75 protein-coding genes, 2 tRNA genes and 3 pseudogenes (1 of these 80 only partly in view) are annotated in these 87,595 nt (G+C 72.1%); 30 read left to right on the top strand and 50 right to left on the bottom strand.

Features of this window, described 5'->3' with window-relative positions; translation table 11 throughout:
* The 4 genes and pseudogenes from IE294_RS13660 to IE294_RS13645 form a co-directional block, all read right to left on the bottom strand.
* A pseudogene (locus tag IE294_RS13660) lies at nt 1-78 on the bottom strand (phosphocholine cytidylyltransferase family protein); the annotation flags it as partial.
* 146 nt (nt 79-224) lie between these two features.
* Nucleotides 225-4,769, bottom strand: a complete 4,545-nt coding sequence (locus IE294_RS13655; RefSeq protein ID WP_189885688.1) for an Rne/Rng family ribonuclease — start codon at nt 4,767-4,769, stop codon at nt 225-227.
* 262 nt (nt 4,770-5,031) lie between these two features.
* A complete protein-coding gene (locus IE294_RS13650; protein ID WP_189885686.1) occupies nt 5,032-5,802 on the bottom strand; it encodes a TIGR03936 family radical SAM-associated protein in 771 nt (256 codons plus the stop codon).
* Nucleotides 5,803-5,848: 46 nt separating this feature from the next.
* A complete protein-coding gene (locus IE294_RS13645; RefSeq protein WP_189885684.1) occupies nt 5,849-6,961 on the bottom strand; it encodes a hypothetical protein in 1,113 nt (370 codons plus the stop codon).
* Between the two features lie 282 nt (nt 6,962-7,243).
* On the opposite strand from IE294_RS13645, the gene IE294_RS13640 reads away from it, so the two are divergent.
* The gene (locus IE294_RS13640; RefSeq protein ID WP_229917154.1) at nt 7,244-7,402 is read left to right on the top strand and encodes a hypothetical protein; all 159 of its coding nucleotides are present in this window, start codon (nt 7,244-7,246) and stop codon (nt 7,400-7,402) included.
* Nucleotides 7,403-7,463: 61 nt separating this feature from the next.
* On the opposite strand, the gene IE294_RS13635 is transcribed toward IE294_RS13640, so the two are convergent.
* On the bottom strand, nt 7,464-7,694 hold the full coding sequence (locus tag IE294_RS13635) for a hypothetical protein (protein ID WP_189885729.1): 231 nt from the start codon (nt 7,692-7,694) through the stop codon (nt 7,464-7,466).
* Nucleotides 7,695-7,709: 15 nt separating this feature from the next.
* Here IE294_RS13635 and IE294_RS13630 point away from each other — a divergent pair.
* Nucleotides 7,710-8,158 (top strand): annotated as a pseudogene (locus tag IE294_RS13630) (MFS transporter); the annotation flags it as partial.
* A 98-nt stretch (nt 8,159-8,256) separates the two neighbouring features.
* Here IE294_RS13630 and IE294_RS13625 read toward each other — a convergent pair.
* The 6 genes from IE294_RS13625 to IE294_RS13600 form a co-directional block, all read right to left on the bottom strand.
* Complete coding sequence (locus tag IE294_RS13625) at nt 8,257-9,036, bottom strand: polysaccharide deacetylase family protein (RefSeq protein ID WP_189885681.1); 780 nt, start codon at nt 9,034-9,036, stop codon at nt 8,257-8,259.
* 43 nt (nt 9,037-9,079) lie between these two features.
* Nucleotides 9,080-10,264, bottom strand: a complete 1,185-nt coding sequence (locus IE294_RS13620) for an acyltransferase family protein (protein WP_189885679.1) — start codon at nt 10,262-10,264, stop codon at nt 9,080-9,082.
* 21 nt (nt 10,265-10,285) lie between these two features.
* A complete protein-coding gene (locus IE294_RS13615) occupies nt 10,286-11,089 on the bottom strand; it encodes a class I SAM-dependent methyltransferase (protein ID WP_189885677.1) in 804 nt (267 codons plus the stop codon).
* 96 nt (nt 11,090-11,185) lie between these two features.
* Nucleotides 11,186-12,142: an ABC-2 membrane transporter-related protein gene (locus tag IE294_RS13610; protein WP_189885675.1), complete on the bottom strand. Its 957-nt coding sequence runs from the start codon at nt 12,140-12,142 to the stop codon at nt 11,186-11,188.
* Nucleotides 12,139-13,050, bottom strand: coding sequence for an ABC transporter ATP-binding protein (locus IE294_RS13605; RefSeq protein ID WP_189885672.1), 912 nt, complete (start codon nt 13,048-13,050; stop codon nt 12,139-12,141). Before IE294_RS13605 ends, IE294_RS13610 begins: the two co-directional genes overlap by 4 nt.
* Entirely contained in the window at nt 13,047-13,490 is a 444-nt protein-coding gene (locus IE294_RS13600; protein ID WP_189885670.1) for a GntR family transcriptional regulator, read from the bottom strand. The genes IE294_RS13605 and IE294_RS13600 overlap by 4 nt, the downstream gene beginning before the upstream one ends.
* 655 nt (nt 13,491-14,145) lie before the next feature.
* Here IE294_RS13600 and IE294_RS50115 point away from each other — a divergent pair.
* The gene (locus IE294_RS50115; protein ID WP_189885668.1) at nt 14,146-15,048 is read left to right on the top strand and encodes a hypothetical protein; all 903 of its coding nucleotides are present in this window, start codon (nt 14,146-14,148) and stop codon (nt 15,046-15,048) included.
* Between the two features lie 348 nt (nt 15,049-15,396).
* On the opposite strand, the gene IE294_RS13590 is transcribed toward IE294_RS50115, so the two are convergent.
* The 11 genes from IE294_RS13590 to IE294_RS13540 all read right to left on the bottom strand — a co-directional run bounded on the left by IE294_RS13590 (nt 15,397) and on the right by IE294_RS13540 (nt 31,022).
* Entirely contained in the window at nt 15,397-17,358 is a 1,962-nt protein-coding gene (locus IE294_RS13590; protein ID WP_189885667.1) for a TIGR03960 family B12-binding radical SAM protein, read from the bottom strand.
* Between the two features lie 69 nt (nt 17,359-17,427).
* Nucleotides 17,428-18,930: a CYTH and CHAD domain-containing protein gene (locus IE294_RS13585; protein WP_189885665.1), complete on the bottom strand. Its 1,503-nt coding sequence runs from the start codon at nt 18,928-18,930 to the stop codon at nt 17,428-17,430.
* A 48-nt stretch (nt 18,931-18,978) separates the two neighbouring features.
* Nucleotides 18,979-20,175: a rod shape-determining protein RodA gene (gene rodA, locus IE294_RS13580; protein ID WP_189885662.1), complete on the bottom strand. Its 1,197-nt coding sequence runs from the start codon at nt 20,173-20,175 to the stop codon at nt 18,979-18,981.
* Nucleotides 20,172-22,424 (bottom strand): penicillin-binding protein 2, encoded by a 2,253-nt coding sequence (gene mrdA / locus IE294_RS13575; RefSeq protein WP_189885660.1) that lies wholly within the window; start codon nt 22,422-22,424, stop codon nt 20,172-20,174. The genes rodA and mrdA overlap by 4 nt, the downstream gene beginning before the upstream one ends.
* 146 nt (nt 22,425-22,570) lie before the next feature.
* Nucleotides 22,571-23,248: a rod shape-determining protein MreD gene (gene mreD, locus IE294_RS13570; RefSeq protein ID WP_189885659.1), complete on the bottom strand. Its 678-nt coding sequence runs from the start codon at nt 23,246-23,248 to the stop codon at nt 22,571-22,573.
* Nucleotides 23,249-23,261: 13 nt separating this feature from the next.
* Nucleotides 23,262-24,200 (bottom strand): rod shape-determining protein MreC, encoded by a 939-nt coding sequence (gene mreC, locus IE294_RS13565; protein WP_189885657.1) that lies wholly within the window; start codon nt 24,198-24,200, stop codon nt 23,262-23,264.
* Between the two features lie 165 nt (nt 24,201-24,365).
* On the bottom strand, nt 24,366-25,385 hold the full coding sequence (locus tag IE294_RS13560; protein WP_014672705.1) for a rod shape-determining protein: 1,020 nt from the start codon (nt 25,383-25,385) through the stop codon (nt 24,366-24,368).
* A 261-nt stretch (nt 25,386-25,646) separates the two neighbouring features.
* Nucleotides 25,647-26,060 (bottom strand): nucleoside-diphosphate kinase, encoded by a 414-nt coding sequence (gene ndk / locus IE294_RS13555; RefSeq protein WP_014672706.1) that lies wholly within the window; start codon nt 26,058-26,060, stop codon nt 25,647-25,649.
* 65 nt (nt 26,061-26,125) lie between these two features.
* Nucleotides 26,126-26,488 (bottom strand): DUF4233 domain-containing protein, encoded by a 363-nt coding sequence (locus tag IE294_RS13550; protein ID WP_014672707.1) that lies wholly within the window; start codon nt 26,486-26,488, stop codon nt 26,126-26,128.
* A 9-nt stretch (nt 26,489-26,497) separates the two neighbouring features.
* Nucleotides 26,498-28,012 carry a bifunctional tetrahydrofolate synthase/dihydrofolate synthase gene (folC, locus tag IE294_RS13545; RefSeq protein WP_189885655.1) on the bottom strand — a complete coding sequence of 505 codons (1,515 nt, stop codon included), beginning with the start codon at nt 28,010-28,012 and terminating at the stop codon, nt 26,498-26,500.
* 385 nt (nt 28,013-28,397) lie between these two features.
* Nucleotides 28,398-31,022 (bottom strand): valine--tRNA ligase, encoded by a 2,625-nt coding sequence (locus IE294_RS13540; protein WP_189885653.1) that lies wholly within the window; start codon nt 31,020-31,022, stop codon nt 28,398-28,400.
* Nucleotides 31,023-31,158: 136 nt separating this feature from the next.
* On the opposite strand from IE294_RS13540, the gene IE294_RS13535 reads away from it, so the two are divergent.
* The gene (locus IE294_RS13535) at nt 31,159-32,118 is read left to right on the top strand and encodes a hypothetical protein (protein WP_189885652.1); all 960 of its coding nucleotides are present in this window, start codon (nt 31,159-31,161) and stop codon (nt 32,116-32,118) included.
* 72 nt (nt 32,119-32,190) lie between these two features.
* Here IE294_RS13535 and clpX read toward each other — a convergent pair whose 3' ends face one another.
* From clpX to IE294_RS13510, 5 genes are all read right to left on the bottom strand, one after another.
* Nucleotides 32,191-33,477, bottom strand: a complete 1,287-nt coding sequence (gene clpX, locus IE294_RS13530; protein WP_014672712.1) for an ATP-dependent Clp protease ATP-binding subunit ClpX — start codon at nt 33,475-33,477, stop codon at nt 32,191-32,193.
* A gap of 171 nt (nt 33,478-33,648) precedes the next feature.
* On the bottom strand, nt 33,649-34,314 hold the full coding sequence (locus tag IE294_RS13525) for an ATP-dependent Clp protease proteolytic subunit (RefSeq protein ID WP_189885651.1): 666 nt from the start codon (nt 34,312-34,314) through the stop codon (nt 33,649-33,651).
* 67 nt (nt 34,315-34,381) lie between these two features.
* Nucleotides 34,382-34,987: an ATP-dependent Clp protease proteolytic subunit gene (locus IE294_RS13520; protein WP_051009690.1), complete on the bottom strand. Its 606-nt coding sequence runs from the start codon at nt 34,985-34,987 to the stop codon at nt 34,382-34,384.
* A gap of 283 nt (nt 34,988-35,270) precedes the next feature.
* Entirely contained in the window at nt 35,271-36,659 is a 1,389-nt protein-coding gene (gene tig, locus IE294_RS13515; RefSeq protein WP_189885649.1) for a trigger factor, read from the bottom strand.
* 195 nt (nt 36,660-36,854) lie between these two features.
* Nucleotides 36,855-36,931, bottom strand: a tRNA-Pro gene (locus tag IE294_RS13510).
* Between the two features lie 160 nt (nt 36,932-37,091).
* Here IE294_RS13510 and IE294_RS13505 point away from each other — a divergent pair.
* Nucleotides 37,092-37,162, top strand: a tRNA-Gly gene (locus IE294_RS13505).
* A gap of 295 nt (nt 37,163-37,457) precedes the next feature.
* Here the strand turns inward: IE294_RS13505 and IE294_RS13500 are convergent.
* Nucleotides 37,458-37,652 (bottom strand): hypothetical protein, encoded by a 195-nt coding sequence (locus IE294_RS13500; RefSeq protein ID WP_041665168.1) that lies wholly within the window; start codon nt 37,650-37,652, stop codon nt 37,458-37,460.
* A gap of 441 nt (nt 37,653-38,093) precedes the next feature.
* Between IE294_RS13500 and IE294_RS13495 the strand changes: the two genes are divergently transcribed.
* Nucleotides 38,094-39,269 carry an acyltransferase family protein gene (locus tag IE294_RS13495; RefSeq protein ID WP_229917153.1) on the top strand — a complete coding sequence of 392 codons (1,176 nt, stop codon included), beginning with the start codon at nt 38,094-38,096 and terminating at the stop codon, nt 39,267-39,269.
* A 28-nt stretch (nt 39,270-39,297) separates the two neighbouring features.
* Here the strand turns inward: IE294_RS13495 and IE294_RS13490 are convergent, their stop codons facing one another.
* Both IE294_RS13490 and IE294_RS13485 read right to left on the bottom strand, forming a co-directional pair.
* Nucleotides 39,298-39,744 (bottom strand): HD domain-containing protein, encoded by a 447-nt coding sequence (locus IE294_RS13490; RefSeq protein WP_189885647.1) that lies wholly within the window; start codon nt 39,742-39,744, stop codon nt 39,298-39,300.
* A gap of 68 nt (nt 39,745-39,812) precedes the next feature.
* Nucleotides 39,813-40,985, bottom strand: coding sequence for a PP2C family protein-serine/threonine phosphatase (locus tag IE294_RS13485; RefSeq protein WP_189813341.1), 1,173 nt, complete (start codon nt 40,983-40,985; stop codon nt 39,813-39,815).
* A gap of 160 nt (nt 40,986-41,145) precedes the next feature.
* Between IE294_RS13485 and IE294_RS13480 the strand changes: the two genes are divergently transcribed.
* On the top strand, nt 41,146-42,387 hold the full coding sequence (locus IE294_RS13480; protein WP_189885645.1) for a GNAT family N-acetyltransferase: 1,242 nt from the start codon (nt 41,146-41,148) through the stop codon (nt 42,385-42,387).
* Nucleotides 42,388-42,409: 22 nt separating this feature from the next.
* Here the strand turns inward: IE294_RS13480 and IE294_RS13475 are convergent, their stop codons facing one another.
* Together IE294_RS13475 and IE294_RS13470 are read right to left on the bottom strand one after the other, a co-directional pair.
* Nucleotides 42,410-43,219, bottom strand: a complete 810-nt coding sequence (locus IE294_RS13475) for an Fpg/Nei family DNA glycosylase (RefSeq protein ID WP_189885644.1) — start codon at nt 43,217-43,219, stop codon at nt 42,410-42,412.
* Nucleotides 43,220-43,250: 31 nt separating this feature from the next.
* On the bottom strand, nt 43,251-43,739 hold the full coding sequence (locus IE294_RS13470) for a ribose-5-phosphate isomerase (RefSeq protein WP_014672723.1): 489 nt from the start codon (nt 43,737-43,739) through the stop codon (nt 43,251-43,253).
* A 214-nt stretch (nt 43,740-43,953) separates the two neighbouring features.
* Here IE294_RS13470 and IE294_RS13465 point away from each other — a divergent pair, with 214 nt between their 5' ends.
* From IE294_RS13465 to IE294_RS47530, 3 genes are all read left to right on the top strand, one after another.
* Entirely contained in the window at nt 43,954-45,372 is a 1,419-nt protein-coding gene (locus tag IE294_RS13465; protein ID WP_189885642.1) for an amino acid permease, read from the top strand.
* Nucleotides 45,373-45,438: 66 nt separating this feature from the next.
* Nucleotides 45,439-45,609 carry a hypothetical protein gene (locus IE294_RS47535; protein WP_229917152.1) on the top strand — a complete coding sequence of 57 codons (171 nt, stop codon included), beginning with the start codon at nt 45,439-45,441 and terminating at the stop codon, nt 45,607-45,609.
* Between the two features lie 543 nt (nt 45,610-46,152).
* The gene (locus IE294_RS47530) at nt 46,153-46,377 is read left to right on the top strand and encodes a BBE domain-containing protein (RefSeq protein WP_229917151.1); all 225 of its coding nucleotides are present in this window, start codon (nt 46,153-46,155) and stop codon (nt 46,375-46,377) included.
* On the opposite strand, the gene IE294_RS13455 is transcribed toward IE294_RS47530, so the two are convergent.
* Nucleotides 46,316-46,897, bottom strand: a complete 582-nt coding sequence (locus tag IE294_RS13455; protein WP_189885640.1) for a biotin transporter BioY — start codon at nt 46,895-46,897, stop codon at nt 46,316-46,318. The two genes, IE294_RS47530 and IE294_RS13455, sit on opposite strands and share 62 nt — an antisense overlap.
* A 255-nt stretch (nt 46,898-47,152) precedes the next feature.
* Here IE294_RS13455 and IE294_RS13450 point away from each other — a divergent pair.
* The 3 genes and pseudogenes from IE294_RS13450 to IE294_RS13440 form a co-directional block, all read left to right on the top strand.
* Nucleotides 47,153-47,461 (top strand): annotated as a pseudogene (locus tag IE294_RS13450) (sugar kinase); the annotation flags it as partial.
* A 258-nt stretch (nt 47,462-47,719) separates the two neighbouring features.
* Complete coding sequence (locus tag IE294_RS13445) at nt 47,720-49,105, top strand: amino acid permease (protein WP_189885638.1); 1,386 nt, start codon at nt 47,720-47,722, stop codon at nt 49,103-49,105.
* 122 nt (nt 49,106-49,227) lie between these two features.
* Nucleotides 49,228-49,875, top strand: a complete 648-nt coding sequence (locus IE294_RS13440; RefSeq protein WP_189813349.1) for a superoxide dismutase — start codon at nt 49,228-49,230, stop codon at nt 49,873-49,875.
* A 108-nt stretch (nt 49,876-49,983) separates the two neighbouring features.
* Here IE294_RS13440 and IE294_RS13435 read toward each other — a convergent pair whose 3' ends face one another.
* Complete coding sequence (locus IE294_RS13435) at nt 49,984-50,622, bottom strand: mycothiol-dependent nitroreductase Rv2466c family protein (RefSeq protein WP_189885636.1); 639 nt, start codon at nt 50,620-50,622, stop codon at nt 49,984-49,986.
* 137 nt (nt 50,623-50,759) lie between these two features.
* Between IE294_RS13435 and pepN (IE294_RS13430) the strand changes: the two genes are divergently transcribed.
* The 3 genes from pepN (IE294_RS13430) to IE294_RS13420 all read left to right on the top strand — a co-directional run bounded on the left by pepN (IE294_RS13430) (nt 50,760) and on the right by IE294_RS13420 (nt 55,544).
* Nucleotides 50,760-53,339, top strand: a complete 2,580-nt coding sequence (gene pepN, locus IE294_RS13430; RefSeq protein WP_189885634.1) for an aminopeptidase N — start codon at nt 50,760-50,762, stop codon at nt 53,337-53,339.
* Nucleotides 53,340-53,546: 207 nt separating this feature from the next.
* Nucleotides 53,547-54,626, top strand: coding sequence for a hypothetical protein (locus tag IE294_RS13425; protein WP_189885632.1), 1,080 nt, complete (start codon nt 53,547-53,549; stop codon nt 54,624-54,626).
* Nucleotides 54,627-54,734: 108 nt separating this feature from the next.
* Nucleotides 54,735-55,544, top strand: a complete 810-nt coding sequence (locus IE294_RS13420; RefSeq protein WP_189885630.1) for an SGNH/GDSL hydrolase family protein — start codon at nt 54,735-54,737, stop codon at nt 55,542-55,544.
* A 3-nt stretch (nt 55,545-55,547) separates the two neighbouring features.
* Here IE294_RS13420 and IE294_RS13415 read toward each other — a convergent pair whose 3' ends face one another.
* The 4 genes from IE294_RS13415 to IE294_RS13400 all read right to left on the bottom strand — a co-directional run bounded on the left by IE294_RS13415 (nt 55,548) and on the right by IE294_RS13400 (nt 60,530).
* A complete protein-coding gene (locus IE294_RS13415; protein WP_189885723.1) occupies nt 55,548-56,732 on the bottom strand; it encodes a glycosyltransferase in 1,185 nt (394 codons plus the stop codon).
* 141 nt (nt 56,733-56,873) lie between these two features.
* The gene (locus IE294_RS13410) at nt 56,874-58,001 is read right to left on the bottom strand and encodes a serine hydrolase domain-containing protein (protein WP_189885628.1); all 1,128 of its coding nucleotides are present in this window, start codon (nt 57,999-58,001) and stop codon (nt 56,874-56,876) included.
* Between the two features lie 95 nt (nt 58,002-58,096).
* On the bottom strand, nt 58,097-59,848 hold the full coding sequence (locus IE294_RS13405) for a TIGR03767 family metallophosphoesterase (RefSeq protein ID WP_189885626.1): 1,752 nt from the start codon (nt 59,846-59,848) through the stop codon (nt 58,097-58,099).
* Nucleotides 59,849-60,047: 199 nt separating this feature from the next.
* Entirely contained in the window at nt 60,048-60,530 is a 483-nt protein-coding gene (locus IE294_RS13400; protein WP_229917150.1) for an NUDIX hydrolase, read from the bottom strand.
* Between the two features lie 232 nt (nt 60,531-60,762).
* Between IE294_RS13400 and IE294_RS13395 the strand changes: the two genes are divergently transcribed.
* Nucleotides 60,763-64,059 carry a S8 family serine peptidase gene (locus tag IE294_RS13395; protein ID WP_189885623.1) on the top strand — a complete coding sequence of 1,099 codons (3,297 nt, stop codon included), beginning with the start codon at nt 60,763-60,765 and terminating at the stop codon, nt 64,057-64,059.
* A 76-nt stretch (nt 64,060-64,135) separates the two neighbouring features.
* On the opposite strand, the gene IE294_RS13390 is transcribed toward IE294_RS13395, so the two are convergent.
* The 5 genes from IE294_RS13390 to IE294_RS13370 form a co-directional block, all read right to left on the bottom strand.
* Nucleotides 64,136-64,828: a hypothetical protein gene (locus IE294_RS13390; protein WP_189885621.1), complete on the bottom strand. Its 693-nt coding sequence runs from the start codon at nt 64,826-64,828 to the stop codon at nt 64,136-64,138.
* A 5-nt stretch (nt 64,829-64,833) separates the two neighbouring features.
* A complete protein-coding gene (locus IE294_RS13385) occupies nt 64,834-65,307 on the bottom strand; it encodes a matrixin family metalloprotease (protein ID WP_189813357.1) in 474 nt (157 codons plus the stop codon).
* Between the two features lie 184 nt (nt 65,308-65,491).
* Nucleotides 65,492-66,037 carry a flagellar basal body-associated FliL family protein gene (locus tag IE294_RS13380; protein WP_189885619.1) on the bottom strand — a complete coding sequence of 182 codons (546 nt, stop codon included), beginning with the start codon at nt 66,035-66,037 and terminating at the stop codon, nt 65,492-65,494.
* 124 nt (nt 66,038-66,161) lie between these two features.
* A complete protein-coding gene (locus tag IE294_RS13375; protein WP_189885617.1) occupies nt 66,162-67,187 on the bottom strand; it encodes a hypothetical protein in 1,026 nt (341 codons plus the stop codon).
* 1 nt (nt 67,188) lies between these two features.
* Nucleotides 67,189-67,740: an RNA polymerase sigma factor gene (locus IE294_RS13370; protein ID WP_189885719.1), complete on the bottom strand. Its 552-nt coding sequence runs from the start codon at nt 67,738-67,740 to the stop codon at nt 67,189-67,191.
* Nucleotides 67,741-68,069: 329 nt separating this feature from the next.
* Here IE294_RS13370 and IE294_RS13365 point away from each other — a divergent pair, with 329 nt between their 5' ends.
* The gene (locus IE294_RS13365; protein ID WP_189885615.1) at nt 68,070-69,089 is read left to right on the top strand and encodes an aspartate-semialdehyde dehydrogenase; all 1,020 of its coding nucleotides are present in this window, start codon (nt 68,070-68,072) and stop codon (nt 69,087-69,089) included.
* A 102-nt stretch (nt 69,090-69,191) separates the two neighbouring features.
* Here the strand turns inward: IE294_RS13365 and IE294_RS13360 are convergent, their stop codons facing one another.
* The gene (locus IE294_RS13360; protein WP_189885613.1) at nt 69,192-69,668 is read right to left on the bottom strand and encodes a DUF1203 domain-containing protein; all 477 of its coding nucleotides are present in this window, start codon (nt 69,666-69,668) and stop codon (nt 69,192-69,194) included.
* A 112-nt stretch (nt 69,669-69,780) separates the two neighbouring features.
* Between IE294_RS13360 and pepN (IE294_RS13355) the strand changes: the two genes are divergently transcribed.
* Nucleotides 69,781-72,357: an aminopeptidase N gene (gene pepN, locus IE294_RS13355; RefSeq protein ID WP_189885611.1), complete on the top strand. Its 2,577-nt coding sequence runs from the start codon at nt 69,781-69,783 to the stop codon at nt 72,355-72,357.
* A gap of 270 nt (nt 72,358-72,627) precedes the next feature.
* Here the strand turns inward: pepN (IE294_RS13355) and IE294_RS13350 are convergent, their stop codons facing one another.
* Nucleotides 72,628-72,897, bottom strand: coding sequence for a hypothetical protein (locus tag IE294_RS13350; RefSeq protein WP_229917149.1), 270 nt, complete (start codon nt 72,895-72,897; stop codon nt 72,628-72,630).
* A gap of 196 nt (nt 72,898-73,093) precedes the next feature.
* Entirely contained in the window at nt 73,094-74,050 is a 957-nt protein-coding gene (locus tag IE294_RS13345) for an EamA family transporter (protein WP_189885609.1), read from the bottom strand.
* A 123-nt stretch (nt 74,051-74,173) separates the two neighbouring features.
* Between IE294_RS13345 and IE294_RS13340 the strand changes: the two genes are divergently transcribed.
* Complete coding sequence (locus IE294_RS13340) at nt 74,174-74,674, top strand: MarR family winged helix-turn-helix transcriptional regulator (RefSeq protein ID WP_189885607.1); 501 nt, start codon at nt 74,174-74,176, stop codon at nt 74,672-74,674.
* Nucleotides 74,675-74,786: 112 nt separating this feature from the next.
* Here the strand turns inward: IE294_RS13340 and IE294_RS13335 are convergent, their stop codons facing one another.
* From IE294_RS13335 to IE294_RS13325, 3 genes are all read right to left on the bottom strand, one after another.
* A complete protein-coding gene (locus tag IE294_RS13335) occupies nt 74,787-75,056 on the bottom strand; it encodes a hypothetical protein (protein WP_189885605.1) in 270 nt (89 codons plus the stop codon).
* Nucleotides 75,057-75,122: 66 nt separating this feature from the next.
* Nucleotides 75,123-77,195 (bottom strand): 4-alpha-glucanotransferase, encoded by a 2,073-nt coding sequence (gene malQ / locus IE294_RS13330; protein ID WP_189885603.1) that lies wholly within the window; start codon nt 77,193-77,195, stop codon nt 75,123-75,125.
* Nucleotides 77,196-77,441: a hypothetical protein gene (locus tag IE294_RS13325; RefSeq protein ID WP_014672753.1), complete on the bottom strand. Its 246-nt coding sequence runs from the start codon at nt 77,439-77,441 to the stop codon at nt 77,196-77,198.
* 166 nt (nt 77,442-77,607) lie between these two features.
* Between IE294_RS13325 and IE294_RS13320 the strand changes: the two genes are divergently transcribed.
* The 5 genes from IE294_RS13320 to IE294_RS13300 all read left to right on the top strand — a co-directional run bounded on the left by IE294_RS13320 (nt 77,608) and on the right by IE294_RS13300 (nt 82,236).
* Entirely contained in the window at nt 77,608-78,216 is a 609-nt protein-coding gene (locus IE294_RS13320; protein ID WP_189885715.1) for an RNA polymerase sigma factor, read from the top strand.
* Nucleotides 78,213-79,274, top strand: a complete 1,062-nt coding sequence (locus IE294_RS13315; RefSeq protein ID WP_189885601.1) for a zf-HC2 domain-containing protein — start codon at nt 78,213-78,215, stop codon at nt 79,272-79,274. The genes IE294_RS13320 and IE294_RS13315 overlap by 4 nt, the downstream gene beginning before the upstream one ends.
* Nucleotides 79,275-79,485: 211 nt before the next feature.
* Complete coding sequence (locus IE294_RS13310; RefSeq protein ID WP_189885599.1) at nt 79,486-80,259, top strand: ABC transporter ATP-binding protein; 774 nt, start codon at nt 79,486-79,488, stop codon at nt 80,257-80,259.
* Nucleotides 80,256-81,602, top strand: a complete 1,347-nt coding sequence (locus IE294_RS13305; protein WP_189885597.1) for a hypothetical protein — start codon at nt 80,256-80,258, stop codon at nt 81,600-81,602. Before IE294_RS13310 ends, IE294_RS13305 begins: the two co-directional genes overlap by 4 nt.
* Nucleotides 81,603-81,633: 31 nt before the next feature.
* Nucleotides 81,634-82,236 (top strand): hypothetical protein, encoded by a 603-nt coding sequence (locus IE294_RS13300; RefSeq protein WP_189885595.1) that lies wholly within the window; start codon nt 81,634-81,636, stop codon nt 82,234-82,236.
* 126 nt (nt 82,237-82,362) lie between these two features.
* Here IE294_RS13300 and IE294_RS13295 read toward each other — a convergent pair whose 3' ends face one another.
* Nucleotides 82,363-82,899 carry an HNH endonuclease gene (locus IE294_RS13295; RefSeq protein ID WP_014672759.1) on the bottom strand — a complete coding sequence of 179 codons (537 nt, stop codon included), beginning with the start codon at nt 82,897-82,899 and terminating at the stop codon, nt 82,363-82,365.
* A 317-nt stretch (nt 82,900-83,216) separates the two neighbouring features.
* On the opposite strand from IE294_RS13295, the gene IE294_RS13290 reads away from it, so the two are divergent.
* The 5 genes from IE294_RS13290 to IE294_RS13270 all read left to right on the top strand — a co-directional run.
* Nucleotides 83,217-84,329: a mechanosensitive ion channel family protein gene (locus IE294_RS13290; RefSeq protein WP_189885593.1), complete on the top strand. Its 1,113-nt coding sequence runs from the start codon at nt 83,217-83,219 to the stop codon at nt 84,327-84,329.
* 84 nt (nt 84,330-84,413) lie between these two features.
* Nucleotides 84,414-84,845: a hypothetical protein gene (locus IE294_RS13285; protein ID WP_189885591.1), complete on the top strand. Its 432-nt coding sequence runs from the start codon at nt 84,414-84,416 to the stop codon at nt 84,843-84,845.
* A gap of 414 nt (nt 84,846-85,259) precedes the next feature.
* Nucleotides 85,260-85,775: a hypothetical protein gene (locus IE294_RS13280; RefSeq protein ID WP_189885589.1), complete on the top strand. Its 516-nt coding sequence runs from the start codon at nt 85,260-85,262 to the stop codon at nt 85,773-85,775.
* 218 nt (nt 85,776-85,993) lie between these two features.
* Nucleotides 85,994-87,205 (top strand): ROK family transcriptional regulator, encoded by a 1,212-nt coding sequence (locus IE294_RS13275; protein WP_189885587.1) that lies wholly within the window; start codon nt 85,994-85,996, stop codon nt 87,203-87,205.
* 42 nt (nt 87,206-87,247) lie between these two features.
* Nucleotides 87,248-87,595, top strand: the 5' end (the start) of a protein-coding gene (locus tag IE294_RS13270) for an ABC transporter substrate-binding protein (RefSeq protein ID WP_189885586.1). The gene runs 996 nt beyond the window's last position; only the first 348 of its 1,344 coding nucleotides appear in the window; its start codon is at nt 87,248-87,250; the stop codon falls past the right edge of the window.

Below are 87,595 nucleotides of genomic sequence, written 5' to 3'. Positions count from 1 at the left end.
CACCAGGGCCTTGGGCAGGGTGTCGGTGTAGGGGCGCAGACGGCGCCCGGCGCCGGCCGCCAGAACGAGGCCTATCATCGCGGTTTCTCTCCTTTGTTTCAGCTGTGCCGAGGCACTGTACGTCTTGACTCGGCTCCGGCGCCCCGAGGAGAACTCGCTCCAAGGCCCCGACAAGGGGTGTGGTCCTGCCCGAAGGGACAGGACCACACCCGGTGGGACGAGACTCAGTCCTCGTCCGCGGCGGTGGAGACCGTGGTGGTCTTCTTCGCCGTCGACTTCGCGGCGGCCGTCTTGGCGGTCTTCGCCGCCTTCTTGGCCGTCGTCTTCTTCGCGGCCGTCTTCTTGGCCGCGGTCTTCTTGGCGGCCGTCTTCTTCGCCGTGGCCTTCTTGGCCGCCGTCTTACGGGCGGTCTTCTTGGCCGGCGCGGCGGCCGTCTCCTCGGTCACCGGAGCCTCGGCGACCGGGGCTTCCGCCGCCGGGGCCTCCTCCGCCGTGGCCGACGGGACGACCACGACGGCCGCCTCCGCGGGCGCGGTCGGCGCGGTGGCCTTGCGCACCGCACGGCGGCGCGGGCGGGCCGGGGCGGGGGCGCTCACGGCCTCCGCCGCCTCCTCAGCCGGGGCCTCGACCGGGGTCGCGTCGACCGGAGCGGGCCGCTCCACCGGTGCCTCGGCCGCGGGCGCCGTCTCCGGCACCGTCACGACGGCCGCCTCGGCACCCTCGGGCGAGCCGGCCGGGGCCGACACCTTCCGGGTCGCCCGACGGCGCGTACGGCCCTTGGGCGCGGCCTCCTCGGCGGCCGGGGCCTCGGCCCGCGACGCCGGGACCACCTGGTCCTCGACGGCCATCGGCTCGGCCAGCGCCTCGGCGGCCGGCTCCGGCTGCACCGGGCGCGCCGCCGCCTGCTCGGCGGTGACCTCCTGGGCGGTCGGAACCGCGGCCTCGGCAGCCTCCGCGGCGACCTTCCCGGACTTGGACGCCCGCTCGGCCCTCGGCGCCTTCTCCGCCTTCGGCGCACCCGCCGGAGCCGACACCCGGCGGCTCGCCCGGCGCCGCGTACGGCCACGGGTGGCCGCCGCCTCCGCCTCGGCGACGCTGCTGTAGAGCTCCTCGTCCGGCGCGAACTCGGGCGCCGGCAGGGCCACCGGCTCGGCGACCTCGGCGGCCACCTCCACGGCGGTCTCCACCTCGGGCTCGACGGCCTCGCCGGTCTCCACGGCCACGGCGGCGGTCTCGTGCACATGCTCGTGCACGGGCTCCGGCGCCTCGGCGCCCCGGCCGCGCTTCTTGCGCTTGCCGCCGCCACCGTTCGCGGTCGCCTGGTCCAGGTGGACGATGACACCGCGCCCGTTGCAGTGGACACAGGTCTCGGAGAACGACTCCAGCAGGCCCTGGCCCACCCGCTTCCGGGTCATCTGGACGAGGCCCAGCGAGGTCACTTCCGCGACCTGGTGCTTCGTACGGTCGCGGCCCAGGCACTCCAGCAGACGGCGCAGCACCAGGTCCCGGTTGGACTCCAGGACCATGTCGATGAAGTCGATCACGATGATGCCGCCGAGGTCGCGCAGCCGCAGCTGGCGCACGATCTCCTCGGCCGCCTCCAGGTTGTTCCTGGTGACCGTCTCCTCCAGGTTGCCGCCCTGGCCGGTGAACTTGCCGGTGTTGACGTCGATGACGACCATCGCCTCGGTCCGGTCGATCACCAGCGAACCGCCGCTGGGCAGCCAGACCTTGCGGTCCAGCGCCTTGGCGAGCTGCTCGTCGATCCGGTAGGTGGCGAAGACGTCGACCTCGGAGGTCCACTTCGACAGCCGGCCGGCCAGGTCCGGGGCGACGTGCGAGACGTACCCGTGGATCGTCTGCCAGGCCTCGTCACCGCTGACGATGACCTTGGAGAAGTCCTCGTTGAAGATGTCGCGCACGACCCGGACGGTCATGTCCGGCTCGCCGTACAGCAGCGTCGGAGCGTTGCCGCCGTTCTTGGCCTTCTTCTGGATGTCCTCCCACTGCGCCTGGAGCCGCTCGACGTCCCGGCGCAGCTCGTCCTCGCTCGCGCCCTCGGCGGCGGTGCGCACGATGACGCCCGCGTCCTCGGGGACGATCTTCTTGAGGATGGTCTTCAGCCGGGCCCGCTCGGTGTCGGGCAGCTTGCGGCTGATGCCGGTCATCGAGCCCTCGGGGACGTACACGAGGTAGCGCCCGGGCAGGGAGACCTGGCTGGTGAGCCGCGCGCCCTTGTGCCCGATCGGGTCCTTCGTGACCTGCACGAGGACGGACTGGCCGGACTTGAGCGCGGACTCGATCCGGCGCGGCCCGCCCGCCATGCCGAGCGCCTCGAAGTTGACCTCACCGGCGTACAGGACCGCGTTGCGGCCCTTGCCGATGTCGATGAAGGCGGCCTCCATCGACGGCAGCACGTTCTGGACCTTGCCCAGGTAGACGTTGCCGACGTACGAGGTCGACTGCTCCTTGTTGACGTAGTGCTCGACGAGCACGCCGTCCTCCAGGACGCCGATCTGCGTACGGTCGCCGTGCTGACGGACGACCATCACGCGCTCGACGGCCTCGCGGCGGGCCAGGAACTCGGCCTCGGTGATGATCGGAACGCGTCGGCGCCCCTGCTCACGGCCTTCCCGGCGGCGCTGCTTCTTGGCCTCCAGACGGGTCGAGCCCTTGATGGACTGCACCTCGTCGGACGGCTCGCTGGGCTTGCGCGGCTCGCGGACCTTGACGACCGTACGCTCCGGGTCGTCCTCGGACGGCTCGGCGTCCACGGAGGTGTCACCGGCCCGACGGCGCCGGCGACGGCGCCGACGGCTGGAGCTGGAGCCGCCGGACTCCTCGCCACGCGCCTCCTCGACGTCCTCTTCCTCCTGCTCGGCGGTGTCCTCGGCGTCCTGCGCGGCCTGCTCGGCGGCCAGTTCCTCGGCGTCGCCGTCCACGCCCTCGCCGGACTCGCCCTCGCCCGCGTCACCGCGCCGGCGACGGCGTCCGCCACGGCGGCGGCGACGGCGCGAGCCGGACTCCTCGAAGCCCTCGGCGCCCTCGGTCTCGTCGCCTTCCTCGTCCTCGGCGAGTTCCTCGGCGGCCTCCGGGGTCTCCTCGGCCTCCTCCGGCTCCTCGTCCTCGACGGCGGTCTCGGCCGGCTTGCTCTCCTCGGCGGCGGCAGCACGGCGGCGCCGGCGCCGGCGGCCACCGGTCTCGGCACGCTCCTCCGCGTACTCCTCGGTCTCCTCCGCCTCGGCTGCCTCGTCGACCTCGGCGGCCTCGGCAGCCGCCTCGGCTGCGGCCCGCTGCGGCGTCTGGAACTGGGGCTCGGTGAACACCGGCGCCTGGAAGACGGCGACGGCGGGGCGGGCGGGCCGGCGCGGGGCCTCGGCCTCCTCCGGCTCGGCGGCCGGCAAAGCGGCGGCCCGGCCGGGCTCGGCGAACCCGGACGCGGCGCGGACGACCCTGCGCCGGGCCCGGCGCGGCGCCCCGGCCTCGGCCTCGGCGGCCGGTGCGGGAGCCTGCGGCGCCTGAACGGGCTGGGTGGCCGCGGCCGGCTCGGTGGTGTGCGTGGTCGCGGGGACCTCCGGGGTGTGGGCGGTCACCGCGGCCTCGGCCTGAGCGGCTTCCTCGGTGGCGGGGGCGGTGTCGGGCGCGGACACCCGGCGGGTGGCACGACGACGCGTACGGCGCGGAGCGGCTTCCTCGACGGGGGCGACGGCCTCCGGCGCCTCCTCGGCGGCCTCAGCGGTCTCGGCAGCCTCAGCGGCCGGAGCGGCCTCCACGGTCTCCCCGGTTTCCGCGGCTTCCTCGGCGCCGGGCGTGGCCACCCGGCGGGTGGCACGACGACGCGTACGGCGCGGAGCGGCTTCCTCGACGGGGGCGACGGCCTCCGGCGCCTCCTCGGCGGCCTCAGCGGTCTCCACCTGCGTAACGGCCTCCGGCTGCGCCACCGGGGCGGCGGCCACAGTCTCCTCGGCGCCCTTCGGAGCACCGGCGGGCGCGGAGGCCCGGCGGGTGGCCCGGCGACGCGGACGCGCGGGAGCGGCTTCCTCGGCGGCGGGCTCCTGCGGGGTCTCGGCCTCGGCGGCAGCCGCCGTGGCGGACGCGGCGGCGGCCGGGACGACGGTCTCGGCGGCCTCGGCGGACGACGGCGAACCGGCGGGCGCGGACGCCCTGCGGGCCGCACGCCGACGCGCGGGGGCGGTCTCCTCGGCGGGCGCGGCCTCGGCGGCAGCGGCCTCCGTCACCTGAGCCTCGGCGGCCACGGCGGACTCGGTGGCATCGGCGGCCGGCGTCGACACGCTGCGCGTGGCCCGGCGCCGGGTGCGGCGCGGGGCGGCCTCCTCACCGACGACGACCGCGCCGGCCTCGGGGACGGCGGCGGTCTTCTCCGGCTCGGCCGGGACCACGGTCTCGGCGGCCTCGGCGGACGACGGCGAACCGGCGGGCGCGGACGCCCTACGGGCCACACGCCGACGCGGACGCGCGGGAGCGGCTTCCTCGACGGGCGCGGCCTCGGCGGCAGCGGCCTCTTCGGTCCCCTCGGCCTCGGCGATCTCGCCGGCCCCGGTGGCCTCGCCGACGTCTTCGGTCACCTCGGTGACCTCGTCGGCCTCCGCGGCCGGTATGGCCGGCACGGTGACCTCCGCGGGCGCCTCCGCCACCGCGGCGGGCGGGCCCGCCGGGCGAGAGGCGGCACGGCGACGCCTGCGCGGCGGCAGGGTGTCGCTGGGAGTGTTCAGTTCGGAACCCTCATGGGGTTCGGTCGGTTCGAGCATGCGGGCGTTTCTCCCGTCAGGCTCCCGGGCGCCGCACCTGGTCCGGCACCGGTCTCAGGGGACCGTCCGCCGTTGACGTCCGCGGCCCGCGCGATGCGCGATGGCCGCCGTCCGGGGCGCGGGCGCCGCACGGGAGCACTCTGTGTCCTGTCTCGCCGGTTCCGTACGCCTTGTCGGTACGGCCTGGCGAAAGTCTTCTGGTCGGTGCGCTGCCCGACCCAGGTGGCTCCCGAGTACGAGGGCGGCGCTACGACGTCCGTCCCTACGCGGGACCTTCCGGCGCCGTCGCGGCGGCGGCCGGCTGGGCCGTCAGGGCCCCGGCAGCCTCGCGGTCGGGCGCGAGCGGGTCGGTCACCGTGCCGGTCTCTTCATCGAACAGCCCCTGCGCCAGCCTGGTCACCGCTGCGGGGACCGGCGGCGCCAGGTCGGCCACGGCGCGGAGACCGGACAGGACGTCGTCGGGTCGTACGGCAGGCGTCACGTGCCGAACAACCAGCCGCAGTATCGCACAGGGCTGGTCGGTCGGCCTATCAGCCGGCGCACCGTGCGTCTCCAGGCTCACCACGGCCGGGCGGGCGTCGAAGGTGCGGACGCCGTTCTTGGTCAACCGCTGCACCTCGACGGTGCCGGCCTTGGTGAAGGCCTCGACCGCGCGCTCGGCGTCGGCCGGGTCGACGCCGTCCAGCCGCAGCTCCCACACGGAGGCCGTCAGCCGGTCGGCGAGACCCGAGGTCCGCGCCTCGACCGCATCGACGACGTCGAGCCCGGCGGGCAGCGACTCGTCGAGGAGGACGCGCAGGGTCTCGGGATCGCGCGCTTCGGTGAGCGCGATCTCCAGGTACTCCGCCTCGCTGCCCGTGCCGGTGGGTGCGGCATTGGCGTACGACACCTTCGGGTGCGGCGTGAACCCGGCCGAGTACGCCATGGGCACCTCGGCGCGGCGCAACGCACGCTCGAAGGCGCGCTGGAAGTCTCGGTGGCTGGTGAACCTCAGGCGGCCGCGCTTGGTGTAGCGCAGACGAATGCGCTGCACCGCGGGTGCGGGCGGCGGGCCTTCGGGCTGTCGCTTGCCCAGTGTCCTAGTCCTTCGTGAGAGCGGTCGTACTCCTACCAAGAGTACGTGTGTCGCGGGCGGTGGGTTCCCGCCTGTCCACCGCCTGCCGCTGCCGGGGCTCTCCGAACAGCATCCGGCGGACGTCCGCGCGGGCCTGCCGCACGGTGTCCCGGGCCGTGGCCAGCGCCTCCCGCGAGACCCGGCCCACCGCGCGCAGGCCCTGCGCGAGGGGCCGCAGGACCGCGTCCCGCACGACGTGTCCGACCGGGGCGAGGACGGTCCGGTACACCCAGCGCACCGGCTCCACGAAGATCCACCGGAAGAGGGTCCCCAGCGCGCGCCCGACGGCCAGGGAGATCCGCCCGGCGACCCGCCAGGCGTGCCCGAGGGCCTCCCCCACCTCGCGCGCGACGACCGCGAGGAACCGGCCGACGGGGGCGAGCACCCAGCGCCACAGCGCGAGCGCGGGCAGCACGAACAGGACGCGTCCCGTCCAGTACAGGACCAGGCCGGCACCGGTGACGACCAGTCCCAGCAGCCACGCCACTCCCCGCGCGCACCAGGCGACGGCCCGGCCGACGGGGGCGAGCACCCAGGTGTACAGCCACCGCGCGGGTACGACGAGCAGGTACCGCAGCAGCCAGGCGACGGCCGTGTACGCCCCGGCGCCGAGGGCGGCCAGGACCGCGCCGATTCCCTTCAGCAGCCAGGTCAGCGCGTGCCCGACCGGGGTGAGCACGCGCGCGTACACCCACGCGAGCCCGGCTCCGGCCCCGCGCGCCAGCCAGGCGAGGGCGTGGCCGACGGGCGTGAGGAGGTACCGGTGGCACCACACGGCCGGCACCACCAGCAGGACGGTGCCGAGCCAGGCGAGGGCGTGGCCGACGGGCACCAGGACGTACCGCCACAGGCCCACGAACGGCCACACGAGCACGGCCCGGCCGGCCCACAGCAGGGCCCGCCCGAGCGGCCGGAGCACGGTGTCCCGCAGGAACCGCCCGGTGACGACGAGCGCGTCCCACACCATCCGCACCGGCACGACCAGCACCAGGGCGACGATCCGCACGGGGAGGCGGACGGCGACGACGAGGCACCCTTCGGGCCGGTGGGAGGCGGGCGGCGGCTTCTGGAGGTCCATACAGGGGTAGACGCACGGACCGCCCGTTCGGATCCGGTCAGGTCACGCGCGCCGTGCGGGACTCCGGCTCGGCGGGCTCCCTGAACGCCGACAAGCCCCCTCTCCATCGGAAGAGGGGGCTCTCGGGGCCGCACAGGCGGTGCCGCGCTCGCGTCAGTGCGTGTGGCCGCTCGCGGCCGGCGCCGGACCCGCGTTCTTCACCGTCAGAGGCAGCAGTTTCTTGCCGGTCGGGCCGATCTGGATGTGGGTGTCCATCTGCGGGCACACACCAACGCACCCGCCATGGCCGCCGATCTGCTCAGGGTGGGCGTCAAGTGCGTGATCAAGCGGACCAGGGTGAAGGGGGTTCGCGCCCCTCACATCCACATGAAGATCATGATCCCCGAAGACGTACGAGACCGGCTGATCATGCAAGAGGATGAGTTCGCCGAGGCCTTCTGACGACTTCTGGCGGCCACACGAGGCAGAGCCGCCCCCATGCAACCGGGTGGGCGGCTCAGCGTCACGAAAACCATGATGCGGGGTCGGGTGCGGGAAGCTCGACCGGGACGGCGCGGAGACGGATGCGGACGGCTCCGTCCGGCTCCTCGGTGTGGTCGATGGTGAGCCGGGAGACGGCGGCGGGCCACTGGGCATAGAGGAGCAACAGTAGGCCGGCGAGGCGGTCCTCAGGTTTGAGAGTGTGGTGGTGCGGCAGTCGGCGGGCGGTGGTCCAGCGGGCCTCGTCGTCCATCGGCTGGGAGGGACGGCTGAGCGCGGCCGGGTGCCGCTGGAACGGGCCACCGGTCTGCCCGGTGTGATCGAGCGGCTCGCCTCCACCGTCGGCCTGGTGGCCGGCGGATCCCTGGTTGCGCTGCTCGGTCCCTGACCGGACTCGCCGTCAACGCGGGCTGCTTCGCCCTCGGATCGGTGATCATCGAACTCGTGCTGCCACGTGGCATGCGGCACCCGGTCGAGGAAGCCCCCTCACAGGCCGGGGGAACGGGGCCGGGCTACTGGCGGCGGTTCGGCGAGGGCTTCACCTTCCTGCGCGGCGAGTCGCTGCTGCTCGCCGTCATCGTCATGTGCACCATCACCAACCTGCTGGACGCGGCGATCACCTCGGTGCTCGTACCTGTCCGGGCCAGGCAGTCCGGCAACGGGACGACCGCGATCGGCCTGACGGGCAGGGTCATGGGGGCCGCGGCGGTCGGCGGGTGAGAACGCGGGCGGGCAGGACCGGCCCGGACCCGCGGCCGAACGGAGGTGCCTTCCCCGGTGCGGCAACGCGCTGCCGTGGTGTTCGTCGCAGCGGGTCAGGGCCGGTAGACCATGCCCGGCCGGGGCTTGGCCGGAGCCAGCAGTTGCGACACCGTGACGATGGTGTAGCCACGCTGCCGGAGCGCCTTGATGATCCCCGGGACGGCGGGCACGGTTCCCTTGTGCAGGTCGTGCAGCAGGATGACGCCGTCGCGGTCGGTCTGGTCGAGCACCCGCTTGGTGATCAGGGCCGAGTCGGTCGTCTCGTAGTCCTTGGCCGTGACGCTCCACAGCACCTGCGCCAGCCTCAACTCCTCACAGACGTCGGCCACATTGCGGTTGGTACGGCCCTGCGGAGGACGCATCAGGACGGGCCGGGTGCCTGTGACCCTCTCGATGGCGTCCTGCGTGCGGGTCAGCTCCTGACGGGCCTCGTCCGCGTCTATCCGCGTCAGAACCTCGTGGTTCCAGGTGTGGTTGCCTATCTCGTGCCCCTCGGCCGAGATGCGACGGAGGATGTCCGGATACTCGGCGATGTGGCCCTTGCCCTGTACGAAGAAGGTGGCGTGCAGATGCTCCCGCTTCAGGATGTCCAGCAGCCTGGGGGTCGTCAGGCTGGGGCCGCCGTCGAAGGTGAGCGCCACACACTTCGCCTTGCGGCAGTCGACGTTCCCGGCCACCGATCCCGATGCCTTGCCGCGGGCGGCGCGCGGCGAGGTGTGATCGTAGGTCGTCACCGTGAGGGCCGAAGCCAGCGCCACGGCCAGGACGGCGGCCACGGCAGTGGCGACGGCGACGAGTGTGCGAGACCGTCGTCTTCGCGCGCTGAGGGGCATGTGATGCCTTTCCCGAAAGGAAACCGACTGGTCCCGCTTCGCGCTAGCGCGCGCGGGTGGGAGTGGGCTTCGCAGCGAGGTCCCGCAGGTGAACGTCGAGCGTGAGGCGATGCCTCAGGAGACGTCCGAGCCGGCCTTCCACCTTTTTGTGGAGAAGCGCGGCAAGACCCAGCATGCAGATGACGGACACCGCCATCGAAGGCAAGAGGCCGAGCCCCGGAAATGCCCGGACCAATCCCTTGGCCAAGGGAATTCCGATGCTCTGGTGGACGAGGTAGAAGGGGTAGGTGAGTCCGCCGGCGGTGACCAGCCAACGCCATTGCAGTCCCGCCCACGGTCCGACACCGGCCAGTGCCAGCAGGCCGAGACAGAGTGTGAGTACGGCCGCGCACACGGCCCAGGAGGGCCCGTCCTCGCCGGGGGACGTGGTGGCGTGGTCTGCCACCCGGAATTCGAGCACGGTGAGTTCATAGCACCAGGCGAAACCCAGCAGAAGCCACAGCAGGAGGTTCTGCCCGAACCTGCGCATGAGGTGGAGTACGATCCCGGCGACGAACAGGCCGGTGTAGCGGGTCAGCACGAATTCGTTGAGCAGGGGCGAGTGAACCTCGAGGGCGACGACACCGGCCAGGAGCCAGGCTCCGCAGAAGACCACCAACCGCCGATAGGACAGCCCGAAGACGAGCAGTGCGGCCATCAGCAGGTAGAAGCGGGCCTCCACCCAGAGTGTCCAGCTCACTCCGCTCACCAGATCGAGTCCCAGTGGTCCCGGAGCCATCGTCAGGTTCCCCAGGACTGTGCGGGGGTCGATGCGCGTGGCGGCGGGCCAATGGCCCATCCGCGCGACCAGGACAAGCATGACGACCAGGAGCACCGCGCACCAGTAGGCCGGGAAGAGCCGCGAGACGCGGGAGACGGTGAACTGTGCGGGAGTCCGCCCCCAGCAGCTCATGCAGATGACGAATCCGCTGATGATGAAGAAGAACTCGACGCCGAGCCAGCCGTAGCGGCTGATCCCATGCAGGAGCGGGGCGAAATCCCTGAGCTCGGTCCTTCCCCAGAAGTGCGGGGTGGGTGTCCCCAGGAAATGGTACGCGGCCACCATCACCGCCGCCACCAGACGGAGCCCGTCTATCGCGGCCAGGCGCGTCTGCCCGCCCTGCGGTCCACTGGAGCCGGTGGACCCACTCGGATCACCGTGTTTCCCGGACCTGCGTTCGTTTTCCATGAGCGGACTCGTGCGGTCTTCTCAGGCGCCGGGCAGGGCGGAGCGGCTGACACGTATCTTCGACTGACCGTGCGGGCGCTTCTCCCAGTCCTCCATGAAGCGCGCGTGCAGACCGTGCTTGCGCGCCAGAGCCAGGAGGGTTGCGGTCCGGTAGTAGAAGTCCTCGCGCAGCACCTGGTGTTCGGTGCCCTCGGTACGGTCGAAGGTGAAGTCGAAGAAGCCGGTGTCGGTCAGCACGCGGCCGACGTGTGCCAGGCATTGGTCGATGACCTCCAGGGGCGAGTGGGAGAAGACGCTGTGCGCGTGGACGACGTCGAAATGGTTGCTGGGCAGGAAGTCCAGGGTGAGGTCGCCGGTGATGGTCAGGTGCGGCATCTTGTCCTGGAGGCGGCGCTCGACGAGGGTCTTCTTGGCGGCCACCAGGATGTCGGGCGAGATGTCGATGCCGTAGTAGTTGCCGGCGTCGAGATGGCTGATGAAGCGCCAGCCGCCGCGCAGGTTGCCGCAGCCGATGTCGAGCATGCGGTGGTCGGGGCGCAGCCCGTGTCCGATGAGGTAGTCGAACTGCATCTGCCCCAGCGCCAGCCAGCGGTCGTGGGTCTGGCTGCCGACCGCGGCCTCCGGATTACGACGGGTGTCCGAGGCCATCACGGCCCGGTAGTAGCCGACGTGGTCGGGGTGGATCAGGCGCAGCCAGGCGTCCCGGCCGGCCCGGCGGAGGTACGGGATGACGCGGCCAGGGTGGCGCAGGGCGTAACCGGTCTTGTGGGTGAGCGTGGCGCGGTTGTTGCGCAGTTTCCTCGGCGACCTGGCGTCAGCGGGCATGGTGGAGCGACCTCCGTGCAAAGGGGACCCCACGAGGGGTGAAGGGGTGGAAGGAGATGAAGAGGTGAAGGGGGAGCCCCGGCGCGGTCGGCGCGGTCAGACGCGACGGCGCAGGAGCAGCACGGTGATGACCGTGAGCAGGACGGCGAGGCCGCCGAGGACGGCGGTGTCGGTCCACTGGAAGGTCCAGTAGTCGCCGGCCGGGTTGGCCTCGTAGAAGCGGGCGACGTACCCGTGCCGGTCCATGCATTCCCTGAGCCGGTCACTCGAGGGGAAGGGGCAGTTCATCACGTCGTCGCGGCGGCCGGATGCGGTGATCAGCCCGTAGTGGCCGGTCGACCACTTCTCGCCCATGGCCGGCTTGGGGACGATGCCGACGCTGGTGTAGGTGTGCGGCGGGACCAGGAGTCGGGTCCTGTGCGTCCACTCCAGCAGGAGGGTCGTCGCCCCGGTCACCAGGAGGGTCAGGCCCATGGCGGCCAGAACCCGGCGGGCCAGCAGACCCAGCAGCGTGCCGGCCGCCAGGCCGAACAGGGCGGCGGCCACGACGCGTGGGCCCGAGCCGCTCAGGGCCGCGTCGTCGTACCAGAACAGGCCGTAGCTGCGGTCGGCGGCCGGTCGCCACCACCACGCGAACACTCCCGCGAGCAGGCCGGACAGGGCCACCGTGGTCGCCGCGGCCAGGGCGAACCGGGAGGCGAACCACTGGCCGCGGCTCACCCCCTGGGTGAGCACCAGGCGGTGCGTGCCCAGTTCCCGGTCGCGGCCCAGCAGCGGGGCGCCCCAGAAGACGCCGATCAGGACAGGCAGGGCGATGTTCAGCGCTCCGAGGTACTGAAGCGGTTCGACGTCCAGCAGCAGGGGCAGGCCCGTACCGGGTCGCGTGCAGTACAGCGGTCCGGGAGCACAGTGGTCGAACTGCCCGCTGTGCAGCTCGTCCAGCATGCCCGAGCGGTGGTACGCGGCGATGGCCGCGGCGGCGGCCAGGAAGACCGCGCTGACGCCGGCCAGCATCCGCTGCTGGCGCCATGCCAGCCAGAGGGAGCCTTTCACGCCGCCGCCTCCGTCCGCTCGGCGGGGGCGAGGCGCCCCGGGGCACCGGCTTCGAGATAGCCGATCAGGATGTCCTCCAGCCTGGGCCGCTCGACGTGCCAGTCGCCGCGCAGCGGTCCGTGCTGCCGTACCAGGGCGGTCATCTGCCTGCCTGCGGCACGCCGCCGTACGACGGTGTGCCGCCCGGCGAGGGCGTCGGCCTGGTCGGTGTGTCCGGTCAGCACGGCGTGGCTCTCGCGCAGCGCTTCGGCGTCCTCGCTCAGCTCGATCCGGCCGTCCCGCAACAGCAGCACCCAGTCGCAGGTCTGCTCTATTTCGGGCAGGACGTGCGAGGACAGCACGATGTTCGTGCCGCGCTCGGCGGCCTCGGCCATCAGTGACGCCATGATCTCGCCTCGTGCCACGGGGTCGAGGTCGGCCATGGGCTCGTCGAGAAGGAGGAGTTCGGGTCGCTTGCCAAGCGCCAGGGCGAGCGCGACGCGGGTGCGCTGTCCGGGGGACAGTTCGCCGACGCGGACGTGGAGGGGGATGTCGCCCTCGCGGACGGTCCGCTCGGCGACCGCCCGGTCCCACGACGAGTTCAGCTTCTCGCCCATCAGCAGGGTGTCCGCCACGGTGAAGCGGGGGTACAGCGGCTTGTCCTGGGTGAGCAGCGCGACCCGGGCGCGGGCCTCGGCCGTGCCCGGCGCGGTGTCCAGCACACGCAGCTCCCCGGAGTCGGCCCGCAGCAGGCCGCCGGCCAGGTGCAGCAGGGTGCTCTTGCCGGCGCCGTTGCGTCCGACAAGGGCGGTGATGCGGCCGTTGGGCACGGTGAACTCGCAGTCCCGCAGGGCCCGGCCGCCCCGCTTCCGGTACCGGAATCCGAGTCCCGTGGCGCGCAGTGCGGCCGGCGCGTCAGGCCCGGTCATGCGTCCTCCTTCTTCCGTTCCCGGTCGCCCGGGGTATGGGTGTCTCGCTCGTCGTCATAGGCGTCCAGGGCCGCTGTCACCAGGGCGAGCACGTCCGCCCGTTCCAGCCCCGCCGCCCGCGCGCGTGCCGTCCAGTCGGTGATCTCCCTACGCAGGGGCGAGTCGCCCTCCGCGCCGGGCCGGGCGAGAGACCGCGTCACGAAGGTCCCCAGCCCGCGGCGGAGCTCGACCAGACCGGCCTGCTCCATGTCGCGGTAGGCCCGGAGCACGGTGTTGGGGTTGATGGCGGTCGCCGCCACCACCTCCCTGGCCGTGGGCAACTTGTCCCCGACCTTCAAGGTGCCCATCCGGAGCGCCCGTTCGGTCTGGTCGACGATCTGCACGTAGGCCGGTACCCCGCTGCCACGGTCGATCCGGTACTCGACCACGTCACCTTCCATGGTTTCAGCGTGCTTGTGTTAATGAATTAATACAAGCATGGTGGGGGCGTGGCGGAGATGTCAAACCGCGGGGTGCCCAAGCGGTCCGCGGGGTCGGACAGTCCGCTCGGGCCCCGGCGTCCCGCCCTTCCCTCCGGGCGCCGCGAAGGCCACCGTCAAAGTGCCGTCACACAAAGCTGATTCACCGTCAGGGAGGCGTCAGGACGAGCCATGGGTGACCGAATCCGGGCCCGCACTGATCGGCAACGGGGGGAGGGCGACCGTCCGTGGCGGTGACGTGGAGGGACCGTGACCATCACGGCCGGAACCAGCGTGGGGGCCAGGACCGAGCTGGAGGCACCGCCGCGGCACACGAGGACGCCCCGGCCGGCGGCGGCTCCGGGCCGCGGAGACGTGGGCGGACGGGTGATCCTGGTCCGGCGCTGCGTCTGGCTCGGCAGGCCGTGGCCCACCTACTGCTCTGCGCCGCCGCTTCTGGGCCGCCGTGTCCGCGCGGCTGCGCCTTCTGCGCGCGTCCACGGTCGTACTCGCCACCGCCGTGGTCGCCCTGCCCACCATCGCCGGGGCGGCAGCGAACGGCAGTCTGGAACGACGTCAGTGGGCGGGACGCCCCGCGCACCACCAGCGGCGCCGGTCTCGACCTCGCCTGAACGACATGGACGCCCAGGCCGCCAACATGGCGCTGTCCAGCGGCGACGCCGGAAAGGGGCGTCTGCCGGCGCCGTACGAGAAGGCGGCCGACTTCTACGGTGGCGCGTCACGAGACCGGTCAGGTCTGCGGGCCCTTGCCGTCGCCGCCCATGCCGTCGCCCCCAAGGGCGACCGGTCCGACGAGAAGACGGTGGAGAACCTGACCGACGGCTTCGCCGAGTATCAGGAGCTGATCGGCCGTGCTCTGAACAAAACGGGCATCCCGGCGTGCCATGGTCGCTCACGAGGGGGCAGGATTCGCCTCCGGGTGTCAACGCCTTCCACGAGGTTCGAGGTTCGATCGGCGTGGCCGTCATGTCCACCGCCGTCGCGACCGGGCACGAGTGGGGAGCGATCGGCGACTTCCCAGGCGCCTTCCCGCTCAGCAGTCGCGGCCGGGACGGGCGCGCTGGCCGCCCTGGGTGCGTCGCCGGTTTGCGGTCCAACCTCCCTGCGCTGGGTACCGGCTCGGATCCGGCATGCGCACGGGCCAGGCGAGCTGTCCGGGGTCGAACGGCGGTATCCCTTCCGCGCGCATCAGGGACGACGCCCTGAACGCAGGCGCCTGACAACCCGCGGCCGGCAACCCCTGCAAGGAGGCGACCTGCGCGTCCAGCTCCTCCGTGCGCCGTCTCGCCTCTGCTTGTCGGTACTGCCGGTACTCCTGCGTGGCACGTCGTTGATGGGCCCGCGCCTGCCGTTCCTCTTCCCTGCGCCGTCTGGCCTCGGCTTCTACTTGACGCTGGTGCTGACCCTGCGTCTCCGCCCAGACACCGACAAAACCAGCAGAGCGACGACTCATGCGCTACAGGCCCTCCCCAGGACGTCGGCACAGCCGACCAAGCTCTGGTTGCCCCACAACCAGTAGTAACCAAACGACTTTAGCCAGCAATCGCTAGTGCGGACATCAACTTGCCAAAGGCAACTTGCACCGGCTGTTACGGCAGGTCATGACACGACTGCGCCCCCTCCGAAGCGAAGGGGGCGCTCATGATCACCACGCAGCCTGTGCGCGACCGCAGAGGCTCAGACCCACTCCACTTCAGAGTGGATGCCCGACGACCTCCCAGGACCCGGCAGAGGCGTGCGAGAGCGCTCCGTCGGCGCCTGCCGACGACTCGAAGCTGGGGTTCCGAGAGCAGCCAATGTCACAGCCACCTCCTCCTCGCTCACACCCGCCAACGCCTCAACCACCCGATCGAGTACCTCACTCACGTCAGTGCGTGTGACCACTCGAAGCCGGCGTCGGACCACCGTTCTTGACCGTCAAGGGCAGCAACTTCTTGCCGGTCGGGCCGATCTGGATGTGGGTGTCCATCTGCGGGCAGACGCCGCAGTCGAAGCACGGGGTCCAGCGGCAGTCCTCGACCTCCGTCTCGTCGAGGGCGTCCTGCCAGTCCTCCCAGAGCCAGTCCTTGTCCAGGCCGGAGTCGAGGTGGTCCCAGGGCAGGACCTCCTCGTAGCTGCGCTCACGGGTGGTGTACCAGTCGACGTCCACGCCGTAGGGGGCGAGGGCCTTGTCGGCGCACCGCATCCAGCGGTCGTAGGAGAAGTGCTCGCGCCAGCCGTCGAAGCGCCCGCCGTCGTCGTACACCGCGCGGATGACGGCGCCGATGCGGCGGTCGCCGCGGGAGAGCAGGCCCTCCACGATGCCGGGCTTGCCGTCGTGGTAGCGGAAGCCGATGGAGCGGCCGTACTTCTTGTCGCCGCGGATCTTGTCGCGGAGCTTCGCGAGGCGCTCGTCCGTCTCCTCGGCGGAGAGCTGCGGGGCCCACTGGAAGGGGGTGTGCGGCTTGGGGACGAAACCGCCGATCGAGACCGTGCAGCGGATGTCGTTCGAGCCCGAGACCTCGCGGCCCTTCTGGATGACGCGGGTCGCCATGTCGGCGATCTGGAGGACGTCGTCGTCGGTCTCCGTCGGCAGGCCGCACATGAAGTACAGCTTCACCTGGCGCCAGCCGTTGCCGTAGGCGGTGGCGACCGTGCGGATCAGGTCCTCCTCCGAGACCATCTTGTTGATGACCTTGCGGATGCGCTCCGAGCCGCCCTCCGGGGCGAAGGTCAGACCCGAGCGGCGGCCGTTGCGGGTCAGCTCGTTCGCCAGGTCGATGTTGAAGGCGTCGACGCGGGTGGAGGGCAGGGACAGGCCGATCTTGTCGTCCTCGTAGCGGTCGGCGAGGCCCTTGGCGACGTCGCCGATCTCCGAGTGGTCGGCCGACGACAACGACAGCAGGCCGACCTCCTCGAAGCCGGTCGCCTTCAGGCCCTTGTCCACCATCTCGCCGATGCCCGTGATGGAGCGCTCGCGCACCGGACGGGTGATCATGCCCGCCTGGCAGAAGCGGCAGCCGCGCGTGCAGCCGCGGAAGATCTCGACCGACATGCGCTCGTGGACCGTCTCGGCCAGGGGGACCAGCGGCTGCTTGGGGTACGGCCACTCGTCCAGGTCCATGACCGTGTGCTTGGACACACGCCACGGGACGCCCGACTTGTTGGGGACCACACGGGCGATACGGCCGTCGGGGAGGTACTCGACGTCGTAGAACGCCGGTACGTAGACCCCGCCGGTCCTCGCGAGACGGAAGAGGACCTCCTCGCGGCCACCGGGGCGGCCCTCGGCCTTCCACTCGCGGATGATCCGGGTCATGTCCAGCACGGCCTGCTCGCCGTCGCCGATGACCGCCGCGTCGATGAAGTCGGCGATCGGCTCCGGGTTGAAGGCGGCGTGGCCGCCGGCCAGGACGATCGGGTCGTCGATCGTGCGGTCCCTGGACTCCAGCGGGATGCCGGCCAGGTCCAGCGCGGCGAGCATGTTCGTGTAACCCAGCTCCGTGGAGAAGCTGAGGCCGAACACGTCGAAGGCCTTCACCGGGCGGTGGCTGTCCACCGTGAACTGCGGGACGCCGTGCTCCCGCATCAGCTCCTCCAGGTCCGGCCACACGCTGTAGGTGCGCTCGGCGAGGACCCCTTCCTGCTCGTTGAGGACCTCGTAAAGGATCATGACGCCCTGGTTGGGCAGACCGACCTCGTACGCGTCCGGGTACATGAGCGCCCAGCGGACGTCGCACTCGTCCCACGGCTTGACCGTGGAGTTGAGCTCTCCGCCGACGTACTGGATCGGCTTCTGCACGTGCGGGAGCAGAGCTTCGAGCTGCGGGAAAACCGACTCGACAGGCATCTCGCGAACCTTCATGAGTGACAGGGGGGACCATCAAGCCTAACCCGCCCGGCGGCCTCCCCCGAACGCTCAGCGGGCCGGCCCGGACCCGCTCTCCTGCCAGAGCCGGGGCAGCTCCGCCTCCGTCGCCGCCGCCCGTGCCTCCTCCCTGCCGTACAGCACCCCGTAGGTGAACGCGCTCTCCCCCGCCGCGTGCGCCACCGCCGCGAGCTCGCGGAGGGTGCGGCGGGCCATGACGCTGTCCTGGTGGTCGCCCAGGAGGGTGGTCAGGGATTTCATGGCCTTGGTCAGGGTGCGGGCGGGGGCGCCCAGCGCCTCGGTGGCGGCCTCGGCGGCGTAGCGGGTGCGCTTGGCCTTCTTGCGGGCCTCGTGCAGGGCGAGGTCGCGGTCCCGCCCCGGCGGCAGCGCCAGGGCGTGCTCCACGACATCCGTCAGCTTCTTCTCGTCCTTGTGTACGGCCTTGGTGAGGGCCTTCCCCGGCTTCTTGCCGGCCGCCTCGCGCAGCGGCGGGTCCGCGAGGAGGGCGTCCAGGGCGTCCAGCAGGGCCAGATAGCGGCGGGAGTCCAGCACGCCGGTGAGGTGGGCGTGGGCGCCGCCGTGCCGGGCGCGGGACCACGCGGTGAGCCGCTCGCGGACGGGGCCGGTGACCAGGGTGGCCGGGAGCGCGTCGAGGGCGGTGGTCAGGCGGTCGGCCAGCACCTCCTGGTCGCGGTCGACGCCCAGCTCGCCGGCGAGCCACTTCAGCTCGGCGCCGACGGGGTCGGTGACGGTGCGGTCCAAGAGGGCGCCGAAGGTGCGCAGGGTGCTGCGGGCGCGGCGGGTGGCGACCCGCATGCGGTGCACGGCGTCGGGCAGGTCGCGGCGGACGGCGGGGTCCAGCTCGACCAGCGCGTCCCGCTGGGCGCGGAGGTAGGCGAGGACGTGGTCACCGGCGGTCACCGGCGGCGGGGGCCCGGTCTTCTTCCGGCGCCGGCCGGCGGCCGTCTCCTCCAGGGCACGCGCCAGCTTCGACGGCGACCGGGACGGCCGTACGCCCGCCTTGCCCAGCCGCTTCTCCAGTTGGTCGAGGAGGGCCGGGTCGCCGCCGTCGGCCAGTTCCACCTCGATCTCGGTCCACTGGGCGACCCCGCCCCCGCCGCTCAACCGCTCGGCGGTCACGGCGTCGACGCTGGCCTCGGCCAGCAGCACGCCCTCGGCGTCGACCAGGTGCCTGACGTCGCGGGCGGAGCGCAGCCGGACCAGCGGGACGAGCGCCGCGTCCCGGACGCGGGACCGGACGAGGGCCGCGATCTCCTCGGGAACGGTGTCGGAGAGCGGGGCCTGGATCTCGTCGCGGACTCCGGGGGCGACCGGGAACTTCAGGTGCCAGCCGGCGTCCGCGCCACCGGTGCGGTGGCGCAGGGTGAGGGCGGCGGCGGCCAGACGTTCGTCGACGGTGTCGTAGTACGTGGCGTCGAGTTCCATCAGGCCCTTGTCCAGGACGGCCGCCACCGCGCCGACACCGGTCAGGTCCGGCAGCCCGCTGTCGTCGGACTCGTACTTGCGCTCGATCTCGCGTTTCGCATCCGCCATGCACCGAATCTAGTGTCCGGGGCGCCGGAACGGCAGGGGGCGCCGGGCCTACGCCGACATGGGCCGTTGCACCTTGATCGACTGCAACAGTCCCACCGCGACCCAGACCGCGAACATGGACGAGCCGCCGTACGACACGAACGGCAGGGGCAGACCGGTGACCGGCATGATGCCGAGGGTCATGCCGATGTTCTCGAAGGACTGGAAGGCGAACCAGGCGACGATCCCGGCGGCGACGATCGTCCCGTACAGCTCGGTCGAGTCACGCGCTATCCGGCAGGCGCGCCACAGGAGGACACCGAGCAGGAAGATGATCAAGCCGGCGCCGAGGAAGCCCAGCTCCTCCCCCGCGACCGTGAAGACGAAGTCGGTCTGCTGCTCGGGCACGAACTGGCCGGTGGTCTGCGAGCCGTGGAACAGCCCGGCCCCGGTGAGTCCGCCGGAGCCGATGGCGATGCGGGCCTGGTTGGTGTTGTAGCCGACACCGGCCGGGTCCAGGTCCGGGTTGGCGAAGGCCGCGAACCGGTTGATCTGGTACTCGTCCAGGATGTGCAGCTGCCAGATCGCGATGCAGCCGATGACACCGGCGGTGAGCAGACCGAAGACCCAGCGGTTGGAGGCGCCGGAGGCGAGCAGCACGCCGAGGATGATCGCCACCATGGCCAGTACCGAACCGAGGTCGGGCATGAGCAGCAGGATCAGGATCGGGACGGTCGCCAGGCACAGGGACTGGAAGACGGTCCGGTGGTCGGGGTACGGCTTGTCGCCCGCGTCCACCCGCGCGGCCAGCATCATGGCCATGCCCAGGATGATCGACACCTTGAGGAACTCGGCGGGCTGGAGCGAGAAGCCGCCGATCACCAGCCAGTTGCGCTGGCCGTTGATCGTGGCGCCGAGCGGGGTGAGGACCACCAGGGCGAGGAGCACCGACAGGCCGTAGAGGATCGGCACGGCGTTGCGCAGGGCGCGGTGGCCGAGCCAGACGGTGCCGATCATCAGGGCGATCCCGATGCCGAGGTTCATCAGGTGCCGGAGCAGGAAGAAGTACGGGTCGCCCTGGTTCAGCTCGGTGCGGTTGCGGGTCGCCGAGTACACCAGCAGGGAGCCCAGCAGGGACAGGGCGGTGGCCGCGAGCAGTATCGGCCAGTCCAGCCGGCGGGTGAGCGAGTCGCGGGCGAAGATCCTGGTCCAGCCGGCCCGCTCGGGGCCGTACCCGGAGACGGAGAAGCTGTTCGCGCCGGTCATGAGGGCATCCTCCGGCTTCCCCTCCTGCGAGGCCGTCTGCGGGTGTCACGATTGCCCGTGCCGGGCGACGGCGTGGTGCCGGCGGGCTGCTGGCCGTCGCCGTTGGTCGGGTTGTTCTTCTGGGCGGCCTCGGCGTCCTTCGCCGGGTCGCCGGTGACCTTCGGGGCGGCGATGGTGCCGTCCGTGCGGACCTTGGGCAGGCTCTTCTGCGGCTCGGGCAGCAGCGCCTTCTTGCCGTCGATGGAGCCGTCGCCCTGGACGCCGTAGAGCGCGCTGTAGATGTTGCGCACGGCCTCACCGGAGGCGCCGGAACCCGTACCGGCCTGGGCGATCGTCATGATCACCGTGTAGTCCTTGGAGTAGGTGGCCAGCCAGGACGTGGTCTGCTTGCCGTAGACCTCGGCCGTACCGGTCTTGGCGTGCAGCGGGATCTTGTCCTGCGGCCAGCCGCCGAACTTCCAGGCCGCCGTACCGCGGGTGATGACGCCCGCGAAGGCGTCGTCCATGCCCTTGAGGGTGGCCTGGCTGACGGGCAGCCTGCCGCGCTTCGTCGGCTTGATCTCCCGCACCGTCTTGCCGTCGGCGCTGATGATCGCCTTGCCGATGGTCGGCTGGTACATCGTGCCGCCGTTGGCGACGGCGCCGTAGATCACGGCCTCCTGGATCGGGGTGACGAGGGTGTCGCCCTGGCCGATGGAGTAGTTGATCGAGTCGCCCTCGCGCATCTTGTTGCCTTCGAGGCAGTTCTCGTAGGCGATCTTCTCGACGTAGGAGCCGTCCTTCTTGCCGGTCCTGCACCAGGCGTCCTTGTTGGCCTTCCAGTACGCCTGCTTCCACTGGCGGTCGGGGACGCGGCCGGTGACCTCGTTGGGCAGGTCGACGCCGGTCTCCTTGCCGAGGCCGAACTGGTGGGCGGCCTTGTAGAAGTAGTCCTTCGGCTGGCCCTTCTTGGGGTTGATGCCGCCGTCCTTCTTCCACTCCTTGTCGGCCAGGTAGTAGAAGACGGTGTCGCAGGAGACCTCCAGGGCGCGGCCCAGGGGGATCGGGCCGAAGTTCTCGCCCTCGAAGTTCTTGAAGACCTGGCCGCCGACCGAGTACGAGCTGGTGCAGGGGTAGCGGCCGTCGAAGTCGTAGCCGGCCTCGACCGCGGCGGCCGTGGAGACCACCTTGAACGTCGAGCCGGGGGCGGCCTGACCCTGTATGGCCCGGTTGAGCAGGGGGTAGTCCGAGTCCTTGCCGGTGAGGGCCTTGTAGTCCTTGGCGGAGATGCCGCCGACCCAGACGTTCGGGTCGTACGTCGGCGCCGAGGCCATGGCGACGATGCGGCCGGTCTTGGCCTCCATCACCACGACGGCACCGGAGTCCGCCTTGTAGTTGGTGCCGGTGATCTTGTCGAACTGCTGGCGGGCGGCCTTCATCGCCCTGTCCAGCTCGTACTCGGCGACCCGCTGGACGCGGGAGTCGATGCTGGTGACCAGGTTCGAACCGGACTCGGCCGCGTCCGACTTGGCCTTGCCGATGACCCGGCCGAGGTTGTCGACCTCGTAGCGGGTGACGCCGGCCTTGCCGCGCAGCACCTTGTCGTACGTCCGCTCCAGGCCGGAGCGGCCCACCATGTCGGAGCGCAGGTAGGGCGAGTCGGAGTCCTTGGCCTGCTGGATCTCGGCGTCGGTGACGGGCGAGAGATAGCCGAGCACCTGCGCGGTGTTGGACTTGCCGGGGCCCGGGTAGCGGCGGACGGCCTCGGGCTCGGCGGTGATGCCGGGGAAGTCCTCGGAGCGCTCGCGGATCTGCAGGGCCTGCTTGGCGGTGGCCTCGTCGGTGATCGGGATCGGCTGGTAGGGCGAGCCGTTCCAGCAGGGCTGGGGGGTCTCGGCGTCGCACAGCCGGACCTTCTGCATGACCTCTTCGGGGCTCATGCCGAGGACGCCGGCCAGCTTGGTGAGGACGGCCTTGCCGTCGTCCTTCTGCTTCAGCAGGTCGGTGCGGGAGGCGGAGACCACCAGGCGGGTCTCGTTGTCCGCGAGGGGGACGCCCCGGGCGTCCAGGATGTCGCCGCGCACGGCCGGATCGACGACCTGCTGGACGTGGTTGCCGGACGCCTCCTTCTGGTACTCGGCGCCCTCCCGGATCTGGAGGTACCACAACCGGCCGCCGAGCGTGCCGAGGAGGGAGAGAACGAGGATCTGGATGACGACGAGCCGGATCTGGACCCGTGGGGTCCGACCGGTCTCGGGGATGTTGGTCACTGCGGCTGTCTCCCCCTCTCAGTGCGCCTGTGCGACAACGCGTACGAATGATGAACGACCGGCCTGTGAACCGGCGTTCCAGGAACGCTTACCCGTTCGAGTGAACTCACCGGAGGTCGGCCCGCCGGTGTGGAACTCCCCGCCCCTCACAGCCGCTTGACCCCCTTGATGCGGCCGACCCGGGCGGAGCGCGTGCGCGCCTTGGCCTTCAGGGCGCCCAGACCGCTGCGCTGGCCGCCGATGCGCAGACCCGTGCCGGAGGAGAGCCAGCCCGAGGAGATGTCCCCGGCCTTGGCCGCGGGCCCGGTCTCGGTGAGCGGGTCGTTGTCGGCGCGGCGGGCCAGCCACATCACGCCGGGCACGATGAACGGCGCGAGCAGCAGGTCGTACAGGGCGGCGGAGAACAGCAGCCCCGGCAGGCCGACATGGCGGGCGGCGGTGTCGCCGACCAGGGCGCCCACCCCGGCGTAGAGCAGGGTGGAGCCGATGGCGGCGGCGACCACGACGGCCATCGGGCCGGTCGCCGACTTCAGCCGGCCGTTCTCCGGCTTGACGAGCCCGGCCAAGTAGCCGATGACGCACAGCACGAGCGCGTACCGGCCGGCCGCGTGGTCGGCCGGCGGGGCCAGGTCGGCGAGGAGACCGGCACCGAAACCGACGAGGGCGCCGCCGACGTGGCCGTAGACCATCGCCAGGCCGAGGACGGTGAGCAGCAGCAGGTCGGGGACGGCGCCCGGCAGGTGCAGCCGGGCGAGGACGCTCACCTGGATCACCAGGGCCACGACGACCAGCGGGGTGGAGAGCAGGATCCGGTTGACACGCATGGGGATACAGCTCCTACTGCTGCTCGTCGGTGGCGGGGGCGTCGGCCGACGGGGTGACCGTCACGGTCACCGTCGGCGTCGGGACCGGCTTCGGCTTGGCCGGGAGCACGGTGTCCCGCGGGTCCTGCTTCGGCGGCGCCACGACCACGCCGACGATGTCGAGCTTGGTGAAGCCGACGTACGGGGTGACGTACAGCGTGCGGGTCAGGCCACCGCCGGAGGGGTCGACGCGGGAGACCACGCCGACCGGGACACCGGGCACGAACGGCTTGTCGGCCTGCGAGCCGAACGTGACGAGCCGGTCGCCCTTCTTCACCTCCGCCTTGCCGTTGAGCAGTTCCACGCGCAGCGGGCGGTCGCCCTGCCCGGAGGCGAAGCCGAGTTCGTCGCCCGCCTCCATGCGGGTGCCGACGGTGAAGTCCGGGTCGTTGGCGAGCAGCACGGTGGAGGTGCTGGGGCCGACGGTGGTGACCCGGCCGACCAGGCCGTCCCCGTTCAGGACGGTCATGTCCCGCTTGATGCCGTCGTCGGCGCCGACGTCGATGGTGATGGTCCAGGAGAAGCCCTGGGCCGAGCCTATGGCGATGACCTGGGCGCCCTTGATGCCGTACTGCCCCTCGCCGGCCACCTTGAGCAGCTTGTCGAGCTGCTTCAGGCGGCTGCGGTTGCGGTCGTCGCTGCCGAGCTTGGCCTTGAGGGCCGCGTTCTCCTTCTCCAGCGCGGCGAGCCGGTCGTGCCGGCTGCCGGAGTCGCGGACCGCGGAGACGGCGCCCGCGACCGGGTCCACCGCGGAGGACAGCCCGTTCTCGACCGGGCCGAACACCGCCGCGGCGGCGTGCCGGGCACCGTCGACCGGGGAGTTCCGGCCTCCGCGGATGTCCACCGTGATCAGCGCGAACGCGATGGCGACCAACAGGACCAGGAGCAGCCGGCTCTCTTTCGTGTCCCTCACGTGCGGCGGCCGTGCCCTTCCTCAAGTAGGAATTCGTCGGACCCCTGGAGAACGCGCGTGCTGTGACGCGGCCCAAGAGGCCCGTTCGTGGGAGCTTATGCCTCTATATCAACGATCCGCCGCACGAGAGGAGAACGTCTCGTACGGCGGAATCGAAGAGTCGCGTCATCTGCGCGGCTGGGCGTCCAGGACCTGCTGGAGCGCCTCGAACTCCTCGACGCACTTGCCGGAGCCGAGCGCGACGCTGTCCAAGGGGTCCTCGGCGATGTGGATCGGCATGCCGGTCTCCCGCCGCAGCCGCTCGTCGAGCCCGCGCAGCAGGGCTCCTCCGCCGGTCAGAACGATTCCTCGGTCCATGATGTCGCCGGACAGCTCCGGCGGACACTTGTCGAGGGTGGTCTTCACCGCGTCCACGATCGCGTTGACCGGCTCCTCGATCGCCTTACGGACCTCGGCCGCCGAGATGACGACGGTCTTCGGCAGCCCGGACACCAGGTCCCGGCCGCGGACTTCGGTGTGCTCGTCGGTGTCGAGGTCGTACGCCGAACCGATGGTGATCTTGATCTGTTCCGCCGTGCGCTCGCCCAGGAGGAGGCTGTACTCCTTCTTGATGTACTGGATGATCGCGTTGTCCAGTTCGTCGCCGGCGACGCGGATGGACTGGGCGGTGACGATCCCGCCGAGCGAGATGACCGCGACCTCCGTGGTGCCGCCGCCGATGTCCACCACCATGTTGCCGGTGGCCTCGTGGACCGGCAGACCGGAGCCGATGGCGGCGGCCATGGGCTCCTCGATGATGTGCACCTGACGGGCGCCGGCCTGGGAGGACGCCTCGATGACCGCCCGGCGCTCGACGCCCGTGATGCCCGAGGGCACACAGACGACGACCCGCGGCCGGGCCAGATACCGCCGCTTGTGGATCTTCAGGATGAAGTAGCGGAGCATCCGCTCGGTGATTTCGAAGTCGGCGATCACGCCGTCCTTCAGCGGACGGACCGCCACGATGTTGCCCGGCGTCCGGCCGATCATCTTCTTCGCTTCGGCACCGACCGCGAGGATCCCACCCGTGTTGGTGTTGATCGCCACGACGGACGGCTCGTTCAGTACGATCCCGCGACCCCTGACGTACACCAGCGTGTTGGCGGTCCCGAGGTCGACAGCCATGTCACGGCCGATGAACGACATTGAGTTCCCCATCCGGATTCATCTGGCCGTCCTGAGCGTTTGAGGGCATGTCAGGCCGGCGAGGCGGGTGCTGTGACGTGAAGGCTTCCATCGTAAACGCGCCTGCACGAACACTGCGCGAGGGTCTCCGCCATTGTCACCAGATGGCGTGCCGCCCCGCTCGTGGAGACGGGCGTTCGGGGGCGCTCGTTCCCTCAAATGCCAGGACTGTGCCGGAAAGGGCCGGGCGTGGTCCCGGACCCTCTCCGCGGCGGACGGGCGTTACGCGCGGCCGGGGAAGAAGATCTTCACCTCGCGCTCGGCGGACTCCTCGGAGTCGGAGGCGTGGATCAGGTTCTCGCGGACGATCACGCCGTAGTCACCGCGGATCGAGCCGGGCGCGGCGGCGATCGGGTCGGTCGGGCCGGCAAGCTGGCGCACGCCCTCGATGACCCGCTCGCCCTCCACGATCAGCGCGACGACCGGACCGGAGGACATGAACTCCACCAGCGGCTCGTAGAACGGCTTGCCCTTGTGCTCGCCGTAGTGCTGCTCCAGCGTGTCCTGGTCCAGGGTGCGCAGTTCCAGCGCGGTGATCTGCCAGCCGGCCTTGCGTTCGATGCGGCTGATGATCTCGCCGGTCAGGCCACGACGGACGGCGTCGGGCTTGAGGAGGACGAGGGTGCGCTGGCTCACGGAAGGCTCCTTACACGACTTGCGGGTGCGGTGGGACGAGGTTACAGGGCGTGTCGGGGCCGTTGTTACGCAGCGTCAGGCGTGGAGGAGGAGGACTGGGCCTGGGCCGCGAAGCGGGCCTTCGCCTCGTCCACCTTTCTCCCGAAGTGCACCGACGCCCACCACAGCGCCGCGAACACCGCGCCCAGGAAGTACATGGTCGGGACGACGACACCGGAGGCGATCAGGGCGATTTGCAGGGCCCAGCCGAGGGCCACCCCGCCGGGCCGGGTCACCATGCCGCACAGCAGCACGCACAGCAGCATCGCGATGCCGCTGACCAGCCACACCGTCGACGTGGACAGGTCCGGGTCCTTCATGGCGACGAGCCCGGCGAAGCCGATGACGAAGAACTCGCCGATCAGGGTCGATGCACAGAGCGTACGCATCTTCGACTCTCAGCCCTTCCCCAGCAGCAGCCGGGCCTCGCCGACCGTGATGACGGAACCGGTCACCAGCACACCGCCGCCCGCGAACTCGCCCTCCTCCTCGGCCAGCGTGATCGCGGCCTCCAGGGCGTCCGGCAGCCGCGGCTCGACCTGCACGCGCTCGTCGCCGAACACCTCGACGGCGATCGCGGCCAACTCGTCCGCGTCCATGGCGCGATGGCTGGAGTTCTGCGTGACGACGACCTCCGCGAAGATCGGCTCGAAGGCCTCCAGCAGCCCGCGCACGTTCTTGTCGCCGCTCGCGCCGACGACCCCGATCAGCCGGGTGAAGTCGAACGCCTCCCGCACGGCCTCGGCGGTGGCCTCGGCACCCGCGGGGTTGTGCGCGGCGTCCAGCACGACGGTGGGAGAGCGCCGTACGACCTCCAGCCGGCCCGGGGACGACACGGCCGCGAACGCCTTGCGCACGGTGTCGATGTCCAACGGCTCGGCGCGCTGCGCGCCCACGCCGAAGAACGCCTCCACGGCAGCGAGCGCGACCGCCGCGTTGTGCGCCTGGTGGGCGCCGTGCAGCGGCAGGTACACCTCGTGGTACTCGCCGCCGAGGCCGCGCAGGGTGAGGAGCTGCCCGCCGACGGCGACCTGCCGGTCGACGACGCCGAACTCCAGCCCCTCACGGGCCACGGTGGCGTCGACCTCCACGGCCTTCTTCAGCAGCACCTGCGCCGCGTCCACCGGCTGCTGGGCCAGGATGACGGTCGCGTCCTGCTTGATGATGCCGCTCTTCTCTCCGGCGATCTGCGCGTGCGTCTCGCCGAGCCGGTCGGTGTGGTCGAGGTCGATGGGGGTGACGACGGCGACGTCGCCGTCGATCACGTTGGTGGCGTCCCAGGAGCCGCCCATGCCGACCTCGACGACGGCGACGTCCACGGGGGCGTCCGCGAAGGCCGCGTACGCCATGCCGGTGAGCACCTCGAAGAAGGACAGCCGGTACTCCTGCTGCCCGTCGACCATCTCGACGTACGGCTTGATGTCCTGGTACGTCTCGATGAACCGCTCGGCGGTGATCGGGGCGCCGTCCAGGCTGATCCGCTCGGTGATCGACTGCACGTGCGGGCTGGTGTAGCGGCCGGTGCGCAGCTCGAAGGCGCCGAGCAGGGCCTCGATCATGCGGGCGGTGGAGGTCTTGCCGTTCGTACCCGTGATGTGGATCGAGGGGTACGACCGCTGGGGCTCGCCCAGCACGTCCATCAGCGCGGCGATGCGACTGACCGAGGGCTCCAGCTTCGTCTCGCCCCAACGGGTGGCCAGCTCCGCCTCGACCTCGCGCAGGGCCTTGTCGACCTCGGGGTCCTCGGGGCGGGCGGGCACGTCCGCCTGCGGAGGGCCGCCCTGGGTGCGCAGGGTGCGGCTGCCGGCCTCGATGACCGCGAGGTCGGGGTCGCGGGTGGTCTCGGCCTCGATGATCTCGTCGAAGGAGTCGAGGGGGTCGGGGGTGTCGCTGGTGCCGGGCGCTTCGCTCACGGGGCCCAGTCTACGGAGCGGATGCCTGCGGCGGGGCGCCGGTATGGGGTGGCTTGTCTCGCGGGCCGACGGGGGCGCTCGCGCGCGATGCGGGGGGCTTGTGTCGCCGGCCGACTGCGGGGCGCTCGCGCGCGATGCGGGGTGACAACTCTCGCCGGCCCGCCGCGGGGCACTCGCGCGTGATGCGGGGTGGCATCTCTCACCAGCCCGCCGCGGGGCACTCCGGCACAGGGCCGGGTGACATCTCTCGCCGGTCCGCCGCGGGTGCGTGGGGGGCTGGTCGCGCAGTTCCTCGCGCTCCTGGGCTGGCGAGGGCCCCGGTGCCTCAATCGGCACCGGGGCCCTCGTCGGGGTCGGGCGGGTGGCACTCCCCGGCGTGCGTGGCTCACGCCTGCGGCAGCTTCTCCAGCTGGGCGGTGATGCGGGCGATGTCCTCGTCCGCCTTGGCCAGGCGCGTGCGGATCTTGTCCACCACGTTCTCCGGGGCCTTCGCCAGGAACGCCTCGTTGCCGAGCTTGGCCGTGGCCTGGGCCTTCTCCTTCTCCGCGGCGGCCAGGTCCTTGGCCAGGCGCTTGCGCTCCGCGGCGACGTCGATCGTGCCGGAGAGGTCGAGGGCCACCTCCGTGCCCGCCACCGGCAGGGTCGCCGTGGCCGTGAACGCGTCGCCCTCCGGCTGGAGGCGGAGCAGCTGGCGGATCGCGGCCTCGTGCGGCGCGAGCGGCGTGCCGTCCAGCGTCAGACGCGCCGGGACCCGCTGGCCGGGCTGGAGACCCTGGTCGGCGCGGAAACGGCGGACCTCGGTGATGACCGACTGGAGGGTGGAGATCTCCTGCTCCGCCGCCGCGTCACGGAAGCCGCTGTCGGTCGGCCAGTCGGCGATGACGATCGACTCGCCGCCCGTCAGCGTGGTCCACAGGGTCTCCGTGACGAACGGGACGACCGGGTGGAGGAGCTTCAGGGTGACGTCCAGGACCTCGCCGAGGACCCGCTGGGAGACCTCGGCCGGCTCGCCGCCCGCCTGGAAGACCGTCTTGGACAGCTCGACGTACCAGTCGAAGACCTCGTCCCACGCGAAGTGGAAGAGGGCGTCGGAGAGCTTGGCGAACTGGAAGTCCTCGTAGTACGCGTCGACTTCGGCGATCACCGAGTTCAGGCGGGAGAGGATCCAGCGGTCCGTCGCCGACATCGCCGACGGGTCCGGCAGCGGGCCCTCGACCGTCGCGCCGTTCATCAGCGCGAAGCGGGTCGCGTTCCAGATCTTGTTGGCGAAGTTGCGGGAACCCTGGACCCATGCCTCGCCGATCGGCACGTCGACACCCGGGTTGGCGCCACGGGCCAGGGTGAAGCGCAGGGCGTCGGAGCCGTACTCGTCCATCCAGTCCAGCGGGTTGACCGCGTTGCCGAAGGACTTCGACATCTTCTTGCCGAACTGGTCGCGGACCATGCCGTGCAGGGCGATGGTGTGGAACGGCGGGGTGCCGTCCATCGCGTACAGGCCGAACATCATCATCCGGGCGACCCAGAAGAAGAGGATGTCGTAGCCGGTGACCAGGACGGAGTTCGGGTAGAACTTCGCGAGCGACTCGGTCTGTTCGGGCCAGCCGAGCGTGGAGAAGGGCCACAGGCCGGAGGAGAACCAGGTGTCGAGGACGTCGGTGTCCTGGTGCCAGCCCTCGCCGGCCGGCGGCTCCTCGTCCGGGCCGACGCAGACGACTTCCCCGTCGGGGCCGTACCAGACCGGGATCCGGTGACCCCACCACAGCTGGCGCGAGATGCACCAGTCGTGGAGGTTGTCGACCCAGTCGAAGTACCGCTTCTCCATCTCCTGCGGATGGATCTTGACCTTGCCCTCGCGGACGGCGTCACCGGCGGCCTTGGCCAGCGGGCCCACCTTGACCCACCACTGCATGGACAGGCGCGGCTCGATGGTGGTCTTGCAGCGCGAGCAGTGGCCGACGGAGTGGACGTACGGCCGCTTCTCGGCGACGATCCGGCCCTCGGCGCGCAGCGCGGCGACGATCGCCGAGCGGGCCTCCAGGCGGTCCATGCCCTGGAAGGGGCCGTGGACGGTGATGACGGCGTGCTCGTCCATCATGGTGATGGCCGGCAGGTCGTGGCGCTGGCCGATCTCGAAGTCGTTCGGGTCGTGCGCCGGGGTGACCTTGACGGCGCCGGTGCCGAACTCGGGGTCGACGTGCGTGTCCGCGACGACCGGGATGGAGCGGTCGGTCAGCGGCAGCCTGATGAGCTTGCCGACGAGGTGCTTGTACCGCTCGTCGTCCGGGTGGACGGCGACGGCCGTGTCGCCGAGCATCGTCTCGGCGCGGGTGGTGGCGACGACGATCGAGTCGTCCCCGTCGCCGTAGCGCATCGAGACCAGCTCGCCGTCGTCGTCCTGGTACTCGACCTCGATGTCCGAGATCGCGGTCAGACAGCGCGGGCACCAGTTGATGATGCGCTCGGCGCGGTAGATCAGCTCGTCGTCGTAGAGCTTCTTGAAGATGGTCTGGACGGCCTGGGACAGGCCCTCGTCCATGGTGAAGCGCTCGCGCGACCAGGCGACGCCGTCACCGAGGCGCCGCATCTGCCCGGAGATCTGCCCGCCGGACTCGGCCTTCCACTGCCAGACCCGCTCGACGAAGGCCTCGCGGCCCAGGTCGTGCCGGGACTTGCCCTCCTTGCCCAGCTCGCGTTCGACCACGTTCTGCGTGGCGATACCGGCGTGGTCCATGCCCGGCTGCCACAGCGTCTCGTAGCCCTGCATCCGCTTGCGGCGGGTGAGGGCGTCGATGAGCGTGTGCTCGAAGGCGTGCCCGAGGTGCAGGCTGCCCGTGACGTTCGGCGGCGGGATGACGATCGTGTACGGCGGCTTGTCGCTCTTCGCGTCCGCCTCGAAGTAGCCCCGCTCTACCCAGCGCTCGTACAGCGGCCCCTCTACATCGGCCGGCGCGTACTGGGTCGGCAGTTCGGTGTCGGGCGCGGGTGGCTGCTGCGATGCGTTCTCGGTCACGATGGTCAGTTTAGAGGTGTCACGGGGTGGTCCCGAAACGCCTCTGTTCTGTAACGGTGCGGCCCCCGGTGCCGTGCTGTTCCCGTGCCTGGGTCAGGATGTCAGGAACACATAAGCTCTGGAGGGGAACCCAGGAATGAGCAACAACCAGCCGGGCCCGTACGGCCAGCCGCCCCAGCAGCCGGGTCCGTACGGCCAGCCGGGGCAGCCTGGACCGTACGGCCAGCCGGGCCCCTACGGCCAGCCGCCGCAGGCTCCCCAGCCCGGCTACGGCTACCCCCAGCAGGCCCCGCCGGCGCAGCAGCCGGGCTATGGCTACCCGCAGCAGGGCGCACCGCAGCAGCCCGGCCCGTACGGCCAGCAGCCGAACCCCTACGGCCAGCAGCAGCCGTACGGCATGCCGCAGGCACCGCAGCCCGGCGGGGGCAAGAAGAAGACGGGCTTGATCATCGGCGCGGTGGCCGTGGTGGCCGCCGTGGCGGTGGGCGCCTACTTCCTGCTGAGCGGGAGCGGCAGCGGCGGCGTCGCGGACGACGGACCGCACAAGCTGACGACTCCCGCGACGGTGCTGTCCGAGTACAAGAAGTCCAAGGGCGACAGCGGCAGCATGACGCCAAGCGACCTGAAGGACGCCGAGAAGTGGGGCGTGCACGACCCCAAGGACGTCAGCGCCGCGTACGACGCCGGGGACCCGGACAACCCGCTGAGCAAGAAGCAGATCAACTTCGGGGGTGTCTACGGCACCATCGACGACCCCGAGAAGACCGTCGACGCGATGTTCGCGTACTTCAAGTCCGAGTCGCAGAAGAGCAGTGGCGGCAAGGACGTCGTGCTGAAGGGCGAGCCGACGACGTACGAGCCGGCCGGGCTCGACGGCGCGGTCCTCAAGTGCCAGCAGGCCACGGCCCCCACCGGCGCGGGCAGCGGCGGGCCGAAGGACGTGACGCTCACGATCTGCGTCTGGGGTGATCACAGCACCATCGGCATGGTCATGCCCATGGACTACGCCAACCTCGCCGCGGGCCGCGGCAGCGACCCGGCGAAGGACGCCGAGCTGACCGCCAAGTTCCGTGCGCAGGTGCGCGTCAAGTCCTGACGCGTTCGGCGCCGACAGCGAAGGGGCCCCGGTCGGTCGACCGGGGCCCCTTCGGGTACGTGACGGGTGCGGCTACGCCGTCTTCTGCTCCCCCGAGCCCCGCCCGCGGGCGTCCCTCGGGATCAGGGTCGGGTTGACGTTGGAGAGGACCACGTCGGCGGTGATGACGACCCGGGCGACGTCCTTGCGGGACGGCACCTCGTACATCACGCCCTGGAGGACCTCCTCCATGATGGCGCGCAGGCCTCGGGCGCCGGTCTGGCGCAGGATGGCCTGGTCGGCGATGGCCTCCAGCGCCTCGCGCTCGAAGTCCAGCTCCACGCCGTCGAGTTCGAACAGGCGCTGGTACTGCTTGACGAGCGCGTTGCGGGGCTCGACCAGGATCTTCAGGAGCGCTTCGCGGTCCAGGTTGTGGACCGAGGTGATCACCGGCAGGCGGCCGATGAACTCGGGGATCATGCCGAACTTGACCAGGTCCTCCGGCATGACGTCCTCGAAGACGTCCTTGGCCTCCAGCTCGCGCTTGGAGAGGATCGTGGCGCCGAAGCCGATGCCCTTCGCGCCGGCCCGCGCCTCGATGATTTTTTCCAGGCCCGCGAAGGCGCCGCCCACGATGAACAGCACGTTCGTCGTGTCGATCTGGATGAACTCCTGGTGGGGGTGCTTGCGACCGCCCTGCGGCGGGACCGAGGCCGTGGTGCCCTCCAGGATCTTCAGCAGGGCCTGCTGGACGCCCTCGCCCGACACATCACGGGTGATCGACGGGTTCTCGCTCTTCCGCGCGACCTTGTCGATCTCGTCGATGTAGATGATCCCGGTCTCGGCCTTCTTGACGTCGTAGTCGGCCGCCTGGATGAGTTTGAGGAGGATGTTCTCGACGTCCTCGCCCACGTAGCCCGCCTCGGTCAGCGCCGTGGCGTCGGCGATCGCGAACGGGACGTTCAGCATGCGCGCCAGCGTCTGCGCGAGGAGCGTCTTGCCGGAGCCCGTGGGGCCCAGCAGCAGGATGTTGGACTTCGCCAGCTCGATGGCGTCGTCCCGGCCGCTCGCGCCGCCGTTCTCGCCCGCCTGGACCCGCTTGTAGTGGTTGTACACCGCGACGGAGAGGGCCTTCTTCGCCGCCTCCTGGCCGACCACATAGCCTTCGAGGAACTCGTAGATCTCGCGGGGCTTGGGCAGCTCCTCCCAGCGCACCTCGCTGGTCTCCGCGAGCTCTTCCTCGATGATCTCGTTGCAGAGATCGATGCACTCGTCGCAGATGTACACACCGGGCCCTGCGATGAGCTTCTTGACCTGCTTCTGGCTCTTGCCGCAGAACGAGCACTTGAGCAGATCGCCGCCGTCACCGATGCGTGCCACGGTGTGCTTCCCCTTCGCCTGGGAGACGCCTGGACGCTATGAGTCCAGCGGCTCCTGGTGCTGCCTTATGTCCGACGGTACCTTGCCGGGCCCGGTGTTCGGGCCCCCCTTGGCAGGGTTCACTTTGACGTGCACCGTGCCAAGAGGGGCCGGACGTGCGCGGTTGCGCTGTCAGCGGACCGAGCTGTTGTTCAGCTTGCGGGTGGAGATGATCTGGTCGACGAGGCCGTACTCCAGCGCCTCCTCGGCCGTGAGGATCTTGTCCCGCTCGATGTCCTCGCGGACCTTCTCGAGCGGCCGGTTCGAGTGCTTGGCCAGCATGTTCTCCAGCTGCTCACGCATCCGGGTGAACTCGTTGGCGATGATCTCCAGGTCGGAGAGCTGACCGCGGCCGGTGGAGCCGGCCGGCTGGTGGATCAGCACCCGGGAGTTCGGCAGCGCCATGCGCTTGCCGGGGGTGCCCGCGGCGAGCAGGATGGCCGCGGCGGAGGCCGCCTGGCCCATGCAGACCGTCTGGATGTCGGGCTTCACGAACTGCATGGTGTCGTAGATCGCCGTGAGGGCGGTCATGTCACCACCGGGGCTGTTGATGTAGATCGAGATGTCCCGATCCGGGTCCATCGACTCCAGGCACAGCAGCTGCGCCATGACGTCGTTGGCGGAGGCGTCGTCGATCTGGACGCCCAGGAAGATCACGCGCTCCTCGAAGAGCTTCGCGTACGGGTCGTACTCGCGGATGCCCTGGGAGGTGCGCTCGACGAAGCGCGGGATGACGTAGCGGCTGTCGGGGCGGGGCCCTTCATACATGCCGCTGGCGGCGCCGGGGAAGTTGCTCATGGGGTTCACCGTCCTGGTGGCGTTCGGGGGGCTGGTGTCTCGGCGGTGCGTGGCGTGGCCGGACCGGTCAGGCACCGGTGCCGCCGCCTCCCGGAACACCCGAGGCGTGCGTGATGATCTCGTCAATGAGACCGTACTCCTTGGCCTCCTCCGGGGTGAACCAGCGGTCGCGGTCGCCATCGCGGATGATCGCCTCGACCGTCTGGCCCGAGTGGAGGGCGGTCAGCTCCGACATGCGCTTCTTGGTGCGCATCAGGTACTCGGCCTGGATCTTGATGTCCGAGACCGTACCGCCGAGGCCCGCGGAGCCCTGGTGCATCATGATGTCCGCGTGCGGCAGGGCGAAGCGCTTGCCGGCCGCGCCGCCGGTCAGCAGGAACTGGCCCATCGAGGCGGCCATGCCCATGGCGATCGTCACCACGTCGTTCGGGATGTACTGCATGGTGTCGTAGATCGCCATGCCGGCCGTGACCGAGCCGCCCGGGCTGTTGATGTAGAGGTAGATGTCCTTGTCCGGGTCGGCGGCAAGGAGCAGCAGCTGCGCGGTGATCTTGTTGGCGATGTCGTCGTCAACCTGCTGGCCGAGGAAGATGATCCGCTCGTTGAGCAGCCGGTTGTAGACCTGGTCGCCGAGGCCACCACCGATGGAAGGCTCGCCGGCGGCGGAGGGCATCAGATTCGTCACGTATCCACCTGCTCGTCTTACGACGGCGCCGGGCCGTCTCATTGTTCTGCCTTTCATGGACCCTAACGCGACGTTCCCTCCGGGGAATCCCGGTAAGTGAGCTGTTCGCTGTCAGCGCAGGTCGCTCCGCGGAGGCGCCGGGGAACGCCCGGGAACGCGCGCCGACAGGCCGGTCCCGGCCGGGTGCGGCACCGGGTCCGGGGAAGGCGACGGGCCCCGGGGGAAGCCCCCAGGGCCCGTCGTACGTGCCTCACAGGCGCCGCAGGGCCGCTCAGCCCTCGGTCTTCTCCTCGGCGGAGTCGGACGCCTCGGTGGCCTCGGCCTCGGCCGGCGCCTCCTCGGTCTCCTCCTCGTCGTCCAGGTCGACGACCTCGCCGTTGGTGTCCTTCACCGTGGCGGACTCGACCACGACGGCCAGGGCCTTGCCGCGGGCGACCTCGCCGACCAGCAGCGGCACCTGGCCGCCCTCGACGACGGCCTGGGCGAACTGGTCGGGGGACATGCCGGAGGAGGCCGCACGCCGCATGAGGTGCTCGGTGAGCTCCTCCTGGTTGACGTTGAGGTTCTCCTTCTTGACCAGCTCGTCGAGGACGAACTGGGTCTTGATGCCCTTGACCGCGGCCTCGCGGGTCTCGGTCTCGAACTCCTCGGCGGTCTTGCCCTGGATCTCCAGGTACTTGTCGAGGGTGAGGCCCATCTGGGCGAGCTGGTGGTGCTCCAGGTTGTGCTTGCGGGTGTTGATCTCGTCCTCAAGGAGCTTCTCGGGGACCGGGACCTCCACCAGCTCCAGCAGCTTCTCCAGGACGCGCTCCTGGGCCTGCGTGGCCTGGTCGAACTGCTTCATGTTGGTGAGGCGCTTGCGGCTGTCGGCCTTCAGCTCCTCCAGGGTGTCGAACTCGGAGGCGAGCTGCGCGAACTCGTCGTCCAGCTCGGGCAGCTCGCGGGCGGCGACCTGGGTGACCTTGACGGTGACCTCGGCCTCCTTGCCCGCGGCGGAGCCGCCCTTCAGCTCGGAGGTGAAGGTGGCCTCCTCACCGGCGGACAGGCCCTTGACGGCGTCGTCGATGCCGTCCAGCAGCTCGCCGGAGCCGATGGTGTAGGAGACGCCGTTGGCGATGCCGTCCTCCAGCACCTCGCCGTCGACCTTGGCCTCCAGGTCGATGGTGACGACGTCGCCGTCCTCGGCGGCGCGCTCGACGGGAGAGGTCGACGCGAAGCGCTCACGGAGCTGCTCCACGGACTTCTCGATGTCCTCGTCCGTCACCTCGACGGCGTCGACCTCGACCTCGATGCCGGAGTAGTCCGGGATCTCCAGGGCCGGGCGGATGTCGACCTCGGCGGTGAAGTTCAGCGTCTCGCCGTCCTTCAGCTCGGTGATGTCGACCTCGGGCTGGCCCAGCGGGCTCAGCTCGGCCTCGTTGACCGCCTCGGTGTAGAACTTGGGCAGCGCGTCGTTGACGGCCTCCTCCAGCACCGCACCGCGGCCGAACCGCTGGTCGATCACGCGGGCGGGGATCTTGCCCTTACGGAAGCCCTTCACCGTGACCTGCTGGTTGATCTTCTTGTACGCCGCGTCGAGGCTGTCCTTGAGCTCCTCGAAGGGCACCTCGACAGTGAGCCGAACCCGGGTCGGGTTCAGGGTCTCCACGGCGCTCTTCACGGTTCGGTCTCCTTGTGGCTGACTTCTCGGGTTCTGCCGGAGCCCGATGGGTCCGGCGGATTTCGCCGCCCGGAGGAGTACGTAGGCCGAAGGGGCCGGGGACACACGGGCGCGCAGCTTGCATAGTAACCGCAGCCGGTCAGCGCCCCAAAAGGCGATCATCGCGACGTCACTGAGCCGGACGTCACGAGCCGGTGGTCGGGGTGGCGGGATTTGAACCCACGGCCTTCCGCTCCCAAAGCGGACGCGCTACCAAGCTGCGCCACACCCCGTCTGGTGCGACACGTAGGGTACATGCCCCGGCCCGATCCGTCGGCCGTGTTCTGTGGGGCGGGACGCGCGGTGCGGCGTGACCCGACTCGTTGGCCTCCGTGGCGGGCGACCCGCTACGATGCCTTCAGTGCCGCGGTCATCGACCTGCGGCGCAGTGTTGCGGGCGTAGCTCAATGGTAGAGCCCTAGTCTTCCAAACTAGCTACGCGGGTTCGATTCCCGTCGCCCGCTCTGGATGCCGAAGGCCCAGGTGAGAGGGTGATTTCCTCTTCCTGGGCCTTCTGCCGTTCCCGGGTGACGGTGCGCGGTCGCCAGCGGCGTCGGCTCGGGGTGCGGGGTCGGACCGTCCGGGCCGCCGCGCATGCGGAGCGTCGAAGGCCGTGCACGCGCCGTGCACGGGCCGTGAGGCGTAGGGCGAGGTGGACCGCGCCCGTGCCGCCACTGCCGAGGCGGCCCTCGGCCCGGTGGCCGACGGCCTCCGGCGCCGTTCCCCGGCGCTCCGGTCCGTCCCCTCCCCCCCGCCGGGTCAGAACCTGATCGAGTCGATGGAGTCCGCTATCGAGTTCAGGAACCGGTTGATCGATGGCGCCATGCCGGTCGAGGCGAGGAAGAAACCGAAGAGGATGGCGACGATGGCCGGGCCGGCCTTGATGTTCCCCCCTCGGATCAACACCACCAGGATGATCGCCAACAGCAGCACCACAGACAGTGAAATGGCCACAACTGATCACACCCTCGGTCGGTCCGCTCTCCCGGCCCGGAGGTACGGCCCGCGCACCCCCGCCAGAACCATCGTGCCACCAACCCGCCCCCGGTATGCGGGTCCTGACGCATCGCCGGACGGGCACACATGCGCGGGACACCTCGCACAGGAATACGACCGGCGACGCGGCCACGAAATCCACACGAATTCACGGGGCTTCGTTTCAATAACCACGCAATGCACGGGACAGGGAATCCACGTACGGGACACAGAGGCGCTGTATGCCCGAATTAGTCTGTATTAATCGGTACATCCAGGGCGAACGGGCGACACCTGTGTGCCCATCATCACGTCGACCAGGATGGCAAGTTCGGCGAATTACGGGGTACCCGCGCGGGATAACCAGGAATGACAGTGCGGGTTTTACGGAATCCCACAGCCGACGCTAGGGTGCCTGAGATGTTCGACGCCGCAACGTCCCCCGGCCACAGCCGCAGGCCGCTCCCCCCGGCACAGCCGCCGGTGCGTGGGGTGCCCGACCGGCCCACCCCGACGCACGCGCAGGAGCAGTCGCGGACCGGCAGACCGGGCAGGCAGCGCGACGCGTTCTTCGACAACGCCAAGTACCTCGCGATCGTGCTGGTGGCCCTGGGGCACTCCTGGTCGGCCATCAAGACCGACAACCGGGCCCTCGAAGGTCTGTACAACGTCGTCTACACCTTCCACATGCCGGCGTTCATCGTCATCTCCGGCTACTTCTCCCGCAGTTTCGACATGCGCCCGGACCGGCTGAAGCGGCTGGTCACCGGCATAGCCGTCCCGTACCTGCTGTTCCAGATCGCCTATTCGCTGTTCCGGCGCTACGCGGGCCAGGCCGACGACCCGATCAGTCTCGTCTCCCCGTACTACCTCACCTGGTTCCTGTGCGCGCTGTTCATCTGGCGCCTGACCACCCCCCTGTGGAAGCTGGTCCGCCGGCCGCTGCCCCTCGCTCTGGGCATCGCCATGGTCGGATCGGTCACCCCGGGCCTCGACGACAACCTGGACCTCGGCCGCGTCCTGCAGTTCCTGCCCTGCTTCGTCCTCGGCCTGCTGCTGAAGCCCGAGCACTTCGCGCTGATACGCCGGCCCGCGGTGCGGGTGCTGTCCGTGCCGGTGTTCGCCGCGGCCCTGGCCGTCGGCTGGTGGACCGTGCCGCGCGTGGACGGCGGGTGGTTCTACCGGCAGAGTTCGGCGCAGGACATCGGTGCCCCCTGGTGGACCGGACCGCTGATGACGCTGGCCATGTTCGGCTGCGCGCTGCTGCTGACCGCCTGCTTCCTCGCCTGGGTGCCGGGCCGCCGGACGTGGTTCACCGCCCTCGGCGCGGGGACGCTGTACGGCTATCTGCTCCACGGCTTCGTGGTCAAGGGCACGCTCTACGCGGGCGGGTTCGACCTCGCCCAGCAGTACGGCGCCCTGGGTACGGTCGCGGTCACCGTCCTCGCGGCCGCCGCCGTCACGGTGCTGTGCACCAAGCCGGTGCAGCGCGTCTTCCGCTTCGCGATGGAGCCGAAGATGGAGTGGGCGTTCCGGGAGGACGCGGCCGAACTGGCCCGCGAACGGCAGAAGCAGCGGGAGACGGTCGGCGTCTAGCCGGCTTCGCTCCCCGCCCGGAACCCCCTCAGGTTTCGAGACCGAGAAGGGCGCGCGTCCTGGCGTACTTCTCGGTCAGCCGGGCCCGGGTCTGCTCGTCGAGCGCCGCGAGCCGCCGCGGGTCGGCGTTGTGCGCCAGGTCGGCCTCCTTCACCAGCAGCGCGCCCGGGGTGGCGAGGATGCGGCGCGCGTACGCCTCCAGTTCCTCCCCGGGCCGCCTGGTGAGGGCGTCCACGATGGCCTTGGTGCGCGGGGTCAGGGCGGCGGCGGCCAGCCACTGGCGGCTGAGCGCGTCGTCCTCGACGGAGTCGTGCAGCCAGGCCGCCGCGATCTGCTCCGGGTCACCGCCGCGGGCCCGCACTCCCTGGGCGACGGCCGCGAGGTGTTCGGCGTACGGCAGCCCCGCCTTGTCGGTCTGCCCCTCGTGGGCGGCCCGCGCGACGGCCTCGACCTCTGCGAGCGTGAGCTGGGTCATGGCTCCAGTGTCCCCCCGCCCCGCACCCGGCGGCCACCACGGAGGACGGCCGCGGCCCGGCGGGCGGGTCAGCGGCCGTTCGCCGTCGGCTGGCGGCAGATGAGGAGCAGGGCGCGGTCGTCGTTGACGTCCTTGGCGACCGCCTCGATGAGGTGCCAGGCGGCGCCGTGGAAGCCGCCGGCCACATAGCGGTCGGCCTCGCCGGTGAGCCGGTCGATGCCCTCCACGATGTCCCGGTCGGAGGTCTCCACCAGTCCGTCGGTGAACAGCATCAGGACGTCACCGGGGCGCAGCGAGCCCTTCACGGGGTCGAACTGGGCGCCGTCGTACACCCCGAGCAGCGGCCCCTCGGCGGCCTTCTCCTCCCAGCGCCCGCTGCCCGCGCTGAGCTGGAGCCCCGGCGGGTGCCCGGCGGAGTACAGCTCGTAGTCCCCGGAGTCCAGGTCCAGGACCAGGTGGATGGAGGTGGCGAAGCCCTCGTCCCAGTCCTGGCGCAGGAGGTAGCCGTTGGCGGCCGGGAGGAAGGCGTGCGGCGGGAGGGAGCCCAGCAGGCCGCCGAACGCGCCGGACAGCAGCAGGGCGCGCGAGCCCGCGTCCATGCCCTTGCCGGACACGTCGGTGAGCACGGCCTCCAGCGTCCGGCCGCCGTTCGTGCGGGCGGCGACGACGAAGTCACCGGAGAAGGACTGGCCGCCCGCCGGGCGCAGCGCCATCTCGTGGTGCCAGCCCTGCGGCAGCTTCGGCAGCTTGCTCTGCACCCGGATCCGCTCGCGCAGGTCGAACAGCATGGTGCCGCCGCGCCGCCAGGGCACGCCGACCCGGCTGCGGAACTGCGCGGTCAGCAGCCCGAAGAACCCGCACGCGGCCACCACCAGGACCACGCCGGGGGTGACCCGGGAGGGGCCCTCGGTGTAGGGGCCGAGCCGTATCGACTCCACGATCAGCGCGGTGGCCGCCGCCGCGTACAGACCGAGCAGGCTCGCCGGGCGCAGCAGCAGGCCGCCGGCGACGATCGGCAGCACCAGGGTGGCCGGGGAACACCACACGGAGTCGAGGAGGGTCATGGTCGCGAGGACCGGGACCATCAGGAGCAGTCCGGCGAAGGCGATCCAGTCGGAGCCGTCGCCGCGGAAGTAGTCCACGGCGCTTCTGCGCAGGCCGACGCGGGCCCGGTGCCACTGCATCTTCCACCGGGCCGTGAACGTCTCGGCCTTCGCGCGCCGCTGTCGTCCTGCTGCCATCAGTTCGCGACCCTATCCAGCGGACCGGCTGCTTGGCACGGGAGGTCCCACTTGTCCCCCCTGTGGGATTCCACTTCGCCGCCCGTCGGCCGGTTTCCGGCGGGCCGGGACGGGGGGAAAATCACTGGCTCGCCCCGCTTCGCCCTGATAGGCATGGCGCATGGGGACTGAGAGCGAAACCGAGTTGAGGACGCTGCGCCCGGAGGAGTTCGACCGGTGGTGGGACCATCTGGTCCGCGCGTTCGGCGGCGGAGCGGCCTCCGCCGAGGAACGGGAACTGGACAAGTCGCTCACCGAGTTCGACCGTTCCCTGGCCGCCTGGGACGGGGACGCGCTCGTCGGCACGTCCGGGGCCTTCAGCTTCCGGATGACCGTGCCGGGCGGGGCGGTGGTGCCCACCGCGGGCGTGACGATGGTCAGTGTGTCCGCGACGCACCGGCGGCGCGGGGTGCTGACGTCGATGATGCGGCGGCTGCTGGACGACGCGCGCGCCAAAGGGGATCCGCTGGCCGCGCTGTTCGCCTCCGAGCCCGCGATCTACGGCCGCTTCGGGTACGGCGCGGCGACCCTCCAGCTCATCGCCGAGATCGACACCGGCCGGGTGACCCTGGCGGTGCCCGAGGGCACCGATGAGCCGCGCGTGCGCTACGCGGCGCCGGCCGATGTGCTGCCGGGGTGCGAGGCGGTGTACGCGGCCCTGGTGCCCCGGCGCCCGGGCATGCTGGCGCGGCGGCCCGGCTGGGAGCGGGCCGCGCTGGTCGACCCGGAGAGCGAGCGGGAGGGCGCGTCGGCGCTGCAATGCGTGGTCGCCGAACGGGACGGTGAGATCACCGGGTACGCGCGCTTCCGTACGAAGCTGGGCTGGGGGCGGAGCGGTCACGACGGCACGGTGACGCTGGAGGACCTGGCCGCGCTCGATCCGGCGAGCGAGGCGGCGCTGTGGCGCTTCCTGTTCGGCATCGACCTGATGACGACGCTGAAGATGCGGGCGCGGCCGGTCGACGACGCCTGGCAGTACCTGGTCTCCGACATCCGCCGCTGCCTGCCGCAGACACGGGACGCCGGGTACGTCCGGCTGGTGGACGTGGGGGCGGCCCTGTCGGCCCGTACGTATCTGACCCCGGTCGACGTCGTGTTCGAGGTCGAGGACGCCTTCTGTCCCTGGAACGCGGGGCGTTGGCGGCTGACCGGCGACCCGAAGGGCGCGTCCTGCGAGCGGACGGCCGACGCGGCCGATCTCGTTCTGTCGGTGCGGGAGTTGGGCGCGGTGTATCTGGGCGGGGTGAGCCTGCTGTCGCTGGCGGCGGCCGGGCGGGTGCGCGAGCTGCGGCCGGGGGCGCTGGCGGAGGCGTCGGTGGCGTTCGGCTCACCGGTGGCCCCGTGGCTGCCCCACGGCTTCTAGGCCGGCGTTTCTCGCGGGCCGGTCAGCGTTTCTGGCAGGCCGGGCACCAGAAGAGGTTGCGGGCGGCGAGGTCGGCGGTGCTGATGCCGCCGCCGCAGACGTGGCAGGGCAGGTTCGCCCGGCGGTAGACGTACACCTCGCCGCCGTGGTCGTCGACGCGGGGCGGGCGGCCCATGGCCTCGGGGGTGTGCTCCGGGCGGACGGTGTCGATCCGGTTGTTCCGGACGCCCTCCCGCATCAGCGCGGCCAGGTCGGCCCAGATCGCGTCCCACTCGGCCGGGGTGATGTCCCGGCCCGCGCGGTAGGGGTCGATGCCGTGCCGGAACAGCACCTCGGCGCGGTAGACGTTGCCGACGCCGGCCACGATCTTCTGGTCCATGAGCAGGGCGGCGATCGTCGTACGGCTGCGGGAGATCCTGCGGTAGGCCGCGCCCGGGTCGGCGTCCGCGCGCAGCGGGTCGGGGCCGAGCCGGTCGTGGACCGCCCGCTTCTCGGCGTCCGTGATCAGGGCGCAGGTGGTGGGGCCGCGCAGATCGACGTACGACGTGTCGTCGGCGAGCCGGAGCCGGACGGTGTCGGCCGGCGGGGGCGCCGGGGCGTCCCCGAAGCCGACCTTGCCGAAGAGGCCGAGGTGGATGTGGACCCAGTCGCCGTCCCGGAAGCCCAGGAAGAGGTGCTTGCCGTGGGCTTCCGTGGCGGTCAGCTCGGTACGGTCCAGAAGGGCGGCGGCGTCGGAGAACTTGCCCTGGGGGCTGGTGACGCGGACGGTCCGTCCCGAGAAGCGCTCGGCGTAGTCCTGGGCCAGCCGGTGGATCGTGTGCCCCTCTGGCACGGGCCCCTGTTCCTTCCCGCCCCCTGGGGGCTCAGTCCTGCTGCGGGTGGTGGGCCGGGATCGGCGGGAGGTCGCCCGTGGTCTCGTACGCCGACAGCATGTCGATGCGGCGGATGTGGCGCTCGTCACCGGAGAACGGGGTGTTGAGGAAGACCTCGACGAACTTGGTCGCCTCCTCCGTGCTGTGCATGCGCGCACCCACGGCCACCACGTTGGCGTTGTTGTGCTGCCGGCCGAGCGTCGCCGTCTCCTCGCTCCAGGCCAGCGCCGCGCGCACGCCCTTCACCTTGTTCGCGGCGATCTGCTCGCCGTTGCCGGAGCCGCCGATGACGATGCCGAGGGCGTCCGGGTCCGCGGCCGTCCGTGCCGCGGCACGGAGGCAGAAGGGCGGGTAGTCGTCCTGGGCGTCATAGATGTGCGGCCCGCAGTCGACGGGCTCGTGGCCGGCGGCCTTCAGCCACTCGACGAGGTGGTTCTTGAGTTCGTAGCCCGCATGGTCGGAGCCGAGATACACGCGCATGCAACGAGTGTGACACGCCCGTATCGGGGCAGCAGCCCCAGGGTGTCGGCGGGCACCCGGGGCGGTAAATGTGAGGCAGGGCATAGATCCTCAAGAGAACCTCAAATAACGATACGGATTCAGAGGTTCCCGAATTCGTTCACCTCGGATTCACTGGACCGACTCGTACACCGCTCGTGCGGGCAGCTCTACCTGGCGCAAAGGAAATCCGTCCATGACCTCTGGTTCGGGCCTCCAAGCAGGACTGAAAAACCGCCATCTTTCGATGATCGCGATCGGCGGCGTCATCGGAGCCGGCCTTTTCGTCGGTTCCAGTTCCGGTATCGCCACAGCGGGACCGGGCATCCTCCTGTCCTACGCCCTCGTCGGCACGCTCGTCGTCCTCGTGATGCGCATGCTCGGCGAGATGTCCGCCGCCAACCCGACCTCCGGCTCGTTCTCGGCGCACGCCGACCGCGCGCTGGGCCGCTGGGCCGGGTTCTCCATCGGCTGGCTCTACTGGTTCTTCTGGGTCGTCGTGCTCGCCGTCGAGGCGACCGCCGGCGCCAAGATCCTCGAAGGGTGGATCCCGGCCGTCCCGCAGTGGGGCTGGGCGCTCATCGTGATGACCGTGCTGACCGCGACCAACCTGGTCTCCGTCGGCTCCTACGGCGAGTTCGAGTTCTGGTTCGCCGGGATCAAGGTCGTGGCCATCGGCGCGTTCATCGTCGTCGGCCTGCTGGCCATCTTCGGCGTCCTGCCGGGCGTGCACGCCGACCAGGCGAGCTTCGGCAACCTGACCTCGCACGGCGGATTCCTGCCGCACGGTCCGGGCTCGATCCTCACCGGTGTGCTGCTGGTCGTCTTCTCCTTCATGGGCAGCGAGATCGCCACCCTGGCGGCCGGCGAGTCCGAGGACCCGCAGCGCGCGGTCACCAAGTCCACCAACAGCATCATCTGGCGGATCGGCGTCTTCTACCTGGGCTCGATCCTGATCGTGGTCTCGCTGCTGCCGTGGGACGACGCGTCCATCGCGAAGGACGGCTCCTACGTCGCCGCGCTGAACTCGCTGGGCATCGCGCACGCCGGTCAGATCATGAACTTCATCGTGCTGACCTCGGTGCTGTCCTGTCTGAACTCCGGCCTGTACACGGCCTCGCGCATGGCCTTCTCGCTCGGCGGGCGGGGAGACGCGCCGAAGGCGTTCGCGCGGGTCAACGGCCGGGGTGTGCCGATGGCGGCGATCCTCGCGTCGGTGGTGTTCGGCTTCGTCGCCGTCTTCTTCAACTACCTGTCCCCGGACAAGATCTTCCTCTTCCTCGTCAACTCCTCCGGCGCGGTGGCCCTGTTCGTGTGGCTGGTCATCTGCTTCTCGCAGCTGCGGATGCGGAAGATCATCCAGCGCGAGGCGCCGGAGAAGCTCGTGGTGCGGATGTGGCTGTACCCGTACCTGACCTGGGCGACGGCCGCGCTGATCGTGTTCGTCCTCGGTTACATGCTGACCGACACGGAGCACGACGGCCGCGAGACGGTGCTGCTGTCGCTGCTGGTCGCGGCGATCGTGCTGGCGATCGCCGTGGTGAAGGAGCGGATCCGGGCCGGCCGCCCGGCCCCCGCGACCGAGGCCCCGGCCGACAAGGTGTCCATCGGCTGATCCGGCCCGGCACGGCCGCACGACCTGGCCGCACAACCTGACGGAACACTGTCAGGTTGTGCGGCCATGCTGCGTTCCAAGACGCACACGGACCAGCGCACCGGCCTGACCCTCCTCTGCCCCGGCGACCCCGGCCACGACGACGAACGTACGGCCGAGGACGTGGTGGCCGCCGTACGGTACGCCGCCGAGCGCGGGCCGCCCGCGGGTGCGGCTACGAGGGCGGGCTGCGGGTGACGACGAAGCGGCTGGACGGGATCGTGCACCCCGGCCCGCGCCCCAGGAGGCCGAGCCGTACGGGCCGGCGCCGCGAACGGGGGCACCTCCCACGCGTTGAGCAGCGGGGGAAGCTCCGCGCCGGGCGTGGGCGCGGTGTCGTACACCCTGGGCGGCGGGCCCGGCATCCTGGCCCGGGAGTCGGGGTACGCGGCCGACCACGTGCGGTGGCCGGAGCTCGTCACCGCCGACGGCACGCTCCGCACGGACCGTGCCGGACGGGCTGACCTCGTCCTTCGCCGCCGTGCCGTACCCGGACGTCCCCGCGCCGCCTGCGCAGTTGCGCGGCACCTACGTCGTCTCCGCCCGGGTCGCCCGCACCGGTCCCGGCGGCGCGGGCATCGTCGCCCCGCTGCGGGAGCTGGACGCCGAGCGGGCCGGGGAACTGCCGAGGCGGACCGGTCCGGCGGCGGACCTGAGGTGCGTGGTGCGGGTCAGCCACCTGGGCGGGCGCTCCCGCGGCCGGTGCCGAACGCGGTGCCGTAGGGGAAGGGGCGGTTCCTGGTGCGGGGGCTGCCGTCCGACGACACGCTCGGCCGGTCGCTCAACCTCCCCGTCGGCGCGGGCGACCGGGGTGCGGGGCTGTACGACGCCGGAACGCGGAAGAGGCTCGCCGGGGTGAAGGAGACCTACGACCCGGCGAACCTCTTCCGCGGGAACCACGGCGTCAGCGCTTGTCGACCAGCTTCCAGGCGGTGGGCAGCGCGCCCATCGCCAGGGCGGCCTTGAGGGCGTCACCGATCAGGAACGGGGTGAGGCCGGCCGCGACGGCCTGGGAGGCGGACAGGTGGGCGGCCAGGGCCAGGTAGGGGACGCCGACCGCGTAGACGACGGCCTCGCCGAGGATCATCGTGCCGGCCATGCGCAGCGGGGAGCGGTCGGCGCCGCGGCGGGCCAGGGCGCCGACGAGGGCGGAGGCGAGCAGCATGCCGAGGACGTAGCCGAAGGAGACCATGCCCGCGCCGGAGGTGCCCTGCGCGAACCACGGCACGCCCGCCACACCGGCGACCGCGTACAGCGCGAGGGAGAGGAAGCCGCGGCGGGCGCCGAGCGTGGTGCCGACGAGCAGCGCGGCGAAGGTCTGGCCGGTCACCGGCACCGGGGAACCGGGCACCGGCACGGAGAGCTGGGCCGCGAGACCGGTGAGCACCGCGCCGCCGACGACGAGGGCGACGTCACGGACGCGGGACGCGGGCAGCAGGTCGGCGAGGACGGCGCCGGGGCGGGCGGTGGCGGTGGCGGTGCTCATGGGGACTCCGCGGGTGACGGGGACATGCTGGGACAGGGTGACGCTATCCGAGCCGCCCGCGGCCGATCACCGTCAGCGCCCGACAAAGGGCGGAACGAGAGCTTCGTGGGCTCCGGACAAAGAGTGCCGGTTACACCGGCCGACGGGTGACCCTGATCACTGAGGCAGGGACGTTTCGCTCACGTGAAGCGGATGCCGACGGAACTGTGCGGTCTCACCAAACCAACCTTGCTCACCTGGTCGGATTCCTTCCCGTCCCCGGCGTCGGTGACCGAGCCCTGTGCTCGGCTCGCCGAACGGGGCCTGATCCGGGAGTCGGCCGCGCCCCACCGCTCGAACGCGGTCGGCCGCGTGCCGTACAGCACGGTGGCGCTGATGGACCTGCGGGGCCGGGTGGTGGCCCGGCGGGAGCCGCGGCACGAACGGACCGGCCCGGCCCGGGTCGTCGCGGGAGCCGCCGAAGACCTCGCGGGTCTGCTCGCCGGGGTGCCGGGCCGGCGCCCGCTGGGGGTCGGGGTGGCGGTCGGCGGCTGGATGGACCGGGAGACGGGCGCCGTGGTCGAGCGCGATCAGCGGATCGCCGGCCTGTCGGTGGGCGATTCCCGCAAGCTCCCGCACCTGCTCCAGGCGTACGTCACCCGCCAAGGAGAGCCCACTCGATCGAGGACGACGCGTCGCACTCCCGCCCATGGCCGTGTAACCGTGGATTCACCCTGCGTACCCCGGCCGTCCGGATGATGGGCGCGCCTGTCGTGCGCGTGGGCGGGCCGCCCAGACTGGCGGGGTTTTTGCCCGCCCATCGCACTGGGAGAGCCTCCCCCCATGCCCAGCAGCACGACCACTCAGACGCCGCCGCAGCAGCGGGCGGACGCCTCCCTCTCCCATGGCCTCAAGCAGCGCCACCTGTCGATGATCGCCCTGGGCGGGGTGATCGGCGCGGGCCTCTTCGTCGGCTCCGGCGCGGGCATCGCCGCCGCCGGCCCGTCCATCGTGATCGCCTACACCCTCTCCGGCGTGCTGGTGATGCTGGTGATGCGGATGCTCGGCGAGATGTCGGCCGCCTACCCCTCCTCGGGCTCCTTCTCGGCGCACGCCGAGCGGGCGATCGGCCCCTGGGCGGGCTTCGCCGCGGGCTGGTCCTTCTGGGTCCTGCTCTGCACGGCGGTGGGCCTGGAGGGCATCGGCGCCGCGAAGATCGTCCAGGGCTGGCTGCCGGGCACCCCGCAGTGGATGTGGGTCGCGCTGTTCATGGTCGTCTTCTGCGGGGCGAACCTGGCCGCCGTGAAGAACTTCGGCGAGTTCGAGTTCTGGTTCGCCGCGCTGAAGGTGGGCGCGATCAGCCTGTTCCTGATCCTGGGCGGGCTGGCCATCGCGGGCGTGCTGCCCGGCACCGACTCCCCCGGCGCGTCGAACCTGACCGACTTCCTGCCGCACGGCAGCGAGGGCCTGCTGGTCGGCCTGCTCGCCTCGGTCTTCGCGTACGGCGGCCTGGAGACGGTCACCATCGCGGCGGCCGAGTCGGAGGACCCGGTGCGCGGTGTCGCCTCCGCCGTCCGCACGGCGATGTGGCGGATCGCCCTGTTCTACATCGGCTCGATGGCGGTCGTCGTCACCCTCGTCCCCTGGAGCTCCGCGGAGGTCGTGGCGAAGGGCCCGTACGTCGCCACCCTCGACCACCTGGGCATCCCCGGCGCGGGCCAGTTGATGAACGTGGTCGTCCTGGTCGCCCTGCTGTCCGCGATGAACGCCAACATCTACGGCTCCTCGCGCATCGCCTACTCCCTGGTCGAGCGCGGCCAGGGCCCGAGGGCGCTGGCCAGGCTGTCCGGCGGGGTCCCGCGCGTCGCGGTCCTCACCTCCTGCTTCTTCGGCTTCGTGTGCGTGCTGCTCAGCTACTGGCGTCCGGACGACGTCTTCCCCTGGCTGCTGAACATGATCGGCGCGGTCATCCTGGTCGTCTGGATCTTCATCGCGGTCTCCCAGCTGCTGCTCCGCCGCCGCATCGAGCGCGAGACCCCCGAGAAGCTGGTCGTGCGCATGTGGGGCTTCCCCTGGCTGACCTGGGTCACCCTGGCCGGCATGGCCGCGATCTTCGTCCTGATGGCCCGCGAGCCGGGCACCCGCGTCCAGCTCTACTCGACGGGCGGGATGACGCTGGCCCTGGCGGCGGTGGGGTACGCCTGGCAGCGGGCGCGGGCCGGGCGCTGACCGCCGTACCCCGGACGAGGCCCCCACGTGCGACACGCGGGGGCCTTTCTGTTGCCCCGAAGTTGTTGTTGCTAGCGTGTAGTTGCAAGATACTTGCAATAAGGTTCCGGAGGGGATCACCCATGCCCGTCTACACGCTGCCCGACCTGCCCTACGACTACGCGGCACTCGCGCCCGTGATCAGTCCCGAGATCATCGAGCTGCACCACGACAAGCACCACGCGGCCTATGTGAAGGGCGCGAACGACACGCTGGAGCAGCTCGCCGAGGCGCGGGACAAGGAGTCGTGGGGCTCGATCAACGGCCTGGAGAAGAACCTGGCGTTCCACCTGTCCGGGCACATCCTGCACTCGATCTACTGGCAGAACATGACGGGCCCCAAGGACGGCGGCGGCGAGCCGCTGGCCGCCGACGGCGTGGGCGGGCTGGCCGAGGCGATCAAGGAGTCCTTCGGCTCCTTCGCCGCCTTCAAGACGCAGCTGTCCAAGGCCGCCGCGACCACCCAGGGCTCCGGCTGGGGCGTCCTCGCCCACGAACCGCTGAGCGGGCGGCTGGTCGTGGAGCAGGTCTACGACCACCAGGGCAACGTCGGCCAGGGCTCCACCCCGATCCTGGTCTTCGACGCCTGGGAGCACGCCTTCTACCTCCAGTACCGCAACCAGAAGGTCGACTTCGTCGAGGCCATGTGGCGGGTCGTCAACTGGCAGGACGTGGCGAAGCGGTACGAGGCGGCGAAGGCCCGCGCGAACGTGCTGCTCCTGGCCCCCTGAGAACGTCCCGCCTCGTGATCGTCTTCTCACCCTTCACGACGGCGGGCGGATGAGAGAAGACCCCCGTGAGGACGTGACTCACGGGGGTCTTCCCTTGCGCGCCGAGGGTTACAGGTTGCTGAAGTCCGGGCCCTTGGTGCGGGTCCGCTTGATCTCGTAGAAGCCCGGCACCGAGGCCACGGCGATCGTGCCGTCCCACAGGCGGGCCGCCTCCTCGCCCTTCGGGGCGGGGGTGACGACCGGGCCGAAGAAGGCGATCTGCTCCCCGTCGGGACCGGGCACCGCGATGACCGGGGTGCCGACGTCCTGGCCGACCTTCTCGATGCCCTCCTTGTGGGAGGCGCGCAGCTCGGGCTCGTACGGGGTGGAGTCCCAGTGGTCCATGAGGGACTCGGGCAGCCCCACGTCCTTCAGGGCGGCGGCCACGGCCGGCTTCTCCGGGCCCTCGCCCTGGTTGTGGATGCGGGTGCCGAGCGCGGTGTAGAGGTCGCCGAGCACCTCCGCGCCGTGCTCCTGCTGGGCCGCGATGACGACGCGGACCGGACCCCACGCCTTGGTCGCGAGCATCTCACGGTAGTCCTCGGGCAGCTCGTCGAGCCTGTTCTCGTTGAGCACGGCGAGGCTCATCACATGCCAGCGGACCTCGATGTCCCGGACCTTCTCCACCTCCAGCACCCAGCGGGAGGTCATCCAGGCCCAGGGGCACAGCGGGTCGAACCAGAAGTCGACGGGGGTCTTCTCCGACATGTCTCTCCTCATGGGGAACCCTTTCTCCGGGAAACGCCGCCGCCGGCCGCGCCATTCCCCGTCACCCCTGTCAGGAGCACATGGCAGGATCGGTCCTGTTCAGCCGCCATCCACGCGATCACGAGGGAGTGCCGTCCGTGCCCGGTGAGAATCTGTCCCGCGACGAGGCCCGGGAGCGGGCCGCACTGCTGTCCGTCGACGGCTACGAGGTGTCCCTGGACCTGCGGTCCGCCGTCGGCGACGCGGGCGGCGAGCCGCGCACGTTCCGCTCGGTGACCACCATCCGCTTCCGCAGCAGCGAGCCGGGCGCCGCCGGCTTCGCCGATCTGGTCGCGCCGAGCGTGACGTCCGTGTCGCTCAACGGGCGGGACCTGGACCCGGGCGAGGTGTTCGACGGCTCCCGGATCCTGCTGGAGGACCTGGCCGCGGAGAACGAGCTGGTGGTGGACGCCCAGTGCGCCTACTCCCGCACCGGCGAGGGCCTGCACCGCTTCGTCGACCCGGAGGACGGCGAGGTCTACCTGTACACGCAGTACGAGCCGGCCGACGCCCGCCGCGTGTTCGCCAACTTCGAGCAGCCGGACCTGAAGGCGCCGTACCGCTTCGAGGTGCGGGCGCCGGAGGGCTGGACGGTGTGGAGCAACGGCGCCGGTGAACTCGCCGACGGGGTCTGGCGGTTCGCGGAGACGAAGCCGATCTCGACGTACATCACGTGCGTGGTGGCGGGCCCGTACCACTATGTGACGGACACCTACACCCGGACCTTCGAGGACGGCACGAAGCTGGAGATCCCGCTCGGCGCGATGTGCCGCAAGGGTCTCGCGCCGCACTTCGACGCGGACGACGTGTTCCTGGTGACCAAGCAGGGCCTGGACTTCTTCCACGACCACTTCGACTACCCGTACCCGTTCGGGAAGTACGACCAGGCGTTCGTGCCGGAGTACAACCTGGGCGCGATGGAGAACCCGGGCCTGGTGACCTTCCGCGAGGAGTACATCTTCCGCGGAAAGGTGACACAGGCGTCGTACGAGGCGCGGGCCAACGTCATCCTGCACGAGATGGCGCACATGTGGTTCGGCGACCTGGTCACCATGGAGTGGTGGGACGACCTGTGGCTGAAGGAGTCCTTCGCGGACTTCATGGGCACCTTCGCGAACGTGGGCGCGACCCGCTTCAAGGACGCGTGGATCACCTTCGCCAACCGCCGCAAGGCCTGGGCGTACCGCGCGGACCAGCTGCCGTCCACGCACCCGATCACGGCGGACATCCGTGACCTGGAGGACGCCAAGCTGAACTTCGACGGCATCACCTACGCCAAGGGCGCCTCGGTGCTGAAGCAGCTGGTGGCCTACGTCGGCCAGGACGCGTTCCTGGAGGGCTCCCGGCGCTACTTCAAGCGGAACGCGTACGGCAACACCCGCCTCGGCGACCTGCTGTCCGTGCTGGCGGAGACCAGCGGCCGGGACATGACGGCGTGGGCGGCCTCATGGCTCCAGACGGCCGGGGTGAACTCGCTGACCCCGCAGGTGCTGCTGGACACCGAGGGCGGCCGGATCGCCGAGCTGGCGATCCTCCAGGAGGCCCCGGAGTCGCACCCGGAGCTGCGCCCGCACCGGATCGCGGTGGGCCTGTACCGGCGTACGCCCGAGGGCGCGGTGGAGCGGTACGCGCGCGTGGAGACGGACGTGCACGAGCCACGCACGGTCGTGGCGGAGCTGGCGGGCGCCGAGGCACCGGAGCTGGTGCTGGTCAACGACGACGACCTGACCTACTGCAAGGTCCGGTTCGACGAGACCTCGCTGGTCACGCTGCGGACGCACCTGGGCGCGCTCACCGATCCGCTGGCCCGCGCGCTGTGCTGGTCGGCGCTGTGGAACATGACCCGGGACGCGCTGCTGCCGGCGCGGGACTTCGTCGACCTGGTGCTGCGCTTCGCGGGCCGCGAGTCGGACATCGGGGTGCTCCAGATGCTGCACGCCTGGGCGAACTCGGCGCTGGCGCACTACGCGGCGCCCGACTGGCGGGAGACCGGCGGGGAGCTGCTGGCCGAGGGGGCGCTGCGGGAGCTGCGGGAGGCGGAGCCGGGCAGTGAGCACCAGCTCGCGTGGGCGCGGTTCTTCGCGTCCGTGGCGACCGCCGAGCCGGACCTGAAGCTGCTGACGGACCTGCTGGACGGCACGGTCGAGATCGACGGGCTCGAGGTGGACCAGGAGCTGCGCTGGGCGTTCCTGGAGCCGCTGGCCGCGCACGGGGCGGCGGACGAGTCGGTGCTGGCGGCGGAGCTGGTCCGGGACGACACGGCGTCCGGCAAGCGGCACCAGGTGCGCTGCCTGGCCGCGCGGCCGTCGGCGCCGGTGAAGGCGCAGGCGTGGGCGCAGGTGGTGGAGTCCGACGCGCTGTCGAACGCGCTGGTGGAGGCGACGATCTCGGGCTTCCAGCAGCCGTCGCAGCGGGAGCTGACCGCGCCGTACGCGCAGCTGTACTTCGCGGCGATCGAGCGGGTGTGGCGCGAGCGGTCGATCCAGATCGGCATGGACGTGGTGCGGGGCCTGTTCCCGGCGTACCAGGACCGGCCGGAGACGCTGGACGCGACGGACGCGTGGCTGGAGGCCCACCGGGACGCGGCGCCGGCGCTGCGCCGGCTGGTGCTGGAGGCGCGGGACGACCTGGCGCGGGCGCTGCGCGCGCAGGAGTGCGACGCGGCGGCCGGCCGGTGAGCTGTGGCCTGAGCCTGCCCGGCCGGTGACCGTTACGAAATTCGGGCAAACATAGCCGTAACCCCTGGTCCGCACCCGATCGGACCAGGGGTTTTGCTTGCCTACTCGGCATCCGAACACCTGACCTTTAGTCCCGTCTTGTCCGCATTTCTCAACGGGCGTGTAACAGCGGTTACGGTCCGGACCGGGCGCGGGAATCCCGAGGCCATGACCCACAACACCCCGCTCTCCCCCCGCCCCCTCCGCCACCTCGCCGACGTCCACCGCCGCGTCCTGACGGCCGCCCAGTTGCGCGCCCACGGCGTGACGCCGGCCGAGCTGACCGAGCAGTGCCGTCCCGACGGCCCCTGGCAGGAGCTGCTCCCGCACGTGATCCTGCTGCACTCCGGCCCGCCCACCGGCGAGGAACGGCTGCACGGGGCCCTGCTGTACGCGGCCCGCGCGACGGAGCCGGGCGTGCCGGTCCAGCCGACGGCCGGGAGTCCGCACCGGCCGCTGTACCAGGAGGCGGTGCTCACCGGACTGGCGGCGCTGGCCCTGCACGGCTTCTCGTCCACCCCGCCGCCGACCGCCCTGGACCACGTGGACGTCCTGGTCCCGCGCCGGCGCCGGCTGCGCTCCACCCGCTACGTCCGCGTCCTGCGCACCTGCGACCTGCCCGTCCCGCAGACGGTGACCGGGCTGCCGGTGGCGCCGGTGCCCCGGGCGCTGGCGGACGCGGTGGCGGAGCTGAGGGACGCGGAGGCGGTACGGCGGCTGCTGACCGAGGCGGTGCGCGGCGGCCACTGCGAACCGGCGGCCGTCGTCCGGGAGCTGACCCTCGCCAAGCTGCTGACCCGCCCGCACGTGGTGGACGCCGTGGACGCGCTGCTCGCGGAGGGCCGCTCGATCGCCGAGGACCGCCTGTACCGGATGGTCCGCGAGTACGGCCTGCCCGACCCGGTCTGGAACGTCGACCTGCGCCTGCCCGGCGGCCCGCACCTGGGCGGCCTGGACGCCTACTGGCCGGACCAGGCGGTCGCCGTCGAACTGGACACGCGCGCGCCCCGGCAAGGCCACCGGCAGGACCAGGGACAAGGCCAGGGCCAGGGCCAGGACAACGACGCGCTGTGGTCCGAGTACGCCCGCAAGCGCGAGCACCTGGAACGACTCGGCATCACGGTCGTGTACCTCACGCCCAGGAAGCTGCGGGACTCCCTGGAGCAGCAGGCCGCGGTGGTGCGGACCGCGCTGATGGCGTCCGGGGACCGCGACCCGGCGGCGTACGTCGTGGTGCTGCCCCGGTAGCGACGACCCGCCCGCTCCTCCAGTTCTCCTGCGCCGACCGGGTGAGCGGTCACCGGAACGGACGAGCAGGGCGGGCGGGGCGGGGGCGGGCCACGGTAGAGGAGAGTCATGAGACACCCCCGAATAGCGGCAGGCACGTGCTCCCTCCTCCTCGCCGCCGCGTGCGCGTTCGCCGATCCGGCGACGGCGCAAGTGGCGCCCCGCACCGTGGCCGGCGGTTACGTGGCCCTCGGCGACTCCTACTCCTCCGGTGCCGGAGCCGGTGACTACCTGGACTCCGGCAAGGAGTGCAAGCGCAGCAGCCGGGCCTTCCCCGTGCTGTGGGCCGAGGCCCACGCGCCGGCGTCCTTCACCTTCGCCGCGTGCAACGGCGCCGGCGCCGACGACGTCCTGGCCGACCAGCTCGGCCACCTCAGCCCGCGCACCGGGCTGGTCACGCTCACCGTCGGCGGCAGCGACTCGGGCTTCGTCTCCGTCATCGCGAACTGCGCGCTGGGCGGCGCCAAGGGGTGCCTGTCCGCCGTCTCCCGGGCCCGCACCACGATGGACGGGTCCCTCTCGGGCAGCCTCGACCGGCTCTATTCGGCCATCCGGGACCGGGCCCCCGCCGCCCGTGTCGTGGTGCTCGGCTACCCGCACCTGTACCACCTCCAGGGCGCCTGCGCGCTGGGCCTCCCGGACAGCGAACGCGCCACGCTGAACGACGCCGTGGACCACCTCAACGCCGTGATCGCCCGGCGCGCCACCGCCCACGGGTTCACCTTCGCCGACGTCACCGCCGCCTTCGCCGGGCACGAGATCTGCTCGTCCCGGCCCTGGCTGCGCGGTGTCGACGTGCTGGCGATCACCGAGTCGTACCACCCGACGGCACCGGGACAGTCCCTCGGCTACCTCCCGGTGCTCACCCGGGTGTCGTGACCGCTACAGCGGCTCGGGCAGGCGCGAGGCCTCGGTGTGCACGCCGTCGAGCAGGGCGGCGTACGCCGCGATCATGCGCGTACGGCTGAAGCGTTCGCGGCTCGCCGCCAGCGCCGGGGCCAGTACGGCGCGGTCGGCGACCGCCGCCGACCAGGCCAGGGCGATGGCCTCGGGGTCCTGCGGGGTCACGAACCCGTGGCCCCGGACGATCCGCGCGCTGTCGCCCACGTCCGTCGTCACCGGGACCGCGCCGCACATCATGCCCTCGATCAGGCACAGCGGCGCCGCCTCCCCGGAGGCGGAGGTGAGGGCGACGACGTCGGCGGCGGCGTACACGGTCTCCATGTCGTGGCGTACGCCGAGCAGGCGCACCCGCTCCGCGAGGTGTCGGTCGGCGCCGAACGCGATCTCGATGTCGGCCCACAGTGCCGGGTTGGCGCCGTTCATGCCCGCGCCGCACATCAGCACGTGCCCCTCGGGCTCGCGGGCGAGCCAGGCGCGGGCGGCGCGCAGGAAGAGCGGGACGTTCTTCATCGCGGCGTAGCGGGCGGCGAAGACGGTCACCGGTGCGGGGGCCGGGATGCCCAGGGAGGCGCGCAACGCCGCGCGGGCCGCCGGGTCCGGACGGAAGCGGAGCAGGTCCACGCCGTTGGGGATGACGTGCAGCAGTTCGCGCGGGATGCCGGCCGCCGCGTAGGCGTCCCGCGTGGACTCGGCGCAGCACACGCAGGCCACCACGGTGCCGTCGGCGATCGCGGCCTTCAGCTCGGCCAGCGCCGGGCCCTGGTTCTCCGGGTCGGAGCGGTGCAGGCAGACCACCACCGGACGGCGGGGCAGCCCGGCCTGGTCGATCAGCGCCAGCGGCTGCTCCTTCAGCGACAGGATCACGTCCGCCGCGGCCATGGACCGCGCGGTTTCGGCCAGCTCGGGCCCGCTGAAAACGTTCGCCGCGACCGTGCCGTCCACCAGTCCCGCGGTGCGGCCGAGCGAGGTGACGCCGACCCCGCCGGCGGTCAGCGCCCGGTAGCAGGCGTCGTCCTCCATGCGCTGCCGGGTGGCCTCGCGGTGGACCTCGCCGTGGATGCTGAGTACCTGGTGGGACTGGCCGCCCTCGGCCAGTCCCAGAACGACGTCGGAGTGCACGATCCGGGCCCCTCCGGAGAAGAAACCCTCGTAGACCGACAGCACACGCAGTCCGTGCCTCGCGCGCACACGACCACCCGCCTCGCACAAAAATCGAGCCATCCCCGTGAACAGCGGGTTAGCCGATATGAGGCGGTACGGACATTGCGTGCGCGTGAACGCGGAACTACGCGGACGAAACGTTGGCTAACAGAATTCCTTCTCCAGCACCTCCCCCGTGTCCCCGGCCCAGTCCCCGTTGAAGTTGACCGCCACGGAGTGCCGGCCGTCCGCCGTCGATGCCGCCTCGGACACCGAGCCGTGGATGCCGCCGTCGTGTCCCCAGACGCGCACGCCGCAGGTCAGCCGGGTGTTCATGAGGCCGAGCCCGTACCGGATGCGAGGGGCGTCGGCCTCGGTGGCCACCGTGGTCTTCATCTCCTTCAGCTGCCGGGCCGGGAGCAGCTCGCCACCGAGCAGGGCGCCGTAGAAGCGGGACAGGTCGGCGGAGTCCGAGATCATCTCTCCGGCGGAGGAGGCGAGGGACGGGTTGAGCTCCGTGACGTCGTACGCCGGGCCGCCGGGGACCGCGAACGTCGAGTACGCCCTGCTGCTCGGCCGCGGCAGGGTGACCCGGGTGCCGGGCACGGAGGTCGCCCTCAGGCGCAGCGGGGCGATGATCCGGCGGTTGATCTCGGTGGCGTACGGCCGGCCCGTCACCTTCTCGATCACCATCCCGGCGAGGACGTAGTTGGTGTTGGAGTACCGCCAGGAGGTGCCCGGCGCGAAGTCCGGCGCGTGCCGCATGGCGAGGTCCACCAGGTCCCGCGGGGTCAGGGTGTCGAAGCGGTGCCGGAAGAAGCCGTCCTGGGTGAAGTAGGCGCTGCGGAAGCCGGGGTCGGCGAGGTAGTCGTGGATGCCGCTGGTGTGGTTCAGCAGGTGCCGGACGGTGATCCGGCGGCCGTCGTGGCCGTGGCCGCGGACCACGCCCGGCAGCCACTGCTCCACCGGGTCGTCGAGCGAGACCCGGCCCTCCGCCTCCAACTGGAGCAGGACGGTGGCGACGAAGGTCTTGGTGATGCTGGCGACGCGGAAGCGGTCGGCGGGCGAGCGCGGCTCGCCCGTGCGGGTGTCGCCCACGCCGGCGGTGGCGGACCAGACGCCGTGGCCGTCCCGCGCCGTGACGGTCGCGCCGGGGGCACCGGCCTCGACCGCCGCCTCGACGGCCTCGCGGGTGCGCTCGTGGGGTGCGGGACCGGCCGCGACGGCCGGCCCCGCGAGGGCCGCGGTAAGGAGCAGGGCGGTGCCGCCCACCAGAGCTGTGCGTGCGCGCATGTCTTCCCCAACCTGTGGTGTGCCGGTGCGGTCGGGGGAAGGGACCCGGGAGCGTTGTGCGAAGGTTGCCCGGGTGTACTCCGGTTGAGTGAATATCAGCCCTTCTTCAGCACCAGCTCGGTGTTCCGGTCGGCCGCCTTGCCCGCGAAGGTCCTGCTGGCGCCGGGCGCGTTGAAGGACAGCTCGCGGTAGAGGGCGGCGAGGCCGGTCTGCGAGAGGTCCGCGAAGTCGGTGCGGTGCGGGGCCGCGGACTCGATGAGGGTGGTGAAGACGGAGAGCGTGCCGTCCTTGTTGTCGACCAGCTCGACGATGCGGGCGAGCTGGGGGTAGTCGATGTGCGAGGCGGTGGAGACCTCCCAGAAGGAGCGCCCGCCGGAGGCCGCGTGCGGGGTGATGATGTTCTTGTGGACGTGGCCGTTCACCCAGGCGAGCACATTGCGGTGCCGGGAGAGGAGGGCCACCAGTTCCTCGCCGGTGTGCCGGCGCTCGCCGGGGCGGGCCGGGTCGGGGCGGGTGTTGGTCATGGTCTTGCTGGTGTGGTGGCTGAAGACGACGGCGTAGGAGTCCTTGTTGTCCGTCAGGGTCTTGTCCAGCCACTTCAGCTGGGCGGTGCCGAGGGAGCCCTCGAAGTGGCCGCCGGCGTCGTTGGTGTCGAGGCTGATCCCGATGACGTCGTCGGAGACCCGGAAGGAGTAGTACTGGGTCCCGGCGTCGAGGTTCGCGGAGGAGTAGCCGTGCCCGACCGGGCCGACGCCCTGGTGGGCGGGGTCGAGGTGGGCCTTGAGGTAGTCGGCGGGCGTGTACGGTGCCCGCTTCTCGTCGGGGGTGACGGCACGCATGGCGCGCGCGTGCGCCTTGAGGAAGTCCCGGTAGCCGGCGCCCCGCGGGTCCCGGGCGTTCTTGTTGGTGTCCCGGAACTTCTCCGCCTCCGCGGCGGCCACGGTCATCAGCTTCCTGCCGCCGATGGCGGCCTCGGCCAGGTAGGGGTCGCCGTGGGAGCCGTAGACGCCGAGCTGGAGCATGTCGTGGTTGCCGACGGTGGAGTACCAGGGCAGCTTGAGGCCGGGGCTGCGCACCTCGCGGATCGCGGCGGCCAGGAAGCCCTCCAGGTGCGGGAAGCCGAGCGCCTTGTCGTGGTCGCGGAGGGCGGCGTCGGGCTGCCAGTACAGCTTCAGGCCGCTGTTCTGCACGCCTTCGTAGTGCGCCGGGTCACCGGAGTTCGGGGTGAAGCGGCCACCGCTCATCACCTTCATGTACCACTCCAGCTCGCACCGCGCGTTGTTGTCGGTGTTGTCGCCGGTGGTCATGACGAAGTGGAGCGGAGCGCCGGTGACGGGTCCGCCGCGCAGCGCGTTGACCCGTTCGACGAAGGCGATGGCACCCTGCACGGTCAGCGCCTCCTGCGGGCGCCAGGCGTGCGGGTCGGCGGCGCGCACGAACTCGGCGCGCAGGGGGTGCTGCACATCCGTCAGGTGCATGTCAGTGAACTGCACGAACGCGGCGAGGGTCTTGCGGCGGCTCGCGCGGCCGGCCTTGGGCGTGGCCAGCTCGCCGCGCACCACCCGCTTCCAGCCGGGACCGTCGCCGAGGCGGCGGTAGCCGGAGCTGTTGCGGGGGGCGGCGACGGAGGCGAGTGTCGTGCCCTTGGTGTAGGGGGCGAGCGGGGCGGCGGCGGAGGCCCGCCCGCTGTGGGCGACGGGCTCCTCGGCGGCGGTGACGGCCTCGCCGTCGGTCGGGCGCAGGGCGTAGCCGACGCCCGCGGAGAGCGAGACCGCTCCGGCGGCGGCGAGGACGGTACGGCGGTTGACCCCCGGAGCGGAGGTGGCGACAGAGCGTGTGCGCGACATGCGCGGTCTCCCCGAGTGCGAACGCGTCGGCAGTAGTCGCGGGCCGTCACGGACGCGAACGCCCCGCTCACTGTGGATCGTTGGCACCTGGGATGACCTGCGCGTGAACGCGGCGGCAACGCGCAGCGCCAATCACCGTACGTGGATCACGGGTCACCGGGCGCGGTCATGGAGCGGATCGCCGGTGGACCGGCACCGGTCACTCCTCGTTCAACTGCCGGGGTAGGGGGAGGCCCTCCAGGTGTCCGTGCGGCGGCTGTTCGCGCCACAGCCGCAGCGCGGTGTCGACCAGCCGTACCCGGGCCAGCCCGGGTACGGCGTCGAGGTCCTGCCAGGCGGCGAGGTCGGTGGAACCGCCCACCTCGTAACGGAGTTCGCCGCCGACGACCTCACCCGTGTAGAGGATGCGCACCCCGTGGTGGTCGGTGCGGCGGCGCGGGCGCCCGCTGGGGAAGACGTGGCGGGAGGAGTCGATGCCGAGGAGACCGGTCACCTCGATGCGGTAGCCGGTCTCCTCGCCGACCTCACGGCGGACGGTGTCGTACGGGTCCTCGCCGTGCTCCATGCCGCCGCCGGGCAGCACCCACTCGGGCGCGCCGTCCGGTGCCGGCGAGCGGGCGAGCAGAAGCTGTCCGTCGCGGACGCACACGGCGTAGGCCGCCACCCTCAATTTCCGTCGCATGGACGGACGTTAGCGCGCGGCGCCCCGGGTCGGCGGGCGAATATCCCGCGGCATTCCGCCCGTTCGAAGGAGGGTTGAGCTGATTCCGGGCCATACCGGCTGGATCCACTCATTTCCCATCGCGGGTTTTCCCCATACCTTGATTTCGATTCGGTCAACGGTCCCCAAAATCACACCCCTTCGGTCAGGCTGAGCGCTCCCGTCCGCTCGTTCCTTGACCTGAGGGATGCCGATGATCCACACGCCCGAGCGTGATCCGATACCCGGTCCGAGACGCCTGGCCCGCATAGCCGTGGCCGTGGGCGTCGTGGCCGCCCTCTCCGCGGCGGGGCCGGTGCCCCTGGCCCTCGCCGCGGACCCGGCCCCCGCCCCGGCCGCCGACCCCGCCGTCAAGTCCGCCCACGACAAGCTCGGCTCCGACGACGCCGCCCTGCTCGCCGAGGCCAAGGCCGACGGCGACAAGAGCGTGACGATGATGATCGCGACCTCGCCCGGGAAGACCGAGCAGGTCGCCGCGGAGCTGGACGCGGTCGACGGCGGTCTGGTGGGCCGTACCGACGACAAGCTCGGTTACGTCCGCGCCACCGTCCCGACCAGCCGGGCGGACTCGGCGATCGCCGCCGCCGTGAAGCTCTCCTCCGTCCAGGCCATCGACCTGCGGCAGGAGATCCCGCTGGACGACCCGGCGCCGAGCGGCGCCACGTCCTCCTCCGGTGCCGCCACGTACCCGGCGCCGGACAGGAACACCCCCGCCGAGAACCCGTACAACCCGTCCTTCGAGACCGGTGCCGTCGACTTCGTCGAGGACCACCCGAAGGCGGACGGCCGCGGCATCACCATCGGCATCCTGGACTCCGGCGTCGACCTCGGCCATCCGGCCCTGCGGAAGACCACCACCGGCGAGCGGAAGATCGTCGACTGGGTGACGGCGACCGACCCGGTCGTCGACGGCGACGGCACCTGGCGGCGGATGACCACCGGTGTCTCCGGCCCGTCCTTCTCCGTCAGCACCGCCTCGCAGGGCACCGAGAAGTTCACGGCGCCCGAGGGCTCGTACAAGTTCAACTACATGTACGAGTCCGCCACCGCGGGCGGCGACGAGAAGGGCGACCTCAACCGGGACGGTGACACCACCGACGCCTGGGGCGTGCTCTACGACCCGGCCGCCGGCACGGTCCGCGTCGACACCAACGACAACCTGGACTTCACCGACGACGCGGCGATGAAGCCGTACAAGGACGGCTACCAGGTCGGGTACTTCGGCACCGACGACCCGGCGACGGACGTCGTGGAGCGCGTCCCCTTCGTGGTCGAGACCCGCAAGGACGTCGTCTACAACTCCTCCGGCGCCAAGGCCGACTACGTCAACATCGGCGTCATCGAGTCCGAGCACGGCACCCACGTCGCCGGCATCACCGCCGCCAACGGCCTGTTCGGCGGCAGGATGAACGGCGCGGCCCCCGGCGCCAAGCTGGTCTCCTCACGGGCCTGCACCTGGACCGGCGGCTGCACCACCGTCGCCCTCACCGAGGGCATGATCGACCTCGTCACCAAGCGCGGGGTCGACATCGTCAACATGTCGATCGGCGGCCTGCCCCCGAGGAACGACGGCAACAACGCGCGCGCCGAGCTGTACACCCGGCTCATCGACACCTACGGCGTCCAGCTGGTGATCTCCGCCGGCAACTCCGGCCCCGGCGCCAACACCATCGGCGACCCCGGCCTCGCCGACAAGGTGATCTCCGTCGGCGCGACCATCTCCAAGGAGACCTGGAGCGCCAACTACGGCTCGGCGGTGGAGAAGAAGTACGCGATGATGCCCTTCTCCTCGCGCGGCCCGCGTGAGGACGGCGGCTTCACTCCGACCCTGAGCGCGCCCGGCGCCGCGATCAACACCACCCAGACCTGGCTGCCGGGCTCCCCCGTCGCCGAGGCGGGCTACACGCTGCCGGCCGGCTACTCGATGCTCCAGGGCACCTCGATGGCCTCCCCGCAGGCCGCCGGCGCCTCCGCGCTGCTGCTGAGCGCCGCCAGGCAGAAGGGCATCGACCTGACGCCCGCCAAGCTGCGCACGGCCCTGACCTCGACCGCCGAGCACATCAAGGGCGTGCAGGCGTACGAGGAGGGCGCGGGCCTCATCGACATCGTGGACGCGTGGGAGTCCATCAAGGACGGCGCCACCGCGCACGAGTACACCGTGAAGGCCCCGGTCGACACCGCTCTCGACCACGACCTCAAGACCCCGGGCTACGGCACCGGCCTGTACGACCGCGAGGGCGGCCTGAAGGCGGGCGAGAAGAAGACGTACGACGTGACGATCACCCGTACGTCCGGCCCGGACAAGGCGGTCCGGCACGAGCTGCGCCTCGCGAACAACGCCGGCGGCACCTTCCGGATCGTCGGCGACGACGACGTCAGGCTGCCGCTGAACCAGCCGGTCACCGTCAGGGTCCAGGCGGCCCCGAAGTCCGAGGGCCTCAAGAGCGCCATCCTGGAGGTCGACGACCCGCGGACCGAGGGCGTCGACCAGCAGATCCTGTCCACCGTCGTGGTCGCCACCCCGGTGAAGCACACGTACTCCGCCTCCGGTTCGGTGCAGCGCAACAGCACGCGCTCCTACTTCCTGACCGTGCCCGAGGGCGCGACGTCGCTGGAGGTCGCGATCGGCGGGCTGAAGGACAAGAGCCAGACCCGGTTCATCGCCATCCACCCGTACGGCGTCCCGTCCGACAACACCTCGACCCCGTACTGCTACAACAACTACCTGGACGGCAACGGCTGCAAGCCCGACGCGCGCTCCTACGCCGACCCGCAGCCCGGCGTCTGGGAGGTCGAGGTCGAGTCCCGGCGGACCTCCCCGCTCCTCGACAACCCCTACCGGCTGGACGTCACCGTCCTCGGCGCGGCCTTCGACCCGGAGACCGTGACCGTCCCCGAGGCCAAGGTGGGCACCCCGGTCACCGCCTCCTGGAAGGTGACCAACACGTACGCCGCGCTCGACGGCAAGCTGGTCGGCGGCCCGCTCGGCTCCGCCAAGACGGCCCGCCCGGCCGTCAAGGAGGGCGAGACCCAGACCTCCACGGTGGAGGTCCCGGCCGGTGTCGCCTCGCTCGACGTCGCCATCGGGCGCGTCTCGGACACCGCGGCCGACCTGGACCTGATGGTGTACGACGCCTCCGGCAGGGAGGTCGGCAAGTCCGCCGGCAGTGACTCGGAGGAGGCGGTGTCCGTGCCGTCCCCGGCCGCCGGCACCTACACCATCGAGGTCGTGGGCTACTCCGTCCCGTCCGGCTCGACCGACTACGACTACCGGGACGTGTTCTTCTCCACCGCGCTCGGCTCCGTCACGGTCGACGGCTCGGCCCCGGTAAAGCTCGGCACGGGCGCCTCGGCCACGGTGACCGGCCAGGTCACGGCCGCCGCCCAGGCTCCGGCCGGCCGCGAGTTCTTCGGGCGGGTCCAGCTCGTGAACGCGCGCGGCACGGTCGCGGGCAGCGGCAGCGTGAAGATCGAGAAGGTCACTCCGTAACGGGGGTGACACGCCCGAGGAGGGGCGGGCGTCCCGACGGACTCCTGTCCCTCCTCGCGTCACCCGCTCCCCGCCGTCACTCGGCCGGGTCCGTGGGCTCCGGGGAGCCGGTCGGGACGTCGGACGGCTGCTCGGTGGGCTCGTCCGTCGGCTCCGGTCCCTCGCCCGCGCCGATGTCGGGCTGGACCTGGTCGCGCACCATCTGCTTCCAGTGGTCGGCGACCGTCGACTGCCCGTCGCCGTCCATGTCCTCCGCCGCCGGGAACGGCAGCGTGGTACTGCCGACGGGCTGCGCACCGTAGACCGGCACCATGGTGAACCAGGACCGGTCGCTCATGCTGTGGGTGGAGAAGACGTAGCTCTCGCCGGGCTCCAGGGGCAGGTCGCCCTCCATCAGCATGAGGCTGTTGCTGTCCGCGTCGTAGCCCCCGGTCTGGTTCACCACCGTGGTGGAACCGGCCTGGAGAGTGCCTTCGTAGACCTCGTTCACCTTCACGGCCCACTGGGTCTCGGGGATGCCGTCGATTTCCGTGGTGCCCTTCCTGGACACCACCGTGCCGTGGAAGACGAAATCGGCGAAACCCACGAGTTTCTCGTCCTCGCTGAAATCCCCGACGGTGCTGGCGTGCATGTACTGCACACTGAATTCGGGGCGGTCGTCGGCGACCGCCTGGACACCGCCCCAGGCGGCCACGGCGGCCACCGCGAGACCGGCCACCGTGAAAACGGCGCCCTTGCCCAGCCGGGACGCGGAACCGATGGATACCATTCTACTTACCCCCAGAGCGCGTGGTAGTCGGCCTTGTCGTGCGACTGCGGCGTGGTCAGCGAGCCCCGGTCGGGCGTGTTGTTGACCATGATCTGGCCGCGGTAGCTGTGGGCCAGGCCGAGGGCGTGGCCCAGCTCGTGGGTGGCGACGCCCCGCCGCTTCGTCGTCCCGTAGTTCTTGAGGTAGCGCGTGTTCAGGTAGATGGCGTCCGCTCCGGTGCGGGCCTTCCACAACCCGTCCCAGGTGACGTCGGAGCGGTTGGAGTCGCGCCACTCCAGGTCGGCGATGGTGTTCCAGGCGTCCGGCGCGATGTTGATCCGGTTGAGCGTGCTGTTGTCCCAGGCGTTGATGGCGTGCTTCCGCGCGTCGTCGTACTGGGTCGAGTCCTCCCAGCGGATTTCCCGGTCGTCGACGGAGTCGTTCCCCAGGAAATGCGCGGAAGCGGGCGTGGCGGCCGTAAAAGAAATCGACAGGACCACGGCCGATACGCACGCGGCGGCGGTTTTTCTTCGGACAGATTTCACCGTACCCCCGAACTGGCTGAATTTTTACCGGCCCAGGGATCATGGCCGAAACGGATCAGGCCGCGACAGTAATAATCCAGTCAACGGCAAGTAAGTATCCGGCCAAACGGAATAGGTCCATCCGAATTGGCGGGACGGCTCAGTCGGCACCCCCGTTTTCCGCGCATTTCATCCGCCCGGACTCCGGAATCGCCTTTTTCACCCAGGCTCGCGCCCACTCCAGGGCGTCACCCGTCCCCTCCGGCGAGGCGTCCCCGTCCCGGTAGGCCGACGGCGCCTCGCCCTGGTGGGAGGGCACGAGCACCAGCATCCGAGCGCCCACCCGGTAGTACCGCTCGGCGTCCGGCTCCGGCGTGAGGAACTCCAGCCGGCGCGTTTCCCCGCCGGCCGGCTTGTACGCGCGGTCCACGCGCAGGACGACCCGGAACCCGGAGCCCGCCCCGGCCGGCCCGGCCTGGGCCACCCGGCCCTCGGCCACGGCCGAGGCGCAGGCCACCAGCCCCTCGGCGCTCAGACTGGCCGCCTCGCCGCCGTCGACGTCCGTGTGCCCCCGCTCGGAGAGGGTGTACACCGTTCCCCCGGCCCCGCCCAGCACCAGCACCGCGCCCAGGGCGACGAGGAGATGCCGGCGCCGGCGCGGGGCACCCTGCTCCGCGGGCTCGGTCTTCCACCGTGGCGTCGTCATGATGTCCCCTCAACGGTCGGTCTTCGCGGTCGGTCTTCACCGCCCGGCGCCCCTGTGCGCCGGGCCGGTCCTGAGACGCGGGGGCAGCGGGAAACGTTCGGTGCGGCCGGGCCCGCCTCGCGGCTCAGGAGCCGTCGGCGGAGGGGCAGGCCAGGGTCCGGGAACCGGGCAGGGCGTCGGTGATCCAGGCGCGCTCGGCCGCCACGCGGCGGTCACCGACGGCCCACAGGCTCGCGTACCGCTCGCCCCGGCCGACCCGCACCAGCACGTGCTGTCCCGCGCGGGGTGCCGGCCGCGCGTCCGCGCCGAGCAGGAAGCGGACCTCGGCCGGGCCGTGCGCCGGCCGGTAGGAGCGGACCACGGTCAGCGTGACCCGGCTGCCCGGCGCGTCCTCGTCCGGTTCCACCCGCACCACGGTGCCCTCCACGACGAGCCGGGAGCAGGCCAGCTCCCGCTCCGGGTGTGCCGGCCGCCCGCCGGCCCCGGCCTCCTGGCCCGTCGCGTCGGCATTCCCCTTGGCCGCCGACGAGGCCCCGCTCCTGTCGTCCGCCCCGCCGGCGCCACCACCCTGGGCCACCAGCCAGCCGAAGCCCAGGACCAGGGAGAACGCCGCGGCACCGGCGAGCGAGCCGAGCGCGATCCGCAGGGTCCGGCGGGGCCCGCCGGGCCGTCCGGGGCGGGGCGGCCGGGCCGGGCGGGTGGGAGCGGAGGGGCGGGTACGGCCGCGGGGGCGTGCGGCGGGGGGCAGGGCGGAGAGGGCGTCCGGGGACACCTCCGCCGCTTCCTCGGTGCCCTCCTCCCCCGTCAGCGCCTCGGCCAGCCGCACCAGGTGGTCCCGCAGCACGGCCACGTCGGCCTCGGCCGCCCGGTGTTCGGCGAGGACGGCGGGGTCCCGCCGGGCCTCCTCCGGCAGGGGGTCTCCGGTGATCGCGGCCATGAGCGCGTCCATGCCGCCGTACTCCCCGTGCCCGCGGTGATCCCCGTGCTCGCGGTACTCGCCGCTCCCACGCTGCTCCCCGTGCTCCCCGTGCTCCCCGTGCCGCCTGTGCTGTCCGCGCTCCCCGTTCTCCCCGTTCCCCCCGCGTTCCCCGTGCTGTCCGTCGCGTCCGGCGCGTCCGGCGCCCCGCGCGTCCTCGTGTCCGGCGGTCATGTCACGCCACCTCGTCCTCGTGCAGCCGGTCCCGCAGTGCGCGGACCGCCGTGTGCAGCCTGCTCTTGACCGTGCCCTCGGGGATGCCCAGCTCCTCGGCGATGGCCCGCACCGGCAGGTCCGCGAAGAAGCGCAGCACGACCACCTGCCGCTGGGCGGCCGGCAGCTCGTCCAGGCCCCGGGCGACGGCGAGGGACAGCAGGCTGGTCTCCTCGCCGGAGGCGTGCGCGGGCGCGCGCAGCGCGGCCAGCCGCTCCCCCAGCCGTTCCTGGCGCCGCTTGGCCCGGTGCCAGTCCATGGCCAGGTTGGAGGCGACCACCGCCGCCCACGCCGATACGTCCCGCGGCGCCTCGCGCCCGCTCGCGGCCCGCTCCAGCAGCCGCAGCCGGACCTGCTGCACCCCGTCCGGCAGGTCCGACTGCGGCACGCCGCCGAGCGCGAGCACCGCCCGCACCCGGCGTTCCTGGGCCGCGTCCAGCGGATCGCCGCCGGTACCGTCCGTACCGGCGGCGTACGCCGCCCCTCGGTCGCGGCGCGCCCTTCCGCGCAGCACAAGCCACCCCCTCACGCGTTTGCCCCTACGACGTGGCGGCGGGCCGAAACGTTCGGCCGGCGCCGGACGTCTTCAGAGGCGTACGTCACACCCTCGTATGGCCGGGACCCGGCCGGGCAGGGGCGGGACAGCACAGCTTCCCGCGCGGGCCCCCGGCGGAGGGAATTCCTCCAGCTCAGCCGGGTGTTCGGTGAAGCTCCGGAACCGTCCGCCGGGTGCTCGTGTCCCACTCCTCGGGCACGCGGGACAAAGAATTGGACAGGTGGACCGGGGTCGGCCGCATGATGGAAATGCCCCGGTCAGGCAAGAGACACATAGAGGGAGTCGCCGTGAGGGTCGGAATCGTCGGAGCCACCGGTCAGGTGGGCACGGTCATGCGCAGGATCCTCACGGAGCGGAACTTCCCGGTCACGAAGCTGCGCCTGTTCGCCTCGGCCCGTTCCGCCGGGACCGTGCTGGACGGCGTGACGGTGGAGGACGCGGCGACCGCCGACTACACCGGCCTGGACATCGTGCTCTTCTCCGCGGGCGGCGCGACCTCCAGGGCGCTGGCCGAAAAGGTCGCCTCCCAGGGCGCCGTCGTGATCGACAACTCCTCGGCCTGGCGCAAGGACCCCGAGGTCCCGCTGGTGGTCTCCGAGGTGAACCCGCACGCCATCGCCGACCGCCCCAAGGGCATCATCGCCAACCCGAACTGCACCACGATGGCCGCGATGCCGGTACTCAAGCCGCTGCACGAGGAGGCCGGCCTGGAGGCGCTGGTCGTCGCCACCTACCAGGCGGTGTCCGGCTCGGGCCTCGCGGGCGTGGCCGAGCTGCACGGCCAGGTGCAGAAGGTGGCCGCCGACGCCGACAAGCTCACCCACGACGGCGCGGCGGTCGACTTCCCCGAGCCGCAGGTCTACCGGCGCCCCATCGCCTTCAACGTGCTGCCCTTCGCCGGCAACCTCGTCGACGACGGTCTCAACGAGACCGACGAGGAGCAGAAGCTGCGCAACGAGTCCCGCAAGATCCTGGAGATCCCCGGCCTGAAGGTCTCCGGCACCTGCGTGCGCGTGCCGGTGTTCTCCGGCCACTCCCTCCAGGTCAACGCCCGCTTCGCCCGCCCGCTCTCCCCGGAGCGCGCCACCGAGCTGCTCGCGAAGGCGCCGGGCGTGGCCCTCTCCGACATCCCGACCCCGCTCCAGGCGGCCGGCCAGGACCCGTCGTACGTCGGCCGCGTCCGCCGCGATGAAACGGTGGACAACGGCCTCGCCCTGTTCGTCTCCAACGACAACCTCCGCAAGGGCGCCGCGCTGAACGCGGTCCAGATCGCGGAACTGGTGGCGGCGGAACTCTCGGCGAAGTAACCCCCGCCTCCCGGCAAGGGGCGGCCCCTTCCGGCCGCCCCTTTCCCGTGTCCCGGTGCCGCCCGCGACCCGCCGCCAGCGCGGGCGCCGGGCCCGTGCGGCCTACCCCCGGCCTACCTCGTACAGGAAGCACCCGTACTCCACCGCCCGCACGTGCACCACGGCCACCCGCGGGTCGCTGAAGGCCTCCGTCAGGGCGGGGCCGAAGGCGTCCGCGTGCTCCACCAGACGGCCGCCGAGGATGCGGCCGTCGGCCGAGTAGCGGCGCAGGACGCGGTGGGAGCCGGTGAAGGGCAGGGCGTCGCCGTCCGGGCCGGGGCACTCCTCGGCGTGGATGAAGACGGGGCCCTGCTCGTCGTAGGCGCCCGGGTCGGCGCCCGTCCCGGCCGCCCAGCGGCGCAGCGGCGCGTACGAGACCAGGGCGATCAGCTCGCCCGGCGTGCTGTGGCGCAGGCAGCAGCGCAGCGGGGCGCCGCCCTCCGCATCCGGCACGGCGGCCACGGGGCGGCCGGCGTCGTCGGCGGTGCGCAGCTCCTTGAGGACCTCGGCCGGGACGGGCCGTGCGGGGTACGTGGTCATGCGCCCAGCGTCCCGCCGCGACGCCGCGCCGACCGGCGGGATACGGACATCGCGTTCCCCCTCGATCCCATGGAAGGATGACGCAACCGACACATAACGAGGAGATGACCGCGTGCCTGGCACAAACCTGACTCGCGAAGAGGCGCAGCAGCGGGCCGAGCTGCTCACCGTTGACTCGTACGAGATCGATCTCGACCTCTCCGGCGCGCAGGAGGGCGGTACCTACCGGTCCGTGACCACGGTGCGCTTCGACGTGGCCCGCGGCGGCACCGAGTCCTTCATCGACCTGGTGGCCCCGGCCGTCCACGAGGTGGTCCTCAACGGTGACCACCTGGACGCCGCCGAGGTCTTCAAGGACTCGCGGATCGCCCTGCCCGGCCTGCTGGAGGGGCCCAACGTCCTGCGGGTCGTCGCGGACTGCGCCTACACCAACACCGGCGAGGGCCTGCACAGGTTCGTCGACCCGGTCGACGACCAGGCGTACCTGTACACCCAGTTCGAGGTCCCGGACGCCCGCCGCGTCTTCGCCTCCTTCGAGCAGCCGGACCTGAAGGCCACCTTCCAGTTCACCGTGAAGGCGCCCGAGGGCTGGACGGTCATTTCCAACTCGCCGGCCCCGGAGCCGAAGGACAACGTCTGGGTCTTCGAGCCGACCCCGCGGATCTCGACGTACATCACCGCGCTGATCGTCGGCCCGTACCACTCCGTGCACAGCGTGTACGAGAAGGACGGGCAGTCCGTGCCGCTCGGCATCTACTGCCGGCCCTCGCTCGCCGAGTTCCTGGACTCCGACGCGATCTTCGAGGTCACGCGGCAGGGCTTCGACTGGTTCCAGGAGAAGTTCGACTACGCGTACCCGTTCAAGAAGTACGACCAGCTCTTCGTGCCCGAGTTCAACGCGGGCGCCATGGAGAACGCCGGCGCGGTGACCATCCGCGACCAGTACGTCTTCCGGTCCAAGGTGACCGACGCGGCGTACGAGGTCCGCGCGGAGACCATCCTGCACGAGCTGGCCCACATGTGGTTCGGCGACCTGGTCACCATGGAGTGGTGGAACGACCTGTGGCTGAACGAGTCGTTCGCCACCTACACCTCCATCGCCTGCCAGGCCGCGGCCCCCGGCTCGCGCTGGCCGCACTCGTGGACCACGTTCGCGAACTCGATGAAGACCTGGGCGTACCGGCAGGACCAGCTGCCGTCCACGCACCCGATCATGGCGGACATCCGCGACCTGGACGACGTCCTCGTCAACTTCGACGGCATCACGTACGCCAAGGGCGCCTCCGTCCTGAAGCAGCTCGTCGCCTACGTCGGCGAGGACGAGTTCTTCAAGGGCGTGCAGGCGTACTTCAAGGCGCACGCGTTCGGCAACACGCGCCTGTCCGACCTGCTGGGCGCCCTGGAGGAGACCTCCGGCCGCGATCTGAAGACCTGGTCGAAGAAGTGGCTGGAGACGGCCGGGATCAACATCCTGCGCCCGGAGGTGGAGACCGACGCCGAGGGCGTGATCACCTCCTTCGCCGTCCGCCAGGAGGCCCCGGCGCTCCCGGCCGGCGCCAAGGGCGAGCCCACCCTGCGCCCGCACCGCATCGCGATCGGCCTCTACGACCTCTCCGACGCCGGCAAGCTGGTGCGCACCGAGCGGATCGAGCTGGACGTCGACGGTGAGCTGACGGCCGTACCGCAGCTGACGGGCAAGCGCCGCCCGACGGTGATCCTGCTCAACGACGACGACCTGTCGTACGCGAAGGTCCGCCTGGACGAGGAGTCCCTGAAGGCCGTCACCGAGCGCCTCGGCGACTTCGAGGCGTCCCTGCCGCGCGCCCTGTGCTGGGCGTCGGCCTGGGACATGACGCGGGACGCCGAGCTGGCCACCCGCGACTACCTCTCCCTGGTGCTGTCGGGCATCGGCAAGGAGTCCGACATCGGCGTGGTGCAGTCCCTGCACCGCCAGGTCAAGCTGGCCATCGACCTGTACGCCGCCCCGGCCGCCCGCGAGGCCCTGCTGACCCGCTGGACCGACGCCACGCTGGCCCATCTGCGCGCGGCCGAGCCGGGCAGCGACCACCAGCTGGCCTGGGCGCGCGCCTTCGCGGCGACCGCGCGCACCCCGGAGCAGCTGGACCTGCTGGAGGCCCTGCTCGACGGCACGCAGACCGTCGAGGGCCTGGCCGTGGACACCGAGCTGCGCTGGGCGTTCGTCCAGCGGCTCGCGGCCGTCGGCCGGTTCGACGAGGCGGAGATCGCGGGCGAGTACGAGCGGGACAAGACGGCGGCCGGCGAGCGGCACGCGGCCACCGCCCGCGCGGCCCGCCCGACGCCGGAGGCGAAGGCGGAGGCATGGTCCTCGGTCATCGACTCCGACAAGCTGCCGAACGCGGTGCAGGAGGCCGTGATCGGCGGCTTCGTGCAGACCGACCAGCGGGAGCTGCTCGCGCCGTACACGGACAAGTACTTCGAGGTCGTCAAGGGCATCTGGGACGCCCGTTCGCACGAGATCGCCCAGCAGATCGCGATCGGTCTCTACCCGTCCGTCCAGGTCTCCGAGGAGACCCTGGCCAAGACGGACGCCTGGCTGGCCTCGGCCGAGCCGACCGCGGCCCTGCGCCGCCTGGTCTCGGAGTCCCGCGCGGGCATCGAACGGGCCTTGAAGGCCCAGGCGGCGGACACGGCGGGCTCCGCCGAGTAACCGCCGGTACGACGATGGGGGCGCCCGGTGCCACACCGGGCGCCCCTACGCATCGTGGGGGCCGGTGAAGTGCCCGCGCCGGAAGAGGTCGCCGTCCCGCTTGAGCGTGGACCGGGTCTCCGCGCGCGTTCCCGGGTCATCTCTACGAGGTGCGATACGAGTTCTCGCCGGAGTGACCTGTTCGGTGGTGCGCGGCATGCCGATGCCGGACGGGAGGGGGCCCGTCCGGCATCGGGGGGGGTTCAGCGGTTCGGGGGTGTGATCGAACTGTCAGTTGACGACGACCACCACGACGCCCCCGCCGCCGAAGCCGGGGACGAAGCCCGAGCCGAAGAAGTCGTTGCGGAAGCCGTTGCGGAAGCCGTTGCCGAAGCAGTTGTTCCCGAAGCCGAAGCCGCGGTCGAAGCAGCCGCGGTTGGTCGTGACCTGGTGCGGGGTGGCCGCCGAGGCCGTACCCGCCGTACCGATCGCGGCACCACCCGCCAGGAGGACGCCGGCGGCGGATACCGCGAAGAGACGCCTCACGCTACGTGCTGTCATGGGCTACCTTCCTTCCACGCCCTCGCGGGGTTTCCGGTCCGGGGGCGATGGCCGCGGCCGCGGTACGAACGTGGCACGGCGCGGTCATAGGTGTTGCCGCTGGGGACGAGCAGCAGCCCTGGCCACAACGGCTGCCGGCCCCGGTGATCCAGGGCACTCGCCGCCTGCGGCGGGCACACCCCTGATCGCGGCCCTTTTACTTCACGCTAACCGGCCCGCGGTCAGTCAGCATCTCGGACGGCGACGGACCGTGACCGCCCGGCCGCCGCCGATTCCGTCCGGTGGACGGTCCTCGCCCGTCTCCGGACTGCCCCGCCGCCGTCGCCCCGAACACCAGCGCCATGCCCGCGAGCTGTACCGGGGTGAGCGTCTGGCCGAGGGCCGCCCAGCCGACGACCGCCGCGGTCAGCGGGGAGAGGGGGCCGAGGAAGGCGGCCTGGGTGGCGGGAAGCCGGCCGATGCCGCGGAACCAGAGCCAGTAGGCGACGGCCGTGTTGGCCAGGGCGAGGTAGAGGTAGCCGCCGGCGGCACGGGCGTCGAGGGCGGGCGGGGCGCCCTCGGCCAGGAGGGCGACCGGGGCGATGAGCAGGCCGCCCGCGGTGAGCTGCCAGCCGGTGAGCGCGAGCGGACCGACCCCGTCCGGGCGCCCCCAGCGCTTGGTCAGCACGGTGCCGGCGGCCATGGCGGCGGTGGACGCGAGGGCCGCGAGGGCGCCGACGGGGTCGAGCGCGCCGGCCCCCTTCAGCACGACGAGGCTGACGCCGAGCGCGGCCACCAGCCCGGTGAGCAGCGTGCGCGGGGCCGGTCGCCGACCGAGGAGCAGGGCCGAGAGCCCGACGACGAACAGCGGTCCGGCCGAGCCGACGACCGCGGCCATCCCGCCGGGCAGCCGGTACGCCGCGACGAACAGCAGCGGGAAGAACGCGCCGATGTTCAGTGCCCCGAGGACGGCCGCCTTGGCCCACCAGGCACCGCGCGGCAGCACCCGGGTGAGCGCGAGCAGCAGCAGCCCGGCGGGCAGGGCCCGCGCCAGGGCCGTGAACAGGGGGCGGTCCGGCGGCAGGAACTCGGTGGTGACCGCGTAGGTGGTGCCCCAGGAGACGGGGGCGAGAGCGGTGACGGCGATGACCGGGGTGAGGGGACGGGTCGGCATGGGAGGCCCCTTCCGAGGGCGGGGGCGCCTGGTGGCTGCTCACTGCTAAGTAGCTTAGCTTCAAGCTACTTAGCGTCAAGTGGCTTTCTTGCGGGCGAGCGGAATGCGGCCGATACTCTGCGCATGCAGCCACAGTCCGAGGACACCGTCGACGCGATCATCGAGCAGTGGGCGCGCGTGCGGCCCGACCTGGACACCCGGGCCATGGAGGTCTTCGGCCGGATCTTCCGGCTCTCGCGCACGATGGGCGACCGGATGGAGAGGGCGTACAAGCCCTACGGCATCTCCCGCGGCGAGTTCGACGTCCTGGCCACCCTGCGCCGGTCCGGCGAGCCGTACACCCTCTCGCCCCGCGAGCTGTCGGCCACGCTCATGCTCACCACCGGCGGGATGACCGGCCGGCTCGACAAGCTGGAGGGCGCGGGACTGCTGCGCCGCTCCCCCGACCCGCACGACCGGCGCGGCCTGCGGGTCACCCTCACCGAGGAGGGGCTGCGGCTGATCGACGAGGCGGTGGGCGCCGGACTGGCCCAGGAGAGCGCCGCCCTGTCCGCCCTGGACGCCGAAGAGGCCGGCCACCTGGCCGGCCTGCTGCGAAAGCTGCTGGACGCGACGGCCGACTAGGGCCGCCGGGGGACGCTCACGAAAACGCCGGGGGCGCCGGTCCCTGCCGGGTACGGCGTGCACGCGTACCGGCGGGAGGAACGGCGCCCCCGGCGAACGGACCGACGGTCGCTCAGGCCTTGGCCCGGGCGTCGATGTTGGACGACGTGGTGTCCTTCTTGGACCGGGACTTGTCGAGGGCCATCACCAGACCGGCGATGACCAGGAACAGCACCACCGGGGCGAAGACGTAGAGGCCCAGCGTCTGGATGACGCTCAGGCCCTTGCCGGGGTCGTCGCCGTCGTCGCGGGTCAGCGCGAGCGCGGGGGACGACATGAGCAGCATCATCAGCGTCGTACCGGCGGCCAGGGCGCCGGCGCGCAGGGCGTTCTTCTTGTCCACGGAATCAAGTTAGCGAACCGCCGCCGGGGCCGCGCGGCCGGGGTGCCCGTACGGGGGCGGGGGCGCTCAGCGCACCACCTCCAGCAGGGCCTTCAGCCGGGGTGAGGCGACGAGTTCCTCCAGCGGCACCGGGCGGCCGTCGGCGTCGGCGACCGGCAGCCTCCAGTTCGGGTACTCGTCCCAGGTGCCCGGCAGGTTCTGCGGGCGGCGGTCGCCGATGCCGTCCGGGAGCCAGACCCCGACCAGCCGGGCGGGGGTGCGCAGCAGGAAGCGGTGGACGGCGCGGATCTCCTCCTCCTCGTCGGAGCCGGGTGGTCCGGCCGCCGGGCTGTCCAGCAGACCGAGGCTGCCGAGCAGGGCGAGCCACTCCGCGGTGTCGGCGGCGGCCTCCGCGCGTTCCTCGGCGGCCGAACGGGTCAGCAGGCCGAGGCGGTCGCGCAGTTCGACGTGGTCGCCGGTGAGCCGGGCGGCGCTGGGCGGCAGGTCGTGGGTGGTGGCGGTGGCCAGGCAGTCGGCGCGCCAGCGCTCGGGCGGCAGCGGGCGGCCGTCGCCCTCCCAGTCCCGTTCGAACCAGAGCACGGAGGTGCCGAGCACCCCGCGCCGCTGGAGCGTCTCGCGCACGCCGGGCTCGACGGTGCCGAGGTCCTCGCCGATCACGACGGCACCCGCGCGGGTCGCCTCCAGGGCCAGGATCGCGAGCATGGCGTCGGCGTCGTAGCGGACGTAGGTGCCGTCGGTGGGCGGGCTGCCCTGGGGGACCCACCAGAGCCGGAACAGGCCCATGACGTGGTCGATGCGCAGGGCGCCGGCGTAGCGGAACAGGGCGCGCAGGAGATCGCGGTAGGGGGCGTGGCCGGTCGCGGCGAGCCGGTCGGGGCGCCAGGGCGGCAGACCCCAGTCCTGGCCGCGCGCGTTGAAGGCGTCCGGCGGGGCGCCGACGGACATCCCGGCGGCGAACACGTCCTGCTGGGCCCAGGCGTCGGCGCCCGCCGGGTGCACCCCGACGGCCAGGTCGTGCACGATCCCGACCGGCATGCCGGCCTCACGGGCGGCGCGCTGGGCGGCGCGGAGCTGGCCGTCGGTGAGCCAGGCGAGACGGGTGTGGAACTCCACCCGCTCGGCGAGCTCCCCCCGCGCCCGGGCGGTGGCGGCCGAGCGGGGGTCGTCCAGCCCGTCCGGCCAGCGGTGCCAGTCGGAGCCGTGGACCTCGGCGAGGGCGCACCAGGTGGCGTGGTCGTCCAGGGCCCGGCCGTGGGCCGCGCGGAAGGCGTCGTAGGCGGCCTGGCGGCCGGGCCCGAGGGGGACCCGCGCGACCAGCTCCAGCGCCTCCCGCTTCAGCTCCCACACCGCGTCCCGGTCGATGAGGGCGCCCTTGTCCAGGACGGCGGCGCGCAGCCGCCCGGCCCGCTCCAGCAGCCCGCCCAGCCGCTCGCGGTCCTCGACGTACGCGTACTCGGGGACGTCCTCGATCCGCAGGTGGACGGGGTCGGGGAAGCGGCGGGAGGAGGGGCGGTACGGGGAGGGGTCGGTGGGGGCGCCCGGTACGGCCGCGTGCAGCGGGTTCACCTGGACGAACCCGGCACCGGCGGTGCGTCCGGCCCAGCCGGCCAGCTCGGCGAGGTCGGTGAGGTCGCCCATGCCCCAGGAGCGGCGGGAGAGCAGGGAGTAGAGCTGGACGAGCAGGCCGTAGGAGCGGCCGGGCGGGGCGGGCAGCCGGTCCGGGGCGACGACGAGACACGCCTCACCGGTCCGTCCGTCGGGCGCGGTGGCGGTCAGCCGGTGGACGCCGAGCGGAAGATCCCCGGCGCCGTCCCGTTCCGCCCCGTCCTCGGTCTCGACGCGCAGCCGGGTGCCGGCGGGCAGCGCGGTGAGGGCGGCGGGCGGTTCCGCGCCGGCCCACTGGACCACCGTCGGCGGCAGCAGGCGCTCGCGCAGCTCGCGCTCCCGGGCGGCGAGGGCGGCGCGCACGGCGTCCGGGCCGGCCGCGTCGACGCCGAGGGCGGCGAGGGCGGCGGTCACGGCGGAGGCGGGGACCTGGACGGTACGGTCCGGGGCGGGGCGGTAGGACGTGGCGACCCCGTGCAGCCCGGCGAGCCGGGCGAGGTCCTCGGTGGGGTGCTCGTCGGGCGCCGCGGCCATCTACAGCCCCGGCGCGAAGGAGTCCGGGACCGGGTCGGACTCGCTGGTCAGCGGGGCGGCCTCGGCGAGCGGGGGCTCGCTGGTCAGGGGCTCGGCGTCGGGCAGCGGCGGCTCGCTGGTCAGCGGTGCCTGCGCGCAGGCGCTCTCCGCGCTGAAGACGCACAGCGGCGTCGTACCGGTCTCGGCGGACGGCTCCGCCACGGGTTTGAGCTGGGCCGGGATCGTGAGTCGGGCCGGTGCGGCCACGGGGGCCTCCTTGTCGGTGCGCGGATGCTGCGGCTTCGGACGGGTCACGGCAGGCCTACCCCGTGAGCCCGCCGCCACGCGCGGCAGAACCCGGTGCCGGGGGTGATCCGGGTGATCCGGCGCCGGTCCGGTGACCGATAGAAGGGGTGTGAGACTGTTCCGCCCCATGGGGGGCCAGCGGGAGAAGGACGACGGGAGCGGCGGGGACGCGGCCCTGTTGCGGGCCGTCGCGCAGGGGGACGCCTCGGCGATGGCCGCCCTGTACGACCGGCACGCCGGGTGGCTGCACGCGCGGCTGACGCGCCGGTGCGCCGACCCCGAGTTGGTGCGGGAGGTGCTCCAGGACACGTTCGTCACCGTGTGGCGGTCGGCGGCCGGGCACCGCGGGCAGGAGGCGGGCGGCTGGCTGTGGACGATCGCCGCGCGTCGGCTGGTCGACGCGCGGCGGGTGCAGGAGCGGGCCGCGCGGGTCGCGGAACCGCTGCCGGAGCCGGAGTCCGCCGGGGGTTACGGGTCCGCCGCCGCGCCGTCCGCCGAGGACCGGGTGCTGGCGGGTCTGGAGTACGGCGATGTGGGCACCGCGCTCGACCGGATCTCCCCCGAGCTGCGGGAGGTGCTGCGGGCGACGGTCGTCGACGGGCTGAGCACCCGCGAGGCGGCCCGGCTGCTCGGCATCCCGGAGGGCACGGTCAAGTCCCGGGCCCGCCGTGCCCGCGCGGAACTGCGCGAAGCGCTGGCCCAGCTGAACCCGTCCCCGTTGGGAGGCACGGCATGACCCACCGCGACCGCCACCAGTGGCACGTCCCCGACGACCAGGCGACCCGCTACGCCGAGGGCACCCTGTCGGACCCGGACGCCTGGTCCCTGGAGAAACACGTGGAGGACTGCGCGAGGTGCGCGTCCCGGGTGTCGGCCGCGGTAGGCGGCACGGCGGCGGGGACGGTACTGGCGGCGGTACGGGCCGCGGTGCTGGAGTCGGCGCCGGGCGCGGCCGGAGCGGTCCCCGGCGGGGCGGCGGCACCGGAGTCGGCGCCGGGCGCGGCCGTGTCGGAGGTACCGGTGCTCGGCCGGGCGGCGATGACGCCTGCGGCGGGGGCGGCCGGAACGACCGAACGCGCCCTCGGCCACGCAGCCAGGACACCCGCGGCGGGGGCGGCCGTGCCGGTGCGGGCGTCGGCCGGTGGGGTCGGTGGGCGGCCCGTGGTGTCGCGGCTCGCCCGGCTGCTGTGGGCCGCAGGGCCCGCCGTGCGCGGGGCCTGGCTGCCGGCCGTGCTGGGCGTGGCCGTGGCCGCGCTGGCCCTGTCGTACGGAGCCGGGTTCCCGGGGGCACGCGCGCTGCTGCTGGCCATCGCTCCCGTGGTGCCCGTCGCCGGGGTCGCCCTGTCCTACGGCCCGCACGCGGACCCCTTGCACGAGGTCACCGCGGCCACACCGGGCGGCGGGCTGCGGCTCGCGCTCACCCGGACGGTCGCCGTGCTCGCGCTGAGCCTGCCGCTGCTGACCCTCACCGGGCTGCTGCTGCCCGCCTCCGGCGCCCCCGCCGCAGCGGCCTGGCTGCTGCCCGGGCTGGCACTGGCGCTGGCCTCGCTGGCCCTGGCCTCCTTCGTCGGGTGCCGGGCGGCGGCCGGGGTGACGGGCGGCGGCTGGCTGTGCGCCGTCCTGGCACCGGTGGCCGTCGCGCCGGGCGGCGCGACGGCCCTGCGGCTGGCCGAGCAGCTCTCCCGCTGCCTGGACGGCGTCGCCGCGCAGAGCGCGTGGGCGGCGGCGGCCGTCCTGAGCGCGACCCTGCTGACGGCGCGGCGTCCGGCGTACGACCGCCCGCTGCGCCCGTGACGGCACCCTCACCGCTTCCCCCGGCGAGCCCCGCACCGCAGCCGCGCCGACCAGGGCCGCCACCCCGGTCCCCTGACGACCGTGGCCCGCGCGGCCACCCGCCACACCCCGACCCACCCCTGACGCCCGTGGCCGATGCCGCGCCCACGCGCGCCCCCGACCGCACCCCGGGACCCGCCGACGGGTCCCCGTGCCCTCCCCTGGAGAGACGATGAGTTCCATACGTGTGACCGGCCTGCGGGTCCGGCACCGCAAGACGCTCGCCCTCGATTCGCTCGACCTGGAGCTCGGCACGGGTGTGCACGGGCTGCTCGGGCCGAACGGAGCCGGGAAGACCTCGCTGATCCGGGTGCTGGCCACGGTGGCGCGGCCGGACGCCGGCCGGGTGGAACTGCTCGGTGCGGACACGGCCGGGCACCGCGGGCTGGCCGGGGTGCGGCGCCGGCTGGGCTATCTGCCGCAGGAGTTCGGCTACTACCCGGGCTTCACCGTGCGGGAGTTCGTGGCGTACGTGGCCTGGCTGAAGGAGATGCCGGCGGCGGACGTGCCGGCGGCCGTGGAGCGGGCGGTGGCCCGGGTCGGCCTCGCGGACCGCATCGACGCCAAGGTCCGGACGCTGTCCGGCGGCATGGTCCGCCGGGTCGGCATCGCGCAGGCCGTCGTCAACGACCCCGCCGTGCTGCTGCTGGACGAGCCGACCGCCGGTCTGGACCCGGAGCAGCGGGTGGAGTTCCGCGAACTGCTGCGCGCGCTGGGCGCCTCGGCGACGGTGGTGGTCTCCACCCACCTGGTGGAGGACGTGGCCGCGGCCTGCACCGAGGTCACCCTGCTGGACGCGGGCCGGATCGCGTACCGGGGCACGCCCGAGGCGCTCACCCGGCTCGGCGAGGCGTCGGACGGACCGGGCGACCATCCGATCGAGCGCGGGTACACGGCGGCGCTGCGGGCGCACCGCGCGCCGGGTGCGCGGGAGGCGGTGCGATGACCCTCGTCACCGAACACGTCACCGGGCCCAAGGCGGCCCCGCGTGCGCCGCACCCGCTGCGCGCCGAGTGGGTGCGGGGTTTCGCCCCCTGGGCGGGGGCCGCCGTACTGCTGACGCTCGGCGTGACGCTCTGGGCGAAGGCGGACCGGTGGCAGGGCGGGTGGTCGGAGACCGCCGGCCAGGTGCACTCGGCGATGCTGGTCACCCTTCCGCTGGCCGCGGCGGCGGGCTGCTGGCAGGGCGGCCGGGAGCGCCGGCGCCGTACCGAGGAGCTGTGGGGGACGACCGTACGGCCGCCGCTGGCCCGTCTGCTGGCCGCGGCGCTGCCCGTGACGGTCTGGGTGGCCGCGGGCTACCTGCTGGCCGTGGCCCTGGCCCACCTCGCCACCTGGCCCTACGCCCAGGGCGACCGTCCCCACCTGGCGCTGCTGCCCGGGGACACGGTCGCCATGGCGGCGGGCGCGCTGACCGGGCACGTGGTGGGCCGGGCGGTGCCGACGCGGCTCGCGGCGCCGCTGCTCGCGATGGCCGGCTATGTGGGCCTGGGGATCGTGACGTCCGACCTCTCGGCCCCCGGCCGGGTCCTGAGTCCGACCGTCCCGCCCTTCGCCGGCGGGCTGCCCGTGTGGTGGCAGCCGTGGGCCATGGCGGTGTGGACGGGCGGGCTGGCGGTCGCCGCCGCGCTGGCGTACGCGGCCCGGCGCCGGGTGACGGCCGTGCTGCCGCTGGCCGCCGCGCTGGCCGCGGGCACGCTGCTCGCGCAGACCGGGAACGGCCTGTGGCACGCCGATCCGATCGCCCGCCGTCAGGTGTGCGACACCTCCACCACGCCGGCGGTGTGCGTCAACGCCCGGTACGCCGGGATGCTCCCGCAGGTCAGCGACGCGCTGTCGGGGGTCACGGAGAAGCTGCACGGCGTGCGGAACCTGCCGGTGCGGTGGGCGGACCACGGCGGCGCCCCGCGCGCCGACGAGGCCCGGCTGCCGGGCATCACCCCGCTGGGCTGGTCGGCCGTACGGGGGCGGCTGACCGATCCGGAGCAGTTCGCGTGGGAGGCCGTCGCCGCTCTGGAGGGCTACGACTGTCCCGGGCAGACCCGGACGGCCCGGGGGGCGCTCAGGGCGGACGACGCGGTGGAGTACTACCTCGCGCCGACCTCGGCGCGGAAGGCGATCGACGAGGACGACGCCCGGGGCGACACGGCCCGGCGCGCCGACCTGCGCGAGCGCCGCGCCGCCCGGGCGAGGCTGGCCGGCATGGACGAGCGGACCCGCCGGGAGTGGCTGTCGGCCTACTTCGCGGCCCGCGCCGACTGTGACGCCGAGGGGGTGCCGGCCCTGTGACCGGACTCGACTCCAAGGAGGTGCCGGCCCTGTGACCGGACCCCTGCTGTACGCCCGCTCCCGGGCGCTGCCCGCCACGCTGGCCGCGCTCCTCGGCACCGCCGCCTTCGCCCTGTGGGCGGCCGGCCGGCTGGACGCCTACCTCGATCCCGACCGCCGGGTACCGATCGTCGCGCTGGCGCCGCTGCTGGCGTCGGCGGTGATCGGCGCGAGCCTGTACAGCGCCTCGGACGAACTGGACCGCACGGCCGTACGCCCCTGGTGGCCGCGCCGGCTGGCCCAGCTGACGGCCCTGACCGCACTGGCGGCCCTGCTGGTCGTCCCGGCCGTGCTCGGCCACGCGGACACCTTCGGCCCGCCCGCCGTCATCCGCAACACCCTGGGCTGCACGGGCGTCACCGCGACAGCGGCCGTCCTCCTGGGCGCCCGCCTGAGCTGGCTCCCCGCGTTCGCCTACGTGTCCGCCGTCTACCTGGGCTCGTCCGCCGCCCGTGGCCGCGCGGGCACGGTGTGGGCCTGGCCGATGCAGCCGGGCGCCCAGCCGGGCGCCTGGGCGGTGGCCCTGGCCGCGTTCGCGGTGGGCGCGGCCCTGTACGCGGCGCGCGGTGCCCGCCCGGACGGGCCGCGGGTCTGAACTCCGGGCCGCGGAGCCGGCCTGACGGGGCGCGGGGAACCGCGCGGAGGCGCCCCACGCGCCCACGGCCGCCGACGAACCACCGCTGCCCCTTCTGATAGGCGCGGACACACCGGCCCGGACCGACTAGGCGGAGATGCCGTCGATCCGGGCCAGGGCGTCGTCCGCGCCGTACGGCTGCAAGTACGGCAACCAGCGCGGGTCACGATGCCCCGTGCCGATGATCCGCCAGGCCAGCCCCGTCGGCGGAGCCGGTTTGTGCCGCAGCCGCCAGCCCAGTTCCACGAGGTGGCGGTCGGCCTTGACGTGGTTGCAGCGGCGGCAGGACGCCACCACGTTGTCCCAGACGTGCTTGCCCCCGCGACTGCGCGGGATGACGTGGTCGACGCTGGTTGCGACGCCACCGCAGTACATGCACCGGCCCCCGTCGCGCGCGAACAGCGCACGGCGGGTCAGAGGAACGGGCCCTCGGTAGGGGACCCGGACGAATCGCTTGAGCCGGACCACGCTGGGTGCGGGGAGGGTGACGGTCGCGCTGTGCATATAGGCGCCGGATTCCTCCAGGGAGACTGCCTTGTTCTCCAGGACGAGGACGAGCGCGCGGCGGAGCGGTACGACGCCGAGCGGCTCGTACGACGCGTTGAGGACCAGGACATGCGGCACGGGTGCCTCCTTGGGCGTCGGCGGCGCGTGGCTCGCGCCGGGACGATCTGAGGTCAGTCTCTCCTCATGCCTGGTGAACGCGCCACCATGTCCCGGTAACGGGCTGGGAGTGTTTTCGACCACACCCTCATTCATCCCCCGGATCATGGCCTGTTCAAGCCCGCGTGAGCCGCGTCTCTCCTGCACGCCTCCTGTGCGGATCGGCGCGGGGCATACACAATGCCCCGTTAGTGTGGTGGTCCTGTCCGTCCGGTGTCCTTTTCGTGACCTTGACCGCCCGCCGGTACGGACCGCGCAGCACCTGGGAGGTACCTGCCGTGTCGTCCCTGCCCGCCGCCGTCCTGGCCGCCGGCGCATCGCCGTCTCCTTCGCCGTCGCCGTCGGGATCGTCGGCCCCGGCCGTGCCGACGCTCCAGGACGCCCAGGAGAGTGCGACGAACGCGGCGAGCTGGGTCGAGCAGAACTGGTCGACGTGGCTCGCGATGGGTCTTCAGATCCTGCTGATCCTGGTCGTGGCGGTGGCGCTGCGGGCGGTGGTGCGGCGGGCGATCACCAAGCTGATCGAGCGGATGAACCGCACCGTGCAGGCGGTGGACGGCAGTGCGCTGGGCGGGCTGCTGGTGAACGCCGAGCGGCGGCGGCAGCGGGCGGCGGCGATCGGTTCGGTGCTGCGGTCGGTGGCGAGCTTCCTGATCCTCGGCACGGCCGCGCTGATGGTGCTGGGCACCTTCAAGATCAACCTGGCGCCGCTGCTGGCGTCGGCCGGTGTCGCGGGCGTGGCGATCGGTTTCGGCGCACGCAACCTGGTCACGGACTTCCTGTCCGGCGTGTTCATGATCCTGGAGGACCAGTACGGCGTCGGGGACGTGATCGACGCGGGTGTGGCGACCGGCGAGGTGATCGAGGTCGGGCTGCGCGTGACCAAGCTGCGCGGCGACAACGGGGAGATCTGGTACGTCCGCAACGGCGAGGTCAAGCGGATCGGCAACCTGTCCCAGGGCTGGGCGACGGCCGGGGTCGACGTGACCGTGCGGGCGGGCGAGGACCTGGACCGGGTGAAGGCCACGCTGGTCGAGGTCGCCGAGAAGATGGGCAAGGAAGAGCCCTGGAACGAGCTGCTGTGGAGCCCGATCGAGGTGCTCGGGCTGGACTCCGTGCTGATCGACTCCATGGTGGTCCGGGTCTCGGCCAAGACGATGCCGGGCAAGTCGGTCACGGTGGAGCGGGAGCTGCGCTGGCGGATCAAGCGGGCGTTCGACGCGGCGAGCATCCGCATCGTGGGCGGTGCGACGGCCGTCGAGGACCAGGAGGACGCCCCCGACCCGACGGCCGCGGTCGCGGCCCCGTCGGTGTACTCCAACGCGGACTCCCCGCAGTCGGCGGCGGCCACCCCGATAGTCCCGCAGCGGTCGGCACCCTCGGGGAAGTAACGGAACGGTTCGGCACACACGTTCGAGTGAACGGACGGGGCGTTCCGGCGTGCGGCGCACAGGGGGTGCCCCATCGTTCCGGCCATGCATACCGACCACCCCGGGGAGCCGGACCTCATGGCCCGGATGGACCCCGTCCCGCTCCTGGCGGCGTACGAGACGGTCTCCCCCAGCCTCGTCACCTGGCACAGCGCCACGAACGCGCTCGCCCCGCGCCGGCCCGGCATGCCCGTCAGCCCCTGGTCCGCGCGCAGCAGGACCCGGGCCGCACCCGACGACCGGTCCACCGTCAGGGAGCCGGTGACGGCGCGCCGGCCGCGGAACGGGCGCCACCGGAAGTCCCACGCCCCCGCCTCGCCCGTCACGTCGTACGCCGGCTCGGACGCGGTGGTCCCCGCCCGCAGCCGCTCCGCCTCCCCCGCCGGGAACGCCCGCTCCTGCGTGGCCCGGAGGGCGTCCACGGTGACCGGGATGCCGGTGCCGCGCGCCCGGCGGAGCAGGGCCACGTACACGTAGAGGGCGGCGAGCAGGCTGAAGACGGCCCAGACGAGCAGGGTGACGGCGAGGTCTTCGGCGAGCGACCGGGACGGATCCCCGTCCACGACGTCGCTCAGGCCCACCGCCGCCAGCAAGGGTGCGAAGCCGGACACCGTGACCGGCCACAGCCTCCGGAGCAGCCTCCGGTCGACCATCCCCACCGCGCCCCCTCCCCCGCGTCCGTTCGTCGCCCGAACGTAGGCCCCGTGACCAGCGAGAACCACATCCATGACGCACTCGTGACGCACCCTTGACCCTCGCCCGCACGCAGATCGTCTTCACAGGAACCCCACGTTCCCTCCGCATCCCGTGATCGTCTAGGGTCGCCCCCACGACGGGCCCTTGCTCTGGAGCGCGACGCCGCCCGGGGGCCCGTGTCGAATGTGGGGAAACATGCGCAAGCTCGCCATCGGCACCGCCCTGTCCGGTGCCCTGGCCCTGGCCGGCCTGGCCGCGCCCGCCGCGTCGGCGGCCGGCACGCCGGACCTGACGTTCGCCGGTGTGACCGTGAACAAGGGCAAGCCGATCGTGGTCGGCACCGCCAAGGCGGTGAACGTGCCGGTGTCGTACACCCTGACCCGGCCGAAGGACCTGGTCATCGACCAGGAGAAGACGGTGCAGGGCGTGCTGCTGTACCGCGGCACGCTGAAGTCGCCCGACAACGAACTGGGCCCGCGCAAGGCGCCCGTCTGCACCACCAAGGCCACGACGGACACGACCGTCACCGAGAGCTGCACCGAGACGATCGTCGCCGTTCCGGACCAGGAGCTGTACGAGGCCACCGACGCCGGCACCTGGAAGGCCGCCGGTGTCTACGCGGGCAGGAGCGGCACCTACCGCTTCGTCTTCGCCGGTACGGCCACCACGGGCGCGAAGACGTCCGCCGGCGACCACGTGACCGTGAAGTAACGCCGGGCACTCCCCGTACCGCAACGCCCCCGAGGTAACGACTCTGTTGCCTCGGGGGCGTTGTCTATTGACGCCCCCTTCGTCCTCGGCTTACGTTCCTCCCACCCCAATAGGAAAGTTTCCTAACAGTGATCTCCCGGGCGGCCGTTGATCAAGACTGGACGTCATGCCCAGGTCACTGAAAAGCTGGGCGGCTGGAAAGGCAGGTGTCGCACCCCATGGCAGGAACCGCCGGTACGCCGGGCACCCCGCGCGTCCTGCGCGCCATGAACGACCGCGCCGCCCTGGACCTGCTGCTGGAGCACGGGCCGCTGTCGCGCACCCGGATCGGCAAGCTCACCGGCCTGTCCAAGCCCACCGCCTCCCAGCTGCTGGCCCGCCTGGAGGCGGCCGGACTGGTCCGGGTCACCGGCACCAGCGAGGGCCGGCCGGGCCCCAACGCCCAGCTCTACGCGGTCAACCCCACGGCCGCGTACGCCGCCGGGCTCGACGTCACCCCGCACCGCATCCGGGCCGCCGTCGCCGACATCACCGGCCGCACGGTCGGCGAGTACGAGCTGCCCACCCCCGGCCGGCGCCCGGCGCACCCCGTCGTCCGGCAGGTCACCGACGCCCTCGACGGCGCCGTCAAGGCCGCCGGGCTCGCCCGGTCCGACGTGCACCGGCTGGTCATCGGCACGCCCGGCGCCTTCGACCCCAACACCGGGCGGCTGCGCTACGCCTCCCACCTGCCGGGCTGGCACTCCCCCGCGCTGCTCGACGACCTCGCGGCGGCCCTGCCGATGCCGGTCGAGTACGAGAACGACGTCAACCTCGTCGCCATCGCCGAGCAGCGGCTCGGCGCGGCCCGCGGCCACGCGGACTTCGTGCTGCTGTGGAACCAGGAGGGCCTCGGCGCCGCCCTGGTCCTCGGCGGCCGGCTGCACCGCGGCTGGACCGGCGGCGCCGGCGAGGTCGGCTTCCTGCCGGTACCGGGCACCCCGCTGGTCCGGCAGGTCACCAAGGCCAACAGCGGCGGCTACCAGGAGCTGGCCGGCTCCCAGGCCCTGCCGAAGCTGGCCCGGGAACTCGGTGTCGAGGACGTGCCCCCGGGGCCGTACACCGAAGCCGCCACCACGCTCGTCGCCCGCGCCGCCGACCACGCGGGCGGCCCGCACCGGGAGCTGCTGCGGACCTACGCCACCCGGCTGGCCACCGGTCTCGCCTCGCTCGTCTCCGTCCTCGATCCCGAACTCGTCGTCCTCAGCGGCTCCGCCCTGACGGCCGGCGGCGAGGTGCTGCGCGCCCTCGTCCAGGCCGAGCTGGAGGAGCTGGCCGCGGCCCGGCCCCGGCTGGTCGTCGGCGACGTCCACGAACATCCCGTGCTGCGCGGCGCGCTGGAGTCCGCGCTCGCCGCCACCCGCGACGAGGTCTTCGACACCTCGCGCTGAGCGCCCCCTCTTTCCCGACCCGTCCCCCTGGGAGACCTCGCCATGCCCACAGCCATACCCGAAGTCGCCCGAAAAGCGGCGTTTGCCCTGACTGCCTCCGCCGTGCTCCTCACCGCCGCGTGTACCGGCCAGTCCGACTCCGGTGCCACGGACGATCCCTCGAAGGACACGACGATCAACTTCTGGCACGCCTGGAGCGCGCCGAACGAGGTGAAGGCCGTCAAGTCGCTGGTCGCCGGCTTCGAGCGCGCGCACCCCAACATCCACGTGAACGTCGTCGGCAACATGACCGACGACAAGATCAACCAGGCGCTGCGGGCCGGCGGCGAGAAGGCCCCGGACGTGATCTCGTCCTTCACCACCAACAACGTGGGCAAGTTCTGCTCCTCG

This window comes from Streptomyces canarius (genome assembly GCF_014650735.1).
Classification (GTDB): domain Bacteria; phylum Actinomycetota; class Actinomycetes; order Streptomycetales; family Streptomycetaceae; genus Streptomyces; species Streptomyces olivaceoviridis.
Note: the sequence above shows the minus strand (reverse complement) of the source record. Positions and strands in the feature narration are given on the sequence as shown.

Bases quoted from the DNA above. Each gene is read 5' to 3' on its own strand.
- IE294_RS13275 (WP_189885587.1), top strand. From the start codon at position 85,994: ATGGCAGGAACCGCCGGTACGCCGGGCACCCCGCGCGTCCTGCGCGCC.
- rodA (WP_189885662.1), bottom strand. From the start codon at position 20,175: ATGACCGGCGCGAACAGCTTCTCCGTCTCCGGGTACGGCCCCGAGCGG.
- IE294_RS13455 (WP_189885640.1), bottom strand. From the start codon at position 46,897: ATGAGCACCGCCACCGCCACCGCCCGCCCCGGCGCCGTCCTCGCCGAC.
- IE294_RS13375 (WP_189885617.1), bottom strand. From the start codon at position 67,187: ATGACCGCCGGACACGAGGACGCGCGGGGCGCCGGACGCGCCGGACGC.
- IE294_RS13520 (WP_051009690.1), bottom strand. From the start codon at position 34,987: ATGCCCTCCGCCGCCGGCGAGCCTTCCATCGGTGGTGGCCTCGGCGAC.
- IE294_RS13280 (WP_189885589.1), top strand. From the start codon at position 85,260: ATGCGCAAGCTCGCCATCGGCACCGCCCTGTCCGGTGCCCTGGCCCTG.
- IE294_RS13395 (WP_189885623.1), top strand. From the start codon at position 60,763: ATGATCCACACGCCCGAGCGTGATCCGATACCCGGTCCGAGACGCCTG.
- IE294_RS13340 (WP_189885607.1), top strand. From the start codon at position 74,174: ATGCAGCCACAGTCCGAGGACACCGTCGACGCGATCATCGAGCAGTGG.
- IE294_RS13620 (WP_189885679.1), bottom strand. From the start codon at position 10,264: ATGGAAAACGAACGCAGGTCCGGGAAACACGGTGATCCGAGTGGGTCC.
- IE294_RS13420 (WP_189885630.1), top strand. From the start codon at position 54,735: ATGAGACACCCCCGAATAGCGGCAGGCACGTGCTCCCTCCTCCTCGCC.
- IE294_RS13400 (WP_229917150.1), bottom strand. From the start codon at position 60,530: ATGCGACGGAAATTGAGGGTGGCGGCCTACGCCGTGTGCGTCCGCGAC.
- IE294_RS13585 (WP_189885665.1), bottom strand. From the start codon at position 18,930: ATGGCGGATGCGAAACGCGAGATCGAGCGCAAGTACGAGTCCGACGAC.
- IE294_RS50115 (WP_189885668.1), top strand. From the start codon at position 14,146: ATGGACGCCCAGGCCGCCAACATGGCGCTGTCCAGCGGCGACGCCGGA.
- IE294_RS13635 (WP_189885729.1), bottom strand. From the start codon at position 7,694: ATGGACGACGAGGCCCGCTGGACCACCGCCCGCCGACTGCCGCACCAC.
- IE294_RS13410 (WP_189885628.1), bottom strand. From the start codon at position 58,001: ATGCGCGCACGCACAGCTCTGGTGGGCGGCACCGCCCTGCTCCTTACC.
- IE294_RS13600 (WP_189885670.1), bottom strand. From the start codon at position 13,490: ATGGAAGGTGACGTGGTCGAGTACCGGATCGACCGTGGCAGCGGGGTA.
- IE294_RS13465 (WP_189885642.1), top strand. From the start codon at position 43,954: ATGACCTCTGGTTCGGGCCTCCAAGCAGGACTGAAAAACCGCCATCTT.
- IE294_RS13440 (WP_189813349.1), top strand. From the start codon at position 49,228: ATGCCCGTCTACACGCTGCCCGACCTGCCCTACGACTACGCGGCACTC.
- IE294_RS13445 (WP_189885638.1), top strand. From the start codon at position 47,720: ATGCCCAGCAGCACGACCACTCAGACGCCGCCGCAGCAGCGGGCGGAC.
- IE294_RS13285 (WP_189885591.1), top strand. From the start codon at position 84,414: ATGCATACCGACCACCCCGGGGAGCCGGACCTCATGGCCCGGATGGAC.
- mreD (WP_189885659.1), bottom strand. From the start codon at position 23,248: ATGCGTGTCAACCGGATCCTGCTCTCCACCCCGCTGGTCGTCGTGGCC.
- IE294_RS13605 (WP_189885672.1), bottom strand. From the start codon at position 13,050: ATGACCGGGCCTGACGCGCCGGCCGCACTGCGCGCCACGGGACTCGGA.
- IE294_RS13560 (WP_014672705.1), bottom strand. From the start codon at position 25,385: ATGTCGTTCATCGGCCGTGACATGGCTGTCGACCTCGGGACCGCCAAC.
- IE294_RS13350 (WP_229917149.1), bottom strand. From the start codon at position 72,897: ATGACAGCACGTAGCGTGAGGCGTCTCTTCGCGGTATCCGCCGCCGGC.
- IE294_RS13390 (WP_189885621.1), bottom strand. From the start codon at position 64,828: ATGGTATCCATCGGTTCCGCGTCCCGGCTGGGCAAGGGCGCCGTTTTC.
- IE294_RS13480 (WP_189885645.1), top strand. From the start codon at position 41,146: ATGGGGACTGAGAGCGAAACCGAGTTGAGGACGCTGCGCCCGGAGGAG.
- IE294_RS13535 (WP_189885652.1), top strand. From the start codon at position 31,159: ATGAGCAACAACCAGCCGGGCCCGTACGGCCAGCCGCCCCAGCAGCCG.
- IE294_RS13405 (WP_189885626.1), bottom strand. From the start codon at position 59,848: ATGTCGCGCACACGCTCTGTCGCCACCTCCGCTCCGGGGGTCAACCGC.
- IE294_RS13485 (WP_189813341.1), bottom strand. From the start codon at position 40,985: ATGGCAGCAGGACGACAGCGGCGCGCGAAGGCCGAGACGTTCACGGCC.
- IE294_RS13320 (WP_189885715.1), top strand. From the start codon at position 77,608: ATGGGGGGCCAGCGGGAGAAGGACGACGGGAGCGGCGGGGACGCGGCC.
- IE294_RS13550 (WP_014672707.1), bottom strand. From the start codon at position 26,488: ATGCGTACGCTCTGTGCATCGACCCTGATCGGCGAGTTCTTCGTCATC.
- IE294_RS13525 (WP_189885651.1), bottom strand. From the start codon at position 34,314: ATGAGCAACTTCCCCGGCGCCGCCAGCGGCATGTATGAAGGGCCCCGC.
- IE294_RS13615 (WP_189885677.1), bottom strand. From the start codon at position 11,089: ATGCCCGCTGACGCCAGGTCGCCGAGGAAACTGCGCAACAACCGCGCC.
- IE294_RS13315 (WP_189885601.1), top strand. From the start codon at position 78,213: ATGACCCACCGCGACCGCCACCAGTGGCACGTCCCCGACGACCAGGCG.
- IE294_RS13645 (WP_189885684.1), bottom strand. From the start codon at position 6,961: ATGGACCTCCAGAAGCCGCCGCCCGCCTCCCACCGGCCCGAAGGGTGC.
- IE294_RS13380 (WP_189885619.1), bottom strand. From the start codon at position 66,037: ATGACGACGCCACGGTGGAAGACCGAGCCCGCGGAGCAGGGTGCCCCG.
- IE294_RS13425 (WP_189885632.1), top strand. From the start codon at position 53,547: ATGACCCACAACACCCCGCTCTCCCCCCGCCCCCTCCGCCACCTCGCC.
- IE294_RS47535 (WP_229917152.1), top strand. From the start codon at position 45,439: ATGCTGCGTTCCAAGACGCACACGGACCAGCGCACCGGCCTGACCCTC.
- IE294_RS13625 (WP_189885681.1), bottom strand. From the start codon at position 9,036: ATGCCCCTCAGCGCGCGAAGACGACGGTCTCGCACACTCGTCGCCGTC.
- IE294_RS13640 (WP_229917154.1), top strand. From the start codon at position 7,244: ATGGCCGCCGATCTGCTCAGGGTGGGCGTCAAGTGCGTGATCAAGCGG.
- IE294_RS13305 (WP_189885597.1), top strand. From the start codon at position 80,256: ATGACCCTCGTCACCGAACACGTCACCGGGCCCAAGGCGGCCCCGCGT.
- IE294_RS13360 (WP_189885613.1), bottom strand. From the start codon at position 69,668: ATGACCACGTACCCCGCACGGCCCGTCCCGGCCGAGGTCCTCAAGGAG.
- IE294_RS13655 (WP_189885688.1), bottom strand. From the start codon at position 4,769: ATGCTCGAACCGACCGAACCCCATGAGGGTTCCGAACTGAACACTCCC.
- IE294_RS13345 (WP_189885609.1), bottom strand. From the start codon at position 74,050: ATGCCGACCCGTCCCCTCACCCCGGTCATCGCCGTCACCGCTCTCGCC.
- IE294_RS13590 (WP_189885667.1), bottom strand. From the start codon at position 17,358: ATGCCTGTCGAGTCGGTTTTCCCGCAGCTCGAAGCTCTGCTCCCGCAC.
- IE294_RS13310 (WP_189885599.1), top strand. From the start codon at position 79,486: ATGAGTTCCATACGTGTGACCGGCCTGCGGGTCCGGCACCGCAAGACG.
- IE294_RS13490 (WP_189885647.1), bottom strand. From the start codon at position 39,744: ATGACCCAGCTCACGCTCGCAGAGGTCGAGGCCGTCGCGCGGGCCGCC.
- IE294_RS13435 (WP_189885636.1), bottom strand. From the start codon at position 50,622: ATGTCGGAGAAGACCCCCGTCGACTTCTGGTTCGACCCGCTGTGCCCC.
- malQ (WP_189885603.1), bottom strand. From the start codon at position 77,195: ATGGCCGCGGCGCCCGACGAGCACCCCACCGAGGACCTCGCCCGGCTC.
- IE294_RS13495 (WP_229917153.1), top strand. From the start codon at position 38,094: ATGTTCGACGCCGCAACGTCCCCCGGCCACAGCCGCAGGCCGCTCCCC.
- IE294_RS13470 (WP_014672723.1), bottom strand. From the start codon at position 43,739: ATGCGCGTGTATCTCGGCTCCGACCATGCGGGCTACGAACTCAAGAAC.